The organism is Streptomyces sp. NPDC006997 (genome assembly GCF_040635175.1).
Lineage (GTDB): Bacteria > Actinomycetota > Actinomycetes > Streptomycetales > Streptomycetaceae > Streptomyces.
Window position 1 is genome coordinate 57672 of sequence record NZ_JBEYHH010000017.1, and the last position, 113056, is coordinate 170727.

Consider the following 113056-nt stretch of genomic DNA (forward strand, 5'->3'; position numbering starts at 1 on the left):
CGGCGTTCAGGCTGCTTGCGGAGATCCTTCCCGACGACAGCCCGAGCGTGATCGTCATCGACGAAGTTCCCTATCTCATGGACCGCATCGACGCCTTCGAGGGCATGCTCCAGCGGGCATGGGACCGCCTGCTCAGCCGCAAGCCGGCGCTTCTCCTCCTGGTCGGGTCCGATCTGTCGATGATGGAGGCGCTGAACAGCTACGACCGCCCCTTTCACCAGCGGGGCCGGGAAATGGTCGTGGGGCCCCTGAACCCGGCCGACATCGGCGAGATGCTCGGCCTGTCTCCGGCGGCCGCGTTCGACGCCGCCCTGATCACGGGGGGTCTCCCCCTGATCTGCGCCGAGTGGCGGACGGGAGCGGATGTCTGGGAGTTTCTCCGCGACTCGCTGGACAACCCGATCTCGGCACTGCTGGTCTCCGCCGAGCGCTCTCTGGCCGCGGAGTTCCCACCACAGGCGATGAGCAGGGAGGTGCTGCGGGCCATCGGATCCGGGGAGCGGACCTTCACCAACATCGCGCGCGCGGCCGGCGGCATCGCCCACACGACTCTCACCCGAGCCACTGACGTCCTGACCGAGAAACGGGTCGTAGCCGCCGAGCTGCCGCTCTCACTGCGGCCGTCGAAGGAACGCCGCTACCGCGTGGCCGACCCCTACCTGCGGTTCTGGCTCGCGTTTCTGGATCCGTACATGGCGGAGATCGAGCGAATGCGGGGAGATCTCACATTGAGCCGGATCAAGGAGCAGTGGACGAGCTGGCGCGGCCGCGCGATCGAGCCCCTGGTCCGGGACTCCCTCGCCCGCCTCCTGCCGGACGGGCTCCTGCCGACCGCCCCGGCGATCGGCGGGTACTGGACCCGCAGCAACGACGTCGAAATCGACTTGGTGGGCGCCGACCGACAGCCGGTGGCCAAGCAGTTGGTCTTTCTCGGCTCGGTCAAGTGGCTGGAGAACTCCCCGTTCGACAGCCACGACCTGGCCGCGCTACAGAAGCACCGGGCAGCGATCACCGACGAGCCGGTACCGCTCGTGGCGGTCTCCCGCAGCGGGATCGGTTGTTCCGGCCTTCAGGCGGTGTACGGCCCCGAGGAACTGCTCAGCGCTTGGCGCAGAGTGTGAGCAGGAACTGATCTCTAGTTGCACTCCACGCAGGTAAGCACCGCCTCGCACATATAGGGGTATGTTTAATGGAGGCGTACTTCTCTATCTGGGGTGAGGCATGGACAAGCCTGCCGGGATGTTCGACCGGGACTACGAGTGGTCGGCGCTGAGGCGGTTCATCACCGACCCACAGCCGGGTGCGACTCTCGGCGTGGTCTCCGGACGTCGCCGCCAAGGCAAGACCTTCCTGCTGGACGCCGCGTGCCGCGCCGCCGAAGGTTTCTACTTCGGTGCGACCGAAGCCACGGATGCCGAGTCGCTGCGGAGGATCAGCACCGCGCTGACCGATCACGTCCGACCCGCCAGCCCGTTCCACTTCGCCAACTGGTCAGAGGTGGTCGACGCGCTGCTTGCCCTCGGCTCCGAACGCCCCGTCCCCGTGGTGATCGACGAGTTTCCGTACCTGGCCAAGGCCAATCCGGAACTGCCCTCAATCATCCAGGAGGCTCTGCGGCCCCTGCGTGATCAGCGCACCCGCTCGCGCACTCGGCTGCTGCTGTGCGGCTCGGCACTGTCCTTGATGGGCCGACTACTGTCGGGCAACGCCCCGCTGCGTGGGCGGGCGGGCCTGGAACTGGTCGTCCGCCCCCTCGACCACCGCCTCGCCGCGGACTTCTGGGACATCACCGACCCCCATCTGGCCATGAAGGTCAACGCGATCGTCGGCGGCACGCCCGCCTATCGGCGCGAGTTCGCGCGCGGCGACACTCCCCATGGACCGGACGACTTCGACGACTGGGTTGTCCGCACCGTCCTCAATCCCGAGACCCCCCTGTTCCGCGAGGCCCGCTACCTGTTGGCCGAAGAGCCCGACCTTCGCGACACCGCCCTGTACCTGTCCGTCCTGGCCGCCGTCGCCGACGGCAACGCCACCCGAGGCGGCATGGCCGGCTATCTGGAACGCAAAGCCACCGACATCGCGCACCCCATCAACGTTCTGGAAGACGCGGGGCTGCTCCACCGCGACGCGGACGCGTTCCGCGACAACCGGCCCACGTATCGCATAGCCGAACCGCTGATCGGCTTCTACCACGCGATCATGCGCCCGGTATGGGACCAGCTCGAACGCCCGGGCAGTGCGACACGGGTCTGGCAAGCCAGCCGCCGACGCTTCGTGAGCAATGTCCTGGGGCCCCATTTCGAACAGGTCTGCCGCGACTGGGCTCTCCATCACGTCGATCCCGACCTTCTGGGCGGTCTGCCCGCCCGCGTGGGACATGGCGTGGTCCACGACTCCAAAGCCCGCATCGGCCACGAGGTCGACGTGGCGGTGATCGGCATCGCCGACGCCGGCAAACCTCCGCTCCTGGCCATCGGAGAGGCCAAGTGGAACGACACCATGGGAATGGCCCACATCGACCACCTCCGGCATATCCGCGGCCTTGTCGGCCAGGCCGGACGTTATGACACCACCGACACTCGGCTGATCTGTTTCAGCGGAGCGGGATTCGACGACAAAGCCCATGCAGCAGCGGAAGCCGACACTGACGTCCGTCTCATCGACCTGGCCGCGCTCTACAGCCAGGAGTGAAGGCCCGCGCCGAGACCGGAACGGCAATGCGCCGCCCGGATCCGTCCACCAGCTCTGTTGCCCGTTCACCAAAGGCGTCACGAGTTGGAGACGTTGCTTCTCTTGCCCAGCACGCCAACTGTCCGTCAAGGGTGGGTAGAGGCGATCGAAGACTTCCTCGGGTGCTCCTGTGGCCAGTGCGAAGGGTGTAATGGTGTCGGGCTGCGTCGCATCGGGCTCCCACATGCGGTGGGGGAGCTGCGGGCGTCGGGGGCTGTGGGGCGGCTGGTGCCCGAGTTGCGGGCGGCGTTGTTGCGAGCCGGGGTTGTTGGGGCGGATGGCCCGGGTATTGCTCGACCTGCGCTTCCCGCCCTCCCTGTGGGCGTTCGACGGGCCCGACGACGTCGACAACGGGCTGTGCCTGTGCGCGCTGCACCACAAGCTCTTCGACAAGGGCGTCCTGGGCGTCGGCGACGGGCACCGGATACTCGTGTCGCGGGAGTTCGTCGGACGGGGGGCCGCCGCCCGGTGAGTACCGCGTCGCGCTCGCCGGGCGGCCGGTCATCGGGCCGTAGCCGGGTGCCGAGCGGGTGGCGGACGTCCATCGGGACTGGCTCGCGCGGCAGGTGTTCCGGGGGAGTCCCCGGGTTCCGTCCGCCGCCGTCTCGGCCGGCTCCGGGTGAAGGGTGCCTCCCTCACTTCCGGCTCTCCCTCACCACCGTCACCGGGCAGTGGGCGTGGTGCAGCAGGGCCTGGCTCACCGAGCCCAGGAGGAGGCCCGTGAAGCCGCCTCGGCCACGGGCGCCCGTGACCAGGAGCTGGGCGTGGCGGCTGGCCTCGATGAGGGCCGGGCGGGTCCGGGCGCGGAGCAGGCGGCGTTCCACCGTGACCTGGGGATACGTCGGCTGCCATCTGGCCACCGTCTCGTCCAGCACGCGCTGCTCGGCCTCCCGGAGGTGGTCGGTGTCGACGACCATGGTCGGCAGCGGATCGCCGGGACCCTCGTACGCGCGTTCGTTCCAGGTGTTCCACACGTGTACGGCGACCAGGGGCGCCGCGCGCAACGCGGCCTCGGCGAACGCGTACCCCACCGCCGCCTCCCCCGCCCCGGAACCGTCCACCGCCAGCACCACCGCGCCCAGCGGGTCGGGACGGCCCCGCACCACCAGCAGCGGGCAGGTGCCGTGCGCGGCCAGGTGCACGGCCGTCGAGCCCAGCAGCAACCCGGCGAAACCGCCCAGGCCACGGCTGCCGACCACCGCGAGCGACGCCGAGCGCGACTCGACCTCCAGCACCTCGAACGCGTCGCCCGCCACCACGGACCGGTCGATCTCGATGCCCGGCGCCACCTCGTGGGCCCGTTCCTCGGCGCGGACCAGGGTGCCGTGGACCATCGGCTCCAGACCGTGGTCGGCGGGGTGCCAGGGGGGCACGCCGGTCGGCAGGCGTCCGGGTGGCTGGCCGAAGGCGTGCACGATCCGCAGGGGCGCGCCCCGCAGCCGCGCCTCCTGGGCGGCTACCTCGACGGCGTGCAGGCTGGAGGGGGAGCCGTCCACGCCCACGATCACCGCCTTCGCCGCACGTGCGGGGTCCGCGGGGTCCGCGGGGTCCGCGGGCTCCGCGGGGTCTGCCGGATCCGCAGGGTCTGCCGGGTCCACCGGGCCCACCGGATTCGCCGGGCCCACCGGATTCGCTGGGTCCACCGGGTCCACGGGGTCCGCGGGGTTCGCTGGGCCCACCGGGTCCGCGGGGTTCGCTGGGCCCACCGGGTCCGCGGGGTTCGCTGGGTCCACCGGGTCCGCGGGGTTCGCTGGGTCCACCGGGTTCGCTGAGTTCATCGGGTTCTCCCGGGCGCCCTTCCTCGCGTCGCTCATCGCCCGCTCCTTCCGCTCGTCCGGTTCATCCCGGTCAGGGGCGCCGGTCGTGCGCCTCCACTCCGCGTACCACCGCGACCGGGCAGTGGGCGTGGTGCAGTACCGCCTGGCTGACGGAGCCCAGCAGCAGGCCCGTGAAGCCGCCGCGGCCCCGGGAGCCGACGACCAGCAGCTGCGCCGAGCGGCTCACCTCGATCAGGGACTCCCGGGTGCCGCCGTGCACGATCCGGTGTTCGACCACGACCCCCGGGTACCGCTCCTTGCGGCCCGCCACCGCCTCGTACAGCAGGCGTTCCTCCTCCGCGGCGAGGGCGCCCGGCGGGTTCGCGTACGGCGTCGCGGGGTCCTGTGGGGCGGGCAGCGGGGCGTTCCACGTGGTCCAGGCGTGCAGCGCCAGCAGCGGGGCCTTGCGCAGTTCGGCCTCGGCGAAGGCGAAGTCCACGGCCCGTTCGCCCGCGCGTGAGCCGTCGACGCCGAGCACGACGGGGCCGTCCGGCGTCGGCTGTTCGCGCACCACCAGGACCGGGCAGCGGCCGTGTGCCGCCAGGTGCATCCCCGTGGAGCCGACGAGCAGGCCCACGAAGCCGCCCCTCCCCCGGGAGCCGACGGCCACCAGGTCCGCGGCGCGCGACTGGGCCTCCAGGACGGTCAGCGGTTCGCCGGTGACCAGGGACTGTTCGATCTCCAGGGCCGGTGCCGTCGCCCGCGCCCGCTCCACCGCCTCCGTCAGCAGGTCCTCGGCCAGCTCGCGCGGCCCGCCGCCGTCGCCCGGGCCGACCGGTACGGGGTCCGGGGGCGGGTACGGCGCGTGCCCGGCGAAGGCGTGCACGACCCTCAGGGTCGCCGCCCGCGCCAGCGCCGCCCGTGCCGCCGTCTCCACGGCGACGAGACTCGACGCCGATCCGTCCACACCGACGATCACCAGACCGCTCATCGTGCCTCCTACGCCGGATGCCACCGCTGCGGTGCGCCGCCTTCGGGTCGCTGTCCGCCCTCAGGTCGTCGTTCGGGTGTCGCTTCCAGCACACCGCCGTGGGGGCCCTCGGGTGTAGGGCCGGGTGGTGCCGGGGGCGGGGCCGACCGGCACCACCCGGCCGTACGTGGCGCGGACCGCCCGTGGCCGACGCGCGCGCTCAGCGGCGGTACGCCGTCACCGCCACCGCGGGCAGCACCGCCAGCGCCAGTACCCCGCCCGTCAGCGCCAGCACGGGATAGCCCGCGGCGGCGACGACGATCCCGGAGGCCATGCCGCCGGTGGCGCCCGCGAGGGCGATGGACACGTCGACCAGGCCCTGGGTGCGGGCGCGGTTCGCCAGCGGCACGGCGTCGGTGATGATCGCCGTACCCGCGACCAGGCCGAGGTTCCAGCCCAGCCCGAGCAGCGCCAGCGCGAGGGCGAGCGGGCCGACGGAGTCGGCGGGGGCGAGCGCCGCCACCACACCGGCGGCCAGCAGCGTGACGCCGGACGCGGCGGCCATCGCCAGCCGTCCGTACCGGTCCACGAGCCAGCCGGTGAGCGGCGAGGGCAGGTACATCGCGGCGATGTGGAGGGCGATGACCAGGCCCGTGGCGGCGGTGCCGTGGCCGTGGTCGTGCATGTGGATGGGCGTCATCGTCATGACGGCGACCATCACGAGCTGGGTGAGGATCATGACCAGGGCACCGACCACGACACCGGCGTCCCGGGGGGCCGGCGCGGCCTTCGCGTCGGACGCGGTCGGCTTCTCGGGGGGTACGGCGTCGGCGGCCAGCTCCCTCGCCAGCAGCAGGGGGTCGGGGCGCAGCCAGACGGCCAGCACGAGCGCCGCCAGCGCGTACGCGACCCCCGAGAGCAGGAACGGCCCGGCCAGGTGCGGGATGCCGAGCGTCTCCGCGAAGGTCCCGGTCGGCGCGGCGAGGTTGGGACCGGCGACGCCGCCGAGGGTGGTGGCGACCAGCACCGTCGACACGGCGCGGGCCCGCCGGTCGGGGGTCGCGAGGTCGGCGCCGGCGTACCGGGCCTGGAGGTTGGTGGCGCTCCCGGCGCCGTACACGAACAGGGCGAGGAAGAGCAGGACGGGGTGGTCCAGCACGGCGGCGACGATGACGCCCGCGCTGCCCACCGCGCCGGTGAGGTACCCGGCGGCCAGTCCCGGGCGGCGCCCACCGCGCTGCGAGATCCGGCCGACGGTGACGGCGGCCAGCGCCGACCCGGTGGTGAACAGGGCGCTGGGCAGGCCCGCGAGGCCCGTCGAGCCGAGCATGTCCTGCGCGAGCAGACCGCCGACCGTGACCCCGGCGGCCAGCCCGGCGCCGCTGAGCACCTGCGCGGCGACCAGCACCCGCAGCACCCGGCGCTGGGCGGGGACCGTGCCGTCGGCGTCGCGGATGCCGGGCGGGGTCGCAGGTGCGGTGCTCGTCACGGTGGCTGCCTGCTCTCGTCCGGCCGACTGGGCTCATCCGCTGAGCCGACCCATCCGTCAATTCCAAGGATCTTCGGAATATCGTAGGAGATGTGGATCACGGAGGCTAGCCCCGGACCCGCAGCCGCGCCTTCTCGGTCACCTGGTCCACGTCCGTCGTCCTGACCGTCACCCGCATCGTCCAGTCGCCCGCGACCGGCAGGTTGAGGGAGTCGGTGGCCCAGTAGCCGCCCCGGTCGGTCAGGTGGGCGGCGAGGGGGCCGATGTCCTGGGCGGGGAGGGTGAGGGAGAGCCGGAGTTCGGGGACCGAGGAGAGGCCGCCGTCGGGGGCGAAGACGACCGCCTGGACGCTGTTCTCGCCCACCCTGGCCGGGTCCAGGGTGATCTGCACCGTGCCCCGGCCGCCCGTCGCGCCCAGGTCGAAGGGGACCGTCGTGACCGCCGAGCGCGGCTGCCCGGCGGGGGCGGCGCCGTCCGCCGCCGAGGTGGTCGCGGCGGCCTCGGTCGCCGCGCGGCCGGGGAGCGTGCTGGTCAGTGCGGTGGTCAGGGCCAGGACGACGACGCCGATGACCGCCTCGGCGAGGACGGAACGGCGTAGGGCCGACCGCGCGGGAGCCTCCCCGGGTGCTCCGGCAAGTCGATGGTCCTCGGTGCCCGCGGTGCCCGCGGTGTCCGCGGTGTCCCCGGTGTCCGCGGTGTCCCCGGTGTCCGCGGTGTCCCCGGTGTCCCCGGTGTCCCCGGTGTCCCCGGTGTCCGCGGTGTCCCCGGTCGCCGGGCCGCCGCCCGCCCCGACCGGTACCCGCGTGCGGGCCGGAACGGCCGCCGTGACGCCCCTCCGCGACCGCCGGGTCCAGCGGCGGGACAGCGTCGCCGCCGTCAGCAGCAGGGCGACCGCGCCCAGCTTGGCGAGCAGCAGACGGCCGTACGAGGTGGTGGTGAGGGCGTCCAGGGGGCCGAGGCCGCGCCAGGACTGGTAGGTCCCGGTGACGACCAGGACGGTGACACAGGTGAAGGCCAGCCGGGAGAAGCGGGCGACGGCGGGCGTCGGGACCTCGGTGCGGTACAGGGCGGCGAGGCCGCCGAGCCAGACCGACGCCGCCAACAGGTGCAGGGCGTGCGAGGCGACCGCCACGGGGACCTGGACACCGGCCGAGGCGTGCTCGGCCGCCGCCCAGGTCAGGGCCAGCGCGACGGCCACGGCGGCACCGGTGCCGAAGGTGGCGCGGGAGCGTGAGCCGCGCAGGACGCGGGCGGCGACGGACGCGGCCGGGGCGAGCAGGGCCAGGCGGGCCAGCAGGGCGAGGCCGGGGCGGCCGGTCAGGGTGTGGGTGAGGGTGGAGGCGTCCAGGGCCGTCGCCGGGGCGGTGCCCGCCTCGTACGGGGCACGCAGCGCCAGCAGGGCCAGGGTCGCCGCGAGCAGCGTCCAGCAGGCGACGCGCAGGTGGGTGCGGAGCGGGGCGGGGTCGGACGGGCGGCAGACAGCGGCGAAGACGGCGGTGCCGATCAGCAGGGCCACGGCGAGGTAGGCGAGGTAACGGGCGACGTCGTGCAGGCTCCTGGTGGCCGGGTCCTCGGTCGGGCCGGTCTCCGGGGCGGCCACCGCGGGGGTGCGCTCCCCCACCGAGAAGGTGAACGCCCCCGACACCGGGTGGCTGTCCGCCGACACCACCCGCCAGGCCACGGTGTACGTGCCGGTGCCGAGGCCGTCCGGCAGGGCGACCCGGACGGTGTGCGCGCCGCCGGGGCCGTGCCGGGCTTCCGCCAGGTGGACGCGGCGGCCGTCGGGGTCGAGCATCCGGACCGAGCCGTCCAGCAGGCCGACGGACTCGGTGAAGCCCAGGTCGAGGTGGCGGGGGGCCGACTCGAGGACGGTCCCGTCGTGGGGGGCGCTGTCGCGGAGGGCGGCGTGGGCCGTGGCGGGGGCGGCGGCGCCGAGGAGGAGCAGGACCAGCACCGCACCCAGCAGCACCAGCCGCCGGAGAGGACGGAAGGGCCGCAGCGGCCCGGGGACTCGCTGCCTTATGCCGGTGCCGGTGCCGGTCCCGGTGCCGGTCCCGGTGCCGGTCCCGGTGCCGATCCCGATCCCGGTGTTGATCCCGGTGCCGATCCCGATCCCGGTGCCGATCCCGATCTCGGCGCCGATCCCGATCCCGGCGCCGGTCCAGGTGCCGGTCCAGGTGCCGTGCTTTCGGTCGCCGCCGTCGCCATAGCCCACCGCTTCGCCCCCGCCGTCCGGCCCTCCGGTGCCGACCGCGCCCGCCGCACCGCCTCCCGGAGAGGTACGGACGCGGGCGGCCGTCCGCTCACCAGGTCGGCCGCGCGGTCACCCCGCCATCCACGACCAGGTCCTGCCCCGTCACCCAGGACGCCAGCGGCGACGCCAGGAACACACAGGCGTCGGCGACGTCCTCGGGGCGGCCGAGTCGGCCGAGCGGCGCCGCCCGCAGCCAGCGCTCCACGCCCTCCGGCCAGGACTCCGCCAGCCCCTCACGGTCGATCAGACCGGGCGAGACGGTGTTGACGCGGATGCCGTACGGGCCGTACTCCAGCGCCGCCCCGCGCGCGTGCGTCACGACGGCCGCCTTCGAGGTGGAGTAGTGGACGTGCCCGGACGCGGGGTGCGTCGCCTCGATGGACGCGATGTGCGTGACGCTGCCGCCCGGCCCCTCGCCGTCCCCCTGGGCCCGCATGACCTCCGCCGCCGCCTGCGTACAGGCGAACACGCTGGTCAGGTTGGTGTCCACCACCGCACGCCACTCCTCGGCGGTCATCCCGGGGAGGGGCCGCACCGGCTGGACGCCCGCGTTGTTGACCAGCGCGGTGAGGCGGCCGTCGGCCCACTCGGCCGCCTCGCGGACGACACGGTGGCAGGCCGGCTCCTCCGCCAGGTCGCCCTGGAGTACGACGGCCCGGCCGCCCGAGTCGCGGATGCGGGACGCCACCTCGCGCGTCGCCGCCACCGCCGTACGGCAATGGAGGGCGACCGCCGCGCCCTGTTCGGCGAAGCGCAGCGCGACGCCCCGGCCGATGCCGCCGCCCGCCCCCGTGACCAGGGCGGTCTGCCCCCGTAGCAGCCCTTCCGACGCGCTCATGGACGGCAGAGTGCCACGATGCGCGCGGCCTCGGCGGGATAACGGGCGGTCAGTTCGGCGGTGTCGCCGTGCTCGTAGGTGTCGTAGCTGAAGCCGGGGGCCATCGTGCAGCCGAAGAAGGCCCAGGAGCCGTTCCCGGCGACCCGCGCGCCCGTCCAGGTGCCCGCCGGGACGGTCAGCTGGGGGTGCTGGCCGCGCGGGAGGTCCGGGCCGAGGAGGGCGGTGCGGGTGGTGCCGTCCGGGGCGAGGAGCAGCATCTCCAGGGGGTCGCCCAGGTAGAAGTGCCATACCTCGTCGGTGGGCAGGCGGTGCAGGGCCGAGTAGTCGTCCCCGGTGAGCAGGGCGACGATCGCGGTGCCCTCCGGGCGGCCGTCCGGGCGGTCGGGACCCGCCCAGGTCTGCCGGAACAAGCCGCCCTCGCGCGGTATCGGCGTCATGCCGTAGTGCGCGACGAGGGCTTCCGGGGTGACGGGGCCGGGCGCGTCGGGGGTCATCCCGGCAGGCTACCCACCGGCTCCGGGTCAGGAGTCGGGGAAGGCCGCCTCCCGCGTGAGGAACGCGAGTTGGGCGTGCTTCTCGGGCAGGTACACGTCCGGGAGGTCGATCTCCGGCAGGACGACCCGGGGCCCCGTGACGAAGCCCTCCCTCACGAAGCGGGCGATCGCCTTCTCGTTGCGCACGTCCGGATCGACGACGATCCGCCGCCGGTCGAGGACCAGCAGGACGTACGACGTGATGACGCGCACCAGCGTCCCCGTCCAGCCGGGGCGTGCCCTACCCGCGGAGGCGGGGGCGAGGAGCAGGTGGAGGCCGATGTCGCCGGGCTCGGGCCGGTAGCACTCGCCGACCCGGTCGGCCTCGGGTTCGTAGGTCTGCAACAGGGCGACCGGCTCGTCCTCCCTGAGGAGGAGGAAGGCGTGGTGGGTGTCGAGGGTGTCCATATGGGCGTAGACCTCGGCGACCTGCTCACGCGTGAGGCCGTTCATCCCCCAGAACGCGGCCCGTTCCCCACTCACCCAGGCGTGCAGCACCCCGGCGTCCGCGGTGACGTCGAGGGGGCGGACGCGGAGGGTGCCGAACCCGTCGACGTGCTGTTCGTGGACGGGCTTGGGGGAGCGGGCGGCGTCGAGGTCAGACATCGGTCTCCTTGGTGAGCTGGTCCCAGTCGGTGACGACGGGGGCGAGGTCGCCCGCGAGCCAGAGGGGGAGCTGGTCGCGGTGGTGGGGCGAGCCGGGCACGCCGGACGCGCCGAACGGCACGACCCACCGGCTGTCCTCCCGGCGGGCCAGGTCCCACACGTAGCGGGCGGCGGGGCCCCGGGCGGCGAGGTCGGTGAGGCCGGGCACGGCCGAGGCGCACAGCACGCAGTCGTGGTCGCCGGAGAGGCCGGGTTCGTCGTACGGGGCTCCGGGGAGGGCCCGCCAGGGGGCCAGTCGGTGGGTGTCGCCCCAGCGGGCCACGCTCCCCCGAGTGGCTTCCTCCAGCGCCGCCCGGACGACCGCCGGGCGGTCGACGCCGTACAGTTCCTCGGCCCGCAGCAGGTTCTCCAGCGCGTAGCCGATCCGCGGGACGAGGGCCAGCCACGGGAGGAGGACCTCCGGGTAGGCGGGCGGTTCGGTGAGCGCGGCGAAGGCGGGTGCGGCGGCGAGACGGCGCACGACCGCGCCGCGCACCGCCGCGAAGGCCGCCGCGTCCCGGCTGTCCGCCGTCATCCGGCGGTCCCAGTCCAGGAGCCGGTCGCGGAGCGCTGCGGCCTCGGGGGTGAGGGCGGCGGGGTCGGTGTCGGCCAGCAGGTCGAGCAGCGCGGCGGCCGAGCCGAGGTGGGTGTCCGTGTGCACGGCGGGCATGTCGGCGGCGGACCAGCGGTCCTTCGCCGCGAGCAGCGCGGTGATACGGCGGGCCCGGTGCGGGGCGGCGAACTCGACGCCGAGCGGGGTGGCCAGGCCGCGCGCGTTGGCCATCACCGCGACGCCGTCGGTGAGGTCCGCGCGTGGTGTCCCGTGCCAGCCCCGCCACTCGTGACCGGGCTCCCAGGCGGGCACCGTACGGACCCGGCCCCGCTCGGCACGCACCGGCACCCGGCCCGCGACCCGGTGCAGGGTGCCGCCGTCGGTGTCGGCGGCCTGCACGACGTTCACCGGTTCCGCCCACTGGTCGAGGGCTCGGTCGACGTCGGCCACGGTACGGGCGCGCAGCAGCGGCAGCAGGGCGCTGAAGCCGAGGTCGCCGGTGACGCGGGGCGGGTAGCGGAGGCTGAGGGCGTGGGGGGCGGGACCGGGATCGATGTCGGTGTCGGGTCCTTTCGGGGCCCCCGCGATGACGGGACCGTCGTCAAACCCGTCAGGACCACCCACGATCACGGGACCGTCGTCAAACCCGCCAGGACCACCCACGATCACGGGACCGCGGTCGGTCTCGACGACCTCGATCTCGACCTCGGGCGCGCCCCGCACCCCCACCACCTCGGTGAACCGTTCCGCCCGACGCCACCGCCCGTCCGGCCCGAGGGCCTCCACGCCGGCCCCGGTACGCCGGAGCCGCTCCTGGTAGAGGTCCTGGTAGTCGGCCATGGCGTTGGTGATGGCCCAGGCGACCGTGCCGGTGTGCCCGAAGTGCGCGATGCCCGGTACGCCGGGGACGGCGAGACCGACGACGTCGAACTCCGGGCAGGACAGCCGCACCTGCTGGTAGACGCCGGGGTCCTCGATGAACCGGTGCGGGTCCCCCGCGATGACCGCGAGCCCGGTGACGGTGCGCGCGCCGGAGACGAGCCAGCCGTTGCTGCCGGAGGTGCCGGGGCCGTCGGTGGCGAACAGGCCGACCGCGTCGGGCCCGAGGTGCCGTACGACGTGGTCGCGCCAGAGCTTGGCGGGGAAGCCCGCGAAGAGGATGTGTGTGGCGAGCCAGACGCCGAGCGGCGTCCACGGTTCCCAGCGGCCGGGCGCCAGGCCGGTGCGGCCGAACTCGGGGGTGCGGCGGGCCCCTTCGGCGAGGCCGTCGTTCACCCCGTCGACGTAGGCGCGCACCCAGTCGGCGGTCTCCGGGTCCCGTTCCTCCAGGGAGCCGAAGCAGCGTCTGGCGGTGTCGTCGAGGCGGGCGCGCCGGGCGAACACGTCCCAGGCGACGGCGTCGGGGCCGAGGAAGGACGCCGACGTGCCCTGGGCGCGGTGCCGTTCGACCTCCAGTTGCCAGGCGCGGTCGAGGGCGGTGACCCGCCCCTGCGCGCGGGCGAGCGCGGTGGCGTCGGGGGCGCGCAGGTGGGGGATGCCCCAGGCGTCCCGGTAGATCTCGGTCGTCACCTCGTGACCCGCCCTCTCTGAAGAAATAGGTAAGGCTTACCTAAGCATCCGTGGGGGAATCGTACGTGACCCGGGGAGCCGACCGAGCGGCCCACCGCCCCGGGCGGGATCATCGGTCCATGGACGTCACCCTCCACCTCGCCCAGGACCCCGAGGCCGACGCACTCCTCGGCCGCAGTCCGCTCGCCGCGCTCGTCGGCATGTTGCTGGACCAGCAGGTGCCGATGGAATGGGCGTTCAAGGGCCCCGCCACCATCGCCGCCCGCCTCGGCGCGGACGACCTCGACGCCCACGAGATCGCCGCGCACGACCCCGACTCCTTCGCCGCCCTGCTCGCCGCGAAACCGGCCGTACACCGCTACCCCGGCTCGATGGCCAAGCGCGTCCAGCAGCTGTGCCAGTACCTCGTCGAGCACTACGACGGTGACGCGAGCGCCGTCTGGGCCGACGCCGACACCGGCCCCGGACTGCTGCGACGACTCCAGGAACTGCCCGGCTTCGGCAGGCAGAAGGCGCAGATCTTCCTCGCCCTGCTCGGCAAGCAGCTCGGCGTACGCCCCGAGGGCTGGCGGGAGGCGGCGGGCGACTACGGGACGCCGGGGAGCTTCCGCTCCGTCGCGGACATCACCGGCCCGGAGTCGCTGGCGAAGGTCCGGGCCCACAAACAGGAGATGAAGGCGGCGGCCAAGGCGACCAAGGCAGCCAGGAAGAAGTAGCGGCGGGGCCGTCCACCGGGTGGCCCGCCCCGGCGTGCGCCCCGTCCCCGCCCGCCCCCAGCATGGACCATGACCGAGGCACCGAACGGCTCCCCCTGGGGCCCGGAGTACGACGACCGCCACGCGCACGCCACCGCCCGAGGACGGCAGCGGTACGACGGTCCCGAACCCCCCTTCGAGGGCCCCCTGCACCTGCTCTCCCGCTCCGCCTGGCAGGCCCTCCTGCTCACCGGCGTCGCCTCGCTGGTCCTGGGCGTCCTGGTCCTGGTCTGGCCGGGCGCCTCACTGCGGGCCGCCGGCGTGCTGTTCGGCCTCTACCTCCTCCTCAGCGGCGCCTTCCAACTGGCCGCCGCCTTCGGTACGCACCGGACCACCGCGCTGCGCGTCATGGCCTTCGTCAGCGGCGTGCTGTCCATCCTGCTCGGCCTGTTCTGCTTCCGCGGCGCCCTCCAGTCGATCCTGCTGCTCGCCCTGTGGATCGGCGTCGGCTGGCTGTTCCGCGGCCTCACCCAGACCCTGGCCGCCGCCTCCGACCCGGCGATGCCCGCGCGCGGCTGGCAGCTCCTGCTCGGGATCGTCACCCTGCTCGCGGGCGTCGTGCTGATCGTCTCGCCGTTCGAGTCGGTCGCCGTACTCACCGTCGTCGGCGGCTGCTGGCTGGTCGCGGTCGGCGTCGTCGAGATCGTCACCGGGTTCGGCATCAGGCGGCGGGCGGGCCGGGTGCCGCGCGAGGTGTGAGGCACGGGTGGTGAGGCGGCGGGTCGTGCGCTGGGCCGGGCGGGTGCATCTGCGGAGCGGCGGGATGGCTCCGGCGGCACCGCCGGGGAGACGTCCGGACATGAGCCGTACGCCCCGCCCTGACCGCCGTCACGCGTGGCTACGGGCGCTGGTGCTGCTGCTCGTCCTGTGCGTGCCGGGGGCGCACGCCGGGGCGCGGGCGGTACCGCCGGTGACGGTGACCGCCGAGAGCGGCGGTACGGTGGCGGAGGCCGACCCCCTCGACACGGCCCTGCGGGCACCGGGCAGGGGCGCGCACCGCCCCGCCGTACCGCAGCGCCCGACGGACCCGGGGCCCCCGCGCGTTCCCCCCGCGGCCCACACCCCCCACCCCGCCGCGCCCCCGCCACCGCCGTACGCCCTCCGGACCCTGCGCTGCGTGGTGCTGATCTGCTGACGGCTCCGCCCTGACGGCAGCCACCAGTCACCGATCGACACCGCAAGGACGGAACCACACCCATGCCCAGTGACCCGTACGCGGTCCTGCGCGCCCTCCTGCGCGCCGAGGCCGTACGCAACAGGCCCCCGCAGTCCGTGACCCGCGCCGAACAGCGCCCCGAACGGCAGTCCGCGAAGGGCGGCCGGGAACAGGGCTGACGGGCCCGGGCGGGGCGCGGCGGAGACGGAGTGGCCGCCTCCGCCGCGCCCCGCCGTCCACAGCCTGTGCACACCGCACGCACCCCACCCCGGCCCGCCGTTTCCGGAGGACCTTCCGCTTTACGTGGGTTTACGACGTCATTTCGCGGCCCGCACTCAGCCCGCACGGCTGCGCCCGGAACGTCAGGACCGGTAGGCTTTCCGTGTGATCTTCAAGCGCATCGGAAACGGCCGGCCGTACCCCGACCACGGCCGGGAGAGCACCCGGCAGTGGGCGGACGTCGCACCGCGCCCGGTCCGCCTCGATCAGCTCGTGACGACCAAGCAGCAACTCGACCTGGAGACACTCCTCGCCGAGGACTCCACCTTCTACGGCGACCTCTTCGCGCATGTCGTGAAGTGGCAGGGCGACCTGTACCTGGAGGACGGCCTGCACCGCGCCGTCCGGGCGGCCCTCCAGCAGCGCCAGGTGCTGCACGCGCGCGTGCTCGAACTCGACTGACGCCCCCGGGGGGACACCGGCGCGGCACCGTCCCGTTGACCCTTTCGGGTCCTTTCGGCCGGACCGCGCCCTGTCGAATGATCATCTAGTAGGCATCGCCGCCCCGGCGCACTACGCTGCGCCCATGAGCATGCTGACTCCCCCCGGCATGGGCGGCCAGTACCGGATCACGGGGGACAAGTACCCGCGGATGCGACGTCCCCGGCGACGCGGCAGGCTCGTCCTCGCGGGCGTCGCCTCGGTCGCCGCCCTCGGCATGGTGGGCTGGGGAACGCTCCAGCTCGTCGACGTCTTCACGGGCGGCGGTGACAAGGCGTCAGCGGCCGGGAACGGGGCTGGCTGCCCCGCGGGCGCGAGTCCGTCACCCAGCGCGGGCAAGGGCTCGGCGCGGGCCGCGGCGCTGCCCGCGCCCCGCCAGATCACGGTCAACGTGCTCAACGCGACGACGCGGACCGGGCTCGCCCAGAAGACCGCCGACGAGCTGAAGAAGCGTGGCTTCAAGATCGGCGAGGTGGGCAACGCCACCAAGGAGTACGACAAGAAGGTCAAGGGCGCCGGAGTGGTGCTCGGCCCCGCCGCCGCCCTCGACACCGCGCTGCCCGTCCTCGGCGCGCAGCTTCCCGCCGCCGAACGCCGTACCGACGCCCAGCGCAAGGACGTCGCCGTGGACCTGATCATCGGCGACGGCTTCCGGAGGCTGGCCACGGCGCCGGAGGCGAACCGGACCCTGGCCAGGCTGACCGAACCCGAGCCGGAGGCGTCGGGGGCGGCCAAGGACTGCTGAGCGGCGGGCGGGGGCGCGGCTCGGCTACTCCGCCGAGCCGTACATCCGGTCACCGGCGTCGCCGAGGCCGGGGACGATGTAGCCGTGCTCGTTGAGACGCTCGTCCACGGAGGCGGTGACCACCGTGACGGGCGTACCGGCGAGTTCGCGCTCCATGAGTTCGACGCCCTCGGGGGCGGCCAGCAGGACCACGGCGGTGACGTCGTCCGCGCCGCGCTTGATCAGCTCCTGGATCGCGGCGACGAGGGTGCCGCCGGTGGCGAGCATCGGGTCGAGCACGTACACCTGACGGCCTGAGAGGTCCTCCGGCATCCGGGTGGCGTACGTGGACGCCTGGAGCGTCTCCTCGTTGCGGATCATGCCCAGGAAGCCCACCTCGGCGGTCGGCAGCAGCCGCACCATGCCGTCCAGCATCCCGAGCCCGGCGCGCAGGATCGGCACGACCAGGGGGCGCGGGTGGGAGAGCTTGACGCCGGTGGTCTGGGCGACCGGCGTCTTGATGTCGACCTGTTCGGTGCGGACGTCGCGGGTGGCCTCGTAGGCGAGCAGGGTGACCAGCTCGTCGGCGAGACGCCGGAAGGTCGCGGAGTCGGTGCGCTGGTCGCGCAGCGTGGTGAGCTTGTGGGCGACCAGGGGGTGGTCGACGACATGGAGGCGCATGACCTAACAGTAACCGCGCCCCGACCCGCACGCGCCGCGCCGACGGTGGTACCAAACCGCCCGTCTGGGGGAAGGTGGAGGGAACGGGTCGGGCGTTCACGCGGGGGCGCGTGAAGTGCGGCGGACGTCACGGCCCCGGAGAGCGGCCCTGCCGGAGAGACGGCGCGACCGGGAGCGACCGCGCGGTCCCCTGGCCGGCCGCGCGAAGGGAGGAGGCGGCGTGACCGAGGAAAGCCGTACGGGCAAGGGCAACCGACCGGACCCGACCACCCGCGACCGCAGCCACAACCGCGACCGCGACCCTGCCCGCGAACCCGCCCCCGACGTCCCCGAACCCGACGCCGACCGGCGGAGGCGGCGCGCGCTGTTCCTGCGGGAGTTGGCGGAGGCGCGGGCGTTGCGGGAGCGGGTGCAGCCGCGGCGGGTGAAGGTGGCGCGGTTGCGGCAGGCGATGCGTATGCGGACGTTCCGCTGGTAGGGGCAGCCGACACCGGAGACCGGGTGGGCGTGCGTGACCCATGGCCAAAGGCGCGTACGATCCGCTCGTGGTGGCAACGAGTGTGCTGGTGGATGAGCGCGAGGGTGCGGTCAAAACCACGGGACACAGGGAGCGGAAGACATCCCCTGATCGCCTTGTTTCTGCCACGATTCCGAGTGGGTGGGGCTCGGAGCCCAGCTCTCTCCGCCCGAAACCTCCGCCGGGGGGACCCCCAACCGGCACGCCTATGACCAGTGGGAGAGTCACGGTGTACTTCGCCGCACTGCTCGCGCGCACCGAAGACGGGTGGGAAGCGAGCGACACGGAGCTCGACGATGTGGAGACCCTGTCGGATCTGGCCGACCTGGCCCGGGAAGCCTCTCCCGACGAGGACACGGTGCTCGTCCTGATCGAGCAGGAGGACGCCTGGTTCGGCGTCGTCCGGCTCGACGGCGAGGACGACCCCCGTATCTACGTCTCGGACGCGGCCGCCGCTGCCCGCAGCAGCTACGGCGAGATCCTGCTGACCGACGAACTGCTCGGCAGGGAACCCGGGGACGACGACCCGGACCTGGACGCCCTCGACCTCGACGGCACCGAGGACGGTGAGGACGAGGACGACGACACCGGGGACGGCGGCTCCGCCGAGGCCGTGCCGCACGGCCCGGTCGGCGACACCGGCATCCTCGACGACCTCGGCGTCAGTGAGAAGGAACTGCTGTCGCTGTCGGAGGACGCGCTCACCGAGATCGCCGGGGCCCTGGGCGCCTCGGAGGTACTGGAGACCGTCCGCTGACCCCGCCCGAACCCGAACCGCGACCCGGTACACCACCCGTACGCCCCGAGGCGCACGCCTCCGTACCCGACTCCGTACCCGACCCCGTACGCGATCCCTGGCGGGCCGCCATGCGGCTCGCCCTGGACGAGGCCCGCGAGGCGGCCCGGGGCGGGGACGTCCCCGTCGGGGCCGTCGTGCTGGCCGCCGACGGCACGACGGTGCTCGCGACCGGGCACAACGAGCGTGAGGCGACCGGCGATCCGACCGCTCACGCGGAGGTGCTGGCCATCCGCCGGGCCGCCGTACGCCTCGGCGCGTGGCGGCTGACCGACTGCACGCTCGTCGTGACGCTGGAGCCCTGCACGATGTGCGCCGGTGCGCTCGTGCAGTCCCGCGTCGACCGGGTCGTCTACGGCGCCCGCGACGACAAGGCGGGCGCGGCCGGTTCCCTCTGGGACGTCGTCCGCGACCGGCGCCTCAACCACCGGCCCGAGGTCATCGAGGGCGTGCTCGCCCCGGAGTGCGCCGGGCTCCTCACCGATTTCTTCCGCGCCCGCTGAGCCCCTCACACCCCGGGGGCGCACTCCCGCACCCCCGGAATCGATTTCAAAGCACGGCCCACCTTGGGGTAGTGTCTCCCTCGGTAGCGTGTCCGAGCGGCCGAAGGAGCTCGCCTCGAAAGCGAGTGTGGCGCAAGTCACCGAGGGTTCAAATCCCTCCGCTACCGCCGAAGAAGGGCCCCGTCGTCAGACGGGGCCCTTCGTGCGATCATGTGCGCGCTCGTGTACCACTTCAGTGCTCGTGCACCACACCAGCAGCGGAGACAGGGGAGGCCGCGTATGGCGGTGAACGCCAAGAAGATCGCCGTCTACGTAGTCGTGGTCTTCGTCCTCTATCTGATCATCACGGATCCGGAGAAGGCAGCCGACTACGTCCAGATAGGGTTCGAGGGCATATCGGACGCCGCCAAGGCGCTGGGCGACTTCGCCACCTGGGTGGCCAACGGAGGTAAGTCATGATCCGCCACCTGGTCCTGTTCAAGCTCGACGAGGGTGTCGGGCGCGACGACCCGCGCGTGGCCGACGGGGTGGCGGCCTTCCGCGCCCTGGACGGGAAGATCTCCGAGATCCGGTTCTGGGAGCTGGGCTGGAACCTCAGCGACCGTCCCATCGCCTACGACTTCGCCATCAACTCCGCCTTCGAGGACGCCGACGCGCTGCGCCGGTACGTGGAGCACCCCGAGCACCAGGCGGGCGTCGCGCTCTGGCGCGAGTTCGCCACCTGGGTGGTCGCCGACTACGAGTTCTGAGCCTCCCGCGCCCCGGCTGGCACCCGGCCCTCCGTCGACGAGACGGGGGGCTTTTGTCATGAATCACCACCAACACGGCACTTTGTGGTGCTTGCACACGGTGCACATGTCTTGTGATGCTATGACCGCTTTTGAAGGATGAGTTGACGGATGAGTTGACCGCAGAGAGACCGAAGAAGAGGTGGCGTTGACCGTGTCGGCCAGTACTGCGCCGCCCCAGGAAGAGGCTCCCGCCCCGGCCGCCGCCACCCCGCAGCGCAGCCGTGGCGCCGACACCCGGGCGCTCACGCAGGTGCTCTTCGGACAGCTCAAGGAGCTTCAGCCGGGCACGCCGGAGCACGACCGGGTCCGTGGGGCACTGATCGAGGCCAACCTCCCGCTGGTCCGCTACGCCGCCGCCCGCTTCCGCTCCCGCAACGAGCCGATGGAGGACGTCGTCCAGGTCGGCACCATCGGCCTCATCAACGCCATCGACCGCTTCGACCCGGACCGCGGCGTGCAGTTCCCGACCTTCGCCATGCCCACCGTCGTCGGCGAGATCAAGCGGTACTTCCGGGACAACGTCCGCACCGTCCACGTACCGCGCCGTCTGCACGAGCTGTGGGTGCAGGTCAACAGCGCCACCGAGGACCTGACCACGGCGTTCGGGCGCTCCCCGACCACCGCCGAGATCGCCGAGCGGCTGCGGATCACCGAGGACGAGGTGCTCTCCTGCATCGAGGCCGGGCGGTCGTACCACGCCACCTCCCTGGAGGCCGCCCAGGAGGGCGACGGGCTGCCGGGGCTGCTCGACCGGCTCGGCTACGAGGACCCCGCGCTGGACGGCGTCGAGCACCGGGACCTCGTACGGCACCTGCTGGTGCAACTGCCCGAGCGGGAGCAGCGGATCCTGCTGCTGCGCTACTACAGCAACCTCACCCAGTCGCAGATCAGCGCGGAACTCGGCGTCTCCCAGATGCACGTCTCCCGGCTCCTCGCGCGCAGCTTCCAGCGGCTGCGGTCCGCCAACCGGATCGACGCGTAGGGCCCGACGGGCCCGCCGGGTCCGGCGCTTCCCGCAGGCCAGGCGGCTCGATCCGGACTCCACCGGCGCACAACCGAAAGCGGAAGCGAGCCGTCACCGTTGCGAGCGAATCGCTCACCAGGGACGATGGTGCCGTTCGCGCGCTGAGAAGCCGTCAGACCCCCTGTTGCCAGCGCTGATTCGCGTTTTACTTGTCGACATGTCACTACAGCGTGTTGCCGACATGTGACATTCTGCCGGAAGCGCGTTTGCCGGTGCCCCGGCTCCGGTATTCAGGTGAAGGCTGCGTTCCTCCACGGGAGCGTCCGCCACGACCGTCCCGCGACCCAAAGGGGGTGGCATGTCCGCAGAACAGGGCAGCTCGAAGGTGCTCACGCTCACCAAGAGCGAGACAGCGCCCGAGGCGCTCGACGCGCTCGACGCCATCGACGCCATCCACGACGCTCCGGCCCTCCCGGCCGCGGCGGTCCCGGTCCTTCCGGCTCCGGAGACCCCGGAAGTCATCGACACCCGAACGCTGTCCCGCTCCCTGTTCCTGCGGCTCGCCACGCTGGACGAGTCAAGCCCCGAGCGCGCCTACGTCCGGGACACCCTGATCGAGCTGAACCTCCCCCTGGTCCGGTACGCGGCGGCCCGTTTCCGCTCGCGCAACGAGCCGATGGAGGACATCGTCCAGGTCGGCACCATCGGCCTCATCAAGGCGATCGACCGCTTCGACTGCGAACGCGGGGTCGAGTTCCCGACCTTCGCGATGCCGACCGTCGTCGGCGAGATCAAGCGGTTCTTCCGGGACACCTCCTGGTCGGTGCGGGTGCCCCGGCGCCTCCAGGAGCTGCGGCTGGCCCTCACCAAGGCGAGCGACGAGCTGTCCCAGAAGCTGGACCGCTCCCCGACGGTCACCGAACTGGCCGCCGTGCTCGGCGTCTCCGAGGAGGACGTCGTCGACGGCCTCGCGGTCGGCAACGCCTACACCGCCTCCTCCCTGGACTCCCCGGCCCCCGAGGACGACGGCGGCGAGGGCTCCCTGGCCGACCGGCTCGGCTACGAGGACACGGCGCTGGAGGGCGTGGAGTACCGCGAGTCCCTGAAGCCGCTGCTGGCCAAGCTGCCGCCCCGCGAGCGGCGGATCATCATGCTCCGCTTCTTCGCCAACATGACCCAGTCGCAGATCGGCGACGAGGTCGGCATCTCCCAGATGCACGTCTCCCGGCTGCTGACCCGGACCCTGGCGCAGCTGCGGGAAGGGCTCATCTCGGACTGATCCCGCTGTCCGCCGTACCGTCCTGCGCCACTGACGGGGCGTCAGCCACCATGGCGCGATGCTCCCAGCCGTGAGAAGCGTCGGGCCCGCCCGGGCCCGTGGCCGCCGAGGCGCCCGCACGGTCGCGTCGGCGGTCGTCCTCTGCGCGGGCACCGTCCTCGCCTCCGGTCGGGGCGGCGGCGGTGCGGGCGGTCATCGCCGTCGGCGGTGCCGGTGCCTCGTCCGGCAGCGGTACGGCGGTGACGCCCTCGGCGGGGGTGCGGCTGCCGCCTCTCGATGAGGACGAGACATCCACGTAGGCGCCGAGTCGGACTCCGACTCGGCGGTGTGAGCGGGCGAGCGTCGGGTTCCACAACCACCGGCGGGTCTTCGGTGCTTTCGGGCACGCCGACCTTCGGCGCCCTCCCCCGAGTTCCCGGCTTCCGCCAGATCAGGGCCCCCGTCATCGGCGCGCCCGGCGTCGACTGGGGCACCGTCGAGTCCACCGAGGCGCTTCCGGCGCCGATCGGGCCGGGTGCGCGGAAGACGGGGGACTGGACGGTGTGCGTGGCGGTATGGAGGGTGCCGCTCGGGACGCGCGTGGAGACGCGGGACGTCTCCGTGCGGTGGGAGCGGCCCCACCGGCGTCCGTTACTTCAGCGCCAGCCAGGCGACCGCCGCGACGATCGCCACGGCGACGACGACGCCGATGATCAGACCGAGACGGGGACCGGCGGAGGCGGCCTGCTGCTGGCGGCCCTGGGGGGCCTCGTCGACGAACGCGCGGAACATCTGGGTGTTGCCCGCGGGGTCCGGGTTGCCCTGGGGATTCTGGGTGTTGGCCATGGGCCGAGACCCTAGCGAAAAGGCGGGGGACGCCCAAGTGCGGGGCGCCTGACCGGCGTCGCTCAGCCGCGGCAGACGTCACCTGCACCTTTACGGTCGCCAATACTTGCCTTTGCCAAGTTTTTGTGCCGTACCACCCGTTTTTCATTTGCCTGCGGCAACCAACTGTTTCTATGGTTGCCCTAAGCAACAAATCAGGGAGTGGTCCATGGCCGAACAGGCGCAGTACGAGGAGCTGGCCCGTCAGCTCAGCGCGCTCGGAGCCGTCAAGCGGGACATCGGCCGGGTGCTGCCCACCGACTGTCCCGGCGGTTCGGCCACGGTGCTGACCCTGCTCGACCGGCACGGCGACATGCGCATCGGCAGGCTGGCGGAGCTGCTCGCGGTCGACATGTCCGTCACCAGCCGCCATGTCGCGCACGTCGCCGAGCGCGGCTGGATCGTCCGCTCCCCCGACCCCGGGGACAAGCGCTCGCGCATCCTGCGGCTGACCCCCGCGGGGCGCGCCGTCCTCGACGAGCTGTCCCGGCGCAGCAGCGCGCTGCTGGCCGAGCGGCTGGGCGACTGGACCGACGACGAGATCGGCCAGCTCGTCCGGCTGATGACCCGGCTGCGCGAGAGCTTCGGCGACTGCCGTACGACGCCGGCCTGGCCGACACCGACGCGGACACCGACGCAGACGCCGACGCAGACACCGGCACCGGCACCGGCATCCACGCCCACCCCGTCGCCGCCCGCATAGGCGCGCCGACCACCCGCGTCCCCGTACACCCGAAGACACCACGTAGGAAAAGGAAGCCCATGGCAACGACCACACCATCCGGTGTGCGGGCCCACGCCAAGCACTCGGGGGGCCACCACACCGGCGACGCCCCCATGACGCACCGGCAGATCATGGAGGCGCTCACCGGTCTGCTGCTCGGCATGTTCGTCGCGATCCTGTCGTCGACGATCGTCTCCAACGCCCTGCCCCAGATCATCACGGACCTCGGCGGCGGCCAGAGCGCCTACACCTGGGTCGTGACCGCGTCGCTGCTGACGATGACCGCGTCCACCCCGCTGTGGGGCAAGCTCGCGGACCTGGTCTCCAAGAAGCTGCTGGTGCAGCTGGCGCTCGTCATCTTCGTGCTGGGCTCGGCCGCGGCCGGGCTGTCGCAGAACCCGGGCATGTTGATCACCTTCCGCGCGGTGCAGGGCATCGGCATGGGCGGTCTGTCGTCGCTCGCGCAGATCATCCTCGCGGCGATGATCTCCCCGCGGGAGCGCGGCCGGTACAACGGCTACCTCGGCGCGACCTTTGCGACCGCGATGGTCGGCGGCCCGCTGATCGGCGGTGTGATCACCGACACCGACTCGCTCGGCTGGCGCTGGTGCTTCTACGTCGCCGTGCCGATCGCCGTCATAGCCCTGGTCGTGCTCCAGCGCACCCTGCACCTCCCGGTCGTCAAGCGCCAGGTCAAGGTCGACTGGGCGGGCGCGTTCCTCATCACCGCCGCGGTCTGCCTGCTGCTGATCTGGGTGACGTTCGCCGGTGACAAGTACGACTGGGTGTCCACGCAGACGTACGCCATGGTCGGCGGCACGCTGGCGCTGCTCGCGCTCTTCCTGCTCACCGAGACGAGGGCGTCCGAGCCGATCATCCCGCTGCGGCTGTTCCGGAACCGCACGATCACGCTGGCGTCGCTGGCCTCGCTGTTCGTCGGCATCGCGATGTTCGCGGGCACCATCTTCTTCAGCCAGTACTTCCAGCTGGCCCGCGACAAGTCGCCGACCATGTCCGGCGTCATGACCATCCCGATGATCGCCGGCCTCTTCGTCTCCTCCACCGTCTCCGGGCAGGTCATCACCCGCACCGGGCGCTGGAAGGCGTGGCTGCTCGCCGGTGGTGTGCTTGTGACCGGCGGGCTCGGACTGCTCGGCACCATCCGGTACGACACCGTGTACTGGCACGTCGGCGTCTCCATGGCGCTGCTGGGTCTCGGCGTCGGCATGATGATGCAGAACCTGGTGCTCTGCACGCAGAACCAGGTGGTCCCGAGCGATCTGGGCGCCGCCAGCTCCGTCGTGAACTTCTTCCGCTCCCTGGGCGGCGCGGTCGGCGTCTCCGCGCTGGGCGCGGTGCTCAGCCACCGCATCACCGACCACCTGGAGGACGGGCTCGCCACCCTCGACCCGAAGTACGCCGCCGCACTCGCCGAGTCCGGCTCGGGCACCGGCAGCATCCCCGACGTGGACGCGCTGCCCGGCCCGCTGCGGACCGTGGTCGAGGGCGCGTACGGCCATGGCATCGCGGACGTGTTCCTGTACGCGGCACCGGTCGCGCTGCTCGCGCTGGTGTTCTCCGTCTTCATCAAGGAGGTTCCGCTGCGGACCAGCTCGGCGCTGGCGCAGTCGCAGTCGCAGGCAGCGGAGAAGCCTGCGGAGGAAGCGGCTCCGGTTCCGGCGCCGGTCGCCGAGGTCGAGCGGGAAGCCGCCACGCCCGTGCCCGCCACGCCCGTGCCCGCCACCCCTGTGCCCGCCACCGGCGCCCCCACCGGCATCCCCGTCCGCGGCCAGATCCGCGGCGCCGAGGACGCGCCCGTCCCGCAGGCCGCCGTCACGCTGATCTCGCTCTCCGGCCGCCAGCTGGGCCGCTCGGTCGCGCAGCCCGACGGCTCCTACGCCGTGGACGCGCCGGGCGAGGGCTCGTACGTCCTGATCGCCTCCGCCGACGGGTTCCAGCCGCAGGCGTCCACCATCGTGGTGAACGGCGAGCCGCTGTCGTACGACGTCCTGCTCGGCGGCACCAGTGGGCTGAGCGGGCTGGTGCGGGCGGCCGGGAGCGGGGAGCCCCTGCCGGACGCGATGGTCGTCGTCACCGATGTGCGCGGCGACCTGCTGGCCGGGGGGACCACCGGCGCGCAGGGCGAGTTCTCCTTCACGGAGCTGGTGCCGGGGGCCGTAACCGTCGCGGTGAACGCCACCGGGTACCGGCCGAGCGCGCTGCCCGTGGAGGTGGGCGGCACCGGGGTCACCCGTGTCGAGGTCGAGCTGGACGCCGGGGCCCGGGTGCGGGGCGTCGTCCGCGCGCCGCACGGTCCGCTCGCCGACGCCCGCGTGACGCTCGTCGACGCGGCGGGCAACGTGGTCGGCTCGGCCACCACCGGGGCGGACGGGGCGTACGCCTTCACCGACCTGGACGGCGGCGAGTACACGGTCATCGCCACCGGTTACCCGCCCGTGGCGACCTCGCTGGCCGTCGGCGGCGCGGGCGCCGACGACCACGACATCGAACTGGCCCACCCGGCCGAGTAGGACAGCAGACCCCGGCCCGGGGAGCGCGCTCTGTAGCGGTGACGCGCTCCCCGGGCCGGTTCCAGCCAACGGGAGTAGTGAGACATGGGACTGACCGCGAAGGTCCGCACCCGGGACGGATGGGCCGTCTCGCACGCGGTCGTCACGGTGACCGACATGCGCGGGGCGCAGGTGCTGCGCGCGGAGGCGGACGCCGGGGGCGCCGTGCGGGACGCGACGGCGCTGCCCCCGGGGGCGTACACGGTCATCGTCACCGCCGTCGGGTACGCGCCCACGGCCGTCGGCGCGCTGGTCACCGCGAGCGGGCGGGCCGAGGCGGGGACGGTGACGCTGGTCCGGCAGGGCGGGGAGGAGCTGCCGCCGCCGGGGCCGTGGACCGTCGACCCGGCGCACTCCAGCGTGGCCGCCGTCGCCCAGCACCTGGGGATCTCCAGTGTGCGGGGCCGGTTCACGGACTTCGCGGCGTCGGTCGAGATCGCGCCGGACGACGTCACGAAGTCCCGGGTGGACGCCGTCATCCGCGCCGCCTCCATCGACACCGGCAACGGCACCCGCGACACCCACCTGCGCTCCGCGGACTTCCTGGACGCCGGGAACCACCCCGAGATCACCTACCGCTCCACCGGACTCACCGCGGACGGCCCCGACCGCTGGACCGTCCACGGCGAGCTGGACCTGCGCGGCGTCGTACGCCCCGTCGACCTGGCCCTGGCCTACCTCGGCACCGGCGCCGACCCCTGGGGCGGCACCCGCGCGGCCTTCCGGGCCACGGCCGAACTGCGCCGCGAGGACTTCGCGATGCACTACGACCAGGTCGTCCAGGCGGGCATCGCCGCCGTCGGTACGACGCTCAGGGTGGAGCTGGACGTGCAGGCGGTACGGGGCGCGTCACTGCCGACCGGGTGACGGGGGCGTCCGGGGCGTGGACGTGCGGGGCGTGGAGGTGCGGGGCACGGGCGGGGGTGCGTCCGTACCGCCGACTCTCGCCACCAACGCGCCGCACAGGTCGCGGAGTTTGACGTTCCGGTCCTGTGACAGGCGCCGCAGCCGGGCCAGCGCGTGCTGGGCGCTGACCCGTTCCTGGGCCATCAGGATGCCGATGGCCTGGTCGATGACGCTGCGGGAGAGCAGCGCGGTGCGGACGTCGGCCACCGAGGTCCGCTCCCGTTCGATGCGCAGCGCGACGCTGATGGTGTCCGCGGCGCGGGCCGCGAACGCCCGCGCCGCGCCCCGGCTCTCGCCCAGCGAGCCCGGCTCGGTGCCGTACAGGTTGATGGCGGCGCCCGTCTGCGGCTCCACGGCCAGCGGCAGGGCCAGCACACAGCGCACGCCCACCGACAGCGCGTACGCCCGGTAATCCGGCCAGCGGGACTCCGCCGTCAGGTCGGGCGCGTACTGCTCGGCCTGGGTGCGGGCCGCCTCCACGCAGGGCCCCTCGCCGTTCTCGTACTGCCGCTGGTCGAGTCCGCCGGGCATACCGCCGCTGCCCGCGAGCGTGAGCAGCCGTCCGGAGCGGCGTACGGTGACGCTGCACGCGGCGGCGCCGGGCACCTCCTGGACGGCACGGTCGGTCAGGTCGTGCAGCAGCGTGTCGAGTCCACTGCTGCGCACCATCGCCATTTCCAGTGTGTCGTTGGTGTCGGGGCTCATGACCGTACGGGTATCCCGAAAAGGCGGGTTGAGGCCCGCGGCCGGGATCGTCACACGGTGCGCCGCGACTCGTCGACCAGGCGGCGGGCCAGGTCACGGAGTTTGACGTTCTCCCGCTGGGAGGCCCGCACCAGGCTGCCGAAGGCCTCCGCCGCGTCGATGTCCAGGCGTTCCATGAGCACGCCGGTGGCCTGTCCGATCAGGTCGCGGGTGCGCATCGCCTCGGTGAGCTGTTCGCGTTCCGTCGCCGACTCCAGCGCCAGGCTGACGTGCGCGGTGAACAGCCGTCCGACCTGGGCGGCGGTGTCGTCGAAGACGCGCGGCAGCCTGGCGTACGCGGTGAGCACGGTGAGGCGGCGCCGGTCCGCCCGCAGCCGCAGCGCCAGCGCGGAGGCGAGCCCCGGTCCGGGCAGCAGGATGCCGGTGTCCGGATCGTCGGCCCCGGCGGGGATCGCCGTCCCGGCCCGGGCGCCGGTGCCGGTCGCCTCGTCGTCCGGGAGGCGGACCACGGGGGTGTGCCAGAGGGCGGTCCAGTACGGGAGTGAGGTGCCCTGCACCGTGCGCACCAGGTCGTCGGACCAGGCGACCGTACGGTGGCCGTCGCCCCGGTCGACCACCGTGACGGCGGCGTGTTCCGCGCCGGGCAGCAGCCGTACCGCGAGCCGGACGGCGGTGCGCAGGGTGCCCTGCGCGGTGCTGGCGTCGTGCAGTTGCCGGGCGGCCAGCGCCAGCGCCTCGGCCAGCTCGAAGCCGCTCGGGGCACGCGGACCCGCCCCGGGATCACGGGGTTCGGCACCGTCGGCCGGGAAATCGGACACACCAGAGAACTCAGACGCTGTCACCACGAACCTCTTCGGCGTGCACGGCACTGAAAGGCCATGCGCAGAAAAGCTCCGCAGCACATTCCCGACTGCGAGCACAGGATGTACAGAACTCTAGCCGCGAAGTGTCTAGGCTGCCGACATGGCCCCGAACATCGCGACCAACACCCGCGTCTCCCTGTCCGAGTTGCTCGACTTCGTACGGCCCCGGCACCGCGCCCTGCTGATCACCCGCCGGTCCGACGGCAGCCCCCAGGCGTCTCCGCTGACCTGCGGCGTCGACGACTCCGGGCGGATCGTCGTCTCCACCTACCCCGAGCGGGCCAAGACCCGCAACGCCAGGCGGGACGCCCGCGTCAGCCTCGTCGTGCTGAGCGACGACTTCAACGGTCCCTGGGTCCAGGTCGACGGCACCGCCGAGGTCGTCGACGCGCCCGACTCGGTGGAACCGCTGGTGGAGTACTACCGCAACATCGCCGGTGAGCACCCGGACTGGGACGAGTACCGGGCCGCCATGGTCAGGCAGGGCAAGTCGATCATCCGGATCACGCCGGAGCGGTGGGGGCCGGTGGCGACCGGGGGCTTCCCGGCGCGACTGGTGGAGGGGGAGTAGCCGCGCCCGACGGGGCGGGGGCCGGATACGGCGGTCAGCCGCGCGCCACCATCGCCTCGATGCCGGCCACCAGCAGGTCGAGGGCGAAGGCGAAGTCCCGTTCCATCATCTCCTCGACGGTGCCGCCGCCGCGCGCCGCGATGAGGTCCCTCGACTCCTCCACGACGTCGGCGGTCGTCGGCGACTCCGTCACCGTGCGCACGGAGTGCCGGAAGTAGTCGTCCGGCGTCATGCCGAAGTCGGCGCTGCGGGCGATGAAGTGGCCCTCGACGGTGCCGTACCCGTACACGAACTGGAAGACCGCCGAGATCGCCCCCGTCATGCCGTGCGCGGGCAGGCCCGTCCTGCGGATCACGCGCTGGACGGCGCGGGAGAACGCCAGCGCGTGCGGGCCGATGTTGAGGTACGTACCGGCCAGCGGCGACAGCCAGGGGTGGCGGACCAGCAGCGTCCGGTACTCGCGGGCGAGCGTGCGCAGCTGGTCGCGCCAGTCCTCGTCGGCCTCCGGGTCGGGCAGGCCCAGTTGGCCGTGGACGGCGTCCAGGGCGAGTTCGAGCAGGTCGTCCTTGGTGTCGACGTACCAGTAGACGGACATCGCGGTGACGTTCAGCTCCGCCGCCAGCCGCCGCATGGAGAACCGGGCCAGCCCCTCGGCGTCCAGCAGCCGCACGGTCACCTCGGTGATCCGCTCCCGGTCGAGCCCCGACGGCTGCCCGCCGCCCCGGCCGGCGTGACGCGCCCGGTCCGCCAGCCAGACACTGGTCCGCGCCGGTCTCCCGGCCGCGCCGTCTCTCGCCATGGGGCACCTTCCTCGCTACTCCCTGGGCATCTTCCCGCTCGGCCCGGCACCGCAACGCCGCCGCCGTCCCGAATCCTCCTCCCCCGGGGGAGACGAGCGGTCAGTTCGGCTGGGTCAGGTCTGAGAAGGTGGCCGAACCGGCCGTCACCTCCCTGAAGTTCTCCTCGACCCAGGAGGTGATCTGGGAGGAGCCTCCCTCGCCGGCGCCGCCCATGCCGCCGCCCATGCCGCCGCCCGCGATGAAGTAGTGGATCTTCCCGTCGGCCACGTACTCCTTGAACTGGGCCAGCGTCGGGGACGGGTCCGTGCCGTTGAAGCCCCCGATGGCCATCACGGGTTCGCCGGTGGCGAGCTGGTAGCTGGCGGCGTTCTGGGAGCCGATGGCGGCGGCGGCCCAGGTGTAGTCCGACGCGTCCGTCTCCAGGAGCTCCCTGGCCTCGTCGTCGACGGTGGAGCCGTTGAGGAGGCCGCCCATGGCGCCGCCGGGGGTGGTGGGTTGTTCCTGCTGGCCCGGCTGGCCCTGCTGGCCCTGGCTGGGGAAGCCGCCGGTCGGGGGCTGCTGGCCCGGCTGGCCGTTCCGCTGACCGGGCTGGCCGTTCTGCCCGGGGAACCCGCCCGCGCCGCCGGGCCCGCCGCCCATGCCACCACCGCCACGCCCCCCGCCGGGCCCGCCCCCCGTGCCGCCCGCGACCGCCGGACCGGCGGTGACGATCGACCCGGTGTGGCCCTCGTTCAGGGTCGTCAGGGAGTACGCCGTGGGTCCGGCGAGCGCGGCGACGACGCCGAGTCCCGCCACCGCCAGGGCCGGTCGGCGTCCGAGCCGACCCACGAACACCAGCCCCAGCGCGGCCACCAGCCCGCCCACGAGCACCAGCCACTTGAGCCCCGGGTAGGAGCCGGAGGAGCGGTTGAGCAGGACGTATCCCCAGGCGGCCGTGGCCGCCATCGCCGCGGCGGCCGTCAGCGCGGCCCGGGGTCGTGCGCGCTCGCGCCACAGCAGGGCGGCCCCCATGCCGGTCAGCGGGGCGACGTAGGGGGCGAGGGCGACGGTGTAGTACTCGTGGAAGATGCCCTGCATGTAGCTGAAGACCGCCATGGTGATCAGCAGGGAGCCGCCCCAGAGCAGGAACAGGGCGCGGGTGGCGTCGGTGCGGCCCCGCCTGCGGGTCGCGACGAGCGCCGCCACCAGCAGGATCAGCGCGGCCGGGATCAGCCAGGAGATCTGCCCGCCGACGCTGGAGCCGAACATCCGGTCCCAGCCGGTCTCGCCCCAGTGGCCACCGCCCTGGCCGCCACCGCCGCCGACGCTGCCGGTCTCCTCGCCGTTGATGCGGCCGAGGCCGTTGTAGCCGAAGGTCAGCTCCAGGAAGGAGTTGTCCTGCGAGCCGCCGATGTACGGCCGTGAGGACGCGGGCCACAGTTCGACGACGGCCACCCACCAGCCGCCCGCGACCACCATGGCCAGCCCGGCGAGCAGCACCTGCCCGACGCGCCTCTTCAGCCCGGTCGGCGCGCAGACGACGTAGACGAGCGCCAGCACCGGCAGGATCAGGAACGCCTGGAGCGTCTTGACGAGGAACGCCAGCCCGATCGCCACCCCGGCCCACGCCAGCCACCTGGTCCGCGCCTGTTCGAGGGCGCGCTGGGTGCCGTACACGGCGACCGCCATCAGCAGGGCGAGGGCGGCGTCCGGGTTGTTGAAGCGGAACATCAGCGCGGCGACCGGCGTCAGCGCGAAGACCGCGAGGGTGAGGAACCCGGCGCCCGCGTCGAACCGGCGGCGCACGGAGGCGTACAGCACCCCGGCCGTCGCGACCGCCATCAGCACCTGGGGGAAGAGGATCGCGAAGGAGTTGAGGCCGAGCAGCCGCACGGACAGGGCCATCGGCCACAGGGACGCCGGGGGCTTGTCGACGGTGATGGCGTTGGCCGCGTCCAGCGAGCCGAAGAACATCGCCTTCCACGACTGGCTGCCCGCCTGCACGGCCGCGGAGTAGAAGGAGTTGGCGTAGCCGGACGCCGTGAGGCTGTACGTGTAGAGGGCGCCGACCAGCAGCAGCGTGCCGAGGAACGCGGGGCGCACCCAGTGGGGGTCCTCGGGACGGCCGCGCCACAGCCGCCGTGGGAGGGAGGTACCGGGCGCGGCGTGTGCCGCCGGGGTGGCGGCCGGTGGGGTGGCGGCCGGTGGGCCGGGCAGGGCGGTGGTGCTGGTCATCGCAAGTCCCTCGGATCGGCGGATCGGGTCGCCATCGGATCGGTGTCGTGCGGGCGTACCGGCTGGAGCCGTGTGGCCGCGTCCTGCCAGGTGGCGCTGGTGGTGGGGGTGGGGGTCGGGGTCGGGGTCGGGTGTCGCTCCGCGGCCAGGTGGGCGTCCCGCTGCTCCGGGAACACCCACGCCCGGAAGAGCAGGAACCGCAGCACCGTCGCCGCGAGGTTGGCGGCGATCAGCACGGCCAGCTCGGTCGAGTGCGCGGGGTCGGAGCTGGCGGCGCTCAGGGCGGCCAGGGAACCGCTGGTCAGGGCGAGGCCGATACCGAAGACGACGAGGCCCTGCGCCTGGTGCCGTACCGCGCCGCCGCGCCCGCGCACGCCGAAGGTGAGGCGCCGGTTGGCCGCGGTGTTCGCGACCGCGGAGACGAGCAGCGCGAGCGCGTTGGCGACCTGGGAGCCGGTGAAGGACCGGAAGCCGGTGTAGAGGAGCAGGTAGAAGAGGGTGGACAGGCCGCCGACGACGCAGAAGCCGACGAGCTGGCGGGCCAGTCCGCCGGGGACGTCCTTGACGTCGCGGTCGCGGGGGTCGTCACCGAAGGGCCGCGCGAGCCGGTCGAGCGGCAGCGAACCGGTGGCCAGGGCTCTGCCCACCCGCCAGACGCCCCTGAGGTCGTCGGTCGCCGTGCTGACGATGTGGACGGTGGAGTCGGGGTCGTCGACCCAGTCGACCGGCACCTCGTGGATGCGCAGCCCGGCGCGCTCGGCGAGCACCAGCAGCTCGGTGTCGAAGAACCAGCCGGTGTCCTCCACCAGCGGCAGCAGCGCCCGCGCCACGTCCCGCCGGATCGCCTTGAACCCGCACTGGGCGTCGGAGAACCGGGCCTGGAGCGAGCCGCGCAGGATGAGGTTGTACGAGCGGCTGATGAACTCCCGCTTCGCGCCGCGCACGACCCGCGAGGAGCGCGCGAGCCGGGACCCGATCGCCAGGTCCGAGTGGCCGGAGATCAGCGGGGCGACGAGCGGGAGCAGCGCGTTGAGGTCGGTGGACAGGTCGACGTCCATGTAGGCGAGGACCGGCGCGTCGGACGCGGACCACACCGCCCGCAGCGCGCGCCCGCGCCCCTTCTGCTCCAGCCGTACGGCCCGGACCTCCGGGATCCGCTCGGCCAGCCGCCGGGCGACCAGCGCGGTGGTGTCGGTGGAGGCGTTGTCGGCGACGGTGATGCGGAAGGCGTACGGGAAGGTCCGCGCGAGGTGCGCGTGCAGCCGCAGCACACAGGGCTGGAGGTCCTTCTCCTCGTTGTGGACGGGGATCACCACGTCCAGGACAGGCGTACCGGCGTCTCCGGCCGGGAGGTGCTCCCGCGCCGGCAGGGTGCCGGGAGAAGAGTCGGTTCGCATGGCACCGACTCTTCTCAGGCGCCCTGTCGCACCCGTGTGCTGAGGCTGTGCCGCACCTGTGAGTACGGCGTCTCGTGGGCGCACGCCCGCGGGAGCGCGGGCAGGCGCACCGTGAACACCGTCCGGCCGGGCGCGCTGTCGACGGTCACGGCGCCGCCGTGCGCGGCGGCCACGGCCTGCACGATGGCGAGGCCGAGCCCGGTCGAGCCGGTGGTGCGGGAACGGGCGGAGTCGCCGCGGGCGAACCGTTCGAAGACATGGGGGAGCAGGGCGGGCGGGATGCCCTGGCCGTCGTCCTGGACGTCCACGCAGAGCCACGCCCCGCTGTGCCGGACCCGTGCGGTGACGGTGGTGCCGGGCGGGGTGTGGGTGCGGGCGTTGGCGAGCAGGTTGACCAGCACCTGGTGCAGGCGGGCGGCGTCCGCGGCGACGGGGGCGGGTTCGTCGGGCAGGTCGAGCCGCCAGACGTGGTCCCGGCCCGCGGCGCGCGCGTCGCTGACGCTGTCGACGACGAGGGGGACGAGATCGGTCCGCTCGAACTGGAGCGGGCGGCCCGCGTCGAGGCGGGCGAGGAGCAGCAGGTCCTCCACGAGCAGCGTCATCCGGCCCGCCTCGGACTCGATGCGGCCCAGCGCGTGCCGGGTGTCGGGGCCGACCCGCTCCCGGCCGCGCCGGGTCAGTTCGGCGTACCCGCGGATGGAGGCGAGCGGGGTGCGCAGCTCGTGGCTGGCGTCGGCGACGAACTGGCGTACCCGGGTCTCGCTGCGCTGGCGGGCGTGCAGGGCGCCGTGCACGTGGTCGAGCATCCGGTTGAGGGCGGCGCCGACCTGGCCGACCTCGGTGTGCGGGTCGCACTCGGACTCCGGGACGCGTTCGTCGAGGTTGACCTCGCCGCTGTGCAGGGGGAGTTCGGAGACCCGGGTGGCGGTGGCGGCGACGCGGCGCAGCGGGCGCAGGGCGACGCCGACGATGGCGGCCCCGGCGAGGGAGGCGGCGGCGAGACCGGCGGCGGTGACGCTGACCTCGACGAGCATCAGGGTGTTGACGGTGCTGGTGACACCGGCGGTGGGGACGGCGACGTAGTGGCTGCCGTTCGGGCCGGTGGTGTACGCGACGCGGTACCCGCCGAGGCCGGGGAGGTCGAGGGTGCGCGGCGTGCCCTCGTGCGGCGGGACGGTGGCGAGGGCGGCCAGCTGCGCCGTGGTGAGCGGCTCGGACGTCATCGCGTAGGCGTCGGCGGAGTCCCTGCCCACGCGGGCGTCGGTGACGGTGCCGTCCTGGACTGCGGCGGCGATGGTGCCCTTGGGCTGCGGGCCGTGGGTGACGAAGGTGTCGAGGTCGAGGGGCTCGGCCGTGGCGGGGTGGCCGTCCCTGCCGTCGCCGGGCGGCGCGAGCGCCCCGTCGGCACGCCTCGCGACCTCGTTCAGCTGCCCGTCGAGCTGCTCGTAGAGGTGGGAGCGGAGCGCGAGCGTGGTGACCGAGCCGATCACCGCGCAGACGACGGCGATCAGCACGACGGACGCGACGACGAGCCGGGTCCGCAGCGTGCGCGGCTGGCGCCCCGGCCCCCGGAGGCCACGCGGCCGTCGGCGTCCGCGTGGATGGGCCGTCATGACACCGCGGGCTTGATCAGGTAACCGGCGCCGCGCCGGGTGTGGATCATCGGCTCCCGACCGGCGTCGATCTTGCGCCGCAGGTAGGAGATGTACAGCTCGACGACGTTGGCCTGCCCGCCGAAGTCGTACGACCAGACCCGGTCCAGGATCTGCGCCTTGCTGAGCACGCGCCGCGGGTTGCGCATCAGGAAGCGCAGCAGCTCGAACTCGGTCGCGGTCAGGTGGATGGAGTCCCCGGCGCGGGTGACCTCGTGGCTGTCCTCGTCGAGGGTGAGGTCGCCGACGACGAGCAGGGACTCCGAGCGCCGGTCCGCCGCCCCCGACCTGCGGATCAGCCCGCGCAGCCGGGCGACCACCTCCTCCAGGGAGAACGGCTTGGTGACGTAGTCGTCGCCGCCCGCGGTGAGACCGGCGATCCGGTCCTCCACCGCGTCCTTGGCGGTGAGGAAGAGCACGGGGACGTCCGGCAGCTCCCGCCGCAACCGGCCGAGGACGGCCAGGCCGTCCATGTCGGGCAGCATCATGTCCAGGACGACGGCGTCCGGCCGGAACTGCCGCGCGGTCTGGACGGCGCCGTGTCCGTCCCCGGCGGTGCGGATCTGCCAGCCCTCGTAGCGGAGGGCCATCGACAGCAGTTCCGTGAGGGACAGCTCGTCGTCCACGACGAGCACCCGGACGGGGCTCCCGTCCGGCCTCAGCAGTTCGGTGCGCCCCTGGGGCGAGGTCGTGGTCATGCCGGCCACGATGTCCACCGGCTCTGAGAGCACGCTTTCGGGAACCTGTGATTCGTCTGAGAAACGCACAGGTGGCTCTCAGGTGGGGCGGGCACGGGACCCGGGCGGCACCCGTCAGAACAGCCCGTCCTGGAGCGGGCCTGCCGGTGCCCTGAACGCCCGGACCGGAACGGTGAGCCCGCCGTCCTCCCCTCCGCGGGCGACCAGCTCCCACCCCGTCATCAGCCGGGTGTCGAGGACGACCACCTCCCCCGCGGCCCCGAGATGCAGGTCGGGCCCGGCGGCGGCCACCAGTTCCCCGCTCACCACCCCACCGGCGGCCAGCTCGCTCACCTCCCCCACGGCCGCGGGCCCTCCCCCGTCCAGCCCGAACGCCCGCACGTGGTCGACGACCTGGCACGGCTCGCGCACCAACGACTCCGGCCACTGGGCGAGTCCCACGGCCCGCGCGTGCAACTCCCGCACGTCCTCCGCCCGTTCCGCCTCCCCCTCCGGCAGCGCGGCCCGCACCGCCCGCTTGGCGCCGTACGGGATCCGGTCCGGCACCCCCAGCGCCGCCCGCAACAGCTCCTCAGCCCGGCGTGCCGCCATCAGCGGCCCGGCGCCGAGCCAGCTGAAGCAGACCGCCCCCTGCTCCAGCAGCCGTGCCGACCCCCGCTCGACGGCCGTGATCCCGACCTTGACCAGGCCGGGCCCGAACCAGGCGAGGTACACGTGGTACGGCCGCGGGTCGTCGGCGACGGTATCGGCGGCGACGGAGTGCGCCCGGTCAAGCCGCCCGCAGGTCTCGCACCGCGCCCCGGTACTCCGCCCGGCGACGACGGCCCGCACCGGACAGGGGTTCCCCCGCGCCCCCACGCACTCCCGCACACCCCCTTCGACCACCCCGAAGGCGACCCGCTTCCCCCAGTCCAGCGCACTCCTCCGCCCCCCGTCCCACACCAGCTCGGGCCGCCCCGACACCCACCGCAGCCCCGAGCACTTCCATGTCCGTGCCATCACTCAGAAGCGTAGGCGGCCCCACTGACAACGCACGGTTCGGTCAGCGGCGTCGGGGGAGGGCTCAGCGACGAAGGAGCCGAGGCCGGGCTCGGTATAGGTCCAGAGGCACGCCACTCCGAGACCAGGACCACCGGGGACAGACAAAACCCCCACCCGAACCGAACAAGGTCCGTAACGTATCGGTCCGTGACGTCCTACGAACGGTGGTCCCTGGTCGCCTCCTTCGGCTCCCTGCTCGTCAGCGTCGTGGCGTTCGGCGCGCTGGCATGGCAGCTCCTGATGCTGGCGCGCGGTACGGCCCAGGACCACGACCGGCGCCGCAAACAGGCCACCATGGAGTACCTGACGGCCATCATGGACCGCAGGAAGGCCCTGTACGACGAGGGCATACCCGACGAACGCGACCACGCCGCCGTATCGGCCCTGATCAGCCGTGCCTTGGCGGGCGACCCCACGGCCGTCCACAGCCCCCGCGTCTCCCGCCCGGTGAGGGTGACGGTCGCCACCGCGGCGTCCCCGTCCTCCACCAGGAAGACGTCGCCGGCCTCCACGGCGCTCCGCAGCCGGTCCGCCGGATAGGGCCGTTGCCACTGGTCACTGCCGATCCGCGACAGCCACCCCGCGGCCTCGGTCCGGAAGGTCAGCAGCGTGTCCAGATCGCCCGGCTGAGCGGTGCCGACCCTCACCCCGCCCCGCCTTCCCCCTGACCAACCGCTCCCAGACCGCACATGCACGCGATCATGCACCGCCCCCAAGGGAAAGACCAGAGAGGTAGCCGCGGCGCACCCCCCGCGGAACGCCACCACCGAGACCGGTCACGAAAAGGTCACCTCGTTCACATACCCTCCACACACCTCACCGCGGGGCACTACGGTCACTCCACCCGAATCACCCTGGGGGGACCAGATGGCCAATCCGTACACCACACCCATGCCACCAGCGCCACGCCAGCCCGACAGCCGCCCGCTGCGGCGGCGCAAGCGCGTGTGGCTCGGCGGCTCGGGACTCTTCCTCGCGGGCGCGCTCATCGTCGGCACGGGGAACGACAGCGACCAGCAGGAGCCCGTAGAGGCAAAGGTCCAGCCCGCCACCACCGTGACCGCGACCGTGACGGCCACACCCGAGCCCGGTCCGACGGTCACCGAGACCGTCAAGGCCAAGGCCAAGACGAGACCCGCCCCCACGGTCACCGTCACCAAGACGGCCACAGTCGAGGCGGCCGACACCGACGCCGACACCGGTTCCGGATCAAGCGGCCAGGACACCGTCGGCACCTGCTCGATCGTCTCCGGCTCGGGGAACTGCTACTCGGCTGGCCAGTTCTGCCGCAACAGCGACCACGGCGCGTCGACGACCACCGCGAGCGGCACGAGGATCACGTGCACGTACAGCTCCAACGCCTGGCGCTGGACCTACAGCTGACCGCCCACCCCGACACCAACGCCAGGGGCCCCGGATCACTCCGGGGCCCCTGGCCTGCTGCGCACTCGGCAGGATTCGAACCTGCAACCTTCTGATCCGTAGTCAGATGCTCTATCCGTTAAGCTACGAGTGCTTGTGTTCTGTTTTTTTGCCTCCGCTCGTCCGCCCTTCCGGGCCGCTCGCGGCGACAGGAAGAACATTACATGACTGCCGCCGCCATGTGAAATCCGTTTGCGCTACCCATTGTGACCTGCGAAAACGCTGTTCCGGAGGGGGAGAACACGGAAGCCCCGGCGCTGGGCCGGGGCTTCGGGGTGACGCTGCGGAGGCGGAGGGATTTGAACCCTCGATGGGGGGTAAACCCCAAACCGCATTAGCAGTGCGGCGCCATAGACCGGACTAGGCGACGCCTCCAGCACAACCGCTCGCGCGAGCGCGATCGGTGCGTGCAGATGATGACACAGTCGAGCGGGGTGTCACCAATCGGCTCCCACGGTACTAGGCGGGTGGGCCGCAGGGCAAAGGCGTTCTCGTCGCCTTTCCGCCGGTGGGAGCGGGGGGAGGCTCCGATGGGGGTGTCCCGCGCAACGCCCGGCGTCCCGTCGCGTTAGGCAGGGCATGTCTCAGGTCATGTTCGTCGGCGCCCTGCGCCGTGTCGCCGTCGCCGTCAGCCTCGGAGCCGTCACCTTCGCCGCTCCCAGCGCGCACGCCCAGCACCTCGTCGACCACCTCACCGTCACGGTGCGGGACGCGGGCGGTGGGGCTGACGGGACGTACGAGGTGTACTGCCGGGGTGGGCGCGCCGAGCGGGGGTACGCCGGGCTGCATCCCGATCCCGGTGGCGCCTGTCGGGCCGTCGCGCGCGGCGCCAGGGACGGCGGCGGGGACGCCTTCGCCGCCGTGCCGCGGGGCAGTGTCTGCACGATGCTCTACGGCGGCCCAGGCACCGCGCGCGTCACCGGGAGCTGGGCCGGGCGGTCCGTCGATGCCGAGTTCGACCGGAGTGACGGGTGTGAGATGGCCCGGTGGGACCGGCTGGTGCCGCTTCTGCCCGATCTGCGCCGGTGAGGGGCCTTCCCCGGGTGACGACCGTTCCGTGGAGGTTTCGCGACGCCCCCGCGGAGGCCGCCGTCACACCGCCGTTCCCGCCCACCGCGCCGTGCGACCTCTCTCTCATCCAGCGTCGCGGGCACCACCGCAGCCCTTAGACTCCCTCGCGTGACACGTCGCGGGCCCCTTGGCAAGATGGCCCGAGCGGTCGGCTAGGTGCGGTAACAGGGAGGAAGCGTCTCGTGAGCAGCAGGCCATCCCGAGGCGCTGCTCGCCTCGCAGCCATACTGGACGCGCTGCCCGACGCGTTGGTCCTGGTCAACGCCAACGGCACGGTCGTCAACGCCAACACCATCGCGCTGGAGGCGTTCGAGACGCCCGGGACCGCGCTCGTCGGCCGTGGGCTGCTGGACCTGCTGCCGCAGTTCGACTCGAAGCTGATCCCGGGCTCCATGCGGCGGCCCGACCACATCGACCCGCGGGCCCGGACCAAGCCGACCCGGATGATGGCGCGGCGGACCGACGGGAGCGAGTTCCCGGTCGAGGTCACCAGCGCCAACCTGGAGAACCCGGGCCAGCAGGCCTACGACAACCACGGGTACGCCTCCGACGAACTGCTGATGCTCGTCGTACGCGATCTGTCCGGCACCGTCGACACCGAGGCCGAACTCGCCCGGTCGCAGCGGCAGACGGAGATGATCCTGCGGGCCGCCTCCGAGGGCGTGGTGGGGACGGACACCGACGGACGGGTCGTCCTCGTCAACCCGGCCGCCGCGCAGATCCTGGGTTACCGGGCCAGCGAGCTGGGCGGCAAGGAGCTGCACACGCTCGTGCTGCACTCCCGCGCGGACGGCTCGCCGTTCCCGTACGGGGAGTCGCCGCTCGCGGACACGCTGCGCTCCGGGCGCAAGCACCGGGTGCGCGGGCAGGTGGTGTGGGCGAAGAACGGCGACGCGCTGCCCGTCGACCTGACCACCGCGCCGGTGCGCGACGGGGACCAGCTGGTCGGCGCCGTGATGACCTTCACCGACCGGCGGCCGTACGACACGCTCGCCGAGGAGAAGGCCGAGCTGGAGGAGCGGCACGCGGCGGAGCTGGAGCGGCTGGCCGAGGAGCACGCCTCCGACCTCACCGCCCTGCGCCAGCGGCACGTCGCCGAGCTGGAGGAGCTGCGCGAGCAGCACGCCGAGGAGCTGGCGGCGGGCGAGGAGCGGTACGCCGCCCTCGGGGAGCGGGAGAAGGACCGGTACGAGGCCCTCGCCGGGCGGCACGAGCAGCTGCTGACGCTGCTCGGGCGGTCGCTGCGCGGGCCCCTCGACGAGCTGCGCCGTGAGCTGGCCGCCCTGGCCGCGGACGACGCCGGGCAGCTGTGGCCCGAGGCCAACCAGGTGCTCCACCACCTGTCGGCGGGCTACTCGCGGATCACCACCCTCATCGACAACGTCCTCGGCTACCAGCGGCTGGACGCGGGCGCCGACCAGATCACGCGGGCGAAGGTGATGCTGGACTCCGTCGTCGCCGCCGGGGTCGAGGGCGCCATCGAGCTGATCGGGCCGGGACGGGTGCAGTTCGCCGTGCACGCGCCGCCGATCGAGGCCGAGGTCGACTCCCGGCTGCTGGCCACCGCGCTCGCCCATCTCGTCGCCGACGTCGCCGGGGTCGACGCGACCGGCAACACGCCCGTGTCGACCGGCGGTTACCTGGACAACACCGTCGTCGTGGCGGCGGCGCAGCGCGGCGAGTCGGTGCGGATCGAGGTGCGTGGGCCGTACGCCGGGGGAGACGCCGTCCACGAGCCGATCGTGCGGGGGATCGTGCGGGCGCACGGCGGCGTGCTCCAGACGCACGAGGTGCCGGGGATGAGCGGGAACGCGTACGTCCTGGAGGTGCCGATCGGCGGCGGGGCCGGGGTCGTTCCGGCGCCTGAGCCCCGGGCCGGGGACGCGGTGGCCACGACCAGTGGTGGACGGCGGCGGGCCCGGCGGGCCTCGACGGACGCCTTCCTGGAGAGCGAGGTCCCGGGCGCGGGCGGCGGTGGCGGTGCCGAGGTGGAGGCCGTCGCGCCCACCGGGCGGCGGCGTCGGCGCGCGGCTGCCCCCGCGACGGCGGAGGCGGAGCCGGAGACAGCGGAAGCGGCCGAGGCGGCCGAGGTCCGGCTCCCCGCCCCGGCGGCCGGGAGCGGCCCGGCTGGCGGGGGTACGGGACGGCGGCGGGGTCGGCCCGCCGAGGACGCCGCGGGTGCGGCTGCCGCCCTGCCCGCGATCGCCGGGGCGCCCGACGCGTCCGGGGTCTCCGAGGGCGCCGTCGTCACCGCCGCCGAGCACGCCGCGGGCGCCGCGGCGGTGGGGACCGGGCTCGGCCCGACCGTCCCGCCGCAGGGGGTCCCCGCGGGCGGCGGGCACCGGCGCGCCGCCGACGCACAGCAGGGCGAGCCCGCCCAGGGACACGCACAGGGGCAGCCGCCGCGGGAGTTGGGGCAGGGGCAGCAGCACGCCCTGCCGCCCGCCCGGCCCGCCTCCGGTCCGGGCGCGGGCCCGGACACCCCCGGTTCCGCCGAGGACGCGGAGGCGACCGGGCGCCGTCGCCGTGCCCTCGCCGCGGCGCAGGAGCGGGCCGCCGCGCAGGAGGCCGGGCCGCGTACGGTGTTCGCCCTGCCGCCCGCCGACGCCGACCGGCCCGCCCCGGCGGCCGGGATGCCGGCGCCCGCCCCGGTGGCTCCGCCCGCGCCCGCGCCGATTCCGGCCCAGGCGCCCACCCCGGCCGCCGCCGCGGACCACGGGCGGCATGACGCCGTACCGCACGACCAGGGTGAGGACCACACGCCGCCGCAGCCGCATCCGACCAGCGCGCCCACGGGGCGTCGGCGGCGGGCCGTGACGCAGCCCGCGGCGGAGGCGGAGGCTCCCGTCGTGCCCGCGCAGGGGGTGCCCGTCGGGGCGCCCGGACATGCCGTCGCCCAGCCCGCCGCCCAGCCGGTCGCGCCACCCGCGCCGGGGCGGCCGCTGCCCACGGAGGCCGTCCCCGGCGGCGCGGGTACGGCCGTACCCGCGGCCCCCGTTCCGGCTCCCGCCCCGGCCGTCACCCCGACGCCCTCGGCCGGGACGCCGCTGCCGCCCGAGAACGCGCCCGCACCGCCCCGGGTCGCGCAGCCGTTGCCCGCCGAGGAGGCGGCTCCGGTGGACCCGAACTCCACCCAGGGGCGCGCGATCAGTGTGCGCACGCTGGGGCAGGGGGTGCCGTTCACGCGGCAGGCCGCGCAGGCGCAGCAGCAGGCCGGTACGCCTACGCCTCCCCCGCAGCAGCCGGGCGGCTCCGGGCGGCGCCGCAAGCTGGGGACGCCGCCGGACCCGGCCACCGGGCGTCCGGAGCCGGGAGCCCGGCCGCATCCCGGTCCCGCGTCGGACGCACCGCAGCCCCAGGCGCCGTCCCCCGCCGGGCAGTCGCGGCTCGTGCCGCCGCAGGCGTCCGAGGGGGCCGGACGGTCGTACGCCATAGGCGCGCCGGACAAGAACGCCGCCGAGGGGCCCGAGCCGCTGGACGGCCCCGGGGGCGCGGTCGAGGTGGCGGACCCGCCCCGGCCGCGGCCGATGGACGACGAGCTGCCGCCGGAGCCGCTGGACAACCCGCGGCGGCTGCTGGTGTGGCCCGCGCCGGACGTGACCACGCAGCAGGCGCTCAGCGACCGCGGCTACCGTCCGGTGATCGTGCACTCGCGCGAGGAGGTGGACTCGCAGATCGCGGCGTTCCCGGCCGCGCTGTTCGTCGACCCGCTGACCGGGCCGATCACGCGGACCGCCCTCCAGTCGCTGCGGCAGGCCGCGGTGGCCGCCGAGGTGCCGGTGATGGTGACGGCGGGGCTCGGGCAGGCGACGCGCGAGGCGGCGTACGGCGCCGATCCCGCCGTCCTGCTGAAGGCGCTGGCGCCCCGGGACAGCGAGCAGCATCCGCCCCGGGTGCTGCTGATCGAGGAGCACGCGGAGATCGCGCTGGCGCTGACGGCGACGCTGGAGCGGCGCGGGATGCAGGTGGCGCGGGCGGCGAGCGACGCGGACGCGGTGGCGCTGGCCGGGCAGTTCCGGCCGAACCTCGTGGTGATGGACCTGATGCAGGTGCACCGGCGGCAGCCGGGGTTCGCCGGGATCATCGACTGGCTGCGGGCGAACGGGCTGCTCAACCGCACCCCGCTGGTCGTCTACACCGCCGCCGTCGACCAGGCCGACCTGCCGCGGCTGGCGTCCGGGGAGACGGTGCTGTTCCTCGCGGAGCGGTCCACCAGCGACGAGGTGCAGGCCCGGATCGTGGACCTGCTGGCCCGGATCGGGACCAACTGACGTCCCGCCCGGTCAGCGGGGCGTGGTGATCCGGCGTGCCGCCTCCTTGATGGAGGTGCGGAGGCGGTCGCCGTCGGTGTCCTCCGCGCCGACCAGGATGCGTTTCATCTGCGGCACGACGGTCGCCCAGTTGGCCATCGCGACCAGCAGGAACAGCAGGTCGCGGGCGGGGATGGCGGCGCTCACGACGCCGCGGTCCTGGCCGTCCTGGAGGGCGGCGACCTTGCGGGCGTAGTGGGCCTGGCGTTCGTCCTCGTCGGGCAGTTCGGTGGAGCCGTACTCCAGGCCCTCCCAGAAGAGCAGGCGCAGCAGTTCGGGGTGGGCGGCGTGGTAGTCCATCAGCCGGTCCAGCCAGCCCTCGACGTCGTCGGGGTCGACGGGGACGGAGACCGCGAGGTCGATCATGCACTTGTCGAGGACCTGGGTGAACAGCTCGGCCTTGTTGCCGAAGTAGGCGTAGATCAGCTGCTTGTTGGCCCTGGCCGTGCTGGCGATGCGGTCGATGCGCGCGCCCGCGATGCCGTGCCGGGCGAACTCGTCGATCGCCGCCTGGAAGATCCGGGCCTTGGTGGCCTCGGGGTCCCTTGCTGCCATGGAGGACAGGGTAGGGCAGGAATGCCGGGAAGTAACTAACTGTTTGGTTGACAACGAGTGATCCTCAAGCGCAGACTCGTCAACCCACCGTCGGACCAACCAAATGGTTACTTGTGAAGACCCTCAGTAGCAGCACCAAGGGCCCTGACGCCTCCAGCCTCCGTCCCCCCGCCGCCCCGACCCGGGCGAGCGGACTCCTCCTCCTGCTCATCGCCGTGTGCAGCGCGGTCACGGCCGCCAACATCTACCTCGCCGCCCCGCTGCTCACCCTCATCGCCCGCGACTTCGGCTCGACCCCGTCCGCCGTGGCCTGGATCGCCTCCGTCGCACAGCTCGGGTACGCCGTCGGCCTGCTCTTCTTCGCCCCGCTGGGCGACACCGTCAACCGGCGCCGCCTGGTCGGCGCCCTGACGCTGGTCACCACGTTCGCGCTGGTCGCCAGCGCCGCCGCGCCCGGCACCGGCGTGCTCGCCGTGGCGGTGTTCGTCGCCTCCGGCGCGACCGTCATCCCGCAGCTCCTCATCCCGCTGGTCGCCGAACGCGCCCCCGCCGCGCGCCGGGCCCGGCAGGTCGCGGCGGTCATCGCGGGCCTGTTCACCGGCATCGTCGCCGCCCGGGTGCTCGGCGGGCTGGCCGGGCAGGCCTTCGGCTGGCGCTGGGTGTTCGCGGGGGCGGCCGTACTGACCCTGACGCTCGGACTGGCGACCGCGGCCGTGCTGCCGACGGCACGGCGGCCCCGGAGCGGCGGTCCGTTCTCCGGGATCGCCGCGCTGCCCGGGCTCATGCGGCGCTCGCCCGACCTGTGGCGGGCGTGCCTGCGACAGGCCGGGATGTTCGGGGCGTGGAGCGCGGTGTGGACCTCGCTGGCGCTGCTGCTGACCGGGGCGCCGTACCACCTCTCCACCGCGACCGCCGGGCTGTTCGGCCTCTTCGGACTCACCGCCAGCGCGGTGGCGCCGCTGGCGGGCGGCCTGGTCGACCGGTTCGGCGCCGCGAAGGTCGTGCGGTCGGCGTACCTGGTCGCGGCGGTGTCCGTGCCGCTGTTCTGGGCGGGCGGCCGGGCGCTGTGGGCGCTGTTCCTGGCGGCGGTCGCCGTGCACGCGGCGCTGGTCGCCTCGCACGTGGCCAACCAGACCCTCGCCCTGACGACCACCGACACCCCGGCCGCCGCCAACACCGCGTACGTGGTCTCCGGCTTCGCCGGTGGCGCCCTCGCCTCGGCCGCCGCGGGCCCCGCCTTCGGCCACTGGGGCTGGGGCGGGGTGTGCGCGGTGGCGGCGGTGTGGCTGGCGGTGGGGTGGGGGGGTACGGCCGTCCGAAGGCCGACGGACCGTGCGGGGGTCAGGGCCGAGGGCCGGGTGACGTCGTAGGCGTCAGAGCCGAGGGCCGGGTGACGTCGTAGGCGTCAGAGCCGAGGGCCGGGTGACGTCGTAGGCGTCAGAGCTGGGTGACGTCCAGCTCCCCCTGCGCGTACTGCCTGCGCAGCACCTTCTTGTCGAACTTGCCGACGCTGGTCTTCGGGACCGACGTGATGACCGTCCAGCGCTCCGGGAGCTGCCACTTGGCGATCCGGCCCTCGTCGGCGAGGAAGGCGCGCAGCGACTCGAAGTCGGTGGTGGCGCCCTCCCTGAGGACGACCGTGGCCAGCGGGCGCTCGCCCCACCTGTCGTCGGGGACCGCGACGACGGCGGCCTCGGCGACGTCCGGGTGGGACATCAGCGCGTTCTCCAGCTCGACGGACGAGATCCACTCGCCGCCGGACTTGATCACGTCCTTGGCGCGGTCGGTGAGGGTGAGGAAGCCGTCCGGGGAGATGGTGCCGACGTCGCCGGTCTTCAGCCAGCCGTCCTCGCTGAACTTGTCGGCGGGGCGGAGCGGTTCGGCGTCGGGTCCGTTGTAGTAGGCGCCCGCGATCCAGGGGCCGCGGACCTCCAGCTCGCCCGCGGACTCGCCGTCCCAGGGCAGCCGCTCGCCGCCGGGGCCGGAGAGGCGGGCCTCGACGCTGGCGGGGAAGCGGCCCTGGGTGAGGCGGTAGCCGAACTCCTCGTCGGTGCCGACCGCGTGCGCCGGGGGCCGGGCGATGGTGCCGAGCGGGGAGGTCTCCGTCATGCCCCAGGCGTGGCAGACCCGCATTCCGAGCGCGTCGAACGCCTCCATCAGGGAGGGCGGGCAGGCGGAACCGCCGATGGTGACCTGGGTGAGCGAGGAGACGTCGCGCGGCTTGGCCGTCAGCTCGGCGAGCAGCCCCTGCCAGATGGTGGGGACGGCGGCGGCGTGCGTCGGCTTCTCGCCCTCGATCATCTCGGCGAGCGGCGCGGGCTGGAGGAAGCGGTCCGGCATCAGCATGTTGACGCCGGTCATGAAGGTGGCGTGCGGCAGCCCCCAGGCGTTCACATGGAACTGCGGGACCACGACGAGCGAGGTGTCCTGGTCGGTCAGGCCCATCGACTGGGCCATGTTGACCTGCATGGAGTGCAGGTAGATCGAGCGGTGGCTGTAGACGACGCCCTTGGGGTCGCCGGTGGTGCCGGAGGTGTAGCACATGGCGGCGGCCTGCCGCTCGTCCAGCTCCGGCCAGTCGTACGTCGTCGGCTTGCCCGCGAGCAGTTCCTCGTACTCGTGCACCCGGACGTCCGCGGCTCCGGCGGCCTCGGTCAGCGGCGCGCGGTCGCCGACACCGTAGACGACGACGTGCTCCACCGTCTTGAGGTGCGGGAGCAGGGGGGTGAGGAGGGGGAGCAGGGTGCCGTTGGCGATGACGACGCGGTCGGCGGCGTGGTTGACGATCCACGCGAGCTGCTCCGGGGGCAGCCGGAGGTTGAGGGTGTGCAGCACCGCGCCCATGGACGGGATCGCGAAGTACGCCTCGACGTGCTCGGCGTTGTTCCATGCCAGGGTCGCCACCCGGTCGTCGCCGGCCACCCCGAGGTCGTCACGCAGGGCGTGCGCGAGCTGGGCGGCGCGGGCGCCGATCTCGGCGTAGCTGCGGCGGTGCGGTTCGCCCTCGCCTGTCCAGGTGGTCACCTGTGATGTGCCGTGGATCGTCGACCCATGGGTCAGGATCCTTGAGATCAGCAGTGGTACATCCTGCATGGTGCTCAGCACGGCGTTCCTCCCGGGCGACATTGCCTACGCGACCGCGAGCGCGGAGTGGGCACCTCGGTGTGGTGCCGGGTTCCTCCGCGGCGGTCATGGGTTGCGCTGATTCTGCGCGCATACCGCGCGGTATGTCACTAGTCGGGCGGATGATCGATCAGGTGTCGTGCTCGGACGGCCCCGGCCCGGACGGACTCAGGACCGGACGAACCCCAGCTCGGGGTCGTCGCGCAGCTTGCCGAGCGCACGGGAGACGGCGGACTTGACGGTGCCGACGGAGACGTTCAGCACCTCAGCCGTCTGGGCCTCGCTGAGGTCCTCGTAGTACCGGAGGACGACCATGGCGCGCTGCCGCGCGGGCAGCCGGGTGATCGCCCGCCACATGGCGTCGTGCAGCGCCTGCCGCTCCGCCGGGTCGCCCCCCGCGCCGGGCACGGGCTCCGGCTCGGGCAGCTCGTCGCAGGCGAACTCGTCGACCTTGCGCTTGCGCCACTGGGAGGTACGGGTGTTCAGCAGCGCGCGGCGCACATAGCCGTCGAGCGCGCGGTGGTCCTCGATGCGCTCCCAGGCGACGTAGGTCTTGGCGAGCGCGGTCTGGAGCAGGTCCTCGGCGTCGCTCGGGTTCGCGGTGAGCGAGCGGGCGGTGCGCAGCAGCACCGGCTGGCGGGCCCGAACGTAGCAGGAGAAGGACGGGTACGGCGCGTACGGGCGGGTCGGGTGGCTGCCGGACATCGTGGGTGTGGTCTGCCTCGCCGCAGGGGCGGCCTCCGAAGCGCTGGTGCAGACGGGTGTGGTCATGGCTCAACGCTAGGAGCGGTACCCGGGGGCGCGGATCGGCCGGAGGTCCTGAAGGCGAGTCCCCCTCAGGTTGTAGGGGTGGTGCTGGCTGCACCTCCTGTAGGTGGACGGGAGGGGGAGGGGTACTGCGGGTTGACTCATGGGTGACCCCTGAGGGACGACGCTTCAGGCTGGCCACCCTTGGGGGCATTAGGGGGATTAGGGGCGTATTGGGGGTCTTGGGGGCCAGGGAACAGGGGGCCTTGGGGGTCGTAGACCTTCGGACGCGCGGCGAGGGGATCGTCGTAAGACGCGGCGTGCCCCTCTTGGGAAGGTGGGCCCGAAACAGATAGCTGGCCGCCCGTCAGGTACGAACCACCGTCAAGCCCAGCCAGCAAGGCCGCCCACGCCTGTGCGGCGGCACCGAAGCACCGCCGCACAGGCTGACCTTGATCACCCCAAGAAGCACATCCCATCAGGAAGTCAGCTCACCACCACAGCGGCGAGAAGCTGACGGCCGTGTTGTCGTTGCCCTGGTTGACGGCCGTGAACGCGGAACCGTCGACCTGGGCGCTGTTGCTCTGGTTCGAGGCGCCGGAGCCGGTCGCCTGCTGCTGACTGGTGTTCGAGTTGCCCACGTTGTCGCCGCCGACACCGCTGCCGACGACACCCGCGAGGGCGTTGCTGACGGCCGCGCTCGATCCGTTGTCCGCGAAGGAACCGTTGTCAGCGGTCGCGGCACCGGAGAAGAGGGCGGCGGCGAGCGGCAGGGCGGCGACAGCGGCGATGACGCGGGCGGTACGGATGCTTGCCATGTGTGTTCCTCCAGAACCAGGGACGCGAAGGACGCGAGCGGTCTGCCCGACCGCGAACGCGTGAAGCAGGGCTGTCACCGAGGCAGTTGGCCGACCGCCTCGGTGCGGTGAGCACGACGTCGCGAGACCAGAGTTGCCCACCGAATCCCCTCTGAACTACCCCGGAAGCCATGATTCGCCCCCAAGCGTGATGACAAGTCGATAAACCCCTTTCGCCACTTCATTCCGCAACTCAGGACAGTCCGAGCAGCGGCGAACGACTCCACCCCAAGCGCCACAAGAGGTGAAGCGTTCCGGCACGTTTCCGGCCAACCTCCCCCTCCCGGCGAGTCGCCGCCCGGAACCACCCCTCCCCTCTTCCCTTCTTCGAACACGCGTACGAAACTATTCCCATGGCCACCACCGACCGGCAGGCCACCACCCTGGCCCTCGCCCACGCCCTGTCCGCCGCCGAACGCGGCCTGGCCGTCATCCCCCTGTCCCGCACCAAGCTCCCGGCCCTGCGCTCCCCGCACCGTGACGACCCGACCGCCCCGCCCTGCCACGGCGAGTGCGGACGCTTCGGCCACGGCGTGTACGACGCCTCCACCGACCCGCGCCGGATCCGCGAACTGTTCGCCGCCGCGCCCTGGGCCACCGGCTACGGCATCGCCTGCGGCCTGCCCCCGCACCACCTGATCGGCGTCGACCTGGACACCAAGTCGGGCACGGACTCCTCGACGGCCCTGCGGGAGCTGGCGCTGCGGCACCTCTTCACCATCCCGCCCACGGTGGTCGTCCTCACCCCCAGCGGCGGTCGCCACCTGTGGCTGACCGGCCCCCCGGACGTGGCGGTCCCCAACTCCGCGGGCCGCCTCGCACCCGGCATCGACATCCGCGGCGCGGGCGGCTACCTCGTGGGCCCCGGCTCCCGCACCGACCACGGCACCTACACCACGGCCCCCGGCACGGCCCACCTCCCCCCGGCACGCTGCCCGACGGCGCTGCTACGCCTGCTGCTCCCACCCCCGCGTCCACGCGCGGCGGCGAGCCGGACGACCGGCGGCCACGGTCAGGGCCTGGTCCACTTCGTCCAGGCCGCGCACGAGGGCCAGCGCAACACCCGTCTCTTCTGGGCGGCCTGCCGCGCCTACGAGAACGGCCTCGCCCCCGCCCTCCTCCCCGCCCTGGTCGAGGCGGCCCGCACCACGGGCCTCACCGACCGCGAGGCCCGTGCGACGATCGCCTCAGCGGCCCGCCTGACGGGCCACCACCCTCCGAAGGACAGGCCCTAGACAGAAGTCGCCCTCCATGAGCAGAAGGCGCTACGTCGCCCGCGGCGTCCCCGGCGGCTACCGCATCTGGGACCACAAGGGCCGCCGCTGGTGGGGCGACCTCTACGAACTCTGCCCCGACGACCTCCTGACGCAGCTGAACACCACGGCGGAGCCTGCGTGAACGGCCTCATCAGGTGCAGGTGCTCGGGGCCGTAAGCCCCTACCCAGGAGGTGCTGAGGGTATGGCAATGCCGACGGCCTCCGACCGTCGTACCTGGTCAGAGGCCGTTCCGCGCTGCGGTGGGTGTGGGATTTGAACCCACGGTGGCTCGCGCCACGACGGTTTTCAAGAGCGTCGCGAGTTCAGGAAGGGCAGCGCTCTGACCTGCACCGATGCGTCAAGCACTGAGAGCATCAGGAGCGTTGGCCCACGCATGGCCCACGGGCTCCCTGTTGGACACGAGACCGCTTCGTCCCGAAGCAACTCGGCCGCCGGGGTGTTCAACCGCAAGCGACGGCAGTCAGCCACGGCGACGGGCGCGCCGACTGACCAGGCGCGCGGATGCCTCGCTGCATCCCACCGGCCTCACTTCAGCCACGCTGCCATGCTGGCCACCAGGACAAGCCCTGCCAGCCAAACCGTGCTCGCTTCTCCAGCGAGCGACGACAGGCTCGATGTTCAGAGAGCGTGACACGTTTCTCGTTGCAGGAACGAACCAGTCACCTACGGTGTACATTCTGAAGTCGGGAGGTGTCATATCGTGATTCATTTGCCGGGCTGCAAATAGGTCACAAGTAAAGTAACGGCCAGCCCCACTCTAAAACGGAAGACTCTAATGGAGAATAACCACTCTTTCGCAGATACACACTTCTCTGGTGGTAGCGATGCGGCAGCCGACAAAAATTTCGGACGCCTCACACACTACTCAATCAGGGGACTTTTTGGTTCGTTCAACCATACGTTTCATCTTGAGCGAGATGAGCCGACGCTCCTGACCGGGGTTAACGGCACTGGAAAATCGACAGTTCTTCGAACCATTGAAATGGTCAGTTTGGGAAATTGGGCAGAGCTGACAAAGATTCACTTCGACAAGATAAACCTCCATTTCGAAAATGCCGATATTGAGGTACTGGGGGGCGAAAATAGTCTCACTGTTCGAATGGGGAGTAAAAATTCAGAGGGCGGCGAGTGGACGTTTGCTGACCCAAAGCCCATCCCTGACGATGACTGGTGGGTAGTACGCAATTTGATCACCCACCGCCGCCTCTCCGATGAAGCCATGGAATGGGCAGCAAAGAATCTGAGTCATGATCTGACAGACATCCTTCATGTTCCTGCAAATCAGGAGCGTCCCGGTTGGCTAAATGAGATCCCAGATTCGTTCCCGGCGCTTTTGATTTCCGACCGAAGGCTAACTGCAAACTCTCGCAGGATTCGCGCGAAAAAGCGCGGGTCCGGCGAGACAACTGATGTCCTGTCGGCCATCGAAGCGGCATTTGCCAATATTGACGACGAAGTACAGAGATATCGATCCCTTTATGCGACTAATTCGCAAAAGATGGACCGCGATTTTCCGCGCCGTGTGCTTTCAGCCATGCGCATCAGGGAATCTGAAGGGGAGGACAGGTGGAGCAGGGCGGTTCATCGGGACCTCATGAGACTCGACAAGCTACAGAGCGGGCTGTCCGCGACAGGCCTAGTAGATGCCGCAGAGGTCGAATATCCGCTCTCGGAAATGAGAATGGACACCGAAGCGGCACTGCCGGTGATTTCCACTTACTTGAAGGACACGATTAGTAAGCTTGCAACGTTCGAGCCCCTGAGGGAGCGACTTGAACCTTTTGTGGCTTTCTTGCGCCGACATTACAGGAATAAGGAAATCGGTATCCAGGATGAACATCTTCGCGTCAAATCGAAGCTGAGTGGCGAGGAAATTCCGCCAACTCATCTATCCAGCGGTGAGCAGCAGATCCTTATCCTAGCTCATAAAGTTCTATTCGAGACTGCTCCCGGGACGCTTGTCATGATCGATGAGCCTGAACTGTCACTCCATGTTCTATGGCAGTCAACCTTCATCGACGATCTGACGGAAATGTCCGCCGTCACGGGCTGTCAGTTCCTGCTGGCAACTCATTCCCCCACTTTGATTGCAGGCAGAAACGATCTTCGACGCTCTCTTGATGGATGAGGAATGCCCGAGTACCAATCAGCAGAAAGCCTGCTTGCCGATGCCGAGTTGCGCGCAGAAGGGCTTGGGGCAAATTCGGGAATCCTCGTAGTTGAGGGGCCTGACGATAAACGTCTTTTCGCGCGACATGCGATTGACATTACCCAAGTGCTTCCGGCGGGTGGCAGGAGACTGCTCCTCAGCGCGCATGAGAAAGCCTCAGTAGAGCAGAGATCAAAGATCGTATTCGTTACAGATTGCGACTACGAGGTTCGGCGTGGAAATCTCAAAGGGGCGCAAGGTCTGATCATTACAACGCTGACGGACCTGGAGAGTGATTTGCTCAACATAGGCCTCCTAGATTCCTTGGTCACCGAGATAGTGCCGCGTGCGCTTGATTCAGAAGAGGCCAAGAAGAGGATTAGCGACCAGGTTCGCCAAAGGGCTGAGGCGCTAGCCCTACCGCTAGGGAGGGTACGCATGGCCGCCCAGCCGCTCGGGGTGGAACTGAAGCTAGACGAATTGAAGCTGCACAGATACAGAGACTCGCGCACCGGCCAAGTGGATGCGCAAAAGCTAGTAGATGCATTGCATACCAAAGTGGCCGAACAGTTGAGCTTGGTGCAGTGGCGCCAGTTGGTAGCGGAAACACCCACGGATCGCGGAATGTGTCATGGAAAGGACCTGTTGCGGGCAGTTGCCGTCGTCTTCAAGGACGATCTCAGGGCAGGCACGATCACGGCTGACCAGTTGGCGCGAGACCTGCGGTTGAGCGCGGATCAAGGACACCTAGACGACTGGGATGTGGTCCGAAGAATCCGAGTGTGGCAGCGGGAGAACGGCAGATCGATCTTGCGATAGGCGAGTCGGCCACGTCCTACGGCAGGCACGGTACGACCTACCTTCTGATATGAAACGCCTGCATCTTGTCAGCGCGACACGGCGCTGGCCGGCTGGAGCGGGACAAGGGCAGAAGCGCAGGCCCGGCCGGGGGCCGGGGCGCGCGGGGATCGGAGCGAGCCGCCTTCATGATGTAGGGAACTGCTATCCGGTCGGCCGGTCGACGGCCGCGCGAATGAGCCGACTGATGAAGCCCGCCGCCCGGAGCCGTTCGTACGCCGCAGCCACGTCGGCGGGGACATCCATGCCGATCATGAATCCCTTAGGCGGGTACACCAGCAGCCGTTGTTGTGCTCCCACCAGCATGTCGACGACCAGCCGTGCGTCCCCGATTGCTTCGACATACTCCCCGAAGCTCATAGGCGTTGACGCGCTGACGATCTCCACTTCGGGCCAGAGCTTGCGGGCGGTGGCGTAGGCACGGCGTTCCTCGTAGGGCTTGCTCACCAGCAGCACGGAGGAGACGTCGACGCCCTGATCTGCGAGCAAGGCCCGGGAGTATTGGACGTTCTCGCCGGTGTTCCGGGCCCGGGGCTCCACCAGGATGGCGGAGGCCGGCACGCCCAGCTCGAGTGCGCGCTCGCGGTAGTGCTCGGCTTCGCCGCGCGGCATCCGGTCCTGGGTGGTCCGGCTGGTCGCGCCCGTGAAGACGATGAGCGGGGCGAAGCCGCGGTGGTAGAGGTCCGCCGTCGTGTCCGCCACGCCCAGGTCGTGACTGCCGAGACCGATCGCGACCGAGCAGGGGCGCGGTTCGTGCTTCATGAGCTGGAAGTCCCAGAGGAGTTGGGCGTCCTGCCAAGCCTGCTCCGAGATCACTGCGCCTCCCCCTCACTCTGTGCCGAGTCCGGCACCTTGAAGTCGTAGGACCACGCGAACCGGGATGCCGCGTGCACGCCGATGGCGAACTCGACGACGGTGCCGTCGGCCGTGAACGTCGTCCTGTGCAGCTCCACCACCGGCTCGCCGGGCGGGAGTTGGAGCAGCTTCACCTCGTCCGCCGTGGGGACGCGCGCGAACAGTTCCTCTCGCATGTGGTCGATCTCGTATCCCGCGTCGTAGAGGACGCGGAAGCCGCCGCCTCGGCCGGCGGGGCCGGGAGTCGGGTCGACGATGCGCGTGCCCTCGACGTGTTCAGGCCGGTAGTAGCTCGTGAGGGTGTGTGTCGGCTGCTCGCCTTCCTTCACGAGCCGTGCCCGCGCGTACACCTCCGCGCCTTCCGGTAGGCCGTGAGCGGCCGCGACGGCGGCCGGCGCCACGATCCGGCTGACTGTCTGGGTCTGGTCGTTGCGCTTGTAGGCCCGTCCGGACGCCACGCGGTCAGCGATGAACGCGACTTCGTCGCCGTCCCGCCACTTGACCTTGTCGTACCGCTCGATGCCGAGCCGCTTCAACGGCGCTTGCTGCCGTACAACGGTGCCGTGCCCGCGCGATGAGGTGACGAGTCCTTCGGCCTCCAACGCCTTGTAGGCAGCGTGAACCGTGGACTTCGACCCCTCGCCTGCATCGACCAGGTCCCGGATGTGCGGGAGCTGCTGGCCGGGCGCGTACTCGCCGTTCCGGATGCGCTCGGCAAGCCGGTCCGCCAGCTCTCGCCACTTCGGCGCCATTCGAGCCTCCTCTCATCGCGACCAGTGAAACACAGTCCCAGGACTGTTGACAGTCCTGGGACTGTGAGTGCACAGTCTCACTAGCGGTCACGCAGTCCCAGGACTACGAGGGATTGTGCGGCCTGCCACGCCCTGAGGGCTCCGTGAAACGGGCTCGAAGGAAGCGAGGGCTCTTTGACAACTGCATGGGGATCACGCCGCCTCTCCTCGGCCAAGTAGGCGGCCACGCGGGCTCACGCCCTCGTGAGGTACAGCGCAACCCAGCCTCTCCGCAGTCCCTCGGGCACTGCGGCCGGTTGCCTCCGCTGCTCGTCTCGTCACGAGCAGCGCTGAGGGGAGCCGGATTCACCCGCTCCAACGGCGCGCGGCCCCGGTGCAGCGAACACCGGGACCGCTGTTCGGGCCGTTCCACCTGCTAGGGAGAACACGACCCATGATGCACATCGCTGCACTTCAGACGGCCGTTACCGCCATCGGCCCCGACCGCGAGCCCACGGCCGCGGAGCTGGACGCGATCGAGTACGAGATGCCGCTCATCCGGGCGGAAGTCGAGCTGCTGGACGCGCAGATCAGCACCCTGGACCGCACGCCGTCCGAGCTGGACCGGCGGCGCATCCGCCGGGCCCGCCGCCGGGTGCTCGCCGCGCGGCGGGCCGTGGCCAACCGCCGTGGCGCCATCGCTCCGGGGGTGGCCTGATGGCGGAGGAGTTCACGGCGCAGCTGTCGCTGCGCGACGGCCGGTGGCGCCTGTACGTGGTGCTGCTGAACACCACCGAGCGCTGGCCTGACCACCCGTTCGGCCACGCGGTGCCGACGTTCACGGAACGCACGGACGCGCTCAGCGTGCTCGGCTTCGAGCCGGTACCGGGCGCCGAGTGGACGTGGACGGAGGACAGCGAGAACCCCGACGACCCTGCCTCGGCGGTCGTGCTGATCGCTGCTGTCCGGGTGCGTTCATGGGCGGGGGCGGGCGCGTGAACACCGAGCAGATCCGTTCAGCGGAACGCGCGCTGTCCGCCGGCACCTGGCTGATCGTGGCCGGGGCCATGCTCTACTCGATCCTCACCGTCACACCGCTCGCCGCCCGGCACACACCCGACGAGTGGGACTGGACGGCGCCGATCCTGCCGCTCGTGGTGGACGCCGCCGTCGTCATCGTGGTCCGCCTGGACGCGGTTCTGGCCCGCCTCGGAGGCGACGGCGGCAAGTGGCCGGTCGTCCTGCGCTGGATGACCGGCTGCATGACCCTGGCCCTGAACGTCGCGGACTCCGCCCTGAAGAAAGACCTGGTCGGCGTGGCCGTGCACGCGGTCGCGCCGCTGCTGCTGATCGTCACCGCGGAGACCGGACTCGCCTACCGGCGCGCCATCGCCACCGCCGTCACCGCCCTGGAGGACCGTAGGCGCGCCGAGCAAGAAGCCCGTGAGCGGGCGGCCTCCGAACGCCGGGAGGCCGCCGAGCGGCGGGCCCGCGAGGAACGCGAGCACGCCGCCGCGCTGGCGCGTGAACAGCGTGAACACGAGGCCCGTCTGGCCCGCGAGCAGACCGAGCGGGAGGAACGGGCCCGGCGGGAGGAACGCGAGCGCGCCGAAGCCCGCGAACGCGCCGAGCGGGAAGCCCGTGAACGCCGTGAGCGCGAGCTTGAACAGCGTGAGCGGGAGCGGCAGGAAAGCGAACGGGAAGCCGCCCGGCGCCGCGAGGAGGAACGCCGGGCCCGCGAGGAAGCCGCCCGGCGTGAACGTGCCGAGCGCGAGGAGAGGGCAGCGCGTGAACGCGCCGCACTGCTCGCCGGCGGACCCGCCGCCGAGAAGCTGCCCGAGGACCGGGCCCGCCGCATCGTGCTCGCCGCCTTCGAAGAGGGCCTGCCCGTGCGGGCCGCCGCCGAGCTGTGCGGCTGGTCCGTCGGGTGGGTCTCCACCCGCTACCAGGAACTGCGCGACACCACAGCGCCAGTTGAGGTGCTGACCCCGTAACTCCGCGCGCATCAAAGCGCGTTCTGCCAGCCCCACATCGGCAAGGCCCGGCCGTCAACCTTCCACAGTCCCCGGCCGGGCCCCTACTCCCGTGAAGGAGTGCACTCAGCATGACGGACACCACCATCACGCCGGTAGCGGTACCGGATGCTCCACCGGACGTAGCGCCCACCTCGTCCGACACTCCCGCCGCCCCGGCCGCCATCGAGGTGGCGCACACGCCGGGCGGGTGGCCGGTCGTACCGCTCGCGGTGAGCGGTACGAACACCACCGCCACACTGCTCGGGGCGGCCGCCCTGGTCGGCGGCCCGGTGGCGCTCGCGCTCGCCGCTACCGGCGCCGTCGTGGTCGGCACCGCGGCCGCCACCCGCAACCGCCGCGACCGACGGGGGTCCGCCCGAACCGCCACCACCCGCAACCGCGCGGCGGGCCAGAGCAGTTCGGCCCGGATGCCGCAGCAGCGGCCCACGAGCAGCCGGGCCGGAAGCGGTCGCACGGGTAGCAAGCCCGGCCGTACGACGGCCGACGGAAGTCACCGGCCCGGTAAGGCCGGTGTGCTCGGCAGGGGCGGACGCCGTACTGCCGACGGCATCAAGGCACCGACCCCGAAGAACGGCGGACGGCCCAACCGTCCCGCGGCGCCGCACGGTTCGGCCGCAGGCGCGGTTCGGGGCCGGATGGGGCAGGTCAAGGCACTGCGGGAGTCGGCCCGTACGGCCGCACCGTCGCGCGCCGCCCGCCGGGCGGAGACGGCCGGTGCCCGCCGCGCGGTCGCGGACGCCCGCCGCGCCGCCAAGCACCAGGCCCGTACCGCGTCCCTGGCCGGTAAGGGACCGATAGGCCGCGCTGCGGCCAAGGGACTTGGCACGGCGAGCGCGTCCCGCCGCAAGGCGGTCGACCGCGCTCGGGCGGTCCGGGACGGCAAGGCGGCCGGGCACGTCGCCCAGCAGCGTTCGGAGGTCCGCAAGGCCCCCGCCCGGCGGCGGGCGCGCAAGGCGCTGTGGCGTTCCGCCGCCCGCTTCCAGGGCCGCCGCCTGCTCGCGGTGCTGCTCGGGGCCGCGCTCGGAGTGGTCGGGATGGTCACCACGCCGCTCGGCCGGAAGCTCGGGTGGGCGTGGCTCCAGTACCCCGGCCGCCGCCTGTACCGGCGGATGACCCAGCACGCCGAGCGGGACCGCGAGAGCCGCGACGCGGCCACGCTCGCCGCGCTGCGGGACGAGGAGGCCGCCGCCGACGCCGAGGCGGCCGACGACGGCACCGAGCAGATCGGGGACACGGCCGAACGCCCCGCCGGCGTCCTCCCCGCCACCCCCAGCACGACGACCAGTGAAGGAGACACCGTGACCGGGTTCCGGTTCGAGGAGCACGCGGCGGAGATGGAATCCGCCGCGCAGCAGTACGACCCCGACAACGCCATGGAGATCCTCGCCATGGTCGAGGGCCTGCCGGCCGCGCTCACGAGCGTGGCGAACGTGATGCGGATCCTCGCCGAGCGCGCCGACTCCGAGTTCCCGCTGGAGAAGGAAGTCGCGGACGGCTTCAACGACATCTTCGGCGCGCTCATGTCGGCCGTCGCGGTCGCGGAGGACATGGGGCCGCTGTTCCGGCAGGCGCACCAGCAGGACATCGCCCGACACGAGGACCCGCGCAACGGGCCCGAGGCCGAGAAGGGATGGAACGTCTGAGATGAGCACGACCACACAGGCCGATACGGGCCCGGTGTGGGACTGGGCGGCCGGTCACGGACCCGTGACCGGCGCTCTGTCCGCCACCACCGGATGCCTCGCCGTTGCCACCACCGGAGCCGCCGCCGGGATGCCGCCCGGCTGGGTCCTCGCCGTCGGCGCCGCGGGCGCGATCGGCCACACCGTCACCAGCATCCGTGACCGCCTCGCCGCGCGCACCGTCGGGATGCGCGCCGCGTCCTGGCTCGTCGGAGCCGGGTGGACGACGTGGGCCATGGCCACCGGCCCGCTGTCCTGGGCCGCGCTCGGCTCGCTCGCCACCATCGGCGTGGGCATGGGGGCCGCCGCCCGGGCCACGCTGCTGCACGAGGAGGCGCGGGAGCTGGAGGCCATCGCCGCCGCGGAACGGCAGGTCGCCCGCGAGTTGTCCGCCGAACGCCGGCAGATCGCGGCGGAGTGGGTGGACCGTATCCAGCGGGTGTGCGGCGTCACCGTGCGCGTGCTCGCGGTCGAGATGTGGCCCACCGGGACCGGGTTCACCATCGACGCCGAGCTCCCGCCGGGCGGCATTACGTACGACAGGATCGCCCGGGAGTCCGCGCGACTGTCGGCGGACGCGCGGTTGCCGCACGGCTGCACCGCCACCGCGTCCCAGGGCATCGACCAGGGCCGCGTGCTGGTGGACGTGACCACCGTGAACGTGCTCGCCGCCGAAGTCACCTACCCCTCCGACTACGGGCCCCTCTCCCTGCACTCCGGGATTCCCTGGGGGCTGCGGACCAACGCCGACGAGATTCGCGCCTACCTGCGCGAGCAGTGCGCTCTGGTCGTCGGCCCGACCGGTTCGGGCAAGACGAACATGGTCCACACGATCCTCGCCGGGTTCGCCCGCGCGACCGATGTCCTGACGTGGGTGATCGACCTCAACGCCGGATCGGCCGGCCTTCCCTGGGTGCGGCCCGCGCTCGACAGCAGCGGGCAGACGGCCGACGGCATGCGGCCCGGCGTGGACTGGCTCGCCGCCTCCCACGAGGAAGCCGCGCTCATGCTGGATGCGGCGGTGCGGATCGCCAAGCACCGCAAGATGGCCTACCAGGACCTGATGTCCAAGGCGAACACGGATCTGCTGCCGATCAGCGACCGCATCCCGCAGATCATGATCGTGATCGATGAGGGCGCGGAGATCCTGGCCAGCAGCGACCGCGAGTCGCGCAAGCTCGCGGAGAAGATCCTGGAAGTGATCCGGATCGCCCGCGCCATGGGCATCCGCACCGTGCTGACCGCGCTCGGGGCCACCGGCGCGGTGCTCGGCAACCTGATGATCCGCCGCGAGGCCAAAGTGCGGGTCGCGCTCACCGGTGGCGAGACCGAGGGCATGGATCTGGGCAAGCAGTTCCCCGGCTCCCGCGGGCTGCGCGTGGACCAGGCCCCCTACAAGGGCGCCGGGTTCATGGGCACGCCCGAGTCCCCGGCCGCGCTGTTCAAGTCCTGGCGGATCCTGCCCAACCAGATCCGGGACATCGTCGCCGCCACCTCCGACCGGCACCCGACCCTGGACGCCACGTCCGCGAAGGCGGCCGGACCGGACTATGCGCGGCGCTGGGACCACGTCCGCACCGCGTGGATGCGCGACCACGCCGCCCCGTCGGCCACGGAGCAGGACCGGCAGCAGGGTCACACCGACGGACTGAACCTGTCCGCGCTCCGCGAGGAGCGGTCGGCGGATCCGCTGAGCGAGGACGAACTGGCGCGGAAGTTCCGCGAGCAGATCGACGCCCAGTTCGCCACCGCCTCCGAACCAGGACACCCCACCCGGGAACCCGAGCAGCCGCCCGCACCGGGCTTGAACCTGTCCGCGCTCCGCAACGAGGACAACGCCGCCCGGCAGGCCGCGCTCGCCCTGCTGCTCGCCGCCGGGCCCGAGGGCACCGGAGCGTCCGCGATCGCCCGCGCGCTCGCGGACGAACACGGCACCACCCGGCAGACCGTCGTCGGCTGGCTCAAGGCGTGGACCGAGGACGGCACCGCGGTACGGGTCGGCACCGGCACCAAAGCCCGCTACGTCCACCGCCGCCACGCACCCGGTGCCTCGCCCGAGGAGTGAACGTCCGCGGCTTGTCTCCCACCCGCAGGAAGGCCCGTGGGTGGCCCCGTGAGCCCCGAAAACCGGCTCTGACCAGCAGGGCGACAAGCGACAAGACAAGACAAGCGACAAGCCGCACGACAAGCGGGACGACAACCGACACGACAAGCGAGCACGGGCAGCATCCCGCCACCGGGGGTGCTGCCCGTCCCGTCGAAGGGACTCCGTTGTGCACCCCCAGAACCCGTACGAGATCACCACCCTCCCGCCCCTCACGGTGTCCGGACCGGCCCGGCCGGTCGTCCTTCGGCCCGAGGACATCCCGCCCGGCGTCCAGTGGGTCACCCTCGCGAACGGCCTGCAGACCCTCGCCTACACCGAGCCGCCCGCTCCGGCCCCGGCCGCACCGGCCCCCGCTGCGGCTCCGATCCCGGCGTGGGCCAAGACCACCGCCCTGCTCGCGCCGACCGTCGGGGGCGGCATCGCCGCCGCCGGTATCGGCCTCTCCTACGCCGCACCAGGACTGATCGCCATGACCCATGCCCTGTGGTCCGCCGCCGCCCTCGTCGTCGCAGCCGTCGTCGCCGTCCCCGTCCTGATTCGCGTCGCCCGCGGACGCGACACGGCGGCCCCGGCTCGGATCACCCAGAACATCACCGCCACCGGCCTGTTCGGCAAGGCCACCGGCACCATCAACCACCGCTGAGGAGAACCGCCCATGCACGAAGACGACGAGAACGACGAGTTCATCGACTGCGAACTGTGCGCGCCGACCGACGACACCGACCCCTACCCCTATCCCCACTGCTGCCAGTGCGGTGACACCGGGTACGGCGACGTGCCCGAGTGCGCCTGCGAGTAGCTACGCCGAGGGCGGTCCCCCTCTCGCCAAAGACCGGGACCGCCCTCGCCCAACCAGTCCGCAACAGACCTGTTGGAGGTCTCCAGCATGACCCATGACGCACGACCCGCGCTGCTGTCAGCAGCGTTGGACGCCGCCGCGCGCGGCTGGCCCGTCATCCCGCTGCGGCCGGGCGGGAAGCGGCCCGCGCTCCACGGCGAGAGCAGCTGCACCGGCCGGGGGGAATGCGCGGCCGGGCACCGCAAGTGGGAGCAGCGCGCCACCACCGACCCCGACCGCATCCGCACCGCGTGGGCGGCCGGCCCTTTCAACGTCGGCATCGCCACCGGCCCGGCCGGGCTGCTCGTCGTCGACCTGGACGTGCCCAAAGGCAAAGGAAGTTCGGACGCGCCGTGCGGCGCGACGACCTTCAAGGCGCTCTGCGAGCGCGCCGGGCACGCCGTCCCCGCCACCTACCGGGTGCGGACCGCGAGCGGCGGAGCCCACCTGTACTTCACCGCCCCGGACGGAGTGCGGCTGACCAACACGCAGGACCTCCTCGGGCCGCACATCGACACCCGGGCCGGGGGCGGCTACGTCGTCGCCCCCGGCAGCACCACGAACGCCGGGGCGTACGCAGTGACCGACCCGGCCCCGGTCGCGCCGCTGCCCGGATGGCTGCTCACGCTGTTGCGGCCCGCGCCCGGACCGGCCCGGCCTCTCACCCTCGCCGTGCCGAGGAACGCGAGCCGCTGCGCCACCGTCGCCCTGGAGCGCGAACGGGCCCGGATCGAGCAGGCCCCCGAGGGCATGCGCGAGCGGACGCTGTTCGAGGCCGCCCGCGCCCTGGGGCGGTTCGTCGCGTGGGGCGACATCCCCCGGCACGTGGTCGAGGAGGCTTTTCAGGGGGCGGGAGAGTCCGTCGGGCTGAAGCCGTATGAGTGCCGCTCGACCCTCCGCAGCGCGCTGAACTGGTCCATCCGCACCGCCCGGCCCCGGGAGACGGCGTGAGCGCCCGACCGCGTCCCCCACTGAAAAGCCCGACCCGGACCGGTGACCGGCCGAGCCTCGCCGAACCGGCCCCCGCCACGGACGGCCCTGGGCGCCCGAGGGACGCCGCCCGTCAGGGCGTCTCCCTTGCTGTTCGTCCTGACCAGCGCCCGGCCGACGGACGCCACCCCGTCGCCTGGCTGCGGGTGACCGCACCCGGCCGCGGCGCGATCCCCACGGCGACATCGACATGCGCCTGCGGTCGGGACCGCAGCGCCGTCGGCCGCAACAAGGTGGCCGCCCTCGTGGCCGAGCACGTCGATCACCGGGCTGTCTGCCCGCTCCGCACCAACCAGGAAGGAAGGGCCGCCGCATGACCGGGCCCGAGAACATCCCGGCCGCCGTCGACGGGGCCGCGCTGCTCGACGAGGTGGAAGCCTTCCACCGCCGCTTCAACGTCTTCCCCACCGAGGCCGCGTATGTCGCCGTCACGCTGTGGGACGCCCACGCCCACCTGCTCGACTGCTTCGACTCCACCCCCCGGCTCGCCTTCCTGTCCCCCGAGCCGGGTTCCGGGAAGTCCCGCGCACTGGAGATCGTGGAAACCCTCGTGCCGCGCGCCGAGGCGACGGTGAACGCCTCGCCCAACGCCCTGTTCCGTCTGGTGGAGGCGGCGGAGGGACGGCCGACGCTGCTGTTCGACGAGATCGACACCGTCTTCGGCCCGAAGGCCGGCGACAACGAACCGGTCCGCGGTTTCCTCAACTCGGGATACCGGCGCATCGGCACCATGCTCCGGTGCGTCGGGGACGGAGCCAATCAGAGCGTGCAGCGGTTCTCTTCCTTCTGCGCCGTCGCCATGGCGGGTCTCGGCTCGCTGCCGGACACGATCCTGACCCGTTCCGTCATCATCAGGATGCGGAAGCGGGCCCCGAACGAGCACGTGGAGCCCTACCGGCTGCGGCTCAACGAGAAGGAGGGCCACGCGCTGCGTGACCAACTCGCGCGGTGGGCCGACAGCGTTCGCGACCAGGTCGCGGACTCCTGGCCGGAACTGCCGGAAGGGGTCACCGACCGACCGGCCGACGTGTGGGAGCCGCTGCTCGCCGTCGCGGAGGCCGCCGGCGGGGACTGGCCGCGCCGGGCCCGCGCCGCCTGCCTGGAGCTGGTCAACGCCGCCCACGACAGCGACGAGGCGTCGCTCGGGATCCGGCTGCTGACCGACCTGCGCGACAAGGTGTTCTGCGGGGCCGACCGGATGCCCACCGCCGTCATCCTCGAGATGCTGCTCGCCCTGGACGACGCCCCTTGGGCCGACGTCGACGACAAGCCGCTGAACTCGCGGATGCTGTCCAAGCTGCTCGGGCAGTACGTCACGCCCGCCAACAAGCCCATCAAGCCGCGGGGCATCCGCACGCCGTCCGGCACGCCGAAGGGCTACTACGCGGATGACCTCTCCGACGCCTGGACCCGCTACTGCCCCCCGCCCCCTCAGGAGTCCGCAACATCCGCAACATCCGCCACACCCCAGATCAGCGCGGGTGACTCCGTGGCGGATGACCGCCACGGAGTCCGCCACAGCCTCGCGGAAGCCGCCACGGCCCCGCTCCGCATCGCGGGTTGAACCGACCGCTCGACGGGTGCCGCCGCACCGCGCGTGTGGCGGCACCCATCCGCAACACGACCGCGATCCGCCACAGATCCGAGCCACTGACCAGCCCTGTTGCGGCGTGGCGGATGTTGCGGATCCCCCAGCAGGAAGAAAGACGGAGGAGCACACAGCCATGGCCCGCCCGCAGATGCTCAAGCTTCCCGAAGTCCTCGCCGAACTCGGCATGAGCCGAGCCGCCTTCTACCGGATGCGCGCCCGTGGCCTGGGCCCGCGCCTGATCAAGCTCCCTAACGGACAGCTCCGCGTGCGGCGGTCGGACCTGGACTCCTGGCTGTCCGGGTGCGAAGAAGCCGCCTGATCCGCTGATCCCTGATCCCCCCGAGAGGGCCCGCCATACGGCGGGCCCTCTCTCCTTTGGAGAGACATGCTCACGTACGACGTAGACATCTGGTCCATCCGGGCCCGCAAGAACCGTCCGAAGCCGTTCGAGTTGCGGTGGCGCGTCGGGGCACGCCCGCACTCGCGCAGTTTCAAGCTCAAGGTGCAGGCGGACGGGCGCCGTTCGGAGCTGTTGGCCGCGCTCCGCAACCGCGAGCAGTTCGACGAGGAGACGGGGCTGCCCGCGAGCGAGTTGGACGCCCTCAACACGCCGACCTGGTACGAGCACGCGGTGGCGTACGCGGTCATGAAGTGGCCGAAGGCCGCCGCCAAGCACCGGGCGAGCATCGCGGAAGCGCTCGCCACGGTCACCCCGGCGTTCCTGTCGACGACACGGGGAGCCCCCGAGCCCGAGGTGCTGCGCCTGGCCCTCTACGCCTGGGCGTTCCGGGCGACGCCGACAGACAGGGGTGTGCTCGTCTCCCGCGCTGAGGCGGAGGAACCGCCGGCCGAAGTCGTGGCCGCGCTCGCGTGGGTGGCCAAGCACTCCGTGAAGGTGACTGAGGCCGCCAAGCCCGAGCGGACGCGGGCCGCGCTGGACGCGCTGTCGCGCAAGCTCAACGGGGAGCCAGCCGCCGACAACACCGCGAACCGCAAGCGCATGGTGCTCAGCAACGCCATGCGCTACGCGATCGAGAAGGGCATCCTGTCCGCCAACCCACTCGCCCGCGTCGACTGGGACCCGCCGGCCAAGGACGACGAGGTCGACTTCCGGTACGTCCCCAACCCCCAGCAGGCGGCCGACCTGATCGCCGCGGTCCGCGAGCAGGGACCCAGGGGCTCCCACCTCGCCCCGTTCTTCGGCTGCCTCTACTACGCGGCCATGCGCCCGTCCGAGATCGCCGCGCTCACCGCGGCGGACTGCCGACTGTCCCAGTCGGGGTGGGGCGAGCTGGTCCTCGCCGGAAGCCGTCCCGAAGTCGGCTCGGGCTGGACCGACGATGGAGCGTCGTACGAGCAGCGCGGTCTCAAGCGCCGGGCCCGCCGGGCGACCAGGCCCGTGCCCATCCCGCCCGTGCTCGTCGGGATGCTGCGCGAGCACATCAAGACGTACGGCACGGCCGAGGACGGGCGGCTGTTCCGCGCGGCGCGGGGCGGCCGGGTGCGGTCCACGGAGTACTGCGAGGTCTGGGACCGGGCCCGCGTCAAGGCGCTCTCGAAGGCCGAGGCCGCAACGCCGCTCGCGGACGTTCCGTACTCCCTCCGGCACGCCGGCGTATCTCTGTGGATCAACTCGGGCGTGGATCCCGTCGAGGTCGCGCGGCGGGCCGGCCACAGCCTCACCGTGCTGTTCCGCTTCTACGCCAAGATTCTCCGGGGCCAGCAGGCGCTCGCGAACGACCTGATCGACAAGGGGCTGAGGGGTGACCAATGAGCCCGGATCCTGGCCCACGGATGGCCCACACGCCCTGATCAGACGTGGGATACGAGCGGTCCGGGGTGAGACAGGGTGAACACGGCGGGCCCGGCTCCATCACGGAGCCGGGCCCGCTGACCTGCAAATTCTCTGACCTGCAAGCGGTGGGTGTGGGATTTGAACCCACGGTGACTTGCGCCACGACGGTTTTCAAGACCGTTCCCTTAGGCCGCTCGGGCAACCCACCTCCGTCCCGCCTACCAGCGGCGGAACGGCTACAGAGTACCGGGCGCGTGCATCGCGTGGGCTCCGTAGTCCGCAGGCGGCCACTGGGACGGTTGACGGGTACGTCGTGAGCTGGAGAAGTCCACAGGCGAAGGCACTCGGCCCGGGCACCGTCAAAGGGAGAAGCACCGACGGATGGAGCACCATGCCTCGCCGCCCGATGGTCCGTCGGCGCATCACCTACCCGGGGGGCGCGCCGATGCTGGAAGAAGCCGAAGAGATCGGTCGTCGTCGTGCACGCCGACCTCGCCGCCGCGCTCGGCACGACGCAGGGCTGGGTCTCCACGATGGAAGGCGGGCACATCGAGCTGGACCGCGCGGGCCTACTGAACCTGCTTGCCTCGGAGCTGCACGTGCATCCGAACGACCTGATCGGGCGGCCGTACAACAGCTCCCGGCACTTCGTCGGGTGTATCCGCTCCCCACACGCCGCCCCGCGTCCCAGCGAACCCCGGCCCAGCCGTGGGTACACCTCACCTCCCGGCAGAAACGGATCAGCTCGCGGCCAGGTCTAACAGCCGCAGCCGCCCCCGCGCCCCTCAGCGACCGCCGTCGCCGCAGTCGTCGTCGCGTCGGTCGGCTTCACCGCGCGGATGAGGGCGGAGTGCATCGCGTCGGCGACCGGATGGGTGGGGGTGATCTCGATGTCCGTGAAGCCCGCCGCCTCCAGTCCCCGGCGGTACTCCGCGAACGACAGCGCGCCGGCGATGCAGCCCACGTAGTCGCCGCGTTCGGCGCGCTGTTCGGGGGTGAGGGTGTCGTCGGCGACGACGTCGGAGACGCCGATGCGGCCGCCGGGCCTGAGGACGCGGAAGGTCTCGGCGAAGACGGCGGGCTTGTCGACGGACAGGTTGATGACGCAGTTCGAGATCACCACGTCGATGGTGTTCGCGGGCAGCGGGATGGACTCGATGGTGCCCTTCAGGAACTCGACGTTCGTGGCGCCCGCCTTCTCGGCGTTGGTGAGGGCCAGGGCCAGCATCTCGTCGGTCATGTCCAGGCCGTACGCCTTGCCGGTGGGGCCGACGCGGCGGGCGGAGAGCAGGACGTCGATGCCGCCGCCCGAGCCCAGGTCGAGGACACGTTCACCGGCACGCAGCTCCGCGACGGCGGTCGGGTTGCCGCAGCCGAGGGACGCGGCGACCGCCTCCGCGGGCAGGGCGGCGCGCTCGTCGGCGGCGTACAGGGTCGAGCCGTAGTGCTCGTCGACCTCTACGGGCTGCGGCCCGCAACAGGAGGTGCCGCTCTCGGTGACCCTCACGGCTGCGGCGGCGTAGCGCTGGCGGACGGCTTCGCGCAGGTCAGTGGACTGCTCGCTCATGGCTGGCTCCCTGGTGACGGACGGGAAGACATGGTTCCGCCCCGCCACCGCTGCATCGACGTCTGTTGATACAACGCACCCCTCACTCTCCTCCCTGGATCGAAGAGCGTCAACTTAGAGATGCGTCGAAGCAACAGGGGTCGCGCTGGCCTGGGACGGCCTCAGCGGGGCCGGCGTCGACCAGTACGGCAACCAGCTCACCGTCGACAGCGGCGCGAGCGTCGTCGACGTCACCGAGCTGGACCTGCGTCCGACCGGCGTCCCGGCCGCGACCGGCGCCCCGTTCGTCTACCTGAGCGCCGGGGTGCACCGGGATCTGCACTGGGCCCTGTCCAGTGTCACCAACGACAGCGGCAGCCCCGTCTCGGGCTTCGACGTCCGGCGCTGGGCCCCAGAGACCAGGAGCTTCGAGCTGCTCGCCAGCGAGCCCGCCAGCAGCCGGTCCTTCTACGACCGGACCCAGCCGACGGCCACGACCGTCTACTACCGCGTCAGCGTGCGATACGCCGACGGCACCGAGTCGGGGGCGTCGGAGGAGGTCGTGGCCGTGACCGGCTGAGGCCGGGTCAGCTGTCGCCCACCCGGGAGTCCAGGGTGACGTCCACCGTGCGCGTCCTGCCGTCGCGCTCGTAGGTGAGCGTGACCTTGTCGCCCGGCTTGTGGGTCCAGATCTCGCCGATCAGGGTGGGGCCGGAGTCGATGACGCGGTCGTCCAGCTTGGTGATCACGTCGCCGGGCTTCAGGCCCGCCCGGTCGGCGGGACCGCCCGGCTCCACCGGCTCGGAGCCGCCCGCACCGGTGTCCGTGATCTTCGCGCCGCCCGTGGTGTCCTGCAGGGAGACGGAGGCGCCGATCCGGGCGTACACCGGCTTGCCGTTCTCGATCAGTTCCTGGGCGACGTACTCGGCCTGGTTGATCGGGATCGCGAAGCCCAGGCCGATCGAGCCGGACTGGCCGGTGCCGAAGCCGCCGTTGCCGCTGGACTGGATCGCGGAGTTGATGCCGATGACGTTGCCCCGCGCGTCCAGCAGCGGGCCGCCGGAGTTGCCGGGGTTGATGGAGGCGTCGGTCTGCAGGGCGCTCATGTACGACGCCTGGCTGCCGGAGCCGTCGCTGGAGGCGACCGGGCGGTTCTTGGCGCTGATGATGCCGGTCGTGACCGTGTTGGAGAGACCGAAGGGCGCGCCGATCGCGATCGTCGCGTCACCGACGGCGACCTTGTCGGAGTCGCCGAGCGTCAGCGGCTTCAGGTTGGACGGGGCGCTCTTGAGCTTGATGACCGCGACGTCGTAGCCCTGGGCGTGGCCGACCACCTCGGCGTCGTACTTCTTGCCGTCCGGGAAGGTGGCCGTGACCTTGCCGCCGTCGACGGCGTCCGCCACCACGTGGTTGTTGGTGATGATGTGGCCCTCGGTGTCGAAGACGAACCCGGTGCCGGTGCCGCCCTCGCCGTTGCTGCTCTCCGCCTCGATGGTGACCGTGCTGGGCAGGGCCTTGGCGGAGACGGCCGCGACCGTGCCGGGGTCGCGCTTGAAGTCGCCGCCGCTGTCGGAGGCGGAGACCGTCGTCGAGCTGCCGTTGTCGTCGTTCTTGGCGAGGGTGTAGCCGAGCCCGCCGCCGAGGCCGCCCGCGACCAGCGCGGCCACCAGGACCGCGGCGATCAGCCCGCCGCGCCCGCCGCGCGGCGGCTTCGGCGCGGCGGCCGGGGGCTGCTGGTACGGCCCCACCCCTGCCGCCCCTGCCGACCCCGCTCCCGCGCCCCAGAGCGGCTGGGTGGCGTCCGGCGCCTGCTGCGGGCTGACGGGGCCCGCCGCCGGAGGCTGGGTGGTGAGGTGGTCCGCCGCCGGAGGCTGGGTGGTGGGGTCCGCCGCCGGGGGCTGGCCGCCGCCGTCCGCCGTCTGGGGCCCGGGGGCCGGGTACGCCGCGGGGGGCGGCGGGGGCCAGTTGGCGTCGGGGGCGGAGCCCGCCTGGGGGGAGGCTGCGGGGGTGTCCACCGGCACGGGGGGTGCAGACGGGGCCGGGGGTACCTCAGTGCCCTCGTTCTCGGTGCTCACAGCTGTTCTCCTCGGTCCACGGCTCGATCCACGGCAATGTGGCTATGTGTTCTTGTATGCCGTCAGCTTTTCCCACGGGCCATCAGGGCACCATAAGCGGTCGCTGTGGGTTCACGGCCATCCTTTATATGAGACATTTTCGAGCACAAATGTACATCCGTAGCATCTCACCACTATTTTCCCAACCATCGCTCCCGGTCAGCCCGGGCGGGAGGGACGGCCGCGACCACCCCGCCCCGCACGGTTACCCCGTCCCGGTGGCACCATGACGCGGTGACCCACGCACGGCAGCACCGGATCCAAGTCGTCGCCCACCGCGGCGCCTCCGAGGACGCGCCCGAGCACACCCTGGCCGCCTACAGGAAGGCGATCGAGGACGGCGCCGACGCCCTGGAGTGCGATGTACGGCTGACCGCGGACGGCCATCTCGTCTGCGTGCACGACCGCCGCGTCAACCGTACGTCCAACGGCCGGGGAGCCGTCTCCGCCCTGGAACTCGCGGACCTCGCCGCCCTGGACTTCGGCTCCTGGAAGAACCGCGACGCCTGGCGCGGCCGGGACGAGGAGCCGGACTGGGAGCACCGCCCGGGGGAGCCGGGGGACCCGTCCGACACCTCCGTGCTCACCCTGGAGCGGCTGCTCGAACTCGTCGCCGACGCCGGGCGCCCGGTGCAGCTGGCCATCGAGACCAAGCACCCCACGCGGTGGGCCGGCCAGGTCGAGGAACGGCTGCTGTTCCTGCTGAAGCGGTTCGGACTGGCCGCCCCGCCCACGGCGGAGCAGTCGCCGGTACGGGTCATGAGCTTCTCCGCCCGTTCGCTGCACCGCGTGCGGGCCGCCTCGCCGACGCTGCCGACGGTCTACCTCATGCAGTTCGTCACACCGCGGCTGCGCGACGGCCGCCTGCCGGAGGGGGTGCGGATCGCCGGTCCGTCGATCCGACTGGTGCGCAACCACCCGGTGCACGTGGAGCGGCTGAAGCGGGCGGGACACCAGGTGCACGTCTGGACCGTCAACGACCCCGAGGACGTCGATCTCTGCGCTGACCTGGGCGTTGACGCCATCATCACCAACCGCCCGCGCGAGGTGCTGCGCCGCCTCGGGCGGTGAACCGGAACGGGCCGCGGGACGTGCAGAGAGATGAGAACCCGTCGACGTGTGCCCATTACGAGGAGTGCTCCGGCGCATTCGTTCCGTAGGTGATCGTTGCGAATGCGTCACCGGAAGAGGATTGGCCGGTTTCCGGTACAGGCCGTTGGGGCATCCACACCGTGGCGTGGGGCGAAGGAGGTCTCGGGGGTGGCGTTGGTGGTGGCACAGGAAGTGCCCACGTCGTCAAGCATGGCCGTGCCCCATGGCCCTGCGGGCGTGGGCGAGGCGAGACACCGGATGCGGGCGCAACTGCGCGGCGGCGGGGTGGCGGAATCGGTCATCGACGACGCCGTACTGATCCTCTCCGAGTTGCTGAGCAACGCGTGCAAGCACGGGCGGCCCCTGGGCGACGCCCTCTCCGGCGACGGTGACGTCCGCGCCGCGTGGCGCGTCGACGCCAGCGGTCGGCTCCTCGTGGAGGTGACGGACGGCGGCGGCCCGACCCGCCCCGCCCCGGCGACCCCGTCGGTCACCGCGCACGGCGGCCGGGGGCTGAACATCATCACGGCGCTCGCCGACGACTGGGGCGTACGGGACAACGCCCGCGGCGAGGTCACGGTCTGGGTCGTCGTCCACGACGACGTGTACGACCCGGACGCCGGGCACCGACGCGACGACTTCGCCAGCCGCATCACCGCCCCGGCGATCCAGGCGGTCCCGGGCCTCTCCGCCCTCCCGGACCTGGACTTCGCGGACGCGTTCGACGACCTGGACTGAGTGACTGGCCCTACCGGCTGACCCCACCAGCTAACCCGGTGGGCTCCGGCCGACTGCCTGTCCCCGTCCCCGTCCTGGGCCGCCCCCGACGGGTGACCGCGTTGTCCACAGGCCCCTCCCCGTCCACAGGGTCCACCCCGGCACGACCGGAACGGCTAGGCTCCCGCCGTACCAGACGAGCCGTTTCCGGGAGACACCCACCATGGCCAAGAAGCGCCCCCAGACGAAGGCCAAGCGCCCGCAGCTCACGGACGGAGAGATCCCGGTCGTCGGCGCCCGCGAGCCCTGCCCCTGCGGCAGCGGGCGGCGATACAAGGCATGTCACGGCCGGGCCGCCGCGCAGGCCGAGACGGAGCTGGTGCAGCGCCCGTTCGAGGGGCTGCCCGGCGAGTGCGACTGGGTCGCCCTGCGTGAGCTGGTCCCGGCCGCCACGGTCCCGCTGACCCTGGAGGGCGGCCTCCCCGAGGGCGTCCCGTCGGTCACGCTCGCCACCGTGCTGCCGATGGCCTGGCCCGCGCTGCGCCGCGACGACGGCTCGGTCCTGCTGGGCCTGCAGAACGACACGGCGTCGGGTGACATCAGCCGCGACCTCGCCGACACCCTCCAGCGCGCGCTGGAGGCCAAGCCCGGGACACCCGTCCAGGGCCGCCGCGCCCCGGCCGACGGTCCGCGGCTCCAGGATCTGCTCGATGCCGCAGGCACCTTCGAGCCAGTTGTGCACCCGGGGTTCGAGTTCTGGGTCCCGGACGCGGAGAACGCCACTCCGGAGGTGGCCGCCTCCCTGGAGCGGGCCAACGCCGCGGCCATCCCGACCGTCCGCCTCCAGGGCGTGGACGCCGCCTACTGGTGCGAGACGCCGGACAAGAACCACCTGCGCTGGGTCATGCCGCACGCCGAGGAGCGGCTTCTGGACGCCCTCGCGCGGCTGCACGCGGCGGGCGGCTCCAGCCTCGGTGAGGGCACGCGTCTGGTGGGCTCCTTCCGGGCGCACGGCCTCACCGTGCCGGTCTGGGACCTGCCGAGCGGTGTCACGGCGGACGATGTCGAGAAGCCCGCCGCGGAGTTCGCCGAGCGGCTCGCGACCGCGCTCGCCACGGACGCCCCGCTCACCCCCGAAGAGCGCCGCGCACGCGGCGGTCTGACCAACCGGCAGGTCACGCTCAGCTGACGCCCGGCGGAACGACGACGTCCGGCTGACCGACCGGTCAGCCGGATCCGCACCGCGTAAACCGGCCGGAATGGCTGACTCCATATGCGACTCCACCGGGCCACAAGCGCGTCGGTGTCCAAATTACCGAGCAAAAACCGAGATCGAATTTGCTAACTGCCGATCTCTTGTTACCGTTCCAGTAGCCCGGTTGCTGGTGCATCCCCCGTCGCCAGCAACCGGGTCTTTCTGTTCCCGTCCCTGCTCCGGCCGGACTCCCGGTTCCGTGTACGGAACGCCGTCGCGTGTCAACCGCCGGTAGGCGGCACGGAGTTGCTTCCCGAGCGCAGCAACAGCGGCCCCCGCCCGTCGCGCGCCGCGAACTCCGCCACCGCCGTGTAGTCCAGGGGCTCCCCCACACCGCGTTGCCGGGGCGTGTCACAGACGTCGGGCTCGTCCCCGGCCGCCACCTCACAGCGCACCAGCACCGTCCGGCCGCCGGGGCCGAGCAGGCTCAGTACGGCGTCCAGCGCGCCGCCGGTCGTGTTGCGGTAGTAGGTCCGCCCCCAGGTCTCCGCGCCCTGCGTCAGGACACAGGTCTGCGCCTCGACGCCCTCGGGGGAGGCGAGTTCGGGCCCGCACCGGGCGGCGGTGGCGAGCCCCAGGCCGAGGGTCAGCGGAGTGCCCGGCACCGCCCCGACCCCCTTGGCGTCGCCACCCGGCACCGCGGACGGCCGTACGACCGGCGAGTCAGGGCGTACCACCGTGCGGTCCGGGCGTGGGGACGGTCGTCCCGGGTCGTCCACCGGCCCCGCGGACGCCATGGCCAGGGGCAGGGCCGCCGCGCAGGCGGCGAGGCCCGCGAGGGCGAGTGGACGGACGTTCATGGGCATGGGCTGGAAGATAACGAGCGGGTGGGGCGCCCGGCCGTCCGCGCGCCCGACACCCCCTAGAACTCGGGCGCGCTCACACCCGTACGAGTGAGGGCGTCGACCACGGCGTCCACCACCGCCTCCACGTCGGGCACCCACGGCGAGGCCGAGCCGGGCAGCGGCGCCCGCTCCCAGCGGATGGCGCCCTGGCCGGTCCCGGACGGCGGCAGCGCGAGGTAGCCGCCCTCCCCGTGGAAGCGCAGGGAGCCGGGCACGAAGTCCTTGGCGTAGAGCAGCTCGCCCAGCTGCTCCATCGTGTACGGGTGGACGAGCACCGCCCAGCGGGCGGGTGAGGCGACGACCGGGCCGAGACGCATCCCGGAGTGGTCCAGCGCGGTCAGGGCGCGCGCCGCCGCGGCGGCGGGGAGACTGACGGCGCAGGGTGCCGTGCCGCCGGTGGCGAGGACGATCGGCGCTGCCGGGCGGTTCCCCCACCACCAGCGCACCATGCGCTCGTCGGTGGTGGCCGCGAGCAGGCCGGGGTCGAAGGGGTGGGCGCCTGGCACCGTGCACTCCGGGTCGGGGCAGCCGCAGCGGGACCGGTCCTGCGGGTCGGTCGCCACGCCCGGGAGTACGGGCCACTGCCATTCCGTTGCGAAGGTCACGGCCGCGTCGAGCAGCTCAGGTGTCCTGTCGTCACGCCGGGACAGGAACCTGCGTCGCCTTCCGAGCCTTCCGAGGATCTCGCGCATGAGCGCTCGTTCCTTTCCGTTGCACGCCTGGCAACACCGTGGGTCACATCACACCATGTGTCGATCTCTTCACTGTGCGTACCTGTTGGCGCATCACACCCCGGCGTTCAGGCACGGGGAACCCCTCTGGGCCGAGCGTCGGCTGCGTCTGCTGCGTCCGCGGCCGTTGCGTCCATACTGCGTCTACCAAAAGCATGGGCGTGGCGCGGGGGTGGCGAAGTCTGGCGTTTTGCTGTTCCGCGTGTTTCTCTCCGCCTCCGCCACGGGAGGATGGGGCACGGTCGTCGGTGGATAGGACGCCCGGGTCCGTCGCCAGGTTCCGGGTGGCCCCCAGCCACCCCTGGCCTTCACCGAGTACGTACCCATCACGACCGCTGTGACGCTCCGTCGAACAAGGCCAGTCGACCTCAACAAGCCGTTACCCGAGTCAGTTTTAAGCCAAATTCGCTTTTCTGCAAGGGAACCGAGTGAAGACCGCGAGAAAACCCCCTCACCTCCCACTGGCCCCACGGACACCACCGATACCAGCAGGACAATGCTGGACATCCCCTCACGAGTGCGTGTACATGTGGAGACACTGCTAGCGGCGCAGATTGACATGGGGGTTTGCGATGCTTTTGAGCAATACGCACCGGTCGGAAAGCCGTACACCATGAACGCCCCGCACCCTCCGAAAGTGGCCGGAATCGATTCCACGGTTCCCGCACCCGCACACACTGTCGCGCCCGCCCCCTCCGCCCCGGACACCCCCGTGGTCACCACCGGCCCCGGCGTCCTCCTCCAGGACCGGCTCGCGGGCTGGGTCTCCGACCTCACCACGCTGCACGAACTCACCGAGCGGCTGGCCCGTACGGGCACCCTCCCCGACGCCCTCCACGAACTGCTGGGCGCCGGAGCCGCCCTCGTCGGCGCCCGGCGCGGACTCGTCGTCCTGGAACCGGACGACGGTCTCGGCCCCGCCACCACCATCGGCCTCGGGCTGACCCCGGCCGATCTCGGCCATCTCGAAACCGTGCCGCGCGCCGCCCTGCCGCACGGCGCGCTCCTCGACACCCGCGCCGGACGGTCCGGCCAGCCCACCGAGGTCGTACGCCCCGACCTGCTCGCCGAGGAGGGGCTCCATCCGCGCCATCGCGACGTGGCCGCCCGCCTCGGCTTCGCCGCCAGCTACGCGCTCCCCCTGGCCACGGAGGCGGCCGGACGCCTCGGCGCCGCCGTCTGGCTGTACGACGAACCCGCCGAACCAGCCGAGCGGCAACGCCATCTGGCCGGACTGTACGTCCGCTACGCCACCGAGCACCTCGCCCGGGTGCTCGACGTCGAGCGCACGCGCGCGTGCATGGCGACGATGTCCGAGGAACTGCTGCCCGCCCGGCTCCCCCGGGTCTCCGGCGTGCAGCTCGCGGTACGGCACCGCACCGGCCCGCGCGGGGGCGGCGACTGGTACGACGCGCTGCCGCTGCCGGACGCGGCCCTCGGTCTCTCCGTCGGCTCCGTCACCGGGTCGGGGCCCAGCGCGGTCGCCGCGATGGGGCGGCTGCGGGCGTCCCTGCGGGCGTACGCCGTGATGGAGGGCGAGGACCCGGTCGCCGTCCTGTCCGACCTGGAGCTGCTGCTGCGGCTGACCGAGCCCGCCCGCTCCGCCACCGCGCTGTTCGCCTACTGCGAGCCCGCGCTGCGCCGGATCACCCTGGCCGGTGCCGGGCACAGCCCGCCGCTGCTGGTCGGGGAGCGCCGCACGCGGTACGTGGAGACCTCCGTCTCCGCGCCGCTCGGCATGTTGGCCTGCTGGGAGGCGCCCAGCATGGAGCTCCAGGCCGCGCCAGGAGAGACGGTTCTGCTCTACACCGACGGGCTGCTGCACCGCACCGGCGACCCGGTCGACCGCGCCTTCGCCCGGCTGCACGCGGCGGCGTCCGGCGTGCCGAGGGCGGCGCGCCACGACCCGGGTGCCGTCGCCGACCACGTGCTGCGCACGGTGCTGCCGGACGGCCTCGACCGCACCGACGGCGCGGAGGACGTGGTGCTGCTGGCGGCACGGTTCGAGTAGGGGGAGGAGCGCACGCCCCGGTAACAGTCGCTTCGGCCCTGCGCCCCCTTCCGGGTGAGGGGAGCGAACGTACGATGGTCGGGGTCCAGTGCCGTATCTAGGAGGATGACCGTGGCGGACGAGCGGAACCCGGCGACCCCGGAGACCCTTGAGCCCTCGGAAACCGAAGCCGAGGAGCCCATCAAGCAGCGCAAGAACGGCCTGTACCCGGGCGTGTCCGACGAGCTGGCCGAGAGCATGAAGTCCGGCTGGGCGGACACCGAGCTGCACGACCTGGAGCCGATCGCCCAGGCCGCCGAGACCGCCGCCCGGCGCGCCGCGCTCTCCGCGCGCTTCCCCGGCGACCGCCTGGTGGTCCCCGCGGGCAACCTGAAGACCCGCTCGAACGACACCGAGTACCCGTTCCGCGCCTCCGTCGAGTACGCGTACCTCACCGGCAACCAGACGGAGGACGGCGTCCTCGTCATGGAGCCGAAGGCCGACGGGCACGACGCCACCATCTACCTGCTGCCCCGCTCCGACCGTGAGAACGGCGAGTTCTGGCTCGACGGCCAGGGCGAGCTGTGGGTCGGCCGCCGCCACTCCCTCACCGAGGCGGAGAAGCTGTACGGCATCCCCGCCTCCGACGTGCGGGAGCTGGCCGACAAGCTGCGCGAGGCGACCGGGCCGGTGCGCGTCGTGCGCGGGTACGACGCCGGGATCGAGGCCGCGCTGACTGACAAGGTCACCGCCGAGCGCGACGAGGAGCTGCGGGTCTTCCTCTCCGAGGCACGGCTGGTCAAGGACGAGTTCGAGATCGGCGAACTCCAGAAGGCCGTCGACTCCACCGTGCGCGGCTTCGAGGACGTGGTGAAGGTCCTCGACAAGGCGGAGGCGACCAGCGAGCGCTACATCGAGGGCACCTTCTTCCTGCGCGCCCGCGTCGAGGGCAACGACATCGGCTACGGCTCCATCTGCGCCGCCGGTCCGCACGCCTGCACCCTGCACTGGGTCCGCAACGACGGCCCGGTCCGCTCCGGCGACCTGCTGCTGCTCGACGCGGGCGTGGAGACGCACACGTACTACACCGCCGACGTGACGCGCACGCTGCCGGTCAACGGCCGGTACAGCGAGATCCAGAGGCAGATCTACGACGCCGTGTACGACGCCCAGGAGGCCGGGATCGCGGCCGTCAAGCCGGGCGCCAAGTACCGCGACTTCCATGACGCCGCCCAGCGGGTGCTGGCCGAGCGGCTCGTCGAGTGGGGTCTGGTCGAGGGGCCGGTGGAGCGGGTCCTGGAGCTGGGCCTCCAGCGCCGCTGGACGCTGCACGGCACCGGCCACATGCTCGGCATGGACGTCCACGACTGCGCCGCCGCGCGCACCGAGACGTACGTCGACGGGGTGCTGGAGCCGGGCATGTGCCTCACGGTCGAGCCGGGTCTGTACTTCCAGGCCGACGACCTGACCGTGCCGGAGGAGTACCGGGGCATCGGCGTCCGCATCGAGGACGACATCCTCGTCACCGAGGACGGCAACCGGAACCTGTCGGCCGGGCTGCCGCGCCGCTCCGCCGAGGTGGAGGCGTGGATGGCCGACCTCAAGGGCCTCAAGGGCTGACGGCGCTGAAGAGGCCGGGCACCCGCGGGTGCCCGGCCTTTCGCGTGCGTGCCGTCAGGACGCGGTGACCAGCGGCGCGTTCGGGGCGTTCTCCCGCCACTTGAGGATCTTGTCGAAGCTGACGACGGTGCCGCGGCGGCCCGGCTCGGGGCCGATGTGGACGTGGTCGGCGAGCTCCCGGATCAGACAGAGGCCCCGGCCGTGTTCGGCGTCGGGGCGGGTGGGGAGCCGGAACTGCTGGCGTCCGGCGGGCGGGGTGAAACCGGGTCCCGCGTCGGCGACCTCGATCCGGCACTTCTCCCCGTCGAGGTAGGCGGTCACGCGGTACGCCTCCGACGCCCCTCCGGACGTGCCGTCGCCCCCGTGTTCGACGGCGTTGGCGCAGGCTTCGGTGAGGGCCACGGAGAGGTCGTACGAGATGTCGGGGTCGACGCCCGCCGTCTCCATCGTGCCGAGCAGCAGTCGGCGGGCCAGCGGGACGCTCGCGGCTTCGCGGCGCAGATGGAGTGACCACCAGATGCTCATGCTCCAGCCTCCCGGCCGCGGCTCGACATACCGTTACGTATTGCCGCGGCGGCTCCCGCGTAAGCACGGATTTGACGTGATGCCGCCCATATAGGCGATGCGGTGAGGGTGGAACGCGGTGTATGTGAGGCCGCCGGGACCATATCCGGACCCACCGGGCCGTACGGCATCTTGTGGACCTGCCCGGTGGCGCGGGTGGGCCCAGTGCGATGATGAGCCCGCCATGACTGCCCCCCACGCGCGCACGGCGCACTCCGGACGCGAGGTCCGGCTGTTGCGGGCCGCGGTGTTCGCCGCGGTCTGTGTCGTGCTGTCCGGGGCCTCCCACGCGATCGCGTCCTGTGTCGCGCTGCCGTGGTGGACGCTGGCCGCCGGGTTCCTGGGCACCGCCGCCGTCGCGGTGCCGCTCGCCGGGCGGGAGCGGTCCCTGCCGGGGATCGCCGGGCTCCTCGCGGTCGGGCAGATCGTGCTGCACACGCTGTTCGGGCTGGGGCAGCACGCCGCCTCGTCCGGTACGGCGTCGGTGGGCGCCCGGGTGAGCGACGACGCCTCGCTGGTCGAGCGGGCGGCCCGGCTGGTATGCGGGACCACCGCGGCGGCGCTCAGCCCCGCGCAGGCCCACCGGATCCTGGTCGACGCGCGGGTCGTGCCCGGTTCCGCCACCTCGGCGGGGGCCGGGACGCACTCCGGTACGAGTCACCATCCGGCGGACGCGCTGTCCTCCACCTCGGACTCGTGGGCCGCGCTGCTGCCGTCCCTGCCGATGCTGCTGGGGCACGCCCTCGCGGCGGTCGTCGCCGGGTGGCTGCTGCGCAACGGGGACCTGGCGCTGCGGCGCCTGGTCGAGCTGTCGGCGCAGGGGGTCAGCGAGGGCGCGGTCATCCGCTCCCTGCGCGCGGCGCTGGCGCTGGCCCGCGCCCTGCACACGGGGCTTCCGGCGACGCCCACGACGGGGCCGTGTGTCGCGTGCGCGCCGGTGGACGCGGTTCCTGAGCCTCGTAGCGCCGTTCTCGAGCACTCCGTGATCCGGCGGGGGCCGCCCGCCGGAGGGTTCGTGCTCGCCGTCTGACCCGGCACGGCCACCGTCACCGCTTCCTGTGGGGAGACATGCGGCGGAGGGGCGCTGCCGTGTGCGGCACGCGCGCGTACCCCTTCCCCCGCTTCCGCGCCGGACCCGACCGGCGCTCACCGGACTCTCCCGAAGACTCACTCGAAGTGGAGTGCTCATCACCATGCAGGTATCCCGGATCGCCGCCGTCGGCGCCCTCACCGCCTCGGCCGTCGTCGTCCTGTCCTCGCCCGCCCTCGCGCACGTCAGCGTGCAGCCGGAGGGTGCCGCCGCCAAGGGCGGCTACGCGACCGTGAACTTCAAGGTCCCCAACGAGCGCGACAACGCCTCGACCACCAAGCTGGAGGTCACCTTCCCGGCCGACCACCCGCTCTCCTCCGCGATGCCCGCGCCGGTGCCGGGCTGGGAGGCCAAGGTCACCAAGGCCGAGCTGGACAAGCCGCTCGAAGTGCACGGCAACAAGGTCACCGAGGCCGTCTCGAAGATCACCTGGACCGCGACCGGGAAGGGCGTCGAGCCGGGCTTCTTCCAGAAGTTCCCGGTCTCCGTGGGCGCCCTGCCCGAGGACACCGACGAACTGGTCTTCAAGGCCGTCCAGACCTACTCCAACGACGAGGTCGTGCGCTGGATCGAGGTGCCGCAGGAGGACACGGAGGAGCCGGAGCACCCGGCGCCCGTGCTCGCGCTCTCCGCCGCCGAGGACGACCACCACGGCGCGTCCGGCGCCGAGGAGGACGCCGACGCCGAGGAGGCCTCGGACGACGCGTCGGCCGCCGCCGCGAACACCACCGCCGACTCCGGTGACTCCGACGGCACCGACACCACCGCCCGGGTCCTCGGCGTCGTCGGCATCGTCGTCGGCGCGGCCGGGGTCGCGTACGGCGTCCTCGCGGGCCGTCGCCGTGGCGGCAGCGCGGCCTGAGGCCCCACCTCGTTCAGCGGTACGCGCCGGGGGCGTGCGGACAGTGTCCGCCGTACGACCCCGGCGCGTGCCGGAGCCATCACATCTGGGACATTTCTCTATGCGCAAGAAGACCTTCGCGGCGGCTGCCCTGCTCGCCGCCGCCTCCCTGACCCTTTCCGCCTGTGGCAGCGGTGACGACGACGGCGGCTCGCCGGTCTCCGTGGTGTCGGAGGAGCCCGGCTCCGACAAGGCCGCCACCGTCCTCGACAGGCCGTTCGAGAAGCCGGACCTCGTGCTGACCGACACCCACGGCGAGGAGTACGACCTCCGCGAGCGGACCGCCGGCAAGCCGACGCTGGTCTACTTCGGGTACACCAACTGCCCCGACGTCTGCCCGCTGACGATGAGCAACATCGCCGTGGCCAAGAAGCAGCTGTCGCGGGCCGAACAGGACGAGCTGCGGATCGTGTTCGTCACCACCGACCCCGAACGCGACACCCCGGAGGCGCTCGGCACCTGGCTCAAGGGCATCGACCCGGAGGTGGTCGGGCTGAGCGGCGACTTCGCCGCCATCCAGGCCGGGGCCCGCACCCTCGGCATCTCCATCGAGGCGCCGACGAAGGACAAGGACGGCAAGGTCGTCTCCACGCACGGCACCCAGGTCATCGCCTTCTCGCCGAAGACCGACGCGGGGTACGTGCTCTACGGCGAGGACGCCACCGTCGACGACTACACCACCGACCTGCCCAAGCTCATCAAGGGACAGAAACCGTGAGGGCCGTCGGCTTCCTCACGGCCGGGGTGCTCGTGCTCGGGCTGGGGCTCACGGGCTGTGGTTCCGACGGCGGGAGCGAGGGTGCCGCGGCACTGACCGTCGAAGGTGCCTACATGCCGCAGCCGGTGTCCCGGATGGCGGCCGGGTTCCTGACCGTCACCAACGACGGCGGCGCCGACGACACCCTGAAGTCCGTCACCAGCGACATCGCGGGCGAGGTGACCGTCCACGAGACCGTGGGCCAGTCAATGCGGCAGGTCAGCGGACTCGACGTGCCCGCCCACGGGGAGCTCGTGCTGGAGAGCGGCGGCAACCACCTGATGTTCGAGCGGCTCACGCACCTGCCCGAGGAAGGCGAGACGGTGTCCGTGGTGCTGCACTTCGCGGAGAGCGACCCCGTCACCGTCGACATGCCGGTCAAGCCGATGACGTACCGCCCCGATCCGGGGAACTGAGGGAGGGACCACCTTGACAGCGACCGCCGCCCCACGCGTCCGGCCCCTGGTGCTGCTGTTCCTGGCCGTCGTCGGCGTACTCCTCGCCGCCGCACCGGCGTCCGCGCACGCCGCGCTGACCGGCAGCGACCCCCGGCAGGGGGCGGTGGTCGACAAGGCCCCGGCCCAGATCGCGCTCACCTTCTCCGAGACGGTCTCCCTGTCCGACGACTCCCTGCGCGTCCTCGACCCCAGGGGCGAGCGGGCCGACACCGGCGAGGCGGGCAACGTGGGCGGCACGACGTACGCCGTGCGGCTGCACTCCGGACTGCCCGATGGCACGTACACCGTCACCTACCAGGTCGTCTCCGCCGACAGCCACCCCGTGTCCGGCGCCTTCACCTTCTCCATCGGCGCCCCCTCCGCGACGTCCGTGTCGGTCTCCGGGACGGAGGCGGGCGGCGGGGTCGTCGGCGGACTGTACGACACCGGGCGGTATGTGTCGTATGCCGGGTTCATCGTGCTCGTGGGCGGTGCCGCGTTCGTCCTGGCCTGCTGGCCGCGCGGCTCCGCGGTACGGGCCGTTCAGCGGCTCGTGGTCTCCGGGTGGCTCGCGCTCACCGCGGCGACGCTGGCGCTGTTGCTGCTGCGCGGTGCCTACACCCGGTCCGGCGGCGTCGGTGACATCTTCGACCTGGACCTGCTCGGGGAGGTCCTGCGGACCAAGACCGGCGCGGCGCTGATCTCCCGGCTGCTGCTGCTCGCCGCCGCCGCGCTCTTCGTCGCCGTGCTCTTCGGGGCGTATGCCCGCCCGTCTCCCAGCACCACCCAGAACGACGGCGCCGCGCGCCGACTGCCTGATCCGGGGGAGGACGCGGAGAAGCGGGACCTCACCTTCGGGCTCGCCGTCGGCGGGACCGTCGTCGCCGCCGGGCTGGCCGCCAGCTGGGCCATGGCCGAGCACGCCTCCAGCGGCATCCAGCCGGGGATCGCGATGCCCGTCGACATCGTCCATCTGCTCGCCGTCGCCGCCTGGCTGGGCGGGCTGGGCGCGCTGCTCGTCTCACTGCGCTGGGCGCCCGCGGAGACACCGCTCGACGGGTCGGCCGTACGGCGCTTCTCGACAGTCGCCCTGACCAGCGTCCTCACGCTGGTCGCCACCGGCACCTACCAGGCGTGGCGGCAGGTCGGCTACTGGTCCGCGCTGACCGGCACCCGGTACGGGCAACTGCTGCTGGTCAAGATCGGGCTGGTGTCGCTGCTGGTGGGGGTCGCGTGGTTCTCGCGACGGTGGACGCGGCAGGTGGGGGAGGCGGTCTCCGCGGAGGCGGCGGCCGAGGTGGTGCCGGTGGCTGCGGGGGTTGACGGTGCCGGTTCAGAGGGTTCGGGGGGGTCGGCAGGCTCGAAGGGCTCGGACGGCTCGGACGGCTCGGAGGACTCGGAGGGCTCGGAGGACTCGGAGGGCTCGGAGGGCTCGGGCTCGGGAGTCGGGGAGCCCGGGGACGCGCGGCGTGCCGCGCAGCTCGCCCGGCAGCGGGCCGCCGTGGACGCCGCGCGGCGGAAGCGGCTGCGGGACGCCAACCCCGTCCGTTCCGGGCTGCGCCGCTCGGTGCTGACGGAGGCGGGGGTCGCGGTCGTCGTACTGGCCGTGACCACCCTGCTGACCGGCGCCGAACCGGGACGCACGGTGGAGGACGCCAAGTCCGCCACCTCGGCCACCGCCACGGACTCCGCCTCCGGCGCGCTGACGCTGGAGATCCCGTTCGACACGGGCGGTGAGGACGGCAAGGGCGTCGTCCGGATCGACCTCGATCCCGCCCGGGTCGGCGGCAACGACATGCACGTCTATGTGGAGCGGCCCAACGGCCGCGCCTTCGACATCCCCGAGGTGAAGGTCGCCTTCACCCTGGAGGCCAAGGACATCGGTCCGCTGCCCGTGGCCCCGGACCACATCACCACCGGACACTGGTCGGCGAGCGGGGTGCAGATTCCCGTGGCGGGTGACTGGAAGGTCGCCGTGACCGTGCGCACCTCCGACATCGACCAGGTGACTGTCTCCAAGAACGCGCAGATCGGCTGAACATCACCATGCCTGACCAGTCCATTTCCGAGGCCCGGATCCCCCTGGACGAGGGAAGCCCCCTGGACGACGGCACCGCCCGGCAGGGCATCTCCCGACGGCGGCTGCTCGGCACCGCCGGTGCCACCGGACTCGTGCTCGGCGCGGCGGGCGGGGGTGTGGGATACGCCGCACGGCCCGCCGAGGCCACCCCGCTGACCTCGGTGGGCGCCGGGCGGATCGAGTTTCACGTGAAACATCAGCCCGGCATCACCACCCCGCTCCAGGCCCGTGGCCATCTCGTCGCCTTCGACCTCACGGCCGGCGCGGGCCGCAAGGAGGCCACCGCGCTGCTGCGCCGCTGGTCGGAGACGGCACGACGGCTGATGGCGGGGGAACCGGCGACGCAGGACGACACGGATGTGGCGACCGACGCCGGGCCGTCCTCGCTCACGGTGACCTTCGGGTTCGGGCACGGATTCTTCGCCCGCACCGGGCTGGAGAAGCAACGGCCGGTCGCCCTCGATCCGCTGCCCGAGTTCTCCTCCGACCGGCTCGACCAGGCACGCAGCAACGGTGACCTGTGGGTGCAGATCGGCGCGAACGACGCCCTGGTGGCGTTCCACGCCCTGCGCGCCCTCCAGAAGGACGCGGGCGGCGCGGCCCGGGTCCGCTGGCAGATGAACGGCTTCAACCGGTCGCCGGGAGCCACCGCCCACCCGATGACGGCCCGCAACCTGATGGGCCAGGTCGACGGCACCCGGAATCCCAAGCCGGGCGAGCCCGACTTCGACCAGCGGATCTACGTCCCGGAGGACGGGGAGCCCGACTGGATGGCGAACGGCTCCTATGTCGTCGTACGCCGGATCCGGATGCTCCTCGACGACTGGGAGAAGCTGTCGGTCGCGGCGCAGGAGGGCGTCATCGGGCGCCGTAAGAGCGACGGGGCGCCGCTGTCCGGGGGTGCGGAGACCACCGAGATGGAGCTGGAGAAGACCGACGCCGAAGGTGGTCTGGTGGTGCCGATCAACGCGCACGCGCGGATCTCCCGGCCCGACCAGAACGGCGGTGCGGCGATGCTGCGGCGCCCGTTCTCGTACCACGACGGCATCGACGCGGACGGGGTGCCCGACGCCGGGCTGCTGTTCGTCTGCTGGCAGGCCGATCCGCTGCGCGGGTTCGTGCCGGTGCAGCGCAAGCTGGACCGGGGGGACGCGCTGTCGCCGTTCATCCGGCACGAGGCGAGCGGGCTGTTCGCGGTGCCGGGCGGGGCGGCGGAGGGCGGGTACGTGGGGCAGGCGCTGCTGGAGGGGTGAAGGGGCCCTCCGGGGGCCGCCGGGCGGGCTTCCGGTGGACTGCTGAGCAGGGCCCATTAGGGTGAGGTCATGCCAGCGAGCTATGCGTATCTCGGTCCCGAGGGCACCTTCACCGAAGTCGCCCTGCGGACGCTTCCCGAGGCGGCGACCCGGGAGCTGATCCCGTATGTGTCGGTGCAGTCGGCGCTCGACGCGGTACGCGGCGGGGAGGCCGAGGCGGCGTTCGTGCCGATCGAGAACTCCGTCGAGGGCGGGATCACCACCACGCTGGACGAACTGGTCGCGGGCCGCCCGCTGATGATCTACCGCGAGGTGCTGCTGTCGATCACCTTCGCGCTGCTGGTCCGGCCCGGCACCAAGCTGTCGGACGTCAAGACGGTCACCGCCCACCCGGCCGCGCAGCCGCAGGTCCGCAACTGGCTGAAGTCGCACCTGCCGGACGTGGCCTGGGAGTCCGCGGCCTCGAACGCCGACGGCGCCCGGCTGGTGCAGGAGGGCCGCTACGACGCCGCCTTCGCCGGTGAGTTCGCGGCGGCGCGCTACGGCCTGGTGCCGCTGGAGACCGACATCCACGACGCGGAGAACGCCCAGACCAGGTTCGTCCTGGTGGGCCGCCCCGCCCGGCCCGCGGCGCCGACCGGCGCGGACAAGACGTCGGTGGTGCTGTGGCAGCGCGACGACCACCCCGGCGGGCTGCGCGACCTGCTGGGCGAGTTCGCCACCCGGGGCATCAACCTGATGCTGCTCCAGTCCCGGCCGACCGGGGCCGGGATCGGCAACTACTGCTTCTGCATCGACGCCGAGGGCCATATCTCGGACCGTCGGGTGGCCGACGCGCTGCGCGGGCTGAAGCGGAGTTGCCGGGAGGTGCGGTTCCTCGGTTCGTACCCGCGCGCGGACGTGGCGGAGGCGGACGTACGGGTGCCGCTGCCGGGGACGTCGGACGAGGAGTTCATGGCGGCGTCCGACTGGGTGGCGCGTTGCCAGGACGGTCGTTTCTAGCCAGGAGCGGCCCTGTCAGCCAGTCCTACCTGCGTATCTTCGTTATCCACAGAAGTTATCCACAGGTCCGCTTCTCGACCTGGGGACAAGTCGACAGAGAAGCGTCAGTCGGTCGATAAATCGCCCTACAGGGCCCGCTCGGGCACTCCGGGGCTCAGGTCACCCTTCGTCCACTCTTTTCCTTTGATCAATCCTTTGGAGCGACCCCTTTCCCCTTGAAAGTGCGGGTAAATGGGGTATGCGCGGGGAATCCCGAGGCCCGGCCCGACATGATCACGGAGAACGGAGTGATCAATTCCCGCATCCACAGATCTTCCACACAGCCTGTGGATAACTTTTCGGAGGGTGTGGAGCACTGTGGACAAGCGGGCCGCCGGAGAGCGCCAAGTCCCGTTCTCCACAAGGTGATCCAGTCAACCGCACGCCCGTTGACTGCCCCGTCCCAGGGAGTGGGACGGCGTTCATTGACAGAGTCCGGCGATTTTCCCAGACGCACACATAAGCCGCATCCCGGAATAGTGAGTCGTGGGCCCTCACGCGGCACCGGTAGCCTGGTCCGCGTGATTGACCTTCGTCTGCTCCGTGAGGACCCCGACCGTGTGCGCGCGTCCCAGCGCGCCCGTGGAGAGGACGTCGCGCTCGTCGACGCTCTCCTGTCTGCCGACGGGCGGCGCAGGTCGTCCGGCGTCCGCTTCGACGAGCTGCGCGCCGAGCAGAAGTCGCTCGGCAAGCTGATCCCCAAGGCCGCCGGGGACGAGAAGGCGGAACTGCTGAAGCGGGCGAGCCAGCTCGCCGCCGACGTCAAGGCGGCCGACGCCGAGCGCGACGCGGCCGACAGCGAGACCCAGGCGCTCCTGCTCCAGCTCGCCAACCTCGTCCACCCCGACGTCCCCGTGGGCGGCGAGGAGGACTTCGTCACGCTGGAGAAGCACGGCACCATCCGCGACTTCGACGCCGAGGGCTTCGCGCCCAAGGACCACCTGGAGCTGGGCCAGCTGCTCGGCGCCATCGACGTCGAGCGGGGCGCCAAGGTCTCCGGCTCCCGGTTCTACTTCCTGACCGGCGTCGGCGCGCTGCTCGAGCTGGCGCTGGTGAACGCGGCGATCGCGCAGGCCACCGCCGCGGGCTTCACCCCGATGCTGACCCCGGCGCTGGTCCGCCCGCAGGCCATGGGCGGCACCGGCTTCCTCGGTCAGGCGTCCCAGGACGTCTACCACCTCGACAAGGACGACCTGTACCTCGTCGGCACCTCCGAGGTGGCCCTCGCGGGCTACCACATGGACGAGATCATCGACGCCGACCGCCTCCCGCTGCGCTACGCGGGCTTCTCGCCCTGCTTCCGCCGCGAGGCCGGTTCGCACGGCAAGGACACCCGGGGCATCTTCCGCGTCCACCAGTTCGACAAGGTCGAGATGTTCTCGTACGTCACCCCCGAGGACTCGCAGGCCGAGCACCAACGCCTGCTCGACTGGGAGAAGCAGTGGCTCACCTCGCTGGAGCTGCCGTTCCGGGTCATCGACGTCGCCTCGGGCGACCTGGGCTCCTCGGCCGCGCGCAAGTTCGACTGCGAGGCGTGGATCCCGACGCAGGGCAAGTACCGCGAGCTGACGTCGACCTCGGACTGCACCGAGTTCCAGGCCCGGCGGCTGTCCATCCGCGTCCGTGAGGACAAGAAGGTGCGCCCGCTGGCCACGCTCAACGGCACGCTGTGCGCCGTACCGCGGACCATCGTCGCGATCCTGGAGAACCACCAGCAGGCCGACGGCTCGGTGCGCGTGCCCGAGGTGCTGCGTCCGTACCTCGGCGGCCGGGAGGTCCTGGAACCGGTGTCCAAGTGAGCGACGCACCAGCCGCCGCGGGGTTCCCGTACCGGCTGATCGCCACCGATCTCGACGGGACACTGCTGCGTTCCGACGAGTCGGTCTCCGCGCGCACCCGTGACGCGCTCGCCGCGGCCACCGCGGCGGGCGCCGCGCACATCGTCGTCACCGGCCGCGCGGTCCCCTGGACCCGGCACATCCTCGACGACCTCGGCTACCAGGGCCTCGCCGTCTGCGGGCAGGGCGCGCAGGTCTACCACGCCGGGGAGCACCGGCTGCTGACCTCCGTCACCCTCGACCGGCAGTTGGCCGGGGTGGCGCTGGCCAAGATCGAGGCGGAGGTCGGCCCGCTGTTCCTGGCGGCGAGCCGGGACGGCCTGGACGGCGAGGTGATCGTCGGCCCCGGGTACGCGGTCGCGGGGCATCTGCCCGCCATCCCGTTCACCGACGCGGCGGACCTGTGGGCCGCGCCACTGAACAAGCTCTACATCCAGCACCCCACGCTCACCGACGACGAGCTGGCGGAGACCGCCGACCGGGTCGCGGGCGGCTTCGTCGCCGTCACCATGGCGGGCGAGGGCATCGTCGAACTCCTCCCCCTCGGCCTCTCCAAGGCGACGGGACTCTCCCTGGCGGCCCGCCGCCTGGGCCTGAGGTCCACCGACACCATCGCCTTCGGCGACATGCCCAACGACGTCCCCATGTTCGCCTGGGCCTCGTACGGGGTGGCCATGGCCAACGCCCACGAGTCGCTCCGCGCGCTGGCGGACGAGGTGACGACCTCGAACGAGGAGGACGGCATCGCGGCGGTCCTGGAACGCCTCTTGGCGTAACCGCGGGCCACCGTGCCGTCGGGGCGAGGGGGGTCCCTGGGGGGGCGCAGCGGCACCTCGCGGCGCCGGGTCGCGCGACCCACCCGGCGCCAGCCCCAGCTCACGGAACCTGCGGAGAAGGTCCCGTCACTCCTCCCCGGCCAACGTCAACGCCCGCAGCTTCTGCCCCGCGTACCAGGTCGCGAGCCCCGTCACACCGACCAACAGCACCGTCGCCGTCGTCAACCCGACATCCGACGTCACCAGCGAACCGTCCGCGACCTCCTGCGCCACCGCCAACGACCACTGCTGCACGCTCAGCGTCCGCGCCCCCGGCACCAGCGAACCGAACAGCGCCTCCCAGACCAGCGCGTACACCAGCCCGAACACCACCGCGTGCCGCGACACCGTGCCGAGCAGCAGGAACAGCGCCGCGTACGCGATGGACGCGACCAGCGCGGCGATCGTGTAGGCGACGGCGATCTGCTGTCCGTTGCCGTTGAGGATCAGCCCCGCGACCAGCGTCGGCAGCGCGGAGAACACCATCGTCACCGCGACGGCCACGAACAGCTTGGTCGAGATGATCGTCGGCCGTTTCAGCGGCTTGGACAGCAGGTACACCACGGACCCGTCGTCGATCTCGGGCCCGATCGCGCCGGTGCCCGCGATGACACCGATGATCGGCACCATCGTGGCGAGGGCGAGCCCGCCGAGGACGTCGGACGCGGTCTGGTCGTCGGCTCCGGCGAGCGCGCGTACCGCGATGGAGATGACGATCAGCAGCAGCGGCAGCGCGCCGAGGATGAGGGCCCGGCGACGGCCGAGCAGGGCTCGGTAGGTGAGTCGGGCGACTGTGGGGTCGTACATCTTTCGGCCTCCTACGCCGCGACCAGATACGAGAAGACGGACTCTAGGGACTCGTCGGACGGCGAGACGGTCAGCAGCCGGATGCCGTGGTCCCGGGCCACCCGCGGCAGCAGCGCGGTGAAGCGGCCGAAGTCGACCGCCTGCACGCGCAGCGCGTTCTCCGCGAGGTCGACCTCGATGCCGGACGTCGACGGGTCGGCGATCAGCGCCGCCGCGAGGGCGCGGTCGTCGCTGGAGCGGACCAGGTAGCGGTGCGGGCGGTCGGTCATCAGACGGCGGATCTTGCGGAAGTCGCCGCTGGCCGCGTGCCGTCCGGCGACGACGACCTCGATGTGCCAGGCGAGCTGTTCGACCTCCTCCAGGATGTGCGAGGAGAACAGCACCGTGCGGCCCTCGTCGCCCATCCGCCGCAGCAGGTCCATCAGCTGCATCCGCTGGCGGGGGTCCATGCCGTTGAAGGGCTCGTCGAGCAGCAGCAGCGAGGGCTCGTGGACCAGCGCGGACGCCATCTTCACGCGCTGCCTCATGCCCTTGGAGTACGTGGAGATCTTGCGGTCCTGCGCGTACTCCATCTCGACGGTGGCGAGCGCCCGCTGGGCGGCCTGCGCGCCGAGGCCGTGCAGTTCGGCGTTGGCGAGGACGAACTCGCGGCCGGTGAGGAAGTCGTACATCGCCTCCCGTTCGGGGACGACGCCGATGTGCCGGTAGATCTGCTCGTTGCGCCAGACCTGCTGGCCGTCGAGGGTGACGGTGCCGGTGGAGGGGGCGAGGAAGCCGCCCATCATGTTGATGAGGGTGGACTTCCCGGCGCCGTTGGGGCCGAGCAGGCCGGTGACGCCGGGCCCGATGGTCATGGTGATGTCGTTGACGGCGACCACGTTGCCGAACCAGCGGGAGACATGGTCGATGTTGAGCGTGGTCACAGGCCCACCTTTCGGTAGCGGCGCGTCAGGAGGCCGTAGCAGGCGGCGATGAGGCCGAGGACGACGAGGACGTAGACGGCTCCCTCGCCGTTGCCGGGGCCTTCGCCGCCGGGGAACGCGGAGGCCGCGCCGAGGAAGGCGGACTGCACCCCGTCGATGAGGGTGATCGGCGAGAACAGGCCGAGCCAGGCGATCGCCCCGGTGCTGTCCTGCTCGAACGCGATCGCCTGCACGACGGAGACCGTGCCGTAGGAGATGGTCAGTACGGCGATGACGGCGGCGATGCCGAAGCCGCGGCGCGGGGTGATCGCGGCGATCACCAGGCCGAGCCCGGCGAAGAGCAGGGAGAGCAGTGCCACGGCGACGAGTCCCTGGGCGAAGCCCTCGGTCTGTTCGGTGAAGTCGAGCTTGGCCAGCAGCGCGCCGACGTAGAGGACGAGCAGCGGGGCGGCGGTGAGGACGAACAGCGCCGAGGTCAGCGCCGCGTACTTGGCGAGGACGTAGTCGGCGGTCTCGATGGGCCGCGAGAAGTACAGCGGTACGGTCTTGAAGCGCAGGTCGCGGGAGACGGACTGGGGTGCCTGCGCGGCGACGAACAGGCTGATCACGGCCTGCATGATGATCGCGTAGCGGGTGTACTCGACGGGCAGGTCGTTCGCGTCGGTGGCGACGGCGACCGCGACCATGATGCCCGCGGGCAGGCACATGACCACGAACAGCAGCATCGGCAGCACCTTGGACTTCGCCGACCGGCCGAGGCCGTAGGCGCCGCGCAGGGACTGCGAGAACAGGGAGCGGCGGGCGTAGGCGCGGCCGAGGCGGGGGCCGTCGTAGCTGCGGTAGCCGATGTTGTGGATACGGGTCTCGTCGCCGCCCGGCGGCAGCGCGACGGGGTGCTCAACGGCCATGGCCCACGGCCTCCTTCCTTTCCTCAGCGGCTTCGCTGTCGGCGTTCCTGAAGACCTCGGAGATGTGGTGGCGCCGCTGTTCCATGCGGACCAGGCCGAGGCCGAGGTCGGCGACGACGTCCCGGATCAGGTCGTAGGTCTCCTCGCCCTCGGCGGTGACCAGCATGACGTGTCCGGCGCCGGGGAGGCCGCCGCTGCCGTCGAGGACCTCGACGCCGCGCGCGTGGAGTTCCTCGCGGACCGCGCGGGTGCCGTCGGGGTGGTCGTCGGTGTCGGTGACCTCGATGGCGAGGGTGGTGGTGGTCTGGGTGAAGTCGGTGGTGGAGCTGGAGCGCAGCAGCTTGCCGCCGTCGATGACGACGACGTGGTCGCAGGTGCGTTCGAGTTCGCCGAGCAGGTGTGAGGTGACCAGGACCGAGATGCCGAAGTCGGTGTGGATGCGGCGGATCAGGCTGAGCATGTCGTCGCGGCCGACGGGGTCGAGGCCGTTGGTCGGCTCGTCGAGGAAGACCAGCTGCGGGTCGTGGACCAGGGCCTGGGCCAGCTTGACGCGCTGTTTCATGCCGGTGGAGTAGCCGCCGATGGGGCGGTACCGCTCCTCGTAGAGGCCGACGTGGCGCAGGGTGTCGGCGGTGCGCTCGCGGGCGGCGGCGGGCGGCAGGCCGGACATGCGCGCCATGTGCACGACGAACTCGGTGGCCGAGACGTCGGGCGGCAGGCAGTCGTGTTCCGGCATGTAGCCGACGCGCTCGCGGATGGCGGCACCCTTGCTGGCGACGTCGAGGCCGAGCACTTCGGCGCGGCCCTCGGTGGCCGGGGAGAGACCCAGCAGGATCTTGATCAGTGTCGACTTGCCGGCGCCGTTGGCTCCGACGAGTCCGGTGACACCGGGCCCGACGTCCACGGAGAGCCGGTCAAGCGCGGTCACCCGGGGGAACCGCTTGCTCAGGCTTTCGGTCGCGATCACAGTCACGTCCTCGACACTAGTGACGCGGGCCACTCGAATCATCAGACCGCAGTGCTGTCTTCGCGTCAGTCTCCGGGACTACGGGCCCGTAGGGGATCCCGGACCTGAGGGCTAGAGGCCGCGCTATTGACGCTTTCTCTAACAAGTGGAAGATTCGCCGGTGTCACGTTACGGGCACGTACCGCAGTCGAGGTTGGGGAGGTCCAGGGTGCTCAAGGGCGCGCGGGAGCGCTGGGTGCGCACCGGGGGCGTGGAGTTGTGCGTCGCCGAACTGGGCGACCCGGCCCAGCCGACGGTCGTCCTGGTGCACGGCTATCCGGACAGCAAGGAGGTCTGGTCGGAGGTGGCCCACCGCCTCGCCGACCGCTTCCACGTCGTCCTCTACGACGTCCGGGGCCACGGCCGGTCCGCCGCGCCGCAGCCGTTGCGCGGCGGGTTCACGCTGGAGAAGCTGACGGACGACTTCCTCGCCGTCGCCGACGCGGTGAGCCCGGACCGCCCGGTGCACCTGGTGGGGCACGACTGGGGTTCGGTGCAGGGCTGGGAGTTCGTCACCGTCTCCCGCACCGAGGGCCGGATCGCGTCCTTCACCTCGCTGTCGGGGCCGTCCCTCGACCACTTCGGCCACTGGATCAAGCGGCGGGTACGGCGCCCCACCCCGCGCCGGGTCGCCCAGGTCGTCGGCCAGGGCGCCCGGTCCTGGTACGTCTACGCGCTGCACACGCCCGTGCTGCCCGAACTGGCCTGGCGGGGGCCGCTCGGCAAGGCCTGGCCGAGGCTCCTGCAACGCCGGGAGCGGGTGCCCTCGAACGGCTACCCGACCGCGTCGCTGCCGTCGGACGCCGCCCACGGCGCCTGGCTGTACCGGGACAACGTCCGGCCCCGGCTGCGCCGCCCGCGCGAGGACGCGTACGCCCACGCGCCCGTGCAGCTCGTCACGCCCGTGAACGACGTGTTCCTGTCCGAGCGGTTGTACGACGACCTGGAGCGGTGGGTCCCGCGGCTGACCCGGCGGACGCTGCCCGTCAGGCACTGGGTGCCGCGCAGCCGCCCCGACCAGCTGGCCGCGTGGATCACGGAGTTCGTGACCGCGCGGGAGGGTGCGGGCGATCCGGGCGGGCCGCCCGCACCGGCGCCGACCGGCCGCTTTGCCGAGCGGTTCGGCGGGCAGCTGGTGCTGGTCACGGGCGCGGGCAGCGGCATAGGCCGGGCCACCGCGTACGCCTTCGCGGCGGCCGGGGCGCGGGTGGTCGCCGTCGACCGGGACGCCGGGAGCGCCGCGCGCACCGCGGAGGAGTCCCGTCTGCTCGGCGCCCCGGCCGCCTGGGCGGAGACCGTGGACGTCTCCGACGAGCAGGCCATGGAGAAGCTCGCCGACAAGGTCGCCACCGAGTACGGCGTCGTCGACGTCCTCGTCAACAACGCCGGGATCGGTCTGGCGGGCCCCTTCCTCGCCACCACGCCGGAGGACTGGCGCAGGGTGCTCGACGTGAACCTGTGGGGGGTCATCCACGGGTGCCGTCTCTTCGGGCGGCAGATGGCCGAGCGCGGCCAGGGCGGTCACATCGTCAACACGGCGTCGGCGGCGGCATACCAGCCGTCCAGGGCGCTGCCCGCCTACGGCACCTCCAAGGCCGCGGTGCTGATGCTGAGCGAGTGCCTGCGTGCCGAACTGGCGGGGCAGGGCATCGGAGTGACCGCGATCTGCCCCGGTTTCGTGAACACCGGCATCACCTCCACGGCCCGGTTCGTGGGCGCCGACCCCGAGGAGGAGCGGCGGCGCCGGAAGCGCACGGCGCGGCTGTACGGCCTGCGGAACTATCCGCCGGAGAAGGTGGCCGACGCCGTCCTGCGGGCCGTCGTCCGCAACGAGGCGGTGGTGCCGGTGACCGCGGAGGCACGCGGTCTGCGGCTGCTGCACCGGTTCGTGCCGGGGGCGCTGCGGGCCATCGCGCGGGTGGAACCGCCGGTGTAAGGAGGCGGGTTCTCCACAGGACCGTCAATTCTTCTGTGGATAACCGGTGTTGGTTGTGGATCAAACCTCGTCGACAAAACGAAGTGCGTGATCCACGTCTCGCCCGGCACCCTGAGGTCATGAACGGGAAACCCGACGACAGACGCACCGTGAAGGTGTCCAAGTACCTCTCCAAACACCTCCGTCACCAGCCCGAGCAGATCGGCCTCACCCTAGACGCGGGAGGCTGGGTGGAGATCGACGCGCTGCTCGCGGCGGCCAGCGCGCACGGCTTCCGGTTCAGCCGGGAGGAGCTGGACCACGTGGTGGCCCACAACGACAAGCGGCGCTTCGCGGTCGACGGCACCCGTATCCGGGCCAGCCAGGGCCACAGCATCGAGGTCGACCTTGGACTGCCCCCGGTGGCCCCGCCGCCGTACCTCTACCACGGCACCGTGGCCCGTTGCCTCGACGCCATCCGCGCCGAGGGCCTGCGGCCCATGAACCGGCACGACGTGCACCTCTCCGCCGACCGCGGGACCGCCGCCCGCGTGGGGGCCCGGCGGGGCCGTCCGGTCGTGCTCTCCGTGGACGCCGGGGCCATGCACCGCGACGGCCACGAGTTCCGGGTCAGCGCCAACGGGGTGTGGCTGACCGAGGCCGTACCGGCGCGGTATCTGCGCTTGCCCGAGGGGCACTGACAGCGACGGGGCCCACGGTCCATGATCAGAGGTATGGACCAGCACCTGCCCACCACCGAGGCCGCCGTCACCGTCCTGCGCGCCCTCGCCGCGGAGTACGGCCTTGAGATCGAGGTCAGCCATGACATCGGCGCCGACCAGACCTCCCGCCGCAGTGCCGCGGGCATCGGCGTCATCGCCGACCCGGACGGTTCGCTGCCGCACGAGGCGTTCGTCGAGTTCGGCGGGCTGCCCCGGCTGAGCGTGCGGCTCTACCCCGAGGACGACGCCCTGATCACCGTGGAGGGCGTCGAGTGTCCGGACATCCCACGCGACGAGGTGCCCGCCTTCCTCCGCTCCGTCCTGGACGGCCTCGCCTTCGTCAAGGGACGGCGTTTCCCGCCCGGCTACTTCCTGGTCGTGCCGCTGCCCGGCGACCGCACACACAAGGAGTACATGCCGATGATCAGCCTCAGTCCGTGGCTGAGCAGCCGCGTACGGTGACCACACCGGGTGTTTCACGTGAAACACCCCGGGCCGCATACGCTCGACGCATGAGTCTGCGACTGAGCACCGTGATCCTCCCGTACCGACGCTGGCACGAAGGCGGCCGTGCGGCCTGGACACGGGCCGAGCAACTCGGCTTCCACACCGCCTACACCTACGACCACCTGTCCTGGCGCACCTTCCGGGACGGCCCCTGGTTCGGTGCCCTGCCGACGCTGACGGCCGCCGCGGCCGTCACCGAGCGGCTGCGTCTGGGCACGCTGGTGACCTCAGTCAAGCCTCGTTCACCCATCGCAGCCTGACCTGGGGAAACATACGTCGGGGGCGTCTTGGTCGCGCCCGAAGCGGATCAGATCGCGATGAGTCGGACGCGGTTACCGCACAGCTTGGTCATGTCGTCGACGTCCGACGTGAGCATGGCCACCGGGCCTGGCTGGCGGAGCGCCAGCTCGGCGACGGTGGCATCGATCGCGTACTTGTGGCCGTGTAGTCCGGCCTCTTTCAGCAGCCCGGCGGCGGCCCTGGCCGCCTGCTCGGTCACCGCTTCGGCCTTGACCTGGGAGAGGACCCAGTTCAGTCGGGCGGTGTTCACCCGGGAGTGCATGACTTCCACGATGGTGTTGGCACAGACCACGAGATCGGCAGCCATCGAGTGGAAGGACCGGATCATCGCGAGCACGGCCCGGTCCTGCGAGATCCAGGCAGACAACCCCTGGGAGTCCAGTACGACGGTCTCGATGCGGTGGTTCACGCGGCGCTCGCCGGCTCCTCGTGCTCGGCCGGGCCGAAGATCCTGGCCTGGGCCGCGGCCAGTTCCTCGTCGGTGAACGCGCCGTGCTCCTCCTCGTAGCGGCGCAGCTCCTCACCGAGCAACTGGTGTCTGATCTGGCGGGCGACCGCCTCCGCGACGTAGCCGGAGACGTTGTCCGTGAGCCTCTTCAGCTCCGCCACCTGCTCGGTGGGCAGAGTGACCGTGATGCGGGTCGTATCAGCCATGAAGTCATCATACTGCGGTATGCACGCCATCCGTCGGGCTTCTCCACCTACGAGCTCAGCGCCGTCCCGCACCGAGCAGCTCACTCAGCCGGTCGCCGATCACGGACACCCCGGGGCGCGGGGCGCTCTCGTAGTACCAGGGCTTGCGTCGGCGCAGCAGCGCGTCGCCGTGCTCGCTCCAAGTGAATCCCGGCTTCCGCAGGAGCTTCCGGAACACCGCGTCTACGGTTTCCGGGTGAGCGGCGGCCAGACGACGGATCGGCAGTGGCGTGATCGACTCCTCGCGCAGGTACGTGCGCAGCAGGTCCTGGTGCTGTCTGCGGCCCGGGAGAGCGGGCTTCGCGAAGAGGTCCCGCAGCATCCCGTAGTCGGCGTAGAAGTTGAGCCCGTCGACCTGGTCGTAGATGACGCCGACGGTGTCCGAGTCCGCCAGTTCTGACGGCAGCTCGAAGAAGGGCAGGTCCAGGCCCGGGAGCCGCTTGCGTCGGGCACGGCTGGGCTGTCCGGCGACGGCGGCCTGTTGGCGGTGGCGGTAGTAGGCGTTGAGGAGGTCCTCGGCTTCGGCAGGTCGAAGGACCAGTTCGTCGCCACCGCAGAACTCGATGAACGCTGCCCGGTCCTCCCGCATCCGCTGCCATCCCTGCTCGATCTTCTCCGGGTTGCGGAAGACCAGCTCGGGGTCGTGCGTGGCCAGTTGCAGAGCTGCTTGGGCGATGTCGGTGGCACTGGACCTGGGGTAGCTCGCCATCGCCCCGGACACCAACCACGCCCCGTCGGCCGAGTGGACGGGTACCAGGCAGGTGTGGAGGAATCCCCCCTTGGACACTCCGCGGAACGCCGCCCGCCCGACGTTCGAGTACGTGCGGTACTCAAGGTCGTCGACAAGGTTGAGCAGGACGACGGCATCGCCGTCCTTGCGCCGGATCTCGAAGACGCCCTCGACCGGGTCGCGCCAGCCGAGCAGCATCTCCCGGTCGGCCGCGGTCAGGTCCTTCCGGCCGGCGACGAACCGGTCCACCACGGTCGAACCGTCCGGCAGGCGGTACCGCAGGATGAAGTGGTCGGTGATCCGGATCGCCTCGCCCTCGTCCAACTGTCGTTCAGGCCCAGCGGCCTCCAGCAGGAGGGGCGTCAACCACCGGTCGAAGCGGGCACTCTGCGCGAAGGTGACCAGCCGCCCCTTCAATTCGGCGCTGCGCTCGATCAGATCAGCCAATGACGGTTCATGGGCAGCCTGATGTGCGGCCTCAGTCACGTTCAGCCCTTTCGTACGAGCCAGTTCCGCGTGAAGGGGGAGGTGTCCGGCCTCAACCGGCCCAGTGGCGGTACGCCTCGATCCACTCCACCCCTTTGGGCGCCGGGTTCGGCAGCGGCAGGTCCAGGATTCCGATCGACTGTCGCACACGGCCACGCGAGCACGAGGCGACGATCCTGCCGTCGGGCGTGAGGTCGACGCCGCGCACCGTCACCTCGACGCCGAGAACCGTGGTGGTGAAGGGCACGGCGAGGTTTCCCTCAAGCATGGTGAACAGGCCGGTCCGCTGCTCGTCCTCGCCGTAGGCGTCCACCGTCGCCTCGTCGATCATGGCCTCAAGCTCGGCCCTGTCCAGCGTGCCCATGACGCCACGATAGCGGCCCGCATCGCGACGTCAGCGTGGCTTCCCGTATCTGCTCCGTCGGCATATCCGTGACAGCGGGAGGCCCGCGTATTGTCGCGGTCATGCGTCTGAGCACGGTGATCCTCCCCATCCACCGATGGGCCGAAGGGCAGAAGATCTGGCGGCGGGCCGAAGACCTCGGTTTCCATGCCGCGTACACGTACGACCACCTGTCGTGGCGGTCGTTCCGGGACGGGCCGTGGTTCGGCGCCATGCCCACGCTCACAGCCGCAGCGTCGGTCACACAGAGGATGCGATTGGGTACCCTCGTGACCTCGCCGAACTTCCGGCACCCGGTGACCCTCGCCAAGGAGCTGATCTCCCTGGACGACATCTCCGGCGGCCGGATCACCCTCGGCATCGGCGCGGGCGGCACCGGCTTCGACGCCACCGCGCTGGGCCAGGAGCCCTGGACGCCGCGGGAGCGGGCCGACCGGTTCGCCGAGTTCGTGCCGCTGCTCGACCGGCTGCTGACGGAGGGCTCGGTGTCGTACGAGGGCGACCACTACTCGGCGCACGAGGCGCGCAACATCCCGGGCTGTGTGCAGCGCCCCCGGCTGCCCTTCGCGGTGGCCGCGACCGGACCGCGCGGGCTGAAGCTGGTCGCCCGGCACGGGCAGGCATGGGTGACCACGGGCGACCCCACGCTGTACGAGAACGGCACCCCCGAGCAGTCGGTGGAAGCCCTGCGCGGGCAGGCCGGGAAGCTGGCCGACGCCTGCGCCGCCCTCGGCCGCGACGTGTCCGGGATAGAGAAGGTGCTGCTCACCGGGTTCACCCCGGACCGTGGCCGTCCGCTGACGTCCCTCGACGCGTTCGTGGACTTCGCCGGGCGCCACCAGGAGCTGGGCTTCACCGAGCTGGTGATCCACTGGCCGATCCCGGACTCCGACTTCGCCGCCGACGAGAAGGTCTTCGAGCGGATCGCGCTGGAGGCTCCGGCGCAACTGCGGTGAGCGGCGCAGGCCCCTCTGCTGCCGTGGGGAACGACCGTGCGCCCCTCACATGTGCGAATGCCCGCACGATCGTGCGGGCATATGCGGGACAATGACGGGGTGACCTCAGCGACTCGACAGCCCGAAGCCCAGGCATCCGCCGTACCGCCACGGCTGATCGCGACCGACCTCGACGGCACCCTGCTCCGCGACGACCACTCGGTGTCCCCCCGGACGGTCGCCGCGCTGGCCGCCGCCGAGGAGGCGGGCATCGAGGTCTTCTTCGTCACCGGCCGCCCGGCCCGCTGGATGGACGTCGTCAGCGACCACGTCCACGGCCACGGCCTCGCCATCTGCGGCAACGGCGCCGCCGTCGTCGACCTGCACGGCGGTCCCGGCGCCCACCGGTTCGTGAAGGTGCGCGAGCTGGCGCGGGAGAACGCGCTGGAGTCCGTACGACTGCTGCGGGACGCGGCGCCGGGCACGGTGTTCGCGGTCGAGCAGACGTACGGCTTCCACCAGGAGCCGGACTATCCCAAGATGCACCTGGAGGTCCCGGACACCCTGGAACCGGCCGAACGGCTGCTGGCGCCGGACGCCGCCCACGCCGACGAACCGGTGCTGAAGATCCTCGCCTTCCACGCCGAGCTGGACCCCGACGCGTTCCTCACCCTCGCCCGGCTCGCCATCGGGGGCCGCGCCAACGTCACCCGGTCCAGCCCCAGCGCCCTGCTGGAGATCAGCGGGCCCGAGGTCTCCAAGGCCAGCACCCTCGCGCTGTGCTGCGCCGAGCGCGGCATCTCGCACGAGGAGGTCGTCGCCTTCGGCGACATGCCGAACGACGTCGAGATGCTGACCTGGGCCGGGCAGTCCTACGCCATGGGCAACGCCCACCCGGACGTGATCGCGGCGGCGTCCGGACGTACGGTCGCCAACAACGACGACGGGGTGGCCGTGGTGATCGAACGGATGCTGGCGCAGCGGGCGTAGCCGCACCGGTCGCTACAGCCGCACCCCCCGCGCCGCCAGCCACGCCACCGGATCCACGCCCGAGCCCAGTTGCGGGGTGACCCGCACCTCGAAGTGCAGGTGCGGGCCGGTGGAGTTGCCGGTCGAGCCGGACTGGCCGATCCACTGCCCCGTGCGCACCCGCTCCCCCTGGTCGACGGCGGCCGAGGCGAGGTGGGCGTACTGCGTGTAGTAGCCGCCCGGGTGCTGGACGACGATCTGCATACCGAAGGCGCCCCCGCACGCCACCTTCACCACCCTGCCGTCGCCGACCGCCCGCACCGGCGTGCCGATCGGCACCGCGAAGTCCTGCCCGGTGTGCCGGTGCGCCCAGCGCGCCCCGCCGCTGCCGAACCCGGCGGACATCTCGTACGCCTCCACCGGCGCGACCCACGCGCCCGTGAACCCCGTCTCCGGCTGGTCGAGGCGGACGGCGCCCCGGCAGGCGCCCGCCGCGGCTGACAGGTCGGCCTGCCCCTGCAACCGCGTCCGGGCCTCCTCCAGTTTCCGCTGGATGGAGTTCTTCAGCGCGGCGAGTTCGGCGTTGCGCCGCTCCAGCCGCTCCCACTCCGCCCTGGCCCGCGCCTCGTCGGCGGCGAGCCGGGCCTCCGCGCGACGGCTCCTGTCGATCTCGCGGCGCACCGCGAGATCGGCCTGCCGCACGATGTGCTGACCGCGCATCAGTTCCTCGGGGCTGTCCGACAGCAGCATCCGCGCCTCGACCGGCAGTCCCCCGCCCGTGCGGTACTGGGCGCGGGCGAATCGGCCCAGGTCCTCGTGCAGGGCCGCGATATCGCGCCGCTGCCCGTCCAGCAGCCCTTCGAGCCGCCGGGCCCGCTCCCGCTGGGCCCCGGCCTCGCGCCGGCCCGCCTCGTACTGCTGGGTCGCCACCGCGGCGTCCTCGTACAGCCGGGCCACCTCGGCGCTGATGCCGGAGCCGGTGACGCCGTCCCCGCCGTCGAGGGCGCCGGAGGGCCGGGACACGAACACGACGAGCGCGCACAACAGCACCGGAACGAGCAGCGGACGGCGGCGAGGTGAGCGCATATCAGCGATCGTGGCCCCACGGAGTGCCCCGAGTCCTGTTCACGTCGTACGCCCGGGGGACAGCCGGGCACGGATGGACCAGTCGTACGACCAGACGCCAGGGGTGAGTTGACGGCCGTGACGGCTGTCTGGTGGGGCACCGCCGGTGGCCGTTGTCTGGTGGGGCACCGCCGGTGGCCGTGCGTCAGCCGACGGCCACCAGCAGGTCCGCCTCCGCCTCCCGCGCCGCCATCTCCCGCAGGGGACCCTCGACGGCGGCCAGCTCCGCGTACCCGCCGCGCTGCACGACCCGTCCCCCCTCCAGCACGATCACCTCGTCCACGGCCTCCAGACCGGCCAGCCGGTGGGTGATGAGCAGCGTCGTACGGCCCTCGGTGGCCGCCAGCAGGTCCGCGGTCAGCGCGTCGGCGGTCGGCAGGTCGAGGTGCTCCGCGGGCTCGTCGAGGACGAGGACGGGGAAGTCGGCCAGCAGCGCCCGCGCCAGCGCCAGCCGCTGCCGCTGCCCCCCGGACAGCCGCGCCCCGTGCTCACCGACGAGCGTGTCCAGGCCGTCCGGCAGCCCGTCGGCCCACTCCAGCAGCCGCGCCCGCGCCAGCGCCTCGCGCAGCTGCGCCTCGGTCGCGTCCTTCCTCGCCAGCAACAGGTTCTCCCGCACCGAGCTGTCGAAGAGGTGCGCGTCCTGCGCGCACAGCCCGACCAGCCGCCGTACGTCGTCACCGTCGAGGGCGTGGGCGTCCACCCCGCCCAGCGTGTACGAACCCGCGCGGGCGTCCAGGAACCGCAGCAGCACCTGCGCCAGCGTCGACTTGCCGGACCCGGACGGCCCGACCACCGCGACGCGGCGCCCTTCCTCCAGCCGCAGTCCGGCCCCGGCGAGCGCGTCCCGGTCCTGTCCGGCGTGCCGGGCGGCCAGGTCCCTGACGACCAGCGGGAACGGCGACTGCGGCGCCTGCCGCGGCTGCTCCGGTTCCCGTACCGGCTCGGGCGCGTCCAGCACCTCGTACACACGCTCGGCGCTCTTGCGCACCCGCTGCCGGAACTGCGCCGCGAGCGGCATCCCGAGGACGGCCTCGAAGGCGGCCAGCGGGGTGAGCACCACAACGGCCATCGCGACGCCGCCCAGCCGTCCGTCCGCGACCGCCTGGGCGCCGACCAGCGCGGCGCCGACGACGGTCAGTCCGCAGACCAGCGCGGTGAGACCGTCGCCGAGCGCGGTGGCCGTCGCCGTGCGGGAGGTGATCCGGGTCAGCCTGCCGTCGGCCTGCCGCATCTCGGCGGTACGGGCGGGCAGCGCCCCGGCGACGGTCAGTTCGGCGGTGCCGGTGAGCAAGTCGGTCACCCGGGTCGCCAGCGCCCCGCGGGCGGGCGCCAACCGGCGTTCGGCGCGCCGCGCCACGGCACCGGTGAGCAGCGGCACACCGGCACCGGCGGCCAGCAGCCCCACCGCCAGCACCGCACCGGCCTCCGGCAGCAGCCACGCCGTGAACCCCACGGACGCGGCCGACACCAGCGCCGCGGCCCCGGCGGGCAGCAGCCAGCGCAGCCAGTAGTCCTGGAGGGCGTCCACGTCCGCGACGAGCCGGGAGAGCAGGTCGCCGCGGTGGGTCCGGCGCAGTCCGGCGGGCGCCAGCCGCTCCAGCCGCCGGTAGACGGCCACCCGGGTGTCGGCGAGCATCCGCAGCACGGCGTCGTGCGACACCAGCCGCTCGGTGTACCGGAACACGGCCCGGCCGATACCGAAGGCGCGCGTCGCGGTCACCGCCATCATCAGGTACAGCACGGGCGGCTGCTCCGACGCCCGGGAGATCAGATAGCCCGAGGTCGCCATCAGCCCGACGGCGCTGCCCAGCGCGAGGCTGCCGAGCAGCAGCGCGAGGGTGAGCCGCCCGTGCCGGGCGCGGGACATGGCGCGGACCCGGGCGAGCACGCCGCCGGTGGGCCGGGTCTCCGTGGCGCCCTCGGCCGGGTCGCCGGTCGGTGCCGTCTCGATCGGGTGAGCCTCCGGCGCCGTCTCCCGGACCGCGGGGGCGAGGGCCGACGCCTCGGGCGCCGCGGTCTCCGTCAGCCGGACCACCCGGTCCGCCACCTCAAGGAGCGCGGGCCGGTGGACGACCAGCAGGACGGTCCGTCCGGCCGCGAGCCGCCGTACCGCCGCCACGACCTCCGCCTCGGCAGCCCCGTCCAGCGCGGCGGTCGGCTCGTCGAGCAGCAGCACGGGCCGGTCGGCGAGGAACGCGCGCGCCAGCGCCAGCCGCTGCCGCTGCCCGGCGGACAGCCCGGCGCCGTCCTCACCGAGCACGGTCCCGGCGCCCCGCGGCAGCGCGTCCACGAACTCCAGCGCCCCGGCGTCCGCGAGGGCCTGCCGTACGGCGTCGTCGTCCGCGTCGGGACGGGCCAGCCGTACGTTCTCGGCGATCGTCCCGGCGTAGAGGTGCGGGCGCTGCGGCACCCAGGCGACCCGGGACCGCCACTGCTCCAGGTCGAGGTCGGCGAGGTCGGCGCCGCCGACGCGCACCCGTCCGCCGGTGGGCGGGACGAAGCCCAGCAGGACGTGCAGCAGCGTCGACTTTCCCACGCCGCTGGGGCCGACGAGCGCCACGGTCTCGCCGGGTGCCACGGTGAACGACGCCTCGGAGACCGCGTCGGCGGCACGGTCGGGGTAGCGGACGGTCAGTTCCTCGAAGGCGATTGCCCCGTCCGGGACCGGGTGGCGGCCCGACTCGGGCACCGGGGTCTCCAGGACGGAGAAGATCTCCCCGGCGGCAGCCAGTCCCTCCGCCGCCGCGTGGTACTGCGCGCCGACCTGCCGCAGCGGCAGATACGCCTCGGGCGCCAGGATGAGCACGACCAGACCGACGTAGAGGTCCATGTCGCCGTGGACGAGCCGCATCCCGATGGTCACGGCGACCAGGGCGACGGAGAGGGTGGCGAGGAGTTCCAGGGCGAAGGACGACAGGAAGGCGATGCGCAGGGTCCGCATCGTCGCCTGTCGGTACGCACCGGTGATCCGCTTGACCGACTCGGCCTGGGCCTTCGCCCGGCCGAACACCTTCAGCGTCGGCAGCCCCGCGACGACGTCCAGGAAGTGCCCGGACAGCCGTGACAGCAACTGCCACTGCCGGTCCATCCGGGACTGGGTGGCCCAGCCGATCAGCATCATGAAGACGGGGATCAGCGGCAGGGTGACCACGATGATCGCGGCGGAGACCCAGTCCTCGGTCACGATCCGCGCCAGCACCGCCACGGGCACCACGACCGCGAGTCCCAGCTGCGGCAGATAGCGCGAGAAGTAGTCGTCGAGCGCGTCGACGCCCCGGGTGGCGAGGGCCACCAGCGATCCGGTCCGCTGCCCGCTCAGCCAGCCCGGCCCCAGCCGCACGGCCCGCTCCAGCAGGCGTCCCCGCAGCTCGGACTTGACCGCCGCGCTCGCCCGGTGCGCGGCGAGTTCGGTGAGCCAGGCCACCAGCGCCCGGCCACCGGCGACCGCGACCAGGAGCAGCAGGGGAGTACGGAGTTCGGCGACGGACATCCCCTGCTGGAACGCGCCGACCACCGTCTCGGCGATGAGCATCGCCTGCGCGATGACCAACACCGCCCCCACCCCGCCCAGGCCGACCACGGCGATGAGGAACCGCCGGGTGGCATGGGCGTGGCGCAGCAGGCGCGGATCGATTGGTTTCACGTGAAACACACCTCAGTGGGCGACTTCGGACGCGCTGTGCTGTGCGTCGGGTGCGATGTGCTGGGTGCCGATCCGCTTGCGGAACACCCAGTAGGTCCACGACTGGTAGAGCAGCACCACCGGGGTGGCGAGGCCCGCGCACCAGGTCATGATCTTCAGGGTGTAGGGGCTCGATGAGGCGTTGGTGACGGTGAGGCTCCAGTCCGCGTTCAGCGAGGACGGCATCACGTTCGGGAAGAGCGTGAGGAAGAGCATCGCGACGGCGGCCACGATGGTCAGCCCCGAGAGCGTGAACGCCCAGCCCTCCCGCCCGGCCCGGGTCGCCGCCAGCGAGGCCACCAGGGCCACCACGGCCACGGCCAGTGCCGCCAGCGAGGCGGCGTCGCCGTTGTCGATCTGGGTCCAGCCGAGGAAGACCAGCGCCAGGACGGCGGTCACCAGGCCGACCTGGAGGGCCAGCGTGCGGGCCCGCTCCCGGATGTCACCGACGGTCTTCAGACCGACGAACACGGTCCCGTGGAAGGTGAACAGCGCCAGCGTGACCAGGCCGCCGAGCAGGGCGTACGGGTTGAGCAGGTCCCAGAAGTCACCCACGTACTCCAACTCCTGGTCGATCTTGACCCCGCGCACGATGTTGCCGAAGGCGACGCCCCACAGGAACGCGGGGACGAGCGAGGTCCAGAAGATCGCGGTCTCCCAGTTGCGCTGCCAGTTCTCCTCGGGCCGCTTGACCCGGTACTCGAAGGCGACGCCCCGGACGATCAGACAGACCAGGATGATCAGCAGCGGCAGGTAGAAGCCGGAGAAGAGGGTGGCGTACCACTCGGGAAAGGCGGCGAAGGTGGCGCCACCGGCGGTGAGCAGCCAGACCTCGTTGCCGTCCCAGACGGGGCCGATGGTGTTGATCAGCACCCGCTTCTCGGCCCGGTCACGGGCGAGCAGCCGGGTGAGGACGCCGACTCCGAAGTCGAACCCCTCCAGGAAGAAGTAGCCGGTCCACAGGACGGCGATCAGGACGAACCAGACGTCGTGCAGTTCCATGACTGTGCAGCTCCCTCGGCCTAGTACGAGAAGGCCATCGGCTTGTCGGCGTCACGGGCGTCGCCGCCGATCTTCGTGGGCGGGTTGAGGTCGGCCTCCGTCAGCTCGGGCGGCCCGACCTTGACGTACTTCACCAGCAGCTTGACCTCGATCACGGCGAGGATCGCGTAGAGCGCGGTGAAGACGATCATCGAGGTGAGGACCTCGCCCTGGGAGACACCGGGGGAGACCGCGTCGCGGGTCTGGAACAGTCCGTAGACGACCCAGGGCTGACGGCCCATCTCGGTGAAGATCCAGCCCCAGGAGTTGGCGATCAACGGGAAGGCCATCGTCCACACGGCCAGCAGCCAGTAGAGGCGGGTGAGCCGGGAGCCGAGGGGCTTCTTCAGCAGGACCAGATGCGGCACCTCGTCGTCGCCGGTCCGCTGGGCGGCTGGCAGCAGGAACTTCTTCCTGGTGAGCCAGAGCCCCAGCATCCCGAGGGTCAGCGACGCCATGCCGAAGCCGATCATCCAGCGGAAGCCCCAGTAGGCGACGGGGACGATGGGCTTGTAGTCGCCGGGGCCGAACTGCTCCCGCAGGGCCTCGTTGGTGTCGTTGATGCCGGGGACGTAGGTGTCGAAGTCGTTGTGTGCCAGGAAGGACAGCAGGCCGGGTATCTCCAGGGCCACCTTGTTGTGCCCCTTGTCGACGTCGCCGTAGGCGAAGACCGAGAAGGGCGCCGGGCCCTCGCCGTCCCACAGCGCCTCAGCGGCGGCCATCTTCATCGGCTGCTGCTCGTACATGATCTTGCCCAGGTGGTCGCCGCTGACCGCGGTGAGCAGACCGCCGAGGGTCAGGGTGACCAGGCCGAGCCGGAGCGAGGTCCGCATCACCGGTATGTGCTTCTTGCGCAGCAGGTGGAAGGCGGCGATACCCACCATGAAGGCGCCTCCGGTGAGGAAGGCCGCCGAGAGGGTGTGCCAGACCTGGGCGATGGCGGTGTTCTGGGTCAGGACCAGCCAGAAGTCGGTGAGTTCCGCGCGGCCCTTCTCCTCGTTGAACCGGAAGCCGACCGGGTGCTGCATCCAGGAGTTGGCCGCCAGGATGAAGTACGCCGAGAGCACGGTGCCGATGGAGACCATCCACATACAGGCCGCGTGGATCTTCTTGGGCAGCTTGTCCCAGCCGAAGATCCACAGACCGATGAAGGTCGACTCGAAGAAGAAGGCGAGCAGCGCCTCGAACGCGAGGGGAGCGCCGAAGACATCACCGACGAAGCGCGAGTAGGCGGACCAGTTCATGCCGAACTGGAATTCCTGCACGATGCCGGTGACGACACCCATCGCGATGTTGATCAGGAAGAGCTTTCCCCAGAACTTGGTCGCCTGGAGGTACTTCTCCTTGCCCGTGCGCACCCAGGCGGTCTCCAGTCCTGCCGTGAGGGCGGCGAGGGAGATCGTCAGCGGAACGAACAGGAAGTGGTAGACGGTGGTGATGCCGAACTGCCAACGCGCCAGTGTCTCCGGCGCCAATGCCAATTCCACGTCGTCATTCTCCTTACCTCGCCGTGGACACCGCGGCGACTTGCCCCGTTTGTCACGCACATCGTGGGGGCAATCGGGACACGCTTGTGAACGCGTTCACATTCACAAGCAATTATGACGCATGGCCGTTCGAGGTCGGAGGGGCGGGGGGTACCCAAGGAGACCCGACGGTCCCCGCAAGGTCTGGACTGTCCGGCCCATGACATGAAGAGGGGGCTCGCCCGACGACCGAACGCCGTCGCGCGAGCCCCGATCCCGAGGGACTCCCAGCGGGAGCCTGCGGGAGCCCTACAGCTCCCTACAGCTCCCTACAGCTCCCTGCGGAACCCTTCCGTCGCCTTCAGGAAGATGTCGTTCCCTTCGGCCTCCCCGACCGTCACCCGCACACCCTCACCCGGGAACGGCCGCACGACCACGCCCGCCTGCTCACACGCCGCCGCGAACTCCGCCGTACGCTCCCCCAGCCGCAGCCACACGAAGTTGGCCTGCGTCTCCGGCACGGTCCAGCCCTGTGCGCGCAGCCCCTCGACCACCCGGTTGCGTTCGCACACCAGTGAGCCGACGCGGCCGAGCAGCTCGTCCTCGGCCCGCAGCGAGGCGACCGCCGCGTCCTGCGCCAGCTGGCTCACCCCGAACGGCACCGCCGTCTTACGCAGCGCCGCCGCGACCGGCTCATGGGCGATCGCGAAGCCGACCCGCAGCCCGGCCAGGCCGTACGCCTTGGAGAACGTCCGCAGCACACAGACGTTGGGCCGGTCCCGGTACAGCTCGACACCGTCCGGCACCTCGGGGTCGCGGATGAACTCGCGGTACGCCTCGTCCAGCACCACCAGCACATCACCGGGCACCCGGTCCAGGAAACGTTCCAGCTCGGCCCGCCGTACGACCGTGCCCGTGGGATTGTTCGGGTTGCAGACGAAAACCAGCCGGGTGCGGTCGGTGATCGCGTCCGCCATCGCGTCCAGGTCGTGCACGTCGCCCGGCGTCAGCGGCACCCGTACCGAGGTGGCCCCGCTGATCTGCGTGATGATCGGGTACGCCTCGAAGGAGCGCCAGGCGTAGACCACCTCGTCGCCGGGGCCCGCGGTCGCCTGGATCAGCTGCTGGGCGACGCCGACCGAACCGGTGCCGGTGGACACATGGGAGACGGGCACGCCGAACCGCTCGGACAGCTCGTTCATCAGCGTCGTACAGGCCATGTCCGGGTAGCGGTTGAAGGAGGCCGCCGCCGCCGTCACGCTCTCCATCACGCCGGGCAGCGGCGGATAGGGGTTCTCGTTGGAGGACAGCTTGTACGCCACCGGACCACCGGCCGCGGCGGGCTTGCCCGGCTTGTAGGTGGGGATCCCCTCCAGCTCCGCGCGCAGCTTGGGGCTCGTCTCGCTCACCGCAGTCCTCCTCGCGACCACCGGCGGCGCCTCGCCACCACCGGCTTCCAATACTCCTCACCTTATGAGGATTCGGCCCCGCTGCGAACAGGTGGGAAGCGGCCTCCCCCGTCCCACGGGGCTCTCCGGGGGCGAGGTCCGTATGAAGCCGTATGAAGGCGTACGAACCGGGGGGCGCGCCTCACATATATCTATGCGCCGGTGGCTCACGCCGTAGCGCGCATCACCCGTGAAGGTGAGTTGAGACCTCTTCGAGACATCGATCCCTTGGCAGGCGGGTGCGCGCCGACACGTCACCTCCTGTTCCGGAACGGACCGACTCCCTCGCTTTCCAAGGGAATTGACAGGGGATGACCATGCAGAAACGTGCCTGTCAACGGGTGCATATGCGTCCGCACTACCCCACCTCATGAGCCCTACTATCGGCTCGCCATGACAGCAGCAGGGAAGCACCAGGTGAGCCGCGCGGAAACCTCACGTCGAGGCAGTCGGCCGGGTCGGGCAGGCATCAGGGACGTCGCCGCCGCCGCCGGAGTCTCCATCACAACCGTCTCCGATGCCCTCAACGGCAAGGGCAGGCTCCCGGACGCCACCCGCCGCCACGTCCGCGAGGTCGCCGACCGGCTGGGCTACCGCCCCTCGGCCGCCGCCCGCACACTCCGTACCGGGAAATCCGGTCTGATCGGCCTGACCGTGACGACCTACGGGGATGAACCTTTCACCTTCACCGAGTTCGCGTACTTCGCCGAGATGGCCCGCGCCGCCACCTCCGCCGCGCTCGCCCGCGGCTACGCCCTCGTCATCCTCCCGGCGACCTCCCGCCACGACGTGTGGTCGAACGTCGCCCTGGACGGCACGGTCGTGATCGACCCCTCCGACCAGGATCCGGTCGTCAGCGAACTGGTCCGACAGGGTTTACCCGTCGTCTCCGACGGCCGCCCGGCCGGGGCGCTCCCGGTCACCGCCTGGGTCGACAACGACCACGAGGCCGCCGTACTCGGCATCCTCGACCATCTGGCCGACGCGGGCGCCCGCCGTATCGGCCTGCTGACCGGCACCACCACCGACACCTACACCCACCTGTCCACCACGGCCTACCTGCGCTGGTGCGAGCGCGTCGGCCAGGACCCGGTGTACGAGGCCTATCCCGCCCACGACCCGTGCGCGGGCGCCGTCGCCGCCGACCGACTGCTCGCCCGCCCGGACCGGCCCGACGCCGTCTACGGCCTGTTCGACCCCAACGGCACCGACCTGCTCGCCGCCGCGCGACGTTACGGCCTGCGAGTACCGGACGACCTGCTTCTGGTCTGTTGCAGCGAGTCCACCGTCTACGCCAACACCGAGCCGCCCATCACCACGCTCTCCCTGAAGCCCCGCCGCATCGGCACGGCCGTGGTGCAGCTCCTCATCGACGCCATCGAGGGCCTGGAATCGGACCACCCGGTGGAGCAGGTGATACCGACCGAACTGATCGTCCGCACGTCGTCCCAACGCCGACCGTCCCGTACGACGGTCAGCCCGCCGCGGTCGCCCGAGGAGGGGGAGTAGCGGGAGGACGGCGTGCGGCACGGGGGCGGGGGAACGGGGAGGCGTCAGGGCACCCGGGGGAAGGGGCGACGCAGCGACCGGAGCCGTCCGAGGGTCCGGTCGGGTGGGGACACAAGCGTCACGTCCACACCGTGCGTCACCCTGAGCCCTGACGCCCCTCCCTCCTCCGGGTGGCTCGCGACCGGCCGCCCACCCGGCCAAAGTCCCGGCCAATCGGGGCGAAAGCCGCGAGGAACCGGAGTCCTGCTCCGATTCACTACCCCTGGGTCATCACATGGCACGATCCGCATTCCTATGATGGGCCCACGACACCGCGGGCCGCTGCGACCAGGCAGTCCGAAGCGGTGCAGCTGCGGCGCGATGGTGGAGGGGTCGATGACTCAGGGGGCCGGTCAGGGACCCGAGGTGGAGCGGACGGCGACGCTGCGCGACTTCCGGGTGCCCGCGTACGTCCACCAGACCGGCCCGTATCCCCAGGGCGCCGGTGAGAGCGCCGCCGGGCCCGTCACCGAGCCGGTGAACTACCCCGACGAGTACACCCCCACCCAACGCGACCTGCCCGTCATCAACCGGGGTGACACGCTCCAGGTGACCGTCGACCCCGCCGCCGCCCCCTCCCCCGCCGCACAGCCCGGCGCCGGGCCCGGCCCGCTGTACGTCGTCGGTGACGTACACGGCTATCTCGACGAGCTGCTGGCCGCCCTGCGGGAGAAGGGCCTGGTCGACGCCGCCGGACAGTGGTGCGCGGGCACCGCCCGGCTCTGGTTCCTCGGCGACTTCACCGACCGCGGTCCGGACGGCATCGGCGTCATCGACCTGGTCATGCGGCTGTCCGCCGAGGCCGCCGCGGCGGGCGGCTACTGCAAGGCCCTGATGGGCAACCACGAACTGCTCCTCCTCGGCGCCAAGCGCTTCGGTGACACCCCGGTCAACTCCGGCGCCGGCACCGCCACCTTCCAGGCCGCCTGGCTGCTCAACGGCGGACAGAAGACCGACATGGACCGCCTCCAGGACCACCACCTCCAGTGGATGGCCCGCCTCGACGCGGTCGAGGAGGTCGACGGCCATCTGCTCGTCCACTCCGACACCACCGCCTATCTCGACTACGGCCGCTCCATCGAGGACGTCAACGACACCGTCCGCGAGACCCTCACCCGCAATGACGCGGACGAGGTCTGGGACCTCTTCCGCAAGTTCACCAAGCGGTTCTCCTTCCGCGACGAGGGTGGCGCCGACGCCGTGCGCTCCCTGCTCGATACGTACGGCGGCACCCGGATCGTTCACGGCCACAGCCCCATCCCCTATCTGCTGGGCGAGGTCGGCTCCGAGGAGGGCGAGGACAGCGGCGGCCCCGTGGTCGAGGGACCGCACGTCTACGCCGACGGCCTCGCCATCGCCATGGACGGCGGGGTGACCATGGCCGGAAAGCTCCTGGTCCAGGAACTTCCCCTGGCTACCTGACCGTCCGGCGGGCCGGTGCCCCTCCCTCGGAGGAGGGTCGATGAGCACGCGGGCCGGGACGGGCGAGGGCCCAATTTCTGCAAACCCCCTGTCACCGCGCACCATCACCGCTCTACCATCGGCGTATCCGTAGCAGGCTCCCCTCCGTTTCTGCCCGACGGCTCGTCAGCGTGCGAGCCCCAAGCCCTACGGAGCATCGGGGGATGCACATGAACAGCGTTCCGCAGCACCTGCTGAGTGAGGACCGCCAGGACTACGAGCGGATCCTCGATGAGGCGCTGCGCTCCGCACCACACCGCCCGGAACTGGCCGCGGTGGGACAGCGGCTCAATCCCGAACAACTACGCACCATGGCACTGGGCGCCTCCGCCCTCATCACGGCGGCGGCGGCAACCGAGTACCAGCACTATGTGAAGGTCCGCGAGGAACTGCGCCAACCGGCGTCGTCAGCCCCGCCGTCCGTGCGTGAGTCCGGCTCCGCGGAGCCGGGTCACGGCACGCTGGGGCTCGCCGCCACCATGGGAGAGGTCGCCGAGACGGCCGGAGCGGGGGCCGTGGCCGTCATAGCGGTCCTGGCTCCCGTGCTGGCCGGAACCGCCGCGGCGATCTTCCTGCTCGTCGGGTACGTGTTGAAGGTACTCAACCCTGACCTGGAGATCGCCCAGTCAATGATCACCACCGGCTGGGTGTTCGGTGCCGTGGCCGCGATCGCGATCCTGGTCGCCGGGGTGGGGCTGCTCATCACGGCCCTGCACAACAGGCCCGCCCGGGAGGCCGGACCGTACGCGGAACTGAGCGAGGAGGTCCGCGAGGCCAGGGAAGCCTGGCACGAGGCCCTGCTCGAACGCGGCATCGTCCCCTTCCTACGGGACGCCCTCACCGGGCCCGACTCGATGGTGCGGCGCACCACCCCGTCGGGCCCGGCCGGTCGGATGCCCCACCTGGGCTACGACCGACCCGGATTCAGCAGCCCCAGCGACGGCCGGGGCGCCCGCCCCAGCTACACCAGCCCGGACTACACCAGCCCGGACTTCGGCGGCCCGGACCACAAACCGGAGTAGCACCGGACCGAGCCGGCGACCGGAGCGGCCCATGGCTTGCGCTCCC

At 72.1% G+C, this 113056-nt stretch carries 105 protein-coding genes, 4 tRNA genes and 2 pseudogenes (1 of these 111 running past the window's edge); 66 read left to right on the forward strand and 45 right to left on the reverse strand.

Translation table 11 applies throughout. The features are described from left to right. From ABZ659_RS18575 to ABZ659_RS18585, 3 genes and pseudogenes are all read left to right on the forward strand, one after another. Positions 1 to 1121, forward strand: the 3' portion of a protein-coding gene (locus tag ABZ659_RS18575) for a DUF234 domain-containing protein (protein WP_360220697.1). Its footprint begins 301 nt before the window's first position; the window shows 1121 of its 1422 coding nt (coding positions 302–1422); its start codon lies off the left edge, out of view; its stop codon occupies positions 1119 to 1121. Positions 1122 to 1221: 100 nt separating this feature from the next. Next, on the forward strand, positions 1222 to 2694 hold the full coding sequence (locus ABZ659_RS18580; RefSeq protein ID WP_360220700.1) for an ATP-binding protein: 1473 nt from the start codon (positions 1222 to 1224) through the stop codon (positions 2692 to 2694). A gap of 234 nt (positions 2695 to 2928) precedes the next feature. Beyond that, positions 2929 to 3356: pseudogene (locus tag ABZ659_RS18585) on the forward strand (HNH endonuclease); the annotation flags it as partial. Between the two features lie 12 nt (positions 3357 to 3368). Here ABZ659_RS18585 and ABZ659_RS18590 read toward each other — a convergent pair. The 8 genes from ABZ659_RS18590 to ABZ659_RS18625 form a co-directional block, all read right to left on the reverse strand. Further along, positions 3369 to 4241, reverse strand: a complete 873-nt coding sequence (locus ABZ659_RS18590; RefSeq protein WP_360221007.1) for a universal stress protein — start codon at positions 4239 to 4241, stop codon at positions 3369 to 3371. Between the two features lie 340 nt (positions 4242 to 4581). Beyond that, positions 4582 to 5481 carry a universal stress protein gene (locus ABZ659_RS18595; protein ID WP_360220703.1) on the reverse strand — a complete coding sequence of 300 codons (900 nt, stop codon included), beginning with the start codon at positions 5479 to 5481 and terminating at the stop codon, positions 4582 to 4584. A gap of 199 nt (positions 5482 to 5680) precedes the next feature. Beyond that, complete coding sequence (locus ABZ659_RS18600) at positions 5681 to 6949, reverse strand: MFS transporter (protein ID WP_360220706.1); 1269 nt, start codon at positions 6947 to 6949, stop codon at positions 5681 to 5683. 106 nt (positions 6950 to 7055) lie between these two features. After that, positions 7056 to 8918 (reverse strand): copper resistance protein CopC, encoded by a 1863-nt coding sequence (locus ABZ659_RS18605; protein ID WP_360221010.1) that lies wholly within the window; start codon positions 8916 to 8918, stop codon positions 7056 to 7058. A 334-nt stretch (positions 8919 to 9252) separates the two neighbouring features. Then, entirely contained in the window at positions 9253 to 10041 is a 789-nt protein-coding gene (locus ABZ659_RS18610) for a glucose 1-dehydrogenase (protein WP_360220709.1), read from the reverse strand. After that, the gene (locus ABZ659_RS18615) at positions 10038 to 10535 is read right to left on the reverse strand and encodes a cupin domain-containing protein (protein WP_360220712.1); all 498 of its coding nucleotides are present in this window, start codon (positions 10533 to 10535) and stop codon (positions 10038 to 10040) included. The genes ABZ659_RS18610 and ABZ659_RS18615 overlap by 4 nt, the downstream gene beginning before the upstream one ends. Positions 10536 to 10562: 27 nt before the next feature. Next, positions 10563 to 11180, reverse strand: coding sequence for a GNAT family N-acetyltransferase (locus ABZ659_RS18620; protein WP_360220715.1), 618 nt, complete (start codon positions 11178 to 11180; stop codon positions 10563 to 10565). Next, positions 11173 to 13341, reverse strand: a complete 2169-nt coding sequence (locus ABZ659_RS18625) for a penicillin acylase family protein (RefSeq protein ID WP_360220718.1) — start codon at positions 13339 to 13341, stop codon at positions 11173 to 11175. The genes ABZ659_RS18620 and ABZ659_RS18625 overlap by 8 nt, the downstream gene beginning before the upstream one ends. Positions 13342 to 13460: 119 nt before the next feature. Between ABZ659_RS18625 and ABZ659_RS18630 the strand changes: the two genes are divergently transcribed. From ABZ659_RS18630 to ABZ659_RS18655, 6 genes are all read left to right on the forward strand, one after another. Then, on the forward strand, positions 13461 to 14057 hold the full coding sequence (locus ABZ659_RS18630) for an HhH-GPD-type base excision DNA repair protein (protein ID WP_360220721.1): 597 nt from the start codon (positions 13461 to 13463) through the stop codon (positions 14055 to 14057). A 69-nt stretch (positions 14058 to 14126) separates the two neighbouring features. Beyond that, positions 14127 to 14795, forward strand: coding sequence for an HdeD family acid-resistance protein (locus ABZ659_RS18635; RefSeq protein WP_360220724.1), 669 nt, complete (start codon positions 14127 to 14129; stop codon positions 14793 to 14795). Between the two features lie 100 nt (positions 14796 to 14895). Beyond that, positions 14896 to 15231 carry a hypothetical protein gene (locus ABZ659_RS18640; protein ID WP_360220726.1) on the forward strand — a complete coding sequence of 112 codons (336 nt, stop codon included), beginning with the start codon at positions 14896 to 14898 and terminating at the stop codon, positions 15229 to 15231. Positions 15232 to 15293: 62 nt separating this feature from the next. Continuing rightward, positions 15294 to 15431 carry a hypothetical protein gene (locus ABZ659_RS18645; RefSeq protein ID WP_360220729.1) on the forward strand — a complete coding sequence of 46 codons (138 nt, stop codon included), beginning with the start codon at positions 15294 to 15296 and terminating at the stop codon, positions 15429 to 15431. 205 nt (positions 15432 to 15636) lie between these two features. Continuing rightward, a complete protein-coding gene (locus ABZ659_RS18650) occupies positions 15637 to 15933 on the forward strand; it encodes a type II toxin-antitoxin system VapB family antitoxin (RefSeq protein WP_004943146.1) in 297 nt (98 codons plus the stop codon). A 124-nt stretch (positions 15934 to 16057) separates the two neighbouring features. Next, positions 16058 to 16717 carry a LytR C-terminal domain-containing protein gene (locus ABZ659_RS18655; RefSeq protein WP_360220732.1) on the forward strand — a complete coding sequence of 220 codons (660 nt, stop codon included), beginning with the start codon at positions 16058 to 16060 and terminating at the stop codon, positions 16715 to 16717. A 24-nt stretch (positions 16718 to 16741) separates the two neighbouring features. Here the strand turns inward: ABZ659_RS18655 and upp are convergent, their stop codons facing one another. Further along, the gene (upp, locus tag ABZ659_RS18660) at positions 16742 to 17377 is read right to left on the reverse strand and encodes a uracil phosphoribosyltransferase (protein WP_360220735.1); all 636 of its coding nucleotides are present in this window, start codon (positions 17375 to 17377) and stop codon (positions 16742 to 16744) included. A gap of 220 nt (positions 17378 to 17597) precedes the next feature. Between upp and ABZ659_RS18665 the strand changes: the two genes are divergently transcribed. From ABZ659_RS18665 to ABZ659_RS18700, 8 genes are all read left to right on the forward strand, one after another. Then, complete coding sequence (locus tag ABZ659_RS18665; protein ID WP_360220738.1) at positions 17598 to 17855, forward strand: hypothetical protein; 258 nt, start codon at positions 17598 to 17600, stop codon at positions 17853 to 17855. A gap of 268 nt (positions 17856 to 18123) precedes the next feature. Next, positions 18124 to 18651 carry a hypothetical protein gene (locus ABZ659_RS18670; protein WP_360221013.1) on the forward strand — a complete coding sequence of 176 codons (528 nt, stop codon included), beginning with the start codon at positions 18124 to 18126 and terminating at the stop codon, positions 18649 to 18651. 110 nt (positions 18652 to 18761) lie between these two features. Continuing rightward, the gene (tadA, locus tag ABZ659_RS18675; RefSeq protein WP_360220741.1) at positions 18762 to 19193 is read left to right on the forward strand and encodes a tRNA adenosine(34) deaminase TadA; all 432 of its coding nucleotides are present in this window, start codon (positions 18762 to 18764) and stop codon (positions 19191 to 19193) included. A gap of 82 nt (positions 19194 to 19275) precedes the next feature. Further along, positions 19276 to 19360, forward strand: a tRNA-Ser gene (locus tag ABZ659_RS18680). Positions 19361 to 19472: 112 nt separating this feature from the next. Beyond that, positions 19473 to 19652, forward strand: a complete 180-nt coding sequence (locus tag ABZ659_RS18685; protein WP_360220744.1) for a hypothetical protein — start codon at positions 19473 to 19475, stop codon at positions 19650 to 19652. Further along, positions 19649 to 19942 carry a Dabb family protein gene (locus ABZ659_RS18690; RefSeq protein ID WP_360220747.1) on the forward strand — a complete coding sequence of 98 codons (294 nt, stop codon included), beginning with the start codon at positions 19649 to 19651 and terminating at the stop codon, positions 19940 to 19942. The genes ABZ659_RS18685 and ABZ659_RS18690 overlap by 4 nt, the downstream gene beginning before the upstream one ends. A 181-nt stretch (positions 19943 to 20123) precedes the next feature. Continuing rightward, positions 20124 to 20966, forward strand: coding sequence for an RNA polymerase sigma factor SigF (locus tag ABZ659_RS18695; RefSeq protein WP_360220750.1), 843 nt, complete (start codon positions 20124 to 20126; stop codon positions 20964 to 20966). 340 nt (positions 20967 to 21306) lie between these two features. After that, complete coding sequence (locus ABZ659_RS18700; RefSeq protein ID WP_360220753.1) at positions 21307 to 22227, forward strand: RNA polymerase sigma factor SigF; 921 nt, start codon at positions 21307 to 21309, stop codon at positions 22225 to 22227. Between the two features lie 630 nt (positions 22228 to 22857). Here the strand turns inward: ABZ659_RS18700 and ABZ659_RS18705 are convergent. Continuing rightward, positions 22858 to 23052, reverse strand: coding sequence for a hypothetical protein (locus ABZ659_RS18705; protein WP_360220756.1), 195 nt, complete (start codon positions 23050 to 23052; stop codon positions 22858 to 22860). 208 nt (positions 23053 to 23260) lie between these two features. Between ABZ659_RS18705 and ABZ659_RS18710 the strand changes: the two genes are divergently transcribed. The 3 genes from ABZ659_RS18710 (at position 23261) to ABZ659_RS18720 (ending at position 27252) form a co-directional block, all read left to right on the forward strand. Next, positions 23261 to 23794 (forward strand): MarR family transcriptional regulator, encoded by a 534-nt coding sequence (locus tag ABZ659_RS18710; protein ID WP_360220759.1) that lies wholly within the window; start codon positions 23261 to 23263, stop codon positions 23792 to 23794. A gap of 59 nt (positions 23795 to 23853) precedes the next feature. Further along, a complete protein-coding gene (locus tag ABZ659_RS18715) occupies positions 23854 to 26346 on the forward strand; it encodes an MFS transporter (RefSeq protein WP_360220762.1) in 2493 nt (830 codons plus the stop codon). Between the two features lie 84 nt (positions 26347 to 26430). After that, a complete protein-coding gene (locus tag ABZ659_RS18720; RefSeq protein WP_360220765.1) occupies positions 26431 to 27252 on the forward strand; it encodes a YceI family protein in 822 nt (273 codons plus the stop codon). Here the strand turns inward: ABZ659_RS18720 and ABZ659_RS18725 are convergent. Together ABZ659_RS18725 and ABZ659_RS18730 are read right to left on the reverse strand one after the other, a co-directional pair. Beyond that, positions 27235 to 27996, reverse strand: a complete 762-nt coding sequence (locus tag ABZ659_RS18725) for a GAF and ANTAR domain-containing protein (protein WP_360220768.1) — start codon at positions 27994 to 27996, stop codon at positions 27235 to 27237. The two genes, ABZ659_RS18720 and ABZ659_RS18725, sit on opposite strands and share 18 nt — an antisense overlap. Positions 27997 to 28046: 50 nt before the next feature. After that, entirely contained in the window at positions 28047 to 28814 is a 768-nt protein-coding gene (locus ABZ659_RS18730) for an ANTAR domain-containing protein (protein WP_360220771.1), read from the reverse strand. A gap of 145 nt (positions 28815 to 28959) precedes the next feature. On the opposite strand from ABZ659_RS18730, the gene ABZ659_RS18735 reads away from it, so the two are divergent. Continuing rightward, positions 28960 to 29430, forward strand: a complete 471-nt coding sequence (locus ABZ659_RS18735; RefSeq protein WP_360220774.1) for a PPOX class F420-dependent oxidoreductase — start codon at positions 28960 to 28962, stop codon at positions 29428 to 29430. 34 nt (positions 29431 to 29464) lie between these two features. Here ABZ659_RS18735 and ABZ659_RS18740 read toward each other — a convergent pair whose 3' ends face one another. From ABZ659_RS18740 to ABZ659_RS18765, 6 genes are all read right to left on the reverse strand, one after another. After that, the gene (locus ABZ659_RS18740) at positions 29465 to 30229 is read right to left on the reverse strand and encodes a TetR/AcrR family transcriptional regulator (protein WP_360220777.1); all 765 of its coding nucleotides are present in this window, start codon (positions 30227 to 30229) and stop codon (positions 29465 to 29467) included. A 100-nt stretch (positions 30230 to 30329) separates the two neighbouring features. Next, positions 30330 to 32444 (reverse strand): glycosyltransferase family 39 protein, encoded by a 2115-nt coding sequence (locus ABZ659_RS18745; protein ID WP_360220780.1) that lies wholly within the window; start codon positions 32442 to 32444, stop codon positions 30330 to 30332. Next, positions 32441 to 33841 carry a bifunctional glycosyltransferase family 2/GtrA family protein gene (locus ABZ659_RS18750; RefSeq protein WP_360220783.1) on the reverse strand — a complete coding sequence of 467 codons (1401 nt, stop codon included), beginning with the start codon at positions 33839 to 33841 and terminating at the stop codon, positions 32441 to 32443. The genes ABZ659_RS18745 and ABZ659_RS18750 overlap by 4 nt, the downstream gene beginning before the upstream one ends. Before the next feature lie 14 nt (positions 33842 to 33855). Then, positions 33856 to 35454 carry a HAMP domain-containing sensor histidine kinase gene (locus tag ABZ659_RS18755; RefSeq protein WP_360220786.1) on the reverse strand — a complete coding sequence of 533 codons (1599 nt, stop codon included), beginning with the start codon at positions 35452 to 35454 and terminating at the stop codon, positions 33856 to 33858. Continuing rightward, positions 35451 to 36191, reverse strand: coding sequence for a response regulator transcription factor (locus ABZ659_RS18760; RefSeq protein WP_360220789.1), 741 nt, complete (start codon positions 36189 to 36191; stop codon positions 35451 to 35453). The genes ABZ659_RS18755 and ABZ659_RS18760 overlap by 4 nt, the downstream gene beginning before the upstream one ends. A 114-nt stretch (positions 36192 to 36305) precedes the next feature. Beyond that, complete coding sequence (locus tag ABZ659_RS18765; protein ID WP_360220792.1) at positions 36306 to 37190, reverse strand: DUF2797 domain-containing protein; 885 nt, start codon at positions 37188 to 37190, stop codon at positions 36306 to 36308. Positions 37191 to 37379: 189 nt separating this feature from the next. Here ABZ659_RS18765 and ABZ659_RS18770 point away from each other — a divergent pair, with 189 nt between their 5' ends. Together ABZ659_RS18770 and ABZ659_RS18775 are read left to right on the forward strand one after the other, a co-directional pair. Continuing rightward, positions 37380 to 37772: a hypothetical protein gene (locus ABZ659_RS18770; protein WP_360220795.1), complete on the forward strand. Its 393-nt coding sequence runs from the start codon at positions 37380 to 37382 to the stop codon at positions 37770 to 37772. 327 nt (positions 37773 to 38099) lie between these two features. Continuing rightward, complete coding sequence (locus tag ABZ659_RS18775) at positions 38100 to 38615, forward strand: hypothetical protein (protein WP_360220798.1); 516 nt, start codon at positions 38100 to 38102, stop codon at positions 38613 to 38615. A 60-nt stretch (positions 38616 to 38675) separates the two neighbouring features. On the opposite strand, the gene ABZ659_RS18780 is transcribed toward ABZ659_RS18775, so the two are convergent. Both ABZ659_RS18780 and ABZ659_RS18785 read right to left on the reverse strand, forming a co-directional pair. Beyond that, positions 38676 to 38748: transfer RNA gene (locus ABZ659_RS18780), tRNA-Arg, on the reverse strand. Positions 38749 to 38938: 190 nt separating this feature from the next. Next, positions 38939 to 39029, reverse strand: a tRNA-Ser gene (locus tag ABZ659_RS18785). Between the two features lie 204 nt (positions 39030 to 39233). On the opposite strand from ABZ659_RS18785, the gene ABZ659_RS18790 reads away from it, so the two are divergent. Then, positions 39234 to 39683 (forward strand): hypothetical protein, encoded by a 450-nt coding sequence (locus ABZ659_RS18790; protein WP_360220801.1) that lies wholly within the window; start codon positions 39234 to 39236, stop codon positions 39681 to 39683. Between the two features lie 224 nt (positions 39684 to 39907). Beyond that, positions 39908 to 43996, forward strand: a complete 4089-nt coding sequence (locus tag ABZ659_RS18795; RefSeq protein WP_360220804.1) for a PAS domain-containing protein — start codon at positions 39908 to 39910, stop codon at positions 43994 to 43996. Between the two features lie 12 nt (positions 43997 to 44008). Here ABZ659_RS18795 and ABZ659_RS18800 read toward each other — a convergent pair whose 3' ends face one another. Further along, positions 44009 to 44590 carry a TetR family transcriptional regulator gene (locus tag ABZ659_RS18800; RefSeq protein WP_360220807.1) on the reverse strand — a complete coding sequence of 194 codons (582 nt, stop codon included), beginning with the start codon at positions 44588 to 44590 and terminating at the stop codon, positions 44009 to 44011. Positions 44591 to 44703: 113 nt separating this feature from the next. On the opposite strand from ABZ659_RS18800, the gene ABZ659_RS18805 reads away from it, so the two are divergent. Beyond that, positions 44704 to 45960: an MFS transporter gene (locus ABZ659_RS18805; protein ID WP_360220810.1), complete on the forward strand. Its 1257-nt coding sequence runs from the start codon at positions 44704 to 44706 to the stop codon at positions 45958 to 45960. A gap of 67 nt (positions 45961 to 46027) precedes the next feature. On the opposite strand, the gene ABZ659_RS18810 is transcribed toward ABZ659_RS18805, so the two are convergent. The 3 genes from ABZ659_RS18810 to ABZ659_RS18820 form a co-directional block, all read right to left on the reverse strand. Further along, complete coding sequence (locus ABZ659_RS18810) at positions 46028 to 47716, reverse strand: long-chain fatty acid--CoA ligase (RefSeq protein WP_360220813.1); 1689 nt, start codon at positions 47714 to 47716, stop codon at positions 46028 to 46030. A 165-nt stretch (positions 47717 to 47881) separates the two neighbouring features. Then, a complete protein-coding gene (locus tag ABZ659_RS18815; RefSeq protein ID WP_360220816.1) occupies positions 47882 to 48484 on the reverse strand; it encodes a SigE family RNA polymerase sigma factor in 603 nt (200 codons plus the stop codon). A 467-nt stretch (positions 48485 to 48951) separates the two neighbouring features. Next, complete coding sequence (locus ABZ659_RS18820; protein ID WP_360220819.1) at positions 48952 to 49278, reverse strand: hypothetical protein; 327 nt, start codon at positions 49276 to 49278, stop codon at positions 48952 to 48954. Between the two features lie 392 nt (positions 49279 to 49670). Between ABZ659_RS18820 and ABZ659_RS18825 the strand changes: the two genes are divergently transcribed. The 4 genes from ABZ659_RS18825 to ABZ659_RS18840 all read left to right on the forward strand — a co-directional run bounded on the left by ABZ659_RS18825 (position 49671) and on the right by ABZ659_RS18840 (position 53563). Further along, the gene (locus ABZ659_RS18825) at positions 49671 to 50552 is read left to right on the forward strand and encodes a bifunctional DNA primase/polymerase (protein WP_360220822.1); all 882 of its coding nucleotides are present in this window, start codon (positions 49671 to 49673) and stop codon (positions 50550 to 50552) included. A gap of 16 nt (positions 50553 to 50568) precedes the next feature. Next, positions 50569 to 50715, forward strand: a complete 147-nt coding sequence (locus tag ABZ659_RS18830; protein ID WP_360220825.1) for a hypothetical protein — start codon at positions 50569 to 50571, stop codon at positions 50713 to 50715. A 655-nt stretch (positions 50716 to 51370) separates the two neighbouring features. Further along, positions 51371 to 52723: an AAA family ATPase gene (locus tag ABZ659_RS18835; RefSeq protein ID WP_360220828.1), complete on the forward strand. Its 1353-nt coding sequence runs from the start codon at positions 51371 to 51373 to the stop codon at positions 52721 to 52723. A gap of 3 nt (positions 52724 to 52726) precedes the next feature. Beyond that, positions 52727 to 53563 (forward strand): hypothetical protein, encoded by an 837-nt coding sequence (locus ABZ659_RS18840; RefSeq protein WP_360220831.1) that lies wholly within the window; start codon positions 52727 to 52729, stop codon positions 53561 to 53563. Positions 53564 to 53746: 183 nt separating this feature from the next. Here ABZ659_RS18840 and ABZ659_RS18845 read toward each other — a convergent pair whose 3' ends face one another. Next, positions 53747 to 54418 carry a YdcF family protein gene (locus ABZ659_RS18845; protein ID WP_360220834.1) on the reverse strand — a complete coding sequence of 224 codons (672 nt, stop codon included), beginning with the start codon at positions 54416 to 54418 and terminating at the stop codon, positions 53747 to 53749. After that, the gene (locus tag ABZ659_RS18850; protein WP_360220837.1) at positions 54415 to 55209 is read right to left on the reverse strand and encodes a GntR family transcriptional regulator; all 795 of its coding nucleotides are present in this window, start codon (positions 55207 to 55209) and stop codon (positions 54415 to 54417) included. The genes ABZ659_RS18845 and ABZ659_RS18850 overlap by 4 nt, the downstream gene beginning before the upstream one ends. Positions 55210 to 55642: 433 nt before the next feature. On the opposite strand from ABZ659_RS18850, the gene ABZ659_RS18855 reads away from it, so the two are divergent. The 11 genes from ABZ659_RS18855 (at position 55643) to ABZ659_RS18905 (ending at position 66206) form a co-directional block, all read left to right on the forward strand. Beyond that, entirely contained in the window at positions 55643 to 55906 is a 264-nt protein-coding gene (locus tag ABZ659_RS18855; RefSeq protein ID WP_189780965.1) for a DUF6284 family protein, read from the forward strand. Further along, positions 55906 to 56187 carry a DUF6303 family protein gene (locus tag ABZ659_RS18860; protein ID WP_189780964.1) on the forward strand — a complete coding sequence of 94 codons (282 nt, stop codon included), beginning with the start codon at positions 55906 to 55908 and terminating at the stop codon, positions 56185 to 56187. The genes ABZ659_RS18855 and ABZ659_RS18860 overlap by 1 nt, the downstream gene beginning before the upstream one ends. Further along, positions 56184 to 57182: a DUF2637 domain-containing protein gene (locus tag ABZ659_RS18865; RefSeq protein WP_189780963.1), complete on the forward strand. Its 999-nt coding sequence runs from the start codon at positions 56184 to 56186 to the stop codon at positions 57180 to 57182. Before ABZ659_RS18860 ends, ABZ659_RS18865 begins: the two co-directional genes overlap by 4 nt. Before the next feature lie 110 nt (positions 57183 to 57292). After that, positions 57293 to 58867 (forward strand): hypothetical protein, encoded by a 1575-nt coding sequence (locus ABZ659_RS18870; protein ID WP_360220842.1) that lies wholly within the window; start codon positions 57293 to 57295, stop codon positions 58865 to 58867. 1 nt (position 58868) lies between these two features. Further along, entirely contained in the window at positions 58869 to 60971 is a 2103-nt protein-coding gene (locus ABZ659_RS18875; RefSeq protein ID WP_189780961.1) for a hypothetical protein, read from the forward strand. Positions 60972 to 61179: 208 nt separating this feature from the next. Then, positions 61180 to 61656 carry a hypothetical protein gene (locus tag ABZ659_RS18880; protein ID WP_189780960.1) on the forward strand — a complete coding sequence of 159 codons (477 nt, stop codon included), beginning with the start codon at positions 61180 to 61182 and terminating at the stop codon, positions 61654 to 61656. Positions 61657 to 61668: 12 nt separating this feature from the next. Further along, on the forward strand, positions 61669 to 61812 hold the full coding sequence (locus ABZ659_RS18885) for a hypothetical protein (protein ID WP_189780959.1): 144 nt from the start codon (positions 61669 to 61671) through the stop codon (positions 61810 to 61812). Between the two features lie 87 nt (positions 61813 to 61899). Next, entirely contained in the window at positions 61900 to 62802 is a 903-nt protein-coding gene (locus ABZ659_RS18890) for a bifunctional DNA primase/polymerase (protein ID WP_360220847.1), read from the forward strand. Between the two features lie 352 nt (positions 62803 to 63154). After that, positions 63155 to 64405, forward strand: coding sequence for a DUF3631 domain-containing protein (locus ABZ659_RS18895; protein ID WP_360220850.1), 1251 nt, complete (start codon positions 63155 to 63157; stop codon positions 64403 to 64405). A gap of 160 nt (positions 64406 to 64565) precedes the next feature. After that, a complete protein-coding gene (locus tag ABZ659_RS18900; RefSeq protein ID WP_018892556.1) occupies positions 64566 to 64751 on the forward strand; it encodes a helix-turn-helix domain-containing protein in 186 nt (61 codons plus the stop codon). A 66-nt stretch (positions 64752 to 64817) separates the two neighbouring features. Continuing rightward, positions 64818 to 66206, forward strand: coding sequence for a site-specific integrase (locus ABZ659_RS18905; RefSeq protein ID WP_360220854.1), 1389 nt, complete (start codon positions 64818 to 64820; stop codon positions 66204 to 66206). 144 nt (positions 66207 to 66350) lie between these two features. On the opposite strand, the gene ABZ659_RS18910 is transcribed toward ABZ659_RS18905, so the two are convergent. Continuing rightward, positions 66351 to 66435 (reverse strand) — tRNA-Ser (locus tag ABZ659_RS18910). A 237-nt stretch (positions 66436 to 66672) separates the two neighbouring features. Between ABZ659_RS18910 and ABZ659_RS18915 the strand changes: the two are divergent. Continuing rightward, positions 66673 to 66868: pseudogene (locus ABZ659_RS18915) on the forward strand (transcriptional regulator); the annotation flags it as partial. Between the two features lie 116 nt (positions 66869 to 66984). On the opposite strand, the gene arsM reads toward ABZ659_RS18915, so the two are convergent. After that, positions 66985 to 67794, reverse strand: a complete 810-nt coding sequence (gene arsM, locus ABZ659_RS18920; protein WP_360220857.1) for an arsenite methyltransferase — start codon at positions 67792 to 67794, stop codon at positions 66985 to 66987. A gap of 304 nt (positions 67795 to 68098) precedes the next feature. On the opposite strand from arsM, the gene ABZ659_RS18925 reads away from it, so the two are divergent. Then, a complete protein-coding gene (locus tag ABZ659_RS18925) occupies positions 68099 to 68353 on the forward strand; it encodes a hypothetical protein (protein WP_360220860.1) in 255 nt (84 codons plus the stop codon). A gap of 7 nt (positions 68354 to 68360) precedes the next feature. Here ABZ659_RS18925 and ABZ659_RS18930 read toward each other — a convergent pair whose 3' ends face one another. Then, entirely contained in the window at positions 68361 to 69848 is a 1488-nt protein-coding gene (locus ABZ659_RS18930; protein ID WP_360220863.1) for a trypsin-like peptidase domain-containing protein, read from the reverse strand. Positions 69849 to 70121: 273 nt separating this feature from the next. Between ABZ659_RS18930 and ABZ659_RS18935 the strand changes: the two genes are divergently transcribed. The 3 genes from ABZ659_RS18935 (at position 70122) to ABZ659_RS18945 (ending at position 72885) form a co-directional block, all read left to right on the forward strand. Then, a complete protein-coding gene (locus tag ABZ659_RS18935) occupies positions 70122 to 70958 on the forward strand; it encodes a glycerophosphodiester phosphodiesterase (RefSeq protein WP_360220866.1) in 837 nt (278 codons plus the stop codon). Positions 70959 to 71060: 102 nt separating this feature from the next. Then, entirely contained in the window at positions 71061 to 71717 is a 657-nt protein-coding gene (locus ABZ659_RS18940; protein ID WP_360220869.1) for an ATP-binding protein, read from the forward strand. 202 nt (positions 71718 to 71919) lie between these two features. Continuing rightward, positions 71920 to 72885 (forward strand): DUF5926 family protein, encoded by a 966-nt coding sequence (locus ABZ659_RS18945; RefSeq protein ID WP_360220872.1) that lies wholly within the window; start codon positions 71920 to 71922, stop codon positions 72883 to 72885. Between the two features lie 287 nt (positions 72886 to 73172). On the opposite strand, the gene ABZ659_RS18950 is transcribed toward ABZ659_RS18945, so the two are convergent. Next, positions 73173 to 73751: a hypothetical protein gene (locus tag ABZ659_RS18950; protein ID WP_360221016.1), complete on the reverse strand. Its 579-nt coding sequence runs from the start codon at positions 73749 to 73751 to the stop codon at positions 73173 to 73175. 62 nt (positions 73752 to 73813) lie between these two features. Then, positions 73814 to 74488 (reverse strand): bifunctional DNA primase/polymerase, encoded by a 675-nt coding sequence (locus ABZ659_RS18955; protein WP_360220875.1) that lies wholly within the window; start codon positions 74486 to 74488, stop codon positions 73814 to 73816. 535 nt (positions 74489 to 75023) lie between these two features. Here ABZ659_RS18955 and ABZ659_RS18960 point away from each other — a divergent pair. Both ABZ659_RS18960 and ABZ659_RS18965 read left to right on the forward strand, forming a co-directional pair. After that, the gene (locus tag ABZ659_RS18960; RefSeq protein WP_360220878.1) at positions 75024 to 76538 is read left to right on the forward strand and encodes a PP2C family protein-serine/threonine phosphatase; all 1515 of its coding nucleotides are present in this window, start codon (positions 75024 to 75026) and stop codon (positions 76536 to 76538) included. Between the two features lie 105 nt (positions 76539 to 76643). Then, positions 76644 to 78137, forward strand: a complete 1494-nt coding sequence (locus tag ABZ659_RS18965; RefSeq protein WP_360220881.1) for an aminopeptidase P family protein — start codon at positions 76644 to 76646, stop codon at positions 78135 to 78137. Positions 78138 to 78191: 54 nt separating this feature from the next. Here ABZ659_RS18965 and ABZ659_RS18970 read toward each other — a convergent pair whose 3' ends face one another. Continuing rightward, complete coding sequence (locus ABZ659_RS18970) at positions 78192 to 78662, reverse strand: ATP-binding protein (RefSeq protein WP_360220884.1); 471 nt, start codon at positions 78660 to 78662, stop codon at positions 78192 to 78194. A 223-nt stretch (positions 78663 to 78885) separates the two neighbouring features. Here ABZ659_RS18970 and ABZ659_RS18975 point away from each other — a divergent pair, with 223 nt between their 5' ends. From ABZ659_RS18975 to ABZ659_RS19015, 9 genes are all read left to right on the forward strand, one after another. Continuing rightward, positions 78886 to 79731: a hypothetical protein gene (locus ABZ659_RS18975; RefSeq protein ID WP_360220887.1), complete on the forward strand. Its 846-nt coding sequence runs from the start codon at positions 78886 to 78888 to the stop codon at positions 79729 to 79731. 163 nt (positions 79732 to 79894) lie between these two features. Beyond that, positions 79895 to 80653 carry a YcnI family protein gene (locus ABZ659_RS18980; protein ID WP_360220890.1) on the forward strand — a complete coding sequence of 253 codons (759 nt, stop codon included), beginning with the start codon at positions 79895 to 79897 and terminating at the stop codon, positions 80651 to 80653. Between the two features lie 100 nt (positions 80654 to 80753). Further along, positions 80754 to 81410 (forward strand): SCO family protein, encoded by a 657-nt coding sequence (locus ABZ659_RS18985; RefSeq protein ID WP_360220893.1) that lies wholly within the window; start codon positions 80754 to 80756, stop codon positions 81408 to 81410. Next, entirely contained in the window at positions 81407 to 81865 is a 459-nt protein-coding gene (locus tag ABZ659_RS18990; RefSeq protein WP_360220896.1) for a copper chaperone PCu(A)C, read from the forward strand. Before ABZ659_RS18985 ends, ABZ659_RS18990 begins: the two co-directional genes overlap by 4 nt. 13 nt (positions 81866 to 81878) lie before the next feature. Beyond that, positions 81879 to 83924: a copper resistance protein CopC gene (locus ABZ659_RS18995; RefSeq protein ID WP_360220899.1), complete on the forward strand. Its 2046-nt coding sequence runs from the start codon at positions 81879 to 81881 to the stop codon at positions 83922 to 83924. A gap of 8 nt (positions 83925 to 83932) precedes the next feature. Continuing rightward, positions 83933 to 85219 carry an iron uptake transporter deferrochelatase/peroxidase subunit gene (efeB, locus tag ABZ659_RS19000; protein WP_360220902.1) on the forward strand — a complete coding sequence of 429 codons (1287 nt, stop codon included), beginning with the start codon at positions 83933 to 83935 and terminating at the stop codon, positions 85217 to 85219. Between the two features lie 69 nt (positions 85220 to 85288). Continuing rightward, on the forward strand, positions 85289 to 86221 hold the full coding sequence (gene pheA, locus ABZ659_RS19005; protein WP_360220905.1) for a prephenate dehydratase: 933 nt from the start codon (positions 85289 to 85291) through the stop codon (positions 86219 to 86221). Positions 86222 to 86781: 560 nt separating this feature from the next. Beyond that, positions 86782 to 88059: a serine--tRNA ligase gene (gene serS, locus ABZ659_RS19010; protein ID WP_360220908.1), complete on the forward strand. Its 1278-nt coding sequence runs from the start codon at positions 86782 to 86784 to the stop codon at positions 88057 to 88059. Then, a complete protein-coding gene (locus ABZ659_RS19015; RefSeq protein ID WP_360220911.1) occupies positions 88056 to 88874 on the forward strand; it encodes an HAD family hydrolase in 819 nt (272 codons plus the stop codon). The genes serS and ABZ659_RS19015 overlap by 4 nt, the downstream gene beginning before the upstream one ends. A 126-nt stretch (positions 88875 to 89000) precedes the next feature. Here ABZ659_RS19015 and ABZ659_RS19020 read toward each other — a convergent pair whose 3' ends face one another. From ABZ659_RS19020 to ABZ659_RS19035, 4 genes are read right to left on the reverse strand one after another with little or no spacing between them, the layout of a single operon-like run. After that, positions 89001 to 89720: an ABC transporter permease gene (locus ABZ659_RS19020; RefSeq protein WP_360220914.1), complete on the reverse strand. Its 720-nt coding sequence runs from the start codon at positions 89718 to 89720 to the stop codon at positions 89001 to 89003. Positions 89721 to 89731: 11 nt separating this feature from the next. Beyond that, the gene (locus tag ABZ659_RS19025; protein ID WP_360220917.1) at positions 89732 to 90643 is read right to left on the reverse strand and encodes an ABC transporter ATP-binding protein; all 912 of its coding nucleotides are present in this window, start codon (positions 90641 to 90643) and stop codon (positions 89732 to 89734) included. Continuing rightward, the gene (locus ABZ659_RS19030; protein ID WP_360220920.1) at positions 90640 to 91551 is read right to left on the reverse strand and encodes an ABC transporter permease; all 912 of its coding nucleotides are present in this window, start codon (positions 91549 to 91551) and stop codon (positions 90640 to 90642) included. The genes ABZ659_RS19025 and ABZ659_RS19030 overlap by 4 nt, the downstream gene beginning before the upstream one ends. Further along, positions 91541 to 92518 carry an ABC transporter ATP-binding protein gene (locus ABZ659_RS19035; RefSeq protein ID WP_360220923.1) on the reverse strand — a complete coding sequence of 326 codons (978 nt, stop codon included), beginning with the start codon at positions 92516 to 92518 and terminating at the stop codon, positions 91541 to 91543. Before ABZ659_RS19035 ends, ABZ659_RS19030 begins: the two co-directional genes overlap by 11 nt. A 208-nt stretch (positions 92519 to 92726) precedes the next feature. On the opposite strand from ABZ659_RS19035, the gene ABZ659_RS19040 reads away from it, so the two are divergent. The 4 genes from ABZ659_RS19040 (at position 92727) to ABZ659_RS19055 (ending at position 95961) form a co-directional block, all read left to right on the forward strand. Beyond that, on the forward strand, positions 92727 to 94493 hold the full coding sequence (locus ABZ659_RS19040) for an SDR family oxidoreductase (protein ID WP_360220926.1): 1767 nt from the start codon (positions 92727 to 92729) through the stop codon (positions 94491 to 94493). A 119-nt stretch (positions 94494 to 94612) separates the two neighbouring features. Then, positions 94613 to 95173 (forward strand): RNA 2'-phosphotransferase, encoded by a 561-nt coding sequence (locus tag ABZ659_RS19045; protein WP_360220929.1) that lies wholly within the window; start codon positions 94613 to 94615, stop codon positions 95171 to 95173. Between the two features lie 21 nt (positions 95174 to 95194). Beyond that, the gene (locus ABZ659_RS19050; RefSeq protein WP_360220932.1) at positions 95195 to 95656 is read left to right on the forward strand and encodes a hypothetical protein; all 462 of its coding nucleotides are present in this window, start codon (positions 95195 to 95197) and stop codon (positions 95654 to 95656) included. Positions 95657 to 95706: 50 nt separating this feature from the next. Next, positions 95707 to 95961, forward strand: coding sequence for an LLM class flavin-dependent oxidoreductase (locus ABZ659_RS19055; protein WP_360220934.1), 255 nt, complete (start codon positions 95707 to 95709; stop codon positions 95959 to 95961). Positions 95962 to 96008: 47 nt separating this feature from the next. On the opposite strand, the gene ABZ659_RS19060 is transcribed toward ABZ659_RS19055, so the two are convergent. The 4 genes from ABZ659_RS19060 to ABZ659_RS19075 form a co-directional block, all read right to left on the reverse strand. Continuing rightward, on the reverse strand, positions 96009 to 96410 hold the full coding sequence (locus ABZ659_RS19060; RefSeq protein WP_360220937.1) for a DNA-binding protein: 402 nt from the start codon (positions 96408 to 96410) through the stop codon (positions 96009 to 96011). Beyond that, on the reverse strand, positions 96407 to 96655 hold the full coding sequence (locus ABZ659_RS19065) for a hypothetical protein (RefSeq protein ID WP_360220940.1): 249 nt from the start codon (positions 96653 to 96655) through the stop codon (positions 96407 to 96409). Before ABZ659_RS19065 ends, ABZ659_RS19060 begins: the two co-directional genes overlap by 4 nt. Before the next feature lie 55 nt (positions 96656 to 96710). Further along, a complete protein-coding gene (locus tag ABZ659_RS19070) occupies positions 96711 to 97871 on the reverse strand; it encodes a hypothetical protein (RefSeq protein WP_360220943.1) in 1161 nt (386 codons plus the stop codon). Positions 97872 to 97962: 91 nt separating this feature from the next. Continuing rightward, complete coding sequence (locus ABZ659_RS19075; RefSeq protein WP_360220946.1) at positions 97963 to 98274, reverse strand: hypothetical protein; 312 nt, start codon at positions 98272 to 98274, stop codon at positions 97963 to 97965. A 101-nt stretch (positions 98275 to 98375) separates the two neighbouring features. Between ABZ659_RS19075 and ABZ659_RS19080 the strand changes: the two genes are divergently transcribed. Together ABZ659_RS19080 and ABZ659_RS19085 are read left to right on the forward strand one after the other, a co-directional pair. After that, positions 98376 to 99269: an LLM class flavin-dependent oxidoreductase gene (locus ABZ659_RS19080; RefSeq protein ID WP_360220949.1), complete on the forward strand. Its 894-nt coding sequence runs from the start codon at positions 98376 to 98378 to the stop codon at positions 99267 to 99269. Positions 99270 to 99350: 81 nt separating this feature from the next. Beyond that, a complete protein-coding gene (locus ABZ659_RS19085; RefSeq protein WP_360220952.1) occupies positions 99351 to 100238 on the forward strand; it encodes a Cof-type HAD-IIB family hydrolase in 888 nt (295 codons plus the stop codon). Between the two features lie 12 nt (positions 100239 to 100250). Here the strand turns inward: ABZ659_RS19085 and ABZ659_RS19090 are convergent, their stop codons facing one another. From ABZ659_RS19090 to hisC, 5 genes are all read right to left on the reverse strand, one after another. Next, positions 100251 to 101303 (reverse strand): M23 family metallopeptidase, encoded by a 1053-nt coding sequence (locus ABZ659_RS19090; RefSeq protein ID WP_360220955.1) that lies wholly within the window; start codon positions 101301 to 101303, stop codon positions 100251 to 100253. A 184-nt stretch (positions 101304 to 101487) separates the two neighbouring features. Then, the gene (cydD, locus tag ABZ659_RS19095; RefSeq protein ID WP_360220958.1) at positions 101488 to 104985 is read right to left on the reverse strand and encodes a thiol reductant ABC exporter subunit CydD; all 3498 of its coding nucleotides are present in this window, start codon (positions 104983 to 104985) and stop codon (positions 101488 to 101490) included. Positions 104986 to 104997: 12 nt separating this feature from the next. After that, on the reverse strand, positions 104998 to 106026 hold the full coding sequence (cydB, locus tag ABZ659_RS19100; protein WP_360220960.1) for a cytochrome d ubiquinol oxidase subunit II: 1029 nt from the start codon (positions 106024 to 106026) through the stop codon (positions 104998 to 105000). A 20-nt stretch (positions 106027 to 106046) separates the two neighbouring features. After that, positions 106047 to 107552 carry a cytochrome ubiquinol oxidase subunit I gene (locus ABZ659_RS19105; protein ID WP_360220962.1) on the reverse strand — a complete coding sequence of 502 codons (1506 nt, stop codon included), beginning with the start codon at positions 107550 to 107552 and terminating at the stop codon, positions 106047 to 106049. A gap of 308 nt (positions 107553 to 107860) precedes the next feature. Then, on the reverse strand, positions 107861 to 108940 hold the full coding sequence (gene hisC / locus ABZ659_RS19110; protein WP_360220965.1) for a histidinol-phosphate transaminase: 1080 nt from the start codon (positions 108938 to 108940) through the stop codon (positions 107861 to 107863). Positions 108941 to 109372: 432 nt separating this feature from the next. On the opposite strand from hisC, the gene ABZ659_RS19115 reads away from it, so the two are divergent. The 3 genes from ABZ659_RS19115 to ABZ659_RS19125 all read left to right on the forward strand — a co-directional run bounded on the left by ABZ659_RS19115 (position 109373) and on the right by ABZ659_RS19125 (position 113010). Beyond that, entirely contained in the window at positions 109373 to 110488 is a 1116-nt protein-coding gene (locus ABZ659_RS19115; RefSeq protein WP_360220968.1) for a LacI family DNA-binding transcriptional regulator, read from the forward strand. Positions 110489 to 110848: 360 nt separating this feature from the next. Next, on the forward strand, positions 110849 to 111949 hold the full coding sequence (locus ABZ659_RS19120) for a metallophosphoesterase (protein ID WP_360220971.1): 1101 nt from the start codon (positions 110849 to 110851) through the stop codon (positions 111947 to 111949). A 203-nt stretch (positions 111950 to 112152) separates the two neighbouring features. Continuing rightward, positions 112153 to 113010 (forward strand): hypothetical protein, encoded by an 858-nt coding sequence (locus tag ABZ659_RS19125; protein WP_360220974.1) that lies wholly within the window; start codon positions 112153 to 112155, stop codon positions 113008 to 113010. Positions 113011 to 113056 lie beyond the last annotated feature (46 nt).

Bases quoted from the DNA above. Each gene is read 5' to 3' on its own strand.
- ABZ659_RS19090 (WP_360220955.1), bottom strand. From the start codon at position 101,303: ATGCGCTCACCTCGCCGCCGTCCGCTGCTCGTTCCGGTGCTGTTGTGC.
- ABZ659_RS18750 (WP_360220783.1), bottom strand. From the start codon at position 33,841: ATGCGAACCGACTCTTCTCCCGGCACCCTGCCGGCGCGGGAGCACCTC.
- ABZ659_RS18655 (WP_360220732.1), top strand. From the start codon at position 16,058: ATGAGCATGCTGACTCCCCCCGGCATGGGCGGCCAGTACCGGATCACG.
- ABZ659_RS18715 (WP_360220762.1), top strand. From the start codon at position 23,854: ATGGCAACGACCACACCATCCGGTGTGCGGGCCCACGCCAAGCACTCG.
- ABZ659_RS19115 (WP_360220968.1), top strand. From the start codon at position 109,373: ATGACAGCAGCAGGGAAGCACCAGGTGAGCCGCGCGGAAACCTCACGT.
- ABZ659_RS18725 (WP_360220768.1), bottom strand. From the start codon at position 27,996: ATGAGCCCCGACACCAACGACACACTGGAAATGGCGATGGTGCGCAGC.
- ABZ659_RS18940 (WP_360220869.1), top strand. From the start codon at position 71,061: ATGCGTCACCGGAAGAGGATTGGCCGGTTTCCGGTACAGGCCGTTGGG.
- ABZ659_RS18595 (WP_360220703.1), bottom strand. From the start codon at position 5,481: ATGAGCGGTCTGGTGATCGTCGGTGTGGACGGATCGGCGTCGAGTCTC.
- ABZ659_RS18825 (WP_360220822.1), top strand. From the start codon at position 49,671: ATGGCCACCACCGACCGGCAGGCCACCACCCTGGCCCTCGCCCACGCC.
- ABZ659_RS19080 (WP_360220949.1), top strand. From the start codon at position 98,376: ATGCGTCTGAGCACGGTGATCCTCCCCATCCACCGATGGGCCGAAGGG.
- ABZ659_RS18850 (WP_360220837.1), bottom strand. From the start codon at position 55,209: ATGGCGCCGAAGTGGCGAGAGCTGGCGGACCGGCTTGCCGAGCGCATC.
- ABZ659_RS18705 (WP_360220756.1), bottom strand. From the start codon at position 23,052: ATGGCCAACACCCAGAATCCCCAGGGCAACCCGGACCCCGCGGGCAAC.
- ABZ659_RS18640 (WP_360220726.1), top strand. From the start codon at position 14,896: ATGAGCCGTACGCCCCGCCCTGACCGCCGTCACGCGTGGCTACGGGCG.
- ABZ659_RS18965 (WP_360220881.1), top strand. From the start codon at position 76,644: ATGACCGTGGCGGACGAGCGGAACCCGGCGACCCCGGAGACCCTTGAG.
- pheA (WP_360220905.1), top strand. From the start codon at position 85,289: ATGCCAGCGAGCTATGCGTATCTCGGTCCCGAGGGCACCTTCACCGAA.
- ABZ659_RS18690 (WP_360220747.1), top strand. From the start codon at position 19,649: ATGATCCGCCACCTGGTCCTGTTCAAGCTCGACGAGGGTGTCGGGCGC.
- ABZ659_RS18760 (WP_360220789.1), bottom strand. From the start codon at position 36,191: ATGACCACGACCTCGCCCCAGGGGCGCACCGAACTGCTGAGGCCGGAC.
- ABZ659_RS18855 (WP_189780965.1), top strand. From the start codon at position 55,643: ATGATGCACATCGCTGCACTTCAGACGGCCGTTACCGCCATCGGCCCC.
- ABZ659_RS18860 (WP_189780964.1), top strand. From the start codon at position 55,906: ATGGCGGAGGAGTTCACGGCGCAGCTGTCGCTGCGCGACGGCCGGTGG.
- ABZ659_RS18810 (WP_360220813.1), bottom strand. From the start codon at position 47,716: ATGTCGCCCGGGAGGAACGCCGTGCTGAGCACCATGCAGGATGTACCA.
- ABZ659_RS19085 (WP_360220952.1), top strand. From the start codon at position 99,351: ATGCGGGACAATGACGGGGTGACCTCAGCGACTCGACAGCCCGAAGCC.
- tadA (WP_360220741.1), top strand. From the start codon at position 18,762: ATGCGGCTCGCCCTGGACGAGGCCCGCGAGGCGGCCCGGGGCGGGGAC.
- ABZ659_RS18615 (WP_360220712.1), bottom strand. From the start codon at position 10,535: ATGACCCCCGACGCGCCCGGCCCCGTCACCCCGGAAGCCCTCGTCGCG.
- ABZ659_RS18985 (WP_360220893.1), top strand. From the start codon at position 80,754: ATGCGCAAGAAGACCTTCGCGGCGGCTGCCCTGCTCGCCGCCGCCTCC.
- ABZ659_RS18775 (WP_360220798.1), top strand. From the start codon at position 38,100: ATGGCCAATCCGTACACCACACCCATGCCACCAGCGCCACGCCAGCCC.
- ABZ659_RS18980 (WP_360220890.1), top strand. From the start codon at position 79,895: ATGCAGGTATCCCGGATCGCCGCCGTCGGCGCCCTCACCGCCTCGGCC.
- ABZ659_RS18620 (WP_360220715.1), bottom strand. From the start codon at position 11,180: ATGTCTGACCTCGACGCCGCCCGCTCCCCCAAGCCCGTCCACGAACAG.
- ABZ659_RS18765 (WP_360220792.1), bottom strand. From the start codon at position 37,190: ATGGCACGGACATGGAAGTGCTCGGGGCTGCGGTGGGTGTCGGGGCGG.
- ABZ659_RS18755 (WP_360220786.1), bottom strand. From the start codon at position 35,454: ATGACGGCCCATCCACGCGGACGCCGACGGCCGCGTGGCCTCCGGGGG.
- ABZ659_RS18800 (WP_360220807.1), bottom strand. From the start codon at position 44,590: ATGGCAGCAAGGGACCCCGAGGCCACCAAGGCCCGGATCTTCCAGGCG.
- ABZ659_RS19050 (WP_360220932.1), top strand. From the start codon at position 95,195: ATGATCAGAGGTATGGACCAGCACCTGCCCACCACCGAGGCCGCCGTC.
- ABZ659_RS18820 (WP_360220819.1), bottom strand. From the start codon at position 49,278: ATGGCAAGCATCCGTACCGCCCGCGTCATCGCCGCTGTCGCCGCCCTG.
- ABZ659_RS19055 (WP_360220934.1), top strand. From the start codon at position 95,707: ATGAGTCTGCGACTGAGCACCGTGATCCTCCCGTACCGACGCTGGCAC.
- ABZ659_RS19045 (WP_360220929.1), top strand. From the start codon at position 94,613: ATGAACGGGAAACCCGACGACAGACGCACCGTGAAGGTGTCCAAGTAC.
- ABZ659_RS18685 (WP_360220744.1), top strand. From the start codon at position 19,473: ATGGCGGTGAACGCCAAGAAGATCGCCGTCTACGTAGTCGTGGTCTTC.
- ABZ659_RS19065 (WP_360220940.1), bottom strand. From the start codon at position 96,655: ATGGCTGATACGACCCGCATCACGGTCACTCTGCCCACCGAGCAGGTG.
- ABZ659_RS18840 (WP_360220831.1), top strand. From the start codon at position 52,727: ATGCCCGAGTACCAATCAGCAGAAAGCCTGCTTGCCGATGCCGAGTTG.
- ABZ659_RS18975 (WP_360220887.1), top strand. From the start codon at position 78,886: ATGACTGCCCCCCACGCGCGCACGGCGCACTCCGGACGCGAGGTCCGG.
- ABZ659_RS18700 (WP_360220753.1), top strand. From the start codon at position 21,307: ATGTCCGCAGAACAGGGCAGCTCGAAGGTGCTCACGCTCACCAAGAGC.
- ABZ659_RS18870 (WP_360220842.1), top strand. From the start codon at position 57,293: ATGACGGACACCACCATCACGCCGGTAGCGGTACCGGATGCTCCACCG.
- ABZ659_RS18905 (WP_360220854.1), top strand. From the start codon at position 64,818: ATGCTCACGTACGACGTAGACATCTGGTCCATCCGGGCCCGCAAGAAC.
- ABZ659_RS18900 (WP_018892556.1), top strand. From the start codon at position 64,566: ATGGCCCGCCCGCAGATGCTCAAGCTTCCCGAAGTCCTCGCCGAACTC.
- ABZ659_RS18970 (WP_360220884.1), bottom strand. From the start codon at position 78,662: ATGAGCATCTGGTGGTCACTCCATCTGCGCCGCGAAGCCGCGAGCGTC.
- ABZ659_RS18740 (WP_360220777.1), bottom strand. From the start codon at position 30,229: ATGGCGAGAGACGGCGCGGCCGGGAGACCGGCGCGGACCAGTGTCTGG.
- ABZ659_RS18890 (WP_360220847.1), top strand. From the start codon at position 61,900: ATGACCCATGACGCACGACCCGCGCTGCTGTCAGCAGCGTTGGACGCC.
- ABZ659_RS18830 (WP_360220825.1), top strand. From the start codon at position 50,569: ATGAGCAGAAGGCGCTACGTCGCCCGCGGCGTCCCCGGCGGCTACCGC.
- ABZ659_RS18720 (WP_360220765.1), top strand. From the start codon at position 26,431: ATGGGACTGACCGCGAAGGTCCGCACCCGGGACGGATGGGCCGTCTCG.
- ABZ659_RS18950 (WP_360221016.1), bottom strand. From the start codon at position 73,751: ATGAACGTCCGTCCACTCGCCCTCGCGGGCCTCGCCGCCTGCGCGGCG.
- ABZ659_RS18710 (WP_360220759.1), top strand. From the start codon at position 23,261: ATGGCCGAACAGGCGCAGTACGAGGAGCTGGCCCGTCAGCTCAGCGCG.
- efeB (WP_360220902.1), top strand. From the start codon at position 83,933: ATGCCTGACCAGTCCATTTCCGAGGCCCGGATCCCCCTGGACGAGGGA.
- ABZ659_RS18835 (WP_360220828.1), top strand. From the start codon at position 51,371: ATGGAGAATAACCACTCTTTCGCAGATACACACTTCTCTGGTGGTAGC.
- ABZ659_RS18945 (WP_360220872.1), top strand. From the start codon at position 71,920: ATGGCCAAGAAGCGCCCCCAGACGAAGGCCAAGCGCCCGCAGCTCACG.
- ABZ659_RS18815 (WP_360220816.1), bottom strand. From the start codon at position 48,484: ATGACCACACCCGTCTGCACCAGCGCTTCGGAGGCCGCCCCTGCGGCG.
- ABZ659_RS18635 (WP_360220724.1), top strand. From the start codon at position 14,127: ATGACCGAGGCACCGAACGGCTCCCCCTGGGGCCCGGAGTACGACGAC.
- ABZ659_RS18885 (WP_189780959.1), top strand. From the start codon at position 61,669: ATGCACGAAGACGACGAGAACGACGAGTTCATCGACTGCGAACTGTGC.
- ABZ659_RS18645 (WP_360220729.1), top strand. From the start codon at position 15,294: ATGCCCAGTGACCCGTACGCGGTCCTGCGCGCCCTCCTGCGCGCCGAG.
- ABZ659_RS18955 (WP_360220875.1), bottom strand. From the start codon at position 74,488: ATGCGCGAGATCCTCGGAAGGCTCGGAAGGCGACGCAGGTTCCTGTCC.
- ABZ659_RS18875 (WP_189780961.1), top strand. From the start codon at position 58,869: ATGAGCACGACCACACAGGCCGATACGGGCCCGGTGTGGGACTGGGCG.
- ABZ659_RS19120 (WP_360220971.1), top strand. From the start codon at position 110,849: ATGGTGGAGGGGTCGATGACTCAGGGGGCCGGTCAGGGACCCGAGGTG.
- ABZ659_RS18790 (WP_360220801.1), top strand. From the start codon at position 39,234: ATGTCTCAGGTCATGTTCGTCGGCGCCCTGCGCCGTGTCGCCGTCGCC.
- ABZ659_RS18630 (WP_360220721.1), top strand. From the start codon at position 13,461: ATGGACGTCACCCTCCACCTCGCCCAGGACCCCGAGGCCGACGCACTC.
- ABZ659_RS18960 (WP_360220878.1), top strand. From the start codon at position 75,024: ATGCTGGACATCCCCTCACGAGTGCGTGTACATGTGGAGACACTGCTA.
- ABZ659_RS19030 (WP_360220920.1), bottom strand. From the start codon at position 91,551: ATGGCCGTTGAGCACCCCGTCGCGCTGCCGCCGGGCGGCGACGAGACC.
- cydB (WP_360220960.1), bottom strand. From the start codon at position 106,026: ATGGAACTGCACGACGTCTGGTTCGTCCTGATCGCCGTCCTGTGGACC.
- ABZ659_RS18735 (WP_360220774.1), top strand. From the start codon at position 28,960: ATGGCCCCGAACATCGCGACCAACACCCGCGTCTCCCTGTCCGAGTTG.
- ABZ659_RS18745 (WP_360220780.1), bottom strand. From the start codon at position 32,444: ATGACCAGCACCACCGCCCTGCCCGGCCCACCGGCCGCCACCCCACCG.
- upp (WP_360220735.1), bottom strand. From the start codon at position 17,377: ATGCGCCTCCATGTCGTCGACCACCCCCTGGTCGCCCACAAGCTCACC.
- ABZ659_RS19075 (WP_360220946.1), bottom strand. From the start codon at position 98,274: ATGGGCACGCTGGACAGGGCCGAGCTTGAGGCCATGATCGACGAGGCG.
- ABZ659_RS18895 (WP_360220850.1), top strand. From the start codon at position 63,155: ATGACCGGGCCCGAGAACATCCCGGCCGCCGTCGACGGGGCCGCGCTG.
- ABZ659_RS19020 (WP_360220914.1), bottom strand. From the start codon at position 89,720: ATGTACGACCCCACAGTCGCCCGACTCACCTACCGAGCCCTGCTCGGC.
- ABZ659_RS18610 (WP_360220709.1), bottom strand. From the start codon at position 10,041: ATGAGCGCGTCGGAAGGGCTGCTACGGGGGCAGACCGCCCTGGTCACG.
- ABZ659_RS19125 (WP_360220974.1), top strand. From the start codon at position 112,153: ATGCACATGAACAGCGTTCCGCAGCACCTGCTGAGTGAGGACCGCCAG.
- arsM (WP_360220857.1), bottom strand. From the start codon at position 67,794: ATGAGCGAGCAGTCCACTGACCTGCGCGAAGCCGTCCGCCAGCGCTAC.
- ABZ659_RS18580 (WP_360220700.1), top strand. From the start codon at position 1,222: ATGGACAAGCCTGCCGGGATGTTCGACCGGGACTACGAGTGGTCGGCG.